We start from the raw sequence: 115,343 nt of genomic DNA on the forward strand, positions 1-115,343 counted from the left end.
ACTTTATCAATCTGTTTGCTTCCTAATGCTTGAAAATAATTTGTTAGCACCTGTTGAGCACTTTGCATTTCTACTAATCTCCCTTCGAATAGGCGGAATAAGCTTTGCACAATCCAATGATAACATATTTTATCTACCATCCTGCCCGTTGGCTTAACGCCGCCGCTGCCAGTCTAGAACTATATTTTCACGGTCTAACATTTTATTTCCATCAAACACTCGTCCCAGACAATTCTCTCACCCAGTTTATCCTCATCACCGGACTTCATAGTTTCTCAGCACACATCACAAAATGAAGCGCCTAATGTGGTGTGAAATTCTGGATTTGGGTCATTGCAGATCAAACATTTACCTTACAAAGCGTTTTGTTTTTCCTGTCCCCACATCACGGAACAAGCACTCCCTCCTTAAATTAAAAAGACACGCTGCGGAATTGAACCGCGCAAGGGTTCTGACCAGGCTGTTTCATGTTTCCGCTGGTTAACTGGTGCCTTGCTGCCGGCGCGTGCCATGTAAAAGGGCCGGCACATTGGCCGACCTGATTCACCGAGGCTCGAAAGCTGCGGTGTGTTCCTTATTTGATTTTCCATGATACAAATTTACCACATGAAAAGTCCAGTGGCGGATCATAAAACAGTCATTTTTCAATCAATTAGATGTCAACATCAAAACCTCGGCTATAACATGTTGAAAAAGACCACTCTGCAATTGAGTGGTCTTAAGAAAGGTATGGTACTATATGGATTTACGTTACTTATCTATACTGACCTACAAACGAGATATTATCAATTGTTGCTGAAGGATCAGCAAAAGTTACAAAATCAAGGGCTCTATATCTGTAGGTTTTGTCCATTGTATACGATGTTTGTTTACCTGAGCTTGAACCACTAAGCGTAGTATCTACTGTCTTCCCAATGTTCCCTTGGTCATTGATAACCCCAAAACCAGTGAATCTAACGCCTGCAGTTATGTTTCTCGCTTTACCATTCCCGTCCCAAACTTTCATATAAGCCCGCACTTCACGATCAATAATACCATTGTCAAAAGTTACGTACCCATCCATTCTACCGTCAATACCCTGTGAATTTTTGTATCCACTAAAGGTCTGTCTTTGGACAGCTTGGGTGCTGAATTCACCTGATGCTGCTGGTTTAATTGCATATGTTTTTACAAATTCAGCATCTTTATCGGACAATGGCTCGTTAAGATCATATGAATTGCTTATTTCTGTCAATCTTGCTTGAATATCATTATCCTGTGTTACACTTTCAGTGTTTTCTTCTGCGAATGCGGACATGGCTGGGAGTAACAACACCATAATAAGCGAAGCGATGACACTTTTCTTAAATTTGATTTTCACAAGTACCCCTCCAGTTTTTTAACATACGATAAAAAAATTAATACCATACCGTCTCTACCGTAAAAATATACCATTGGTAAATATAGTTTTCAACAAAATATGGTTATTTTAATCATAATTAGAAATAAGTCCTTTTTTTATTAAAAAATTAGTAGGAAGTACCCAACCTAACACATGAAGGAAGCTTAACAATATTGAATTAACTTTGTTACGGGATGTTTAAACAACAAAATTGTTACAACATAGAATCTTATGGCGATTTCTATTTTTCCCAGAATAATTCAAGTATGCTATAGTGAATATAACGCAATTTTCAGGAGGTGTTCTAGCTGTGGTGATAAACTTCGCAAGTTTATTATTGGGATTGTTGGTATTGGCCCTTCACGTAGCTTTATGTATTTGGGTATATAAAGACATAATGAAAAGCGGAAACAGCTATGCGTGGGCTGTAGGCTCGGCTATAGTAGTTTGGCTTTTTCCGGTACTAGGATTTATTGTATACCTGGCGCTTCGCAAACACATGAGATTTCTACACCAGTGAGACATATAGACAAAAGGGAGTGCAGAAGCACTCCCTTTCTATTTTATCCGATTACCGCTGTATTCAATTTAGTATAAAAAACCTGTAAGCGTAGGGCTGCGGCAAGAATAGATATAGCGTCTGTTTTAACCCTTGCAAATGTGCTCTCGCTAATCCCCATCTCCCCACAACTGAAGTAATCAAATTCACCCTCATCGTCCAATTAGCTCGAAGAATTACCTTCTTCTGAATGCAAGACAGTTTACTCATGCTAGATCAATCAGTCGATACTGCCAGCTCTGCTTCCTTGACCACGTTGTAAACGGCGAGGTTCTCTGTTTACTGATTGCGTTAGTAGATTGATGCTCTCCATATGAACGCCTGTGTAACCGCTATCTTTTGTCTTATAAAACCGCTCTACCACATTATCTTTTTACTGCTACACTACCTATTGAAGGAAGCATAATGTGTTCTGGTGCTTCAACCAAGAATTCTCCGAAACTTCTCTAAATATTGTTGTGCTTTGAGGTACTTCATTCCATCTAGAAACAGCAGCTTTACTATCAGCCCCTCATGCTTATCGCGCATATTGTTTATTGCGAATTTAATGTTATTTGTGAGGAATTGATAAAATTTATAATTCACATGGCGCTGGTCTTTGAGTAGAACGGCATTCGCTGTCACATCCGCTGTTAATTCTTGCACTGTTACTCGCTTTGCAACCGTTCCTTCCGCCGAAAGCAAATCATACGCAGCCATTCCGTTTTCTAACTGCTGGAGAGAATATTCGTAGTTCTTTATCACATCTACAAGATCAATGTACTTGTTCAACAACCATTTTGTTTTTCTGAAATCATCTTGTTCTAAATCATCGAAAAAGTTAATCTGAATTATTTTTATATCCTCTTCTGAATCTGCTCTTAACAATGTTAATTCGTCATTAGACACCAAAACCAACTCCATTATAAGTAATTAAAGTTAATATAATCAATTAAAATAGACACAGATAAAATTGTGTAATATTGTAGATTGTAATAGATAAAATAATATAGGGAGTGACCTAAATGTCTCTAAGTTCTGTTGAATTTGTCTCAAAAACCAAAAAATTAGAATATTATTTTATTGAGGATTTATCGATCCCTAAAATTATGATCAGACGTGAAGCGTTTTATTACCTATTCGCCTCAATAATAACTGCTTTTTTAGCATTAGTTATATTAGTTTGCAATATAACTAATGCTAATTGGGTACCATTGTTGTATGTCATTCTGCTTTCTGTTCTTTGTATAACACTTTCATTTATATCAGTTAGAATATCGAATTTATTTGCTATGAAAAAATATCCACGCTTTAAATCAATCTTTACAAATAAAAAGATTACTTACACCTACGATGTCAATTTTCTATTCGCTTTTAGGTGCGACAAGATAAAAAGAAAAGTTCGTAATCTAGGATTAATAGATAATTTAGATAATTTAGATAATTTAATAGAATTTTATTTAAATAAAAGTACCGAGATTAGAACCAAACGTTGGTGGCCAATATCATTGATTGGGCTAGTATTGTTTCCTTTATGGAGTGAGTATGTTGGAAATCAAATCGAAGAGAGTTTAAAGAATATTCCCATTTTACTACTATTCGCAGGCACCTTGATTTATTTAACTTATAATATAAAATCTATCATTGAAACATTATGGCTTTCAAAAGCGAACAAATATGGCGAACTTGTTGAGATATTAAAGACCTTAAAGATGCTATAGTTAATTATCTTAAAAAAGATTATAAAGTGTCATGATTTTCTAATGAATAGTCCGTTCCAGACAAAGGGAGCGAACTATTCATCAATTCCAACAATTAAGTACATAGATTTGAAGGCTGCTATAGACCTAGTAAAGAATTCTATATCCTCTTGCCAGTTACGTGTTTTATCTGTCATTGTTGTTCCTCCCTCTTCTTTTTCGCAAGTTCTCTTTCTAGATACTCCATACCAAGGCCGAATAGGCGCGATTCCTTATGATTTAATCCAAAATCGAGGGCTATTAAGTACCTCGTTGCCTCGCTTACAGACAACCGTTTCAAATCGTCTTTCAGAATCTCAAAATCCAGAAGTCGTTCAAATGATAGGACCGTGTATGTCTGTACACCCTTTGGAGCATTACTCATACCTAACTTCATGGCAGCCTCATTGACTTGACCAATCCATGCAACAACATCCCGGTAAAATGCCCCGTAATCCATAGCCTATAACTCCTCGATACGGATATATATGCCTGGGACCTTGGCCCAAAACTTTTCTATGATTTCACTGGCCACAATCGCGTCGTCAGTCCAGAAACCCAAATCCGTCATGATATCAAACAGCAGCTTGTTTATGTTGTGAGTATCAGGCTTCGTGATTTTCCATTCTCCGTCGTAATGCTTGCTTCCCTCTTTGATCGGAAACAGCCACTTCACAATCACCCGAATCGCCCCATTGTATTTTTTCTCCGGGACATGCTTCCCTAAGTGAGCTGTTAACTTCGCACGAGCTGCCTTCAGATCATCCGGCTCGTAAAACACTGGTTTATCGTTTATGATGGCGACCTGCTTCTCCTGGTGTGTAGCAGTCGGCGGCTTCATCGGCATAAAGAATTCAGTTTTCATCTATTCAATCTAGCTTCCATAATTTCACTTTATAGTTTTAAGAGTGAAAAAATTTCTTAGTCAAGAAAATGAGAAGGGAGGAGTGGTGGGCAGCGCTTAAGCCCACCTCACTTATCTCTTGACCTTTAGGGAAAGGGAAAATATTGAGTTTTTCCCTAGTGAGGGAAATGGTTTTCTTTGATAATTCTTGTTTATAAGTAAAAAAATGTTGCTTTCCAATCTTTTCCTGTGCTATACTAACCTCATACTAAATTTTAGGAGGTATGCTTATGAAAAATGCAAGAAATTTCTTGATTTTATTAGCACTTTCACTCTTAATTTTTACCATTCCTTCGCTATCTTCACAGGTTTCTGCTAAAGAAGTAACAACTAATTCTTCTGTTGTAACTCAAGGGGAACTGATCGGAACTGTTAATTTCAACATGCTCAGGAATTCATCTGTAAAGATATTCACTGCCAATCAAAATATTCAAATCCAGTCTGGTGGACACCTTATTTCAATAAGCAGTGGTGGAGTGGTCTCATCTAATAATTCCCTTGGAACGGCTGTTGTATATACTTTTAATCCTAATGGTGATTACGTAAAATACCTCATAACTGTAAATGCACGTTAATGCGCTTAATAGCAAAGATCTCGAAGTTTGACTAGCTCAGAAATAGATTTACTTAACCAAAATCATTTGAAACTTCCTGTTATTTTATTTTCTACCAATTTCGCCATCAGTGATCCAGAAACCGCCATGCTCTTTGGCGGTTTCTTACTGTTTTTTCCGTTGTCCTCAAGACCGCTGTCAATGCAGCTTTAGCTGACGCTCCGCCATCTTCATCTATAATGATGTATCCAAGCTTGTCCAAATGAGCAGGATTATAAGTGTTCGGATCAGCGTAAAATTTAAACGGTATCAAGGTTGCTTCTAGGGACTTGCGAAGATGGGCTATTGTCCGGTCCCTCTCTGCCAACTCCTTTTTGGCAGCCAGTAGGTCAGCTTCCAGTAGAGCGTTAGCCATTCCGTTTTCGTCCGACTCGTAATATAATCTTTCAAGCTCATCCATGATAAAAGTTGGACATGACAATCTGGTCTCTGCCAACTTACGGAGTACCTCGTTAATATTTTTCATTCCTCGTTCCTCCTTGAGTGGTATATAGGGGTATAGGGTAAGAGGCTGTTAAGCCTCATTCAAATTCAGGGTTTCCAAACTCCGTTTCGTAATCATCTATGACCAGTGTTGCTTTTTGAGTCCACATCTTGAACAAAGTCGTTTTGGTGTTAGCCTTGATTTTCTTTTGGGCACATCCGATAGTGATAAATTTACAGAAGAACCCCAATACCCCGAGTGGGCTACACCGAAGGACATTCGAGATTTCAAGACGATACTCGAGGAAGACCAGCCATTAATGTTTGACGGCGTACCGATCTCTGACGATGACAAAGAGAAAATAAAGAGAGTCATGGAAGCAATGTTCAGGAACGCTAAGAAGAAAAACAAAGAAGCCTACGGCCGAAAAAAGACAGAGGACTGACGTATGGACAAAACCATACAGAGACTTATTCGACGCCACAAAACTAACTGCCCTTTTGAGATAGCAGATAGGATGAATATACAGATATGGCATTGTGATTTAGGGGATAGCACACTCGGCATGTATTACCGTAAGCTGCGCAGGCGCTTTATAGTAATTCATTCGAAGTTGAGTGAACCTTGGCAGAAATTCATCTGCGCCCATGAACTTGCCCATGATCGACTTCATCCAGGTATCAGCCGATTCTTTCTGGACGAACGGTCGTTTTCCAATGCCGGAAAATACGAGAGGCAAGCAAACCAATTTGCTGTCAAGTTGCTCACGGCTACGTCCTCACCAGATCCGGGCGAGACTATAGAGCAATTCTTACGCAGATGCTCTATCCCACCTGAACTACATACATTCTTATGATAACTTGCGCTTATACCGCTGCGAGGCGGTTTTATATACACAAAAACAGGAACATAGGTTCTTATCTAGGTATAAAGATGGCAAATTATAAGAAGCTGAAAAGTGGATGGAGATATCGGTTAAAATACACCGACCCTTTCACACAGCAGCAACGAGAAAAATCAGATACTGGTTTTCGAACTAAACCTGAAGCGGAATTAGCGGCAGCTGATTTTCTAAAGAAGCTTAATCAAGGTTATGAACAAACCGATGTTGCTCTGACAGATTATATACGTAATTGGATTGATAACTATAAGAAAGGAGTTGTAAGAAAAAATACTATTAAACAGCACGAGAACAGCCTGAATACACACATTAAGCCTTATTTCAAACAACTAATGCTAAAGGACTTGAAACCGGATATGTACCAAAAGTTTCTAGACTCATGTCTCGAAAAAGGGCCAGAGCAGAAAATCTGTTGAAATTATTAATTCAACGGTATACGGGGCGATGGAACACGCATTGATACAAGGCAAATTAGAGCGCAACCCTTGTAAGGGATCAGTCATCAAAGGAGATAAGAAAAAGAACTCTATTGAGTTCATTGATTCAGGGGACATCCCTAAGTTCCTGCACGCCGCTAGGGGGTACGGATACGTGCACTGGATTTTTTATAAGACGCTTATTGAGACGGGGATGCGAAAAGGAGAAGCCGCAGCATTAAGATGGTCTGACATTAATTTTGATGAGAAGACAATCCATATTGACGAGACTCTCGATTTTCAACCGGATAGTGAAGATGAAATGTTTGGCGATACCAAAACGTTCAGATCAACTCGCACAATTACTATCAGTAGTACACTTGTTAACGATCTTAGGTATCACCAGGAGTGGCAGCAGCAAAACAAAGCCAATCTAGGTGAAGCTATGTACCGGCATGATCTGAATCTGGTCCTTTGCCGCAATGATGGAAGTCCTATGCCCAAGTCAACGCTGTTTAACTCATTCCAGCGTATTTTGAAGCGGGCAGAACTGCATGACGATTTACGCATCCACTCACTCCGCCACACTTATGCTGTACTTATGCTTGAAGCTGGTGCAGACATTAAGTTTGTTCAGGAGCAACTGGGTCACGGCAGCGTACAAATTACATCCGATGTGTATGCACACATCTCTAAAAAGTTGGAAAAGCGCAGCATGGATAAATATGAGCAATACACAGCGTCTATTCTCGGTTCAGAGTTGGGGGATAAAAGGGGGACGCCTCAGAAGAATTAACACTCACTTCTAAAACGTCCCCCGAATTAACTCTCCAAAATCCCTGTCACTACAGCATCTTGCATTTTAGTAAAGCGTCAGATATTGATCACGTTCCCATTGATGCACTTGGGTGCGATACATATCCCATTCAATTTCCTTAAGCTCATAGAAGTAGGCCAGTGCATGGTCACCCAGTGCGTCAGAGATAACTTCGCTCCGAATAAGTTCAGACAAAGCTTCTTTCAAGTCTGCAGGCAGACTTGGAATGCCTTCTTCAATCCGCTCTTCTTCAGACATCACGTAAATGTTACGATCAATCGGAGCTGGCAGAGCCAACTGACGTTTGATACCATCCAAACCAGCTCTCAGCATCACTGCCAAGGCTAAATAAGGATTCGCCGCTGGGTCAGGGTTACGAACTTCGACGCGAGTACTCAGACCACGAGACGCGGGAATCCGAATCATTGGACTGCGATTGCTTGCAGACCAAGCCACATAACAAGGCGCTTCATAACCAGGTACGAGACGTTTGTAGGAATTTACTGTTGGATTCGTGATCGCTGCCATTGCACGTGCATGTTTCAGAATACCAGCCATATAGTGGCGGGCCGTCTGGCTTAATCCGAGTTCGTCCGTTTCATCATAAAATACGTTTTCATTGTCCTTAAACAACGATTGATTGCAGTGCATACCGGAGCCATTTACACCAAACAAAGGTTTTGGCATAAAGGTAGCATGCAAACCATGCTGACGAGCAATCGTCTTAACAACGAGCTTGAACGTTTGAATCTGGTCCGCAGCTTTAATCGCGTCTGCATATTTAAAGTCAATCTCATGCTGACCAGGTGCAACTTCATGATGGGATGCTTCAATTTCGAAGCCCATCTCTTCAAGCTTAAGTACAATTTCACGACGGCAGTTTTCACCCAGATCCATCGGAGCCAGGTCAAAATACCCGCCTTGGTCATTCAGTTCTGTAGTTGGCTCGCCTTTTTCATCCGTTTTGAACAAGAAGAATTCAGGCTCTGGTCCGACATTCATCGAAGTGTATCCCAGCTCTTCGGCTTCCTTAAGTACACGTTTCAAGATGCCCCGTGGGTCACCTGCAAACGGGACTCCATCCGGCTTGTAAATATCGCAGATCAAACGAGCTACACGATCCGAGGTTACCCAAGGGAATACAACCCAAGTGTCCAAATCCGGATATAAATACATATCAGATTCTTCAATACGCACATAACCTTCTATGGAAGATCCGTCAAACATCATTTTATTATCCAATGCCTTTTCCAGTTGACTAACCGGAATTTCAACGTTCTTAATAGTGCCCAGCAAATCTGTGAATTGCAAACGAATAAAACGAACATTTTCCTCTTTCGCAATCCGAAGGATATCTTCTCTGCTATAACTCACTCTAACCTCTCCCTTTCTGTAACGACTATATACGAATCAGTTGTTCTATAAATTACTTAAATGATGAGACCAGGTTTTAAAGTAAGGCAACCTTATACCAAGAGGTAAGTCAAGACATTATCTCTTATTGAAGAACCGTGATAATTCACCTTGGATCAGGGATACCTGTCCTGGCCTTTTGCCTGCAACAAGTTGTTGTTTCAGCAAGCGGTGAAGCTGAGTATCAGACATTTCACGGCGTTTAACTTCCGTATCTGCAGTAATAACCGTAGCTTCCTCCGATTCCTTGGTAACCGGATTCATGACTTGTTTAATTCCCGCAATGTTAACACCCTTCTCGATCAACGCCTTAATTTCAAGCAGACGCTCTACGTCATTAAAAGAAAAAAGACGTTGGTTTCCCGATGTACGGGCAGGAACTATCAAGTTATGCTGTTCATAATAACGAATCTGACGCGCTGACAAGTCCGTTAGCTTCATGACAATACCTATTGGAAATAAGGCCATATTTCTGCGAATTTCGTCGCCCATTTGTCATCAACCTTCCAGTGATCTATTATACACCTTATTGTACATTTAGCTGATGCAAAGTGTCAATGACATGTTAGAAAAACTCACAATAATTTACGTTCTTTCATCGTTTGCAGAGCCATAAGCACTCCAAATTTAACATGAGAGTAGGTTAACCCCCCTTGCATGTAACCAATATAAGGCTCACGAATAGGGGCATCTGCGGATAGTTCCAAACTTCCTCCTTGTATGAACGTACCTGCAGCCATGATAACTGGATGCTCATAACCAGGCATATCCCACGGCTCCGGCACCACATGGCTATCCACAGCAGCCGCACGCTGAATGCCCTGTACAAAAGCAATTAGATGCTCTGGTCCACTAAAAGAAATAGCCTGAATCAAATCCGTACGCTCTTCATGCCAGGCAGGTTTGGTCTCAAATCCCATCTCTTCAAAGACCGCAGCTGCGAATACGCTCCCTTTAACCGCTTGCCCAACCAGTGTTGGAGCAAGGAATAGTCCCTGAAATATGCCTCGTGTAGTACCTAGCATGGCTCCTACTTCTCCACCAATTCCAGGTGCAGTTAATCGGTAGGATGCCAGTTCTACATACTTTTGTTTGCCGCAGATATATCCACCCGTTTCTGCAATGCCACCACCGGGATTTTTAATCAACGAACCTGCCATCAAATCGACACCGACTTGAGTAGGTTCCAGCTTCTCGGTAAATTCACCGTAGCAATTGTCAACAAAGACAATGACGTCAGGTTTTATTTCCTTCACACGTGCTGTCATTTCTTCAATATCTGCTACACTAAACGAAGCTCTCCAATCATAACCGCGTGAACGCTGAATACCGATCACTTTGGTATTGGCATGGATCGCAGACTCCACCGCTTCCCAGTCCACTTTACCTTCCGCTGTTAGTGAGGTTTCCCCATAAGTAACGCCAAAATCTTGCAATGATCCTGTTCCGTCGCCAGGCTTACCAATCACTTTGTGCAGGGTATCATAAGGCCTCCCAGTAATGTATAACAGTTCATCCCCTGGACGCAGCACACCAAATAAAGCAGTGGCAATTGTATGAGTACCCGAAGCAAAATGCGGACGCACCAACGCTGCCTCCGCACCGAACACTTCCGCATAGACTTCTTCCAGCACCTCACGTCCCCGGTCATTGTAAGCATATCCCGTCGAACCCGCAAAGTGGAAATCGCTCACTTGCTTCCGCTGGAATGCCTGAATTACCTTCCACTGATTTGAATCTACAATATGATCTATGTGCTGTATACGTTCTTGTATTTTATGTTCTGCCGTTTCCTGAATTTTCTGTATTTCTGGACTAAAAACTACCATTTACTTTCTTGACCCTCTCTCTTACGCAGCCTTAGGCTATTCATGTTATATTATTGTTCACTTTGAACGATGAGCATTATCATTTTATTGACCCAAAAACATCATTAGATGTTAACCTTCTGTGAACTCGCTGAGCGCATGACCATACTTTTCGTACTCGCCTCTTTGAATTTCAACTTCATAAATGACATCATTGCCATCATACTCTGTCAGTAGTACATCTCCAATTCGATAAAGCACCGATGTTAAATCTCCACGTTCCGCAGGAATACGAAATCTCAGCGTATCACCACTCAGATGCTCTTGAATCAGTTCGCGAATGCCCAGCAAATCCCCTTCATCAAAAGCGCTGATTTTCAAATAACCCTCCCCGGAAGGAAGCATTTCGAGTTGCTCAGGAGTACAGGCATCTTTTTTGTTAAATAATACGATCTGAGGCTTGTCCGCAGCCCCTAGCTGCTGCAAGATCGTCTCTACAACTTTCATCTGTTCGTCTCGCATATCCGAAGACGCATCCACGACATGCAAAATGAGATGTGCCTCATTCGCCTCCTCCAAAGTAGCCCGGAAGGAAGCCACCAAATCATGAGGAAGATTTTGAATAAAACCGACCGTATCCGTAAGAATAACTTCTTTTCCACTCGGAAGTTCCATTGTTCTGGAGGTAGGATCCAGCGTCGCAAACAGTTGGTTCTCAATATATACATCGGCTGCTGTCAGTTGCTTCAACAGCGTCGATTTGCCCGCATTGGTATAGCCAACAAGTGCAACCTGAACAATACCGCTCTTTTGTCTGCGCTCCCTGTGCAAATACCGGTGACGGGTCACTTCCTCCAATTGGCGTTTCAGATCACTGATTCGGTCACGGATATGACGACGGTCTGTCTCCAGCTTGCTTTCACCAGGACCACGTGTTCCGATTCCGCCGCCAAGACGCGAGAGGTTTTTGCCATGTCCAGACAAACGGGGGAGTAAATATGACAACTGCGCCAGTTCAACCTGAATAATACCTTCCCGGGTTTTTGCACGTTGAGCAAAAATGTCCAGAATCAACTGTGTACGGTCAATAATTTTGAGATCCAGACTTTCTTCCAGATTCCGTACTTGGGCCCCCGAGAGCTCCTGATCAAAAATAGCTGTATTCGCTCCCAATTCTTCAGCAACTGCACGCAATTCCTCTACTTTTCCTTTACCAATAAACCATTTTGAGTCCTTGGCTTCCTTATTCTGTGTCAGGACGCTCAGTACCTCAACTCCCGCTGTCTCAGCCAGTTTCACCAGCTCATCCAACGAGTATTCCGTATTAATACCAGATCGTTTGACTTCATCCGTAATCAGACTGACCAGAACCGCCTTGTCCTGCATTTCGGTTTGTGTATCATGAGTGGAGTTCGCCATATTGTTTGCTCCTTTATTTTCATGTCAACTCTCGAACAGAGACCGACCTGATGTTCAGGTCGGCCCCCCGTTCGATGTCATACCATTCGATGTGATTCAGATTCCTATTATCGCCTATCTTTTGTCCATTTTCAAATCCTCTGGACGCAGCGTCATCAATTCCTGTTTGCCGGGTTGCCCGCTCCTGTACTGATTAAGCAACCTGACAGCTTGGTGCCGAATCGCTTTTTCAATCACATTACGAACATAGCGTGCATTACTAAATGCATGAAGACTGTCATTACGCTCGTTTAGCAAATGCTCCTTCATTTTAATTATGGACTGAGGCATGAGAATATAATCCCGCTCCTTGGCCATCATCTCGGAAATTTGGATGAGCTGATCCACAGTATAATCAGGAAAATCCAACTGAATTGGAAAGCGAGAAGGAAGACCAGGATTCGTTCGTAAAAAAAAGTCCATTTCCCCCGAGTATCCAGCGAGAATCAAAATAAATTGATTTTTTTGATCTTCCATGGACTTTACCAAGGTATCAATCGCTTCTTTTCCAAAATCCTTTTCCCCTCCGCGTGCCAAACTGTAAGCCTCATCAATGAACAACACGCCGCCAAGAGATTTCTTTACCAGATCTCGCGTTTTTTGCGCCGTGTGGCCAATATACTCACCGACCAGATCAGCCCTCTCCACCTCAATCAGATGACCTTTGCTCAGTACCCCCATTTTTTGCAGCATTTTAGCGATAATGCGGGCTACTGTCGTTTTCCCCGTACCTGGATTTCCTTTGAAAATCATGTGATACACGTGTGCATTGCTCAACAGTCCTGCATCCGTACGCATATGGGCGATTTGCAAAAAGGCATATACCTCAAATACCAGGTCTTTGATGTTATCCAAGCCGACGAGATGATCGAGTTCTTTCTGAATTTCCTGATAAAGACTGAGATACTGCGGTAGCGCCTGTGACTTGGTTGAAGCCACTGCTTCCGTCTCGTCCACAGTCACCGAAGCTATCGGCTCCGGGCTACGCAGCACGACATTAATTTGTCTGGAAGGTCTCTCCTCCGACCGCTTGCCCGCGGCGATTCCCCGTCCGTTCATGCATCCATCACCTCAACATTTCTTCAGGCACAGCTTACCCTATTAATGTATTCGGTCTGGCATGTCCTTATTAGCATAAAAGCAACGGGAACGAGCACAAAGCCTTTTCTTTAATTCAGGCAACCCAAGTTTGAGCGCTGATCCACCACCGTTGCAGCGTCCATTTAGCGTATGCCAATACTTCTCTTGATTGATGAATTGGCATATTCAGCACTTTAGATTCCGTCAGAGCCATCTGAGGATGATCAAACTTTAAGAATTGAGCAATCTCCATCGCCCGAGGGCCATGATAGCTATGTGTGATGATCACGGTAGAGGTCCATCCATATTCCTTCATAATGCGCTGGCTATAGAGCAGATTTTCGTAAGTACTGGTCGCATGGTTTTCCAACACAATATGCTGTACAGGGACCCCTCTATCTACCAAATAGCGTTGCATGCCCTCAGCCTCCGTATACGGAAAATCGGGTTTATCCAGTCCACCACTTACAATTAGATGCTGTACCGTCCCGTTGCGGTATAAGCGCAAGGCTTCTTCCAGCCTTTCCTTCAATCCAGGACTGGGCTCAGCCCCCCACATAGAAGCACCTAATACGATACCAATTTGCACTTGCTGGAGCGGAGTGGTAGAGGCGGCCGTATTCATGTTCCACACTCGGATTCCTGCCCATACCAATCCGATCAAAATGAAAATTATCAAAGAAAGTACAAGACGCTTGGTTACCATAGATATTTTCTTAAGGCGACTCTGCCTGCTTTTCAACTCAGGGCGTTGGGGCCCGATGTCTTTAATCCACTGCAAAACTTTCACCGTTCTCTCTTGAAATCACCGTTGTGAAACCATTCTGCTCGGTGTTTCAGCGACATTTTAAAATAAGGGAACACGTGGGCATCTATCTGATGTAACACATCAGCCGCTGTACGGTTAGCCAATTCTGCCTCTTGCGTTGAGATATGCCCCCGTTGTAATGCCTCCTCCAATTCATCCTCATCCACCAGGAAGATTTCACCGTTTTTAAGCACCACAACATCCAAATACAGATCGTCAAACCAAGGGACTCCTTGATCGGTCACACCCTGATTTCGGCAGGTATCAATATACCATTCAACGATTTGCTCCCGATTGTCAAACATAGCAGTCACCACATAGTGCTCACCTTTTGGATAATATTGCAGCCAGGAATATCCTTTATCGGCTATGCAAAACGTATGACCACCGTAACTCTTCCATAACGGCTCCTTGAGACTCAAAATGGTATACAGGGTCATATATCCTGTAAACGCGTCACTTTCTACATACCGGCAAGCAAACTTGCGATTGGTGATTCTGCGCCAGTTGGCCCGGTCTCCGAATTTGCGCTTCATAAATGATGTTCCTCTCCAACATTGGTAAAACCAGCTTACCATATTTAAACTGTACACTCAAAAAGAACCCCTGTATTACAGCAAAAAAGGTATTTTCAGACTGTCAAAACAGTCCGAAAATACCTTTGATTTGAAGCCAATATCATCTTACATAAAACATATTTGCTAATCCCGGTTGTGACGTCCACGATTGGAGTTTGAATGACCGTTGGATTTGCTTTCCTGACTTCCATCCATAATAGCACCTGTGGTAGATGCATCTGTATTTTCTGGATTGGTCATAGTATTTTCATCAGTTATACCTGAATCCGGCGTAGTCGTCTGACCATTCCCCGTATTTGTATCGTTTCCGTTCCCAAAATTGTCGTTACTGTTGCCTGTGCCTCCAGTACCATTTCCATTGTTACCTCCAGGAGACGTTGGAACTTGGTCAGAACCAGTACCGTTATCAGTACCTCCAGGAGTCGTATTCCCCTGGTCTGTGCCGTCCTGACCATCTATATTCTCGCCATTATCCGGTACAGTTCCATCCTGATTAGGATCATTTCCTAGCTGCGGATCTATCGGAGTAGTCTCTGTCGGAATTTCTACACTAATCGTATTCGAAGCTGCGGATTCTTTACCATCCGCTCCATAAGCTACGACATAGTATTGATACGTTTTTCCAGCTACAGGAGACGTATCTTCGCCACTCGTGCCTCTCATCGCCTCCATAATCGTCCTGAAGCTTCCTTCGGAAGACTCTTTACGATAAACACGGTATTGTACATTGTCTCCCTCTGCCGCATTCCAGGACAACGATACAATTTGGGTGTCCTGACTATAAGACCCGCTCAGTCCGCTTGGAGCGGTAGCCTGAACCGGCTCTTCTGGCTTCTGCTCAACTGGTGGTTCATATCCCTTCGGCTCGCTGAATTGCGTAACCGGATGCCCCTTGAGAGCTTCACCCATGACCCTTCCGAAAAAGGCTGCCGACTGCCCACTATAGTTTCTGAGCATATGTTTACTGTCCGGCTTATCATAACCCATCCATACTGCTCCGGTATATTCTGGCGTATAACCGACAAACCAGATGTCCCGGTTACCACTATTACCGCTAATTCCACTTTGGGTCGTACCCGTTTTACCGGCTACAGGCCAGTCAATGCGTGCTTTGCGACCTGTGCCGCTATTGACTACATTTTGCATCATTTTTGTCATTTCATAAGCCGTTTTTTCACTCATTACAGATTTAGTTTCCTCTTCATGAGTATAAACTACTTGATCATCACTATTGTTAATTTGCTTAATAGAATAAGCCTTTTGGAATTGTCCTTTATTGGCAAATGAGCTGTACGCCTGCGCCATTTCAAGGGTATTCGTCCCTTTGCTTAATCCACCCAATGCGATAGCAAGTGAGTGATCGTTTTTGTCCATCGGAATGCCTACGCTCTCGGCAAATTGAACCCCTTTTTCCACACCGATTTGGTTCAGCAACCATACAGGCGGAATATTTTCAGACTTCGTAATCGCGTCGAGCATGCTGATGGTCGACGAGTAACCATGCAAGTTTTTCGGACTGTATCCGTTAAAGCTCTGGCGTTCGTTACTCAAAGGAGTATCCATCGTAAATTTACCGGATTCGAGAGCTGGCGCATAGGCTACAATCGGCTTGAAGGCCGATCCTGGCTGTCTGCGGCTCTGTGTCGCACGATTGAAGGTTCCCTTTTTGTAATCCCGTCCGGGTGCCATAGCGGCAATTCCACCTGTCTGGTTGTTAATAATGACCATCGAAGCTTGAACTGGCTGATCGTCAGGACTTTTTTCGAACATGTCATCATCTGCCATCGCCTGATCCAGCGCATTTTGAGCCTGGGCATCCATTGTGGTATGAATTTTGTAACCGCCAATAATCAGATCATTGCCGCTAACTCCTGGCAGTGCATCCTCTGCCTCATCCATGACGTATTCCATAAAATTTTGATACTTTTGAACTTTTTCTGGTTGTTTGTAATTGTAATTTACAGCCTTGGCCTCTTCCATCTCTTGCTTTCCAATCATCCCCTGCTCAAACATCAGCTGGAGAACCACCGCACGTCGTGCCTTCGAGTTCTCCGGGTTACTGATCGGATTATACTTGGATGGCCCTTTCGGAATAGCTGCCAGTGTAGCAATTTGCCACAATTTTAATTCTTTTAAGTTGGTTTGCCCAAAATAACCTTCCGACGCTGCCTTAATTCCAGAATAGGAGCGTCCAAACCAAATCCGATTTAAGTAGAGAGTAATAATTTCATCTTTAGTCAACCTCCGCTCCAGCGCCATTGCGATGGATACCTCTGTCGCTTTACGGAAAAAGGTTTTGTCACGTGTCAAAAACAAGTTTTTGGCCAGCTGCTGAGTTAGCGTACTGCCGCCCTCCACTGCCGAACGGGCCACGATATCCTTAACGGCTGCCCGGCCGATAGACCAAATATCAACTCCTTGATGTTCCATAAAACGCTTATCCTCGGTTGCAATAAAAGCTTTTTTGAGCAAGTCTGGTATTTCTTCACTTTTGACAGGATCACTTTTTTGCACAGACAACTCACCCATGAGCACACCGTTGCGGTCATAAACCTTTGATGTCTCATTCACTGTGATTTTGTCCTTGTTCGCATCGTAAATTTTTTCGCCATTTACCATGACAAATAAATAGCCACCAAGTGCGCAAAATATAGCTACCGCCGCGGTAATAAACAGCGTCCATCCAATTCGCTTACCTGTAATTTTCTTTTTCTTGCCCTTCGGCTTCTCTTTAGATGTGTTTCTATTGCGATTGCCGGATCTGGACAATGAATCGTTTGGCATTCCCCTGACTCCCTTTCGCGAATAATCATATGGTACCTAACATAAGCTTAAAGCTTGCTGTCGGCAGCTTGAAAGTAAACGGAATGAAAAGAACAACCCTGATCAGGTTGCTCCCGGTCACATTCCTATACAGTTAGACGAGACGGACGCCTGAAAAGTTTCATGAACCCGGACGACCGTCAAGCCGTAATCAGTTATCGCTAGCGCTATCCTGTTGCTGTACAAGCGATACATTGCGTTGCGGTGTAAAGGTGGAGATGGCATGCTTGTAAATCAGCTGCTGCTTTCCATCCGAGTCGATCACAATCGTAAAATTGTCAAATGCTTTAATCGTCCCTCGCACCTGAAATCCATTGATGAGGTATACCGTTACAGGTATAGAATCCTTGCGCAATTGATTCAGAAACGTATCTTGGATATTAATGGACTTGTTCATTTTAGCCGTACCCCCAATAATCATTTGGATTGTTTTGAAGTATATTCAAGGTCTGTCCGGAACTTTCCTGCTATAATTTCGTGTATTTGGGCTGCATGAGCAGAAAAATTTCCGAAATCAGTGACATCTACCCACTGGATATCCTTCATATGGCGAAACCACGAGAGCTGTCGCTTCGCAAAATGACGCGTATCCCGTTTTAGCCAAGTCACCGCCTCTTCCAAAGACACCTCTCCCCGCAGGTAGGAGGATATCTCTTTATAGCCTAGACCTTGCATGGAGATGGCATCGCTTCGCACTCCCCGTTCCATTAAGGAGGTTACCTCAGCAACAAGCCCTTGATCGAGCATCCCGTCAATTCGGTCTTCAATACGTTTATATAGCATTTGCCTATCCATTGTCAAACCTACGATGCAGAGTTGGTAGGGAGATTCCTTTTTTTGACTGGCAAGTTGAGAGCTAAGTGTCGTTCCGCTAACATGGTAAATTTCCAGTGCCCGAACGACACGACGACGATCATTAGGATGCAAACGAAGTGCACTTTCGGGATCAACCGCCTGTAGTCGCGCATGAAGCGCGTCAGCTCCAAACTGTTCGGCATAGTCCAGCTGCTCCTGACGAAAAGCTTCGTCAGCCCCTACCTCGGAAAACTGGTATTCATAGCAGACTGATTCTACATATAAACCTGTTCCGCCTACGATAAACGGTAGCTTTCCTCTAGATTGAATATCAGGTATGAGACGACGACAGTCCTCCTGAAATTGGGCTACTGAATATGGGTATTCAGGCTCATGAATATCAATTAAATGGTGCTTGATTCCTTCCATTTCCTGTTCGGAAATTTTGGCAGTTCCAACGTCCATATGACGGTATACCTGCATGGAATCCCCGGAAATAATTTCCGCGTCAAATTGTCGAGCCATCTCAATGCTTAGTTTCGTCTTGCCAACCGCAGTCGGGCCAACAAGAACGAGTAGTTTAGGCTTAGGTGCCACTGTCAATATCGATCACTCCGTACACTGTTTTCGTTGTGCCCCGCTGCTCTACACGGAAGCCGAGGCGGGCAAATTCCCCGCTACCCCGTTTTTCTTTTAATACAATTGTTTTTCGTGCAATCCGTTTCGCATGAACAATACTTTCCTCACTCAACGCGTCTGGATTTGCCAACCCTCTCAATGGACCAATTGCGCTGGAATCGAGCAACGGATCACGAAACATAGGGTCAAAATAAATAATATCTATACTGCGATCCGGCAAACTACGCAAATAGTCCAAATGATGACCAAAACGAACGTCAATGTTGGAAAAGGCTTTATCTACTTCAGCGTTGCCGGAACGGTAATGCCTCATTCCATCCTTGATTAAAGCGTAGACGGGGAAAGAACTCTCCACAGCCGTGACTTGTCCAGAGCTTCCCGTTCCAATTGAAAATAGAAGAGAATCCGTACCAAGTCCTGCAGTGCAATCCAGCACGGTATCACCCGGGACGATCCGGGCAGCCGTCAACATCGGGTCAGGTTCACCCTTTAATACCCGTTTGGCGCGAATGAAGCCCATACTGGGGTGAAAAGCCATCGGTGGTTGTTCTGGGCTAATCAGCCTTACTCCGCCCTGCACCAGAACCAACGCTTGACGGACTCTGTGAGCCGCAATTAGCTTAGCTACCGATATGCCACGACGAGGGGCATACAGCGCCCCTAACTCGGCTGCAAGCAACTTCGCTCGCTCCACAACCTCAGCCGAGGGGGAATCCCCTGTCGTGACGAGTAATTCGACTTGCTTTTCCCGTAGGCTCGACTGCTCTTCTTCACGGTTTTCCCGATCCTGCAACATATATATACTCCCTTACATTACTCTTTTAAACAGCTTCTCTAAATCATATGTGGAAAAGGAAACCACAATAGGTCGCCCATGAGGGCAAGTATAAGGTTGTTTGCACGCTGCCAAACGCTCTAGCAGCACAATAGCCTGCCGATCAGTCAGCTTCTGGTTTGCTTTAATCGAAGCCCGGCAGGAGCACATGATTGAGGCTGCTTCCCGCAGCTTAGCAAGATCAATGGCTCTTTCCTCCAGCACCCATCCGGCCATTTCCTCAATGACATCCGCTTCTTCCCCTTGGGGAAGCCAGTACGGGTAAGAGCTGACACGGAAGGTTTGACCGCCAAAATGCTCCAGATACACCCCTGCCTGTTCAAACCAGTGCAGCCTTGTTTTCAACTTTTCCGTTTCGGAAGGCGTAAAATCCAGTGTAATTGGCAGTAGCAGCTCCTGCGATACTGACTCGGGATTGCCGAATTTTTCATAATAAAATTCATAATTGACTCGTTCATGTGCGGCATGTTGATCAATTAAATACAAGCCCTGGTCGTTCTGCGCAATCAGATATGTCCCATGGTGCTGACCGATTAAATTCAGTTCAGGAAAAGTAGGCAGCTCTGGAACTTCTCCCGACACTGCTGCCAATTGCTCCGCATCCAGACGTTGCTGGCGCGGCTTCTGATCCGCGAAATGACGGGAATCTGTAGCTTGTCCTGCAATCGGCGGCATAGAAGATGGGTAAGCAGCAGAAGCAGCTGTTTCCTGTATCCCTCCGCTGTATAAGGTAGTTGTGCCTATTGCGGCATTATCTCCTTCGGACGACTGTACGGTCGCCCCATCAGGAAGCGGCACTTCCCCTTTAACTTCACTCCCGTTGTTTTCTTCCACAAAATCTGCATCCAGTTCATCATCATTAATACTTTTACCTGAAAGATTGTTTGCCCGTCCAATGGCTGAGAGACTATCCCTGCTCGGACGTTGCTCACGCTCCTGGCTACCCCTGTTATTCTCTTCGTTCCTGTTCAAGTAATTGGATTGGCGCGATTCCTGGCTCTCCGGCGAAGTCACGGAAGGTGGCAGTGCTCCCCCCCGGTCTTTGCCGGAAGGAGCATCCCCTTCCGCACCATTTCCCTTCGAGAAGTGAAACTGCTCCTGCACAAACGAGCCACTGTCCTTGCCACCGATCTCGCGCTTGACTGCCTTCGGAATCAGCACTTGCTGCCCTAAGACAGCTTTTACCGAATCTTCAACCAGCTGAAACAGTTCAGCTTCTTTACTAAACCTTACCTCCAGCTTGGCAGGATGAACGTTAACATCCACCAAAGAAGGATGCATTTCCAGTTGGATCACAGCCAGCGGAAAACGATTGATCGGCAATAAGGTATGATATGCCTTGAGCAACGCCTGATTAAGCCCGTAGCTACGCACAAAACGTCCGTTCACTACTGTCGAGATCGCATTGCGATTTGATCTCGTCCACTCTGGGCGACTGACATAGCCACTAATTCGGTAATCCAGGCTCTCTCCTTCTAGCAGCAGCATGGATTTCGCCGCAGAAGTTCCGTAAATAGCGGCAATCACCTGCAGCAAATCACCATTGCCCAGCGTTTGCAGCAATGTATTGCCATTATGCCGCAATGTGAAGGCCACTTCCGGGTGCGAAAGCGCCATTCGGTACAATACATCCGAAATGTGTCCCAGCTCGGTCTGGATTGTTTTCATATATTTCAGCCTTGCAGGTGTATTATAAAACAGCTCCCGTACGGTAAAATCCGTCCCTTGCCTACTAGCAGCATCCTCGTGAAGCAACAGCTTACCGCCTTCAATCACTAATTTACGGGCACGCCCGTCATCTCCGGCTGCTGTAAGCAACTCTACTTTCGATACTGCCGCAATACTTGGCAACGCCTCTCCCCGAAAGCCGAGACTTGTGATCTGAAACAGGTCGCGACCATGTCCAATTTTACTTGTCGCGTGCCGATAGAATGCCGTTTCCACGTCTTCAGGCTCAATGCCACTTCCATTATCCGTCACCCGGATACTTTGCAAGCCGCCCTCTTCTACCCATACGTCCACCCGCGTACCGCCTGCATCAATCGCATTTTCCACCAGTTCCTTCACGACGGAGGCTGGACGCTCCACGACCTCACCGGCAGCAATCTGGTTCGCAATATGTTCATCCAGTACCCGAATTTTAGACATCCTTTTAACCTCCTCCTGACTTCAAAGTGCGATGAAAAATAAGAATAATGTCACTTATTTTAACTACAGGCCATTGGCCTTATTTTTAAGATCATTTAATAGCTGCATTGCCTGTAAAGGAGTCATATTCATGACATCAGCATTCTTCACCTTGCGCAAAATTTGGCGCACAATTGGATTCGTCTCTACTGTCTCTGCGTGGGGCTTGGAGGTGGCAAGCTCCTGCTCTCCAAAAATGGACAGCTGTACCACTTCGGTTGCTCCTTGCTCCAACCTGCTGGAATCCTCCACAGTCTGTAGAGTATCTTCTTTTACCAGGGTCGCCTGCTGTGATAAAGACTGAGCTGATGATGCAGTTTCTCCGCTTTCTCGCAATGTCTGGCCTGAATTATATTTGGTCAAAGAAGAAATATCCTCTGTCCCTGAAACTGTACGAAGATCAGTCCCTTCCTTCCCTCCTACTACTATCTCGGTACCTGCCGTTACTTGAGCCGCTGCCTGTTCAAAACCATTCAGCAGTCCATTCGCTCGCTCAATAATGTTATTGGGCAAGCCTGCAAGCCGAGCACAATAAATACCATAGCTACTGCTAGCCGCTCCCGGTATGAGCTTGCGCAGGAAATTCACTTTGTCGCCGCTTTCCTGCACGGCCATAGAGTAATTTCGCAGCGAAGACAGGCCTTGCTCCAAATGCGCCAGCTCATGGAAATGCGTGGATACCAGTGCCTTACAGCCGATCGTGTCATGGACAAATTCGATGACTGCCTGTGCAATTGCCATTCCTTCACTGGTAGACGTACCTCGTCCCAGTTCATCAATAATGATCAAGCTTCGCGGAGTTGCCTTGTCCGTCATTACTTGGATATCTGCCATTTCGACCATAAACGTACTCTGCCCGCCGATAAGATCATCCGCTGCGCCGATCCGTGTGAAAATGCGATCCAGCATCGGCACCTTGGCACGTGCAGCAGGGACAAAACAGCCAATTTGAGCCATAATTGCAATAAGTGCGACCTGACGCATATACGTACTTTTCCCAGCCATGTTCGGCCCGGTGATAAGTAGAATATGCGCATCCGCTTCCTCCAATACCGTGCTGTTGGCGATAAAACCGCCATCTTTCATTACAGCCTCCACCACGGGATGGCGACCCTGCTCCACTACGAAATCATATCCTGTAGTCAGCTCAGGTTTCACGAATCCCCGTTCCGCGCTAACCGATGCCAGCGACTGATACACGTCAATTTCAGCCACTTGCTCTGCCAGCTTTTGCAAACGGGGAATTTCAGCGTTTAGTTTACTGCGAAGCTCGGAGAAAAGCGTATACTCCAGATCAACCATTTTATCCTCGGCTTCCAGAATTAGAGATTCCTGTTCCTTCAACTCCGGTGTAATATACCGTTCCGCATTCGCCAACGTCTGTTTGCGTTCATATCGACCTTCTGGTAATGAAGCCAAATTGGATTTGGTCACCTCGATATAATAACCAAATACTTTGTTATATCCAATTTTAAGTGATCGAATGCCGGTTGCTGCACGTTCCTTGGCCTCTAGCTCAGCGATCCAACGCTTACCGTTGACACTCGCCTCCCGCAGTTCGTCCAGACGCTGATGGTAGCCTTCCTTAATAAGACCTCCATCCCTTACGGAAATCGGCGGTTCATCCGCCACCGCTTCCTCAATCAATGTACACAGGTCTGTACAGCTATCCAACGTTTGTGCAATCCGTCTCAGCGTCTTCGAAGGAGATTCAGCACACAATTCGCGTAAAGAAGGAATTCGGGCCAACGACAGCTTGAGAGCGATCAGATCACGTGCATTAGCACTGCCAAAGGCGATCCGCCCAACCAGACGCTCCAGATCGTAAATCTCTTTAAGCTGAGCACGTACATCCTCTCGGAAAATAAACTGGTGGTATAGCTTGTCCACCGCCTCCAAGCGTTCCTCAATAAGACTGCCGCTCAACAACGGCTTGTCGATCCAACGACGCAACAGACGCGCTCCCATGGAAGTCTCTGTGCGATCCAACAGCCACAGCAGCGAGCCTTTCTTGGAGCGTTCACGTACTGTCTCCACCAGTTCCAGATTCCTGCGGGTAAATGGATCCAGAATCATAAAATGGTTTGGCTCATATACGGAGATTTGGGTCAATTGGCCTAACGATCTTTTTTGCGTTTCATTCAAATAGGAAATCAAGCGTGATACGCACCGTCTGCGTTCCTCCGTAAGCCTTGCCCACGTGGCTTCGCCAAATTGATCCCGAACCAAATCATCCTTGGATTTGTCCCAGGCCGTATACACGACACGCCGTCCAACGGGGGACATACGGGAAGACACAAAATCGAGCAGATGACCATCCCCCAACATTTCGGACGGCTCATAAATGTTAATTTCATCTAGTAGCCATTCTTTCGAATCAGGCACAGAGGTCACATACAATTCACCTGTTGACAAGTCGCACGCCGCAAGAGCCAGCATCCCGTCCGTCTCTGTGACACATACCATGTAGTTGTTGGATTTATCACCCAGCACCTTGCCTTCCATTACTGTACCCGGGGTCACAACGCGGACAATATCCCGCCGCACCATCCCCTTCGTAGCTGAGGCTTCCTCCATTTGCTCACAGATGGCCACTTTATAACCTTTCTCAATGAGGCGCTGTATGTAATTTTCCGCTGAATGATAAGGCACGCCGCACATCGGAATTTTTTCCGTGGCGCCACCCTCACGACCCGTAAGTGTAATTTCCAGCTCCTTGGATGCAAGAATTGCATCATCGAAAAACATCTCGTAAAAATCTCCCAGACGGAAAAACAAAAATGCATCTTTAGCCTGCTCTTTTATGGATAAATACTGCTCAATCATCGGTGTATATTTAGACATACCGTTTACTAACCCCCACACTTTGTTCCGTTTAAACTTATAATTATCTCTCATTATATCAAAAATGACAGTCGATAACATGAAACCATTCCTGGTGTCGACACTTGATTTTACGTAAGCTTCCAAAAGGGGCGCAAATCCCGTGATTCATCCCACTGCTTCCCCTTGCGGAGGCTGTCCAGCAATGGCGCTACATAAGCTTCATATTGCGAGTATATTTCCAGTGAAACCATATCTAAAATAAGAGGTTCCATATACTCCTTAAGCACAAATTGATTTCCTTCATAAAAGGCTCTGTGAGCCTCCTCTTCACCCAGCGGCCTACGTTGCAAACGCGGATATTGAGTAGCAATGAGAAACGCCATACCAATCACCCCTTTAGCTAGCTGTGGCGAGATAAGAAAACTGGGCAGTGTACGATATTCAAAGCCTCCATACGACTGACGTCGAAAATCACCCAAATTGCCATAATGCGGTCTGCGCCGGGCCGCACGCTTGTCTTCCAGTAGCGCCAAAGGCAGTGCCAAATAGTTATCCAGTGCCCGGAGCAAGGCACCGTTTAGCGCAACCCCGCTGAAATGCAGATGTCCGCCCAGTGGAAAACCCGGTTGCGGCATCCCCCCCGCCTGCCAGATGAGTGTGCGGTCGGTAATGCGCCGGGCTGCGGTTGCAAAAGCTTGACGCAGGTGCTTCAGCAGACGGTCCGGATCTCCACTCGGAGCAGGACGAAGCTCAGCGACTGGATACAGCGTTCGTCCTCGACGCGTAACAGCATCGCAGCCGACTATGCCGAGACGACCCAAATATCTTGAGGCCGGCACGACCCGTCCCTCTGGCATACGAATCAGCACAAATTCAGGGTCCATTCCGATGAGTAGTCGATCTTTCCCTCGTTGCGCTGAAAGATTCTCACCCTCAACATCCCCTTCGCGCGCAGCAATTTCATATAGCGCGGCCAAACGTCTATCGTTCAACCATGGCTGTGCCGAGACTTCACGCACCTGACAGCTGCGCTCCCCCAGCGGCGTCAGTATCACCTCACCACTGTCCAAACCCAGTGTATACAACGCACGTACAGCTAGCCGCTCCATCCGGACATAGAGCGGTGAATGTTGATCCAGTTCAGACAGATCGTATGCGCGGACTTTGGAAGGGCCTTCGATGGCACGCCTACGAATCTCCAACACTCGCAGTTGATGGATTTGCACCGCGTAGCCTATCGCAAAATCTGCTATACTGCTATCCATCCACTGCACCGCTATGCCTGAACGCTCCAGTCTACGCTTTTTTTCATCATTTGGCATCTGCCTGAAGCGTATGAGCGCCTGTCCTGGCTGCTGCATTATATCCCCCCTACGAACTACGTACGGATTTCAATCCAATTTCAACCCGCAACAACAAAAAAGGAGGGCCTTTGCCCCCTGCGCAGAATCAGCCGGCGCAAGAGTAAAGCGGCCCTCTTTTTGGTTGCTTCTGTCAGAGCTCGTCGTCAATGAGGTCGGGGTCGAGCTCCTCATAGTCCCCCTCTTCCGCTCCAAAATCAAAGTCTTTGTCAAAATCATCGCTGCTGCCATTCGGGAATACTTCTACAACAATCTTCGTTTCCGCCACCAGCTCCACCGCAAATTCCCGCTCGACCCGGATCATTACGCTGCCACCTCCAGAAGACACACTGGCCTCGACGCAACTCGGCTCCTGTGTAGCTTCGGCGGATACTTCCACTGTAGACGCCCGGTGCTTCGGATCAAGATACGAGAGCGGCACATTTTCTACGTACGACACCGTTTCCTTGGCAACATCGGTCTGCGAGTTTTTATCGTATGAGTACCAAATATTGATATCATACGTCCCGACGACCTCAATGCCGTCCCCCGCCGCCACAGCTTCATACTGGTGGTTAATAATCCATGCCCCTAAAATGCTCGTCGGATTATTCGGCGGAGTTACGGTATGGGTTACGGTAGAGAATCTGCGACCTTTACCACAGATCGCTTTGGTAATAATCTCTCTACGATTTTTATGACTTAATGCCATTCTTGAACCTCCTCCATACAATCAATCATTCCATACATATGTATGCAGGTTGTGGGCGAATGTTGAGTGAATAGGCGAAAAGGAAAAAATATTATTTGTATAAGCATATGCCGTGATGGCTTGAACTCATGCACGCCAATGTGTTACATGCTGCTCAACGATCTGTAAAAATTCGCTAAGAGCCGGGGATTTCCACTTTTTCGTGTGATAAGCGACCTGAGTAGCCACCTGCTGTTCACTGTCATCCCAGGCTAAACGCGCCATTTTACCTTCTCGTAACTCATTTTGTACCGTTACTAGCGGGAGCAACGCAATACCCAGCCCAGCCATGACACACTGCTTGATGGCTTCAATACTCCAAAATTCCAGGCTAGGGTCTGAAAAAATACCGTGTTTATTCAAATACTGCTCAAAAAGGATACGATACGTACATCCTGCCTCTGTATGCAAAATGGTTTCATCCTTCAAGTCAGCAGGCTCTACCTGGGTATAGGTAACCAGCGAATGCTCGAGTGGCGCAACCAAGGCCATCGGCTCGTGAATAAGCGTGGTGACATTCAGTTCTCTATCCTCTGTCTCGGGCTGAAGCAAAAAAGCCAAATCCAGCTCACCGGAACGGATCAAATCGCGTAATTCCCAGCATTCGCCGGGTTTGAGGACAATTTTAACCTTCGGATACCGCTCCCTGTACTCACGGATCAGACTCGGTAGACGAAAAGCGGCCAGAGACTCTGGTGCTCCTATTTTCAGCGTGCCTGCCAATTCCGTTTCTGAACGAAGCGCATCCTTAGCCATAGCATGCATCTTGGAAATTTCCTGCGCATAGGGCAGCAGACGTCGCCCGGCATCCGTCAGCATGATTTTCTTGCCAATGCGATCAAAAAGCGGCGTACCCAACTCAGTCTCCAGCGTTTGAATTTGAGCAGTGATACTCGACTGTGCATAATCCAGTATACGCGCTGCTCGCGTAAAACTGCCTGCCTCAACTACATTTAAAAAGGTAAACAAATGCCGCGATTCCATAATCCGCTCCTTCAATCGTTTTTTTCGATGCAAGCAATCGTTATATTCCGTTTTTCCGATAGATTGATTATCTGATAAGCTGGAGAAAATAACAATAGAAAGAAGGCTTTTCTGCATGACAAGTGAAAGTAAACTTCAATCCACCATTGGTCTTCCACAGGCCATTGCACTCTATATCGGAGCTGTACTGGGTTCGGGAATATTGATTGTGCCTGGTCTTGCCGCCCAAATGGCGGGACCGGCATCGCTGCTGGCATGGGGTTTTATGACCCTGCTCATCTTGCCAATGGCACTTTCTATGGGTCTTCTATCCGCCAAATTCCCGAATGCGGGTGGAGTATCGCATTTTGTCACGTTGGCCTTTTCACCACGTGCCGGTGCTTATATCGGGTGGTTTTTTCTCATGTCAGTTCCGATTGGGGCTCCTGTTGCCGCACTCACCGGAGCCGGCTATATGACCGCAGCCATGGGCTGGGGAGAGGAAAGCCGCATGATGTTAGCCGCTGCTATGCTGGCGGTGGGCCTGATCATCAATTGGATCGGCATGAAGGTCGCGGGACGTATTCAGATCGCAGTCGTCATAGCTATCGTTGCTGTCCTTATATTCGCCATTGCCGCAGCACTTCCTCAGATGAAAACAATCCACTTCACCCCGTTTGCTCCACATGGCTGGCTCTCCGTCGGTCAAGCGGCCGCGATTCTGTTTTGGTGCTTTATCGGTTGGGAGGCCGTGTCCCATATGTCAGAGGAATTCACTAATCCCCGGCGGGCGGCCGTTAGAGGTGTGACCATTGCAGCCGTCATTGTTGGTTTGCTTTATTTCTTAACAGCGCTGGCTACTGTGGGCACACAAAGTTACCTTGCAGGGGGTTCGGATGCTTCGCTCGTATGGGTGATTAGTCGGGCTATTGGGCCATGGGGCGCGATAATTGCAGGCTTGACGGGTATCTTTATTTGTACCGCTACTATTATTGCTTATGTGGGTGCCGCTTCACGTGTCGCTTATGCTTTATCCCGGCAAGGACAGGCCTTTCGCTGGATGGGCATGTTATCCCAACGATTCCACACCCCTATCGGAGGCATTGCTTTTCTTAGCGTCTGCTTCGTGATCATTATGGTGTTGTACGGTAGTGGTACTGTTTCACTCACTAACCTGATCCAGTTCCCGAACGCCACCTTTATTCTGACCTATCTCGGCGGTTGCGCAGCAGGAATTAAACTTCTACGTGGTAGTCGCTGGGGCGTTGCCATTAGTTGGATATCGTTTATCTCTACAGCGGTCGTTTTCCCCTTTGTCGGATGGGCTATGCTGTATCCTTGCCTGATCACCGCTGTCTTATGGATCACAGACCGAATTCGGCACAAACGGACTTTAAACCATCCGGCTTCTACCGACACTGAACAAGAAAAGGCTACTGTCCGTCATGGATAGTAGCCGCTCAAGGCCTTTACTCTAATTTCTTACTGGAGTAGGGGCCTTGTCCTTTTTCGCAATTTTCAAATACTGATGAAGCTCATGTGTAAGCTGTAATAATGCCGAACGAATCTCAAATTCCTCCCGGGTTGCGGGAAGCTCCATGGCTTTAAATTCTTCACGAACCTGCTCCAGCAGCTTCTCGGTCTGTCCCGTATAATGTCCAGCCAAAACGTCATTGCTAAGCTGGTCGAACAGCTCAGCCAGAAGCTTGGCCTGCGGCATATGCTGATACATTTGTGCGATCAACTGCATCATGTTTTGGATCGAATCCAGCTGTTCTTTTCGCATATAAAAATACACATTCCAGCCCTCTTGGGGACGAAGCATCTGATTTTCCAAGGAACGCCCCGCCTCAGTGACCCCTTTGGCTATCACGCTGTTCGCTTCAATAACTTCCTTGCCATCCCATATGTATGCTGGACTACGCAGCGTATTGGCCATATTTCTGAATATAACAGAAAATGTCCGATCTACCTCCTGCCGAATTTGTTGCATGGTATTATCAGAACCCGGCATATAGGCTAAATTGACAATCATTGCGGAACCCAGTCCAATCACTAGCAGACCTAGCTGGGTCAGCAGTACCTCCATATCAATCACGCCGCCGCTGAATACGCGAAAAACCACGACCGAACCGGTGACAATCCCTTCTTTAAAGCCCACCCGTACAATGACTGGAAACGCCGTTAAAATATATAATGCCAGTACCCAATCATGGAATCCGAATACTACAAACAAAACACAAGCAAAAAGAAGCCCCACGACGGATGCAAAAAATCTCGCCGAAATAGTACGGAGACTTCTCTTGCGTGTGACATCCACCCCCAAAATCGCTAAAAGCCCTGCTGAGGTAGCACCATGAATGCCAAAACCCTCCGCAATAAGTACGGCCATTAATGCGGCAATAGCCGTTTTAATCGTACGAAAGCCCATGAAAAAATTCTGTCCTCTCTGGATGAAATCTGTTTTAGCATTTTCATAAATTTTAAGTATTTTCATTTTTCATGGTACTTTATTTTCACGTTTTACACAAATGTTCAGAACTTTTATTATTACCGATGAGGACGACCCGAAAGCAGGCGATGCTCCACATACACGACCGCCTGATACATCAGAGTAGCTACGACAGCAATGATCAACAAACTGGACATAACCAGCGTGAAATTGAATACCTGAAAACCATAGATAATCAAATAGCCTAAGCCGTTTTTAGCCACCAGAAATTCACCAACAATCACGCCAACCCATGCCATACCCACATTCACTTTCAGTGTAGAGACAATTGCAGGAAAGGATGCAGGCAAAATCACCTTTTGAAACGTATCACGGCGTGATCCGCCAAACGTGCGAACCACTTTGATTAGATTCGAATCGACTTCCTGAAAGCTGTTGTATACGACTAGTGTCGTAATGATGACCGTAATGGAGAGGGTTGTCATTAGAATAGCAGTAAATCCCGCCCCAAACATAACGATAAAAATTGGACCTAGCGCCACCTTAGGCATACTGTTGAACACGACCATATAGGGGTCAAGCACCCTCGACAAAAACGGTGACCACCAAATAAGTACAGCCAGCAACGTACCTAACAGTGTACCGAGTAAAAACCCCGCCATCGTCTCTCCCACGGTGACACCTACATGTCCCCATAATTCACCACTGACCGCATCCTTACCGATCTGGGTGAAAATTTTGCTCGGATAGCTGAACAACAGTACATCAATCCACTTCAATCGACCTGCAATTTCCCATAATACAAACAAAAGCAGTAAAATAGCTGTCTGTACCCCTGTCACTAACCATCGTTGCGAACGCCTGCTGCGTAAATACGCCTGATGTAGTCCTTGAATCCAACGTTGCTCAAGCTGATCCGCTTCGTCCTTCATACGTTAACTCACTCCTTTGCTCCCGAAGCCTCCAGTTCACCCCATATTTCATGAAAAAGCTCATTAAAACCCGGCTGCTCGCGTGCATAAAAAGGCTGAGCTTCTCGGATGCAACCCGGAATCTCGAAGGTACGTCGGACATGACCAGGATTTCGACCCATCACTATAATCCGGTCACTGACCGCAATGGCTTCGGCCAAATCATGTGTGACTAAAATAGCCGTCTTCCTCCGCTCGCGCAAGGTTTCCGCAATCAGATCTTCCAGCTGTAGCTTGGTTTGATAATCCAGCGCGGAGAACGGCTCATCCAGCAGCAGCAATCCCGGATTGGTCGCCAGCGTCCGTACCAGCGCCACGCGCTGGCGCATTCCCCCAGACAACTGGGATGGATGCAGATGCTCCTTCCCTCCCAGACCCATGCCTTCCAGTAACAGCCTTGTCTGCTCACGTGCAGCTTCATCTACTCTGTTGGCTAGTTCCAGACCCAACAATGCGTTCTCCATGATCGTCCGCCACGGGAACAGATAATCCTGCTGCAGCATGTAACCAACTTCTGGACTCGGCCCACTTACCGGCTGACCTTGCAACATGACTAGGCCTGCCGCTGGACGCAGTAGCCCTGCGATCATGGACAGGATCGTCGTTTTGCCGCAGCCGCTTGGGCCGACCAAGCTGACAAACTCCCCTGTCTCTACGGAAAAATCAATATTCTCAACCGCCAGCGAAGCTTCACGATCCGTTACATAGACATGCGTCACTTGCTCCAGTCTCACCATCGGTCTTGTCGCGTCCGAAGTTAGATCACTCCGTTCCTCCATCATGACGAACCTCCAGCATCGACACCTGCATCCGTAGATTCAGTTGTGCTCTTTTTCACAGGCGGTTCAGTATTTCCGGTAGAATTTGACGAAATCGCTTGTTGGGCAAAACTTGGGTTCACTAGCTTATCCAGTGCAACTGGACTTTTAAGCTCCCCTGCCGAGGTCATGACATCCTGTAAGTTCTTCCATTCCTTTTCCTCAATCATCGGGTTCAAAGCATAGGTGCTCTGTTCCTTATATCGCTTGATACTACTCGTCAAAATAGCTAAATCTGTATCTTTAAAATAGGGCGTGATTGCTTCGGCAATCTGTTCAGGTGAATGCGTAGCAATCCACTGTTGTGCCCGATATACAGCATTTGTAAATTTCTGTGCAGCCTCGCTATTTGCCTTCAGGTAGCTTTGCTTAGCCATATATACCGTATACGGCAATTCGCCGCTCTCCACACCGATAGAGGCAACTACCCGCCCACGACCTGCCTTTTCAAAAATAGATGCCTGTGGCTCAAATAGCTGTACATAATCCCCTGTACCCGAGCCGAAAGCAGAGGCAACATTAGCAAAATCAATATTTTGAATCAGCTTCAGATCCTTATGAGGATCAATGCCGTGTTTGCGAAGCGTAAATTCAAGTGACATTTGCGGCATTCCTCCCTTGCGTTGCCCCAAAAAATTTTGTCCTTTCAGCTTTTTCCATGCAAAGTTATCCTGCGTTTGACGGGCAAACAAAAAGGTTCCATCCTTCTGTGTCAGTTGGGCAAAATTAATGATAGGGTCCTCTGCTCCTTGCTGATACACATAAATAGATGTTTCCGCGCCGATGAGCGCGATATCCGCCTGGTTGGACAACAACGCCGTCATCGCCTTGTCCCCCCCGGGAATCGTTGCCAATTGGACATCCAGTCCCTCCTGAGCAAACATTCCCTGGCTCAAGGCTACATACTGCGGCGCATAAAAGACCGTACGGGCTACCTCGCCTAGTCTGATCTCAATTGTCTGCTCCCCCCCTTTGGGGGTGCACCCACTGAGCAACAGTAATCCGAGTAGTGCCGCAGCCACCACAGCTTTGAAACGAGCGCCGTTTTTCATCCTTATTCCCTCCCCACCTTTTTACATCCGTTGACTTCATATATTGTTATGCGGTTGTCGATATATTGGTTAATTGCACAAAAAAAAACCACGTTCGCCCGGGAACGTGGGGAAGATGGCATATGATTTACAGCTTGTATATGGAGGTATATTTCTCTTCCAGGTAGTCGGCGAGATAATCCGGGTTCAGATCTTCACCTGTAATGGCTACAATCAACTCGGAAGGCGTCCGGCTCTTGCCGTAACGGTAAATACGTTCGGTCAGCCATTGCTTGATCGGCTCAAGTTCTCCAGCAGAGATTAATTCATCTAGATTTGGTAACTCTTTGCGTAATGTCGCCAAAATTTGTGCTGCATACATATTGCCAAGCGAGTAGGAAGCAAAATAGCCAAAATCACCACCGGACCAGTGAACGTCTTGAAGTACGCCCAGTCCATCATTCGGTGGAAGTAACCCTAGGTATTCCTTATATTTCGCATTCCACACCTCAGGGAGACGCTTCACATCCAGCTTTTCATTAAACAACATTTTTTCAATTTCATAACGGATAATGATATGTAAATTATATGTTAGCTCATCCGCTTCAATACGAATCAGTGAATTTTCCACACGGTTGACTGCCCGATAGAATTGATCTGCCGTAACCTTTGCCAAGCGATCAGGAAAATGCTTTTGCAAATCATCGTAATACCGATCCCAGAAAGCACGACTGCGTCCGATTTTATTTTCCCACAAGCGGGACTGGGATTCATGAATCCCCATAGAGGTTCCTCCCGACAGTAGTGATCCTGCTAGCTCAGGAGCAATATTTTGTTCGTACAGCGCATGGCCTCCTTCATGCAACGAACTGAAAATAGCACTGGTTACATCATCTTGCAGATAATGTGTTGTTATACGCACATCACCTGGATTTAATCCTGTTGCGAAAGGATGTACGCTCTCATCCAAGCGGCCTGCGTCAAAGTCATACCCCATCTGACCTAATATGAACAGGCTGAACTTCTCCTGCTGCTTCACATCAAACACACCATCTAAAAAGCTCTTATCCGGCTGGTTCGGTGAAGCCTGAATTTTAGACAGCAGTGGCACAAGGCGCTTTTTGAGACGATCAAACACAGCATCCAGTTTTTCAACCGTCATCCCCGGTTCATATTGATCCAAAAGCGTGTCATACTCTGTATCCTTAACCCCCCAGTAGCCGATAAATTCGCGCTTCATGTCTACGATTTTAGACAAGTAGGGTTCAAATCCGACAAAATCGCTATGTCCCTTTGCGTCCTCCCACTTGCTCTCTGCCTGCGCTGCAAGAATGCTATAATCCCGGTATCGGTCTGCCGGAACCGAACGATTAAGGTCATAATTTTTACGGCATTCCTCCACCAATCTGCGATCGTTGTCTTCCAGTTGCTCCAGCTTATCTACTGTGGCAAAAAATTGCAGCAATTGTCCCATTTCATCCGAGATCATCAGCTTGAACATTTCAGTGGACAGCATACCCAACGTCTCCGACCGAATGTCAACACCCTTGCGCGGAGCACCAGTTCGTAAATCCCAGTGCAGCAGACCTACTGCTTCGCCATAACTACTGATTTTGTGTGAAAGCTCCTTTAAAGCCGTCAATTGATCCAACGTCTGTTGCGCCATATTTGAGGTCACCTCTTTAACTTAAAATGGATAAAACTTTACAATACCTATACTTGATGATACTTATATTAAAAAGTATAATCAACTCACAACATGTACGACCAGCTCCTAAGACCTAAAATAAACGTTGGGCTGTACATATCAAACTTTAATAGAATCTGGAGGGAACAATCGTGAATCACATCAAAGAAATTTTAGAGTACAATCGTGTTTTCGTAGAAAACAAAGAATACGAGGCCTATAGAACGGGCAAGTTCCCCAATAAAAAAATGGTCATTATCACTTGTATGGATACACGGCTAACGGAGTTACTCCCGAAAGCCATGAACCTGCGCAACGGTGATGTGAAAATCATCAAAAATGCGGGTGCTATTATTTCACAGCCCTTTGGAAGTGTAATGCGCAGTGTGCTAGTCGCCCTGTATGAGCTGGGAGCAGACGAAGTCGTCGTTGTAGGTCATTATGAGTGCGGCATGGCTGCATTAAATGCAGACCACATGGTCAATGAAATGCTCGATCGCGGAATTTCTCAGGAAGTGCTGAATACATTAGAAAATTCAGGAATTAAGCTAAATAAATGGTTAAAAGGTTTTGACAACATTGAAGAAGGGGTAAGAACTACCGTGAAGCTTATTAAAAATCACCCGCTTCTCCCTCCTAATGCCCCCGTTCACGGCATGGTTATTCATCCAGATACAGGAGCGTTAACACTTCTCGTTGATGGAAATGAACAGTAAATAGGATACGCTTCGGCAGAAGGTTACCAGGGTAGTTTAAGCTCGTACATACGAGCTTAAACTACCCTTTTTTATGAAAAAAAGCACATATACGTGGAGAATGACAAGAATCAATTTTGGCTAACCTGTGAACGACCTGACTGAAAGTTGTCAAACCATACAGTTTCAGTGTACACTTTTCATGAAGCTGCAGAATAGCTGCCGCAGTGCTGTTACAACCGTTACTATGATGGATGAAGGAGATAAGATCTATGAATTTACTATCGTATGGTCTGTTGGGGCTTCTCGCAAGAGAGGAATCCTCCGGCTATGATCTGATGTTGCGTATCCAGCCTTTTTGGCAGGCCAAGCACAGTCAGATCTATCCGCTACTGGCCCGTATGGAGAGCAAGGAACTGCTAGCCTCCCGTTGGATTCAGCAGTCCGACAAGCCTGATAAGAAAATGTATACCATTACCGACAAGGGAATCCATATGCTTCAGCAATGGTCCCAGGAAGCGTTAGCTGCTCCGGTTACACGGGATGAATTAAGTCTTCGACTGTTCTGTCTTTGGTTAACGGACAAAAGTAGTGCCAATCGTATGCTGGAGGAACGCAAACGTCATTTTATTCAGAAAATCCAGCATCTTGAGGATATCCTGAACGATATTCCTGCAGAGAATTTACATTTTGGCAGTAAGAACTTTGGTGACTATATTTTAGTACAAAAAGGACTTTTGAATGCTAAAGCAGGTCTGGAATGGTGCCAAATGGTTCTGCGTATGCTGCTTGCCGGTGATGTCAGTGCTGACACTAATCCGTTTTCACTTAAGCCGCAAAGCTGAATGTTTTAGCCAATCCATGCATAGGATTTATGGGACGTTATTATTTAATTTTTTAAAAATTAAAATTCTTTGAAACCCTTTTCCATGCCATTCGTATTACTGGTAAGCGGTTGTTTGACCTATAAACAAATTTACTAAGGGGGATTATATTTACATGAAAAAAACATTCACTTTGAAAAATATGATGATGCTGATGATGGCTTTTACCCTACTCATTGCTATGATCGCACCATCTACAGCTGACGCAAGGCGAGGCGGCGGGTTTAAATCCGGACCTAAATCATACCAATCTACACCAAGCAAGGCGAATGACAGCAATGGAATTAATAAGTCAGATAGCGGAGCCAAGTCAGGGGCAACTGCTGGTAATACAAGCAGAACCGGTGGATTCCTTGGCGGTGGCGGCGGATTTCTGAAAGGTATGATGCTGGGCGGTTTGGCAGGTATGCTCTTCGGCGGATTGTTCGGCAACATGGGCGCATTGGGCAGCTTGCTTGGCCTTGCCGTTAACGTTCTGGCCATTTACGTCCTGATCATGATCGGAGTAGGTATCTACCGTGCTATTAAAAATCGTCGCAGACCAGATGATTCCCGTGGAGGACGTTACTAAGCTATGATTTTGAGTATGGATGAGATTGTCAACGCTATTTGCTTGCATATGGCTGAACGTAAAGGTGTCCAGCCCACGGATGTGACAGTAGAACTAAGCTGGGAAGAGGATACAGGTTATTCAGCAGAAGTCCATGTACAGGGCCGCAGTCAATATCTGGTGGAAGCCAATATGATTGAAGCCATTCTGAGATACCTATATTCCGAATACAATATTCGTGCCTATCGCGAACAAATCAGATTGGATCTGGATGAAGAAATTACTGCTATCATCCAAACTTGATTATATCGCATAGAACAGTCGTATAGAGTTATTGTCGTATAGAGTTATTATAAAACAAATGAACCGACCTTTGCTTGATGGCAAGGGTCGGTTTTTTGTTGATCGTTTTTCTAATAGATCAAGGTGCTATAGTATTACATTTAGATGTGGACACCCCTTGTTATATGGATTCATTATCTCTATGAATAGCCTTTCTGCTAAATGATGGAACCGGAGATACCTGTACTTGCGGCACTCTTTCGAGTAAGCTACTACCGTACATTTCCCAAAACGGCTGCTCTTCCATATGAATATAGCCGATATAGCAGCCGCATTCTTTCATCCGGCACGGACGTTTGCCACTCAGACCCTTAAGACCATCTCTATATAAGTGTCCAAGCACCCGTCGATCCTGATAGCAGTGTTTTACTCTTCCGTCACCCTGGACATAAAATACATCTTCACCGGCGCGACATGCCCGTCCCTGACTGCTATAATCCTTTAAATTCCATTGAAAATAGGGGTCGATCGCAGTTAATTCAGTAACTTCAGCATCTGTATAATAATGGGGTCGATCCTTGTAAGCGTTGATCCACAAATAAACATCCCTTGGAAGTTGCGATCTTAAGGAACGAATAGCTGGGAAGGCTTGTCTTAACCCGACGGTACCGACACTATAGGAAATACCAAGTTCATATATCTTCATAGCCTGCGATATAAAAACTTGCTCTTTCGTCTCTCCAGGGTGATATGTAGCCCACAGCGCAGCAGTCTCCGCGTTCAGTTCTTTCGTCCAATCCAGCTTCGTCGAGAGATTCGTCTGTACCGCCACTTTTTCCACATGCGCCATGTGGGAAAACTCAATCATGGTCTTGCGATACCAGGAATGAATCAAGGCTTCTCCATACGGATTAAAAAAAATAGAGAGACGATGCCCCAAAACGCCCTGTTTCCGTACCCAATCAGCAAAACGTTCCAACTGGACCCGATCCTTGTTCAACGTTTCCCGACTATCAACGTTTTTACTGAACGGGCAATAAGGGCAAGCATAGTTACACGAGGTCAACGAACCACGATAATATAAGGTCGCTCTCATGCGCCTACATATCCTTCCATACGCTCACGTACTGACGTGGAGATCATCCAGTCCCCAATCGCATCGGAATAGGCCATTCCTTCCTCTGTAAGTCGCAGCGTGCCCTCCTCGACGACAGCCATACCGGATTCCAGCAGCAACGACATTCCTGTAAAATCGTCCGACAGGGATACACCGAAGCGCTCTGCATAGGCTGATAGCTCCAAACCTTCCCGATGAAGAAGCGCCTTTAAGATAAAGCGTCGCTTACTCTCATCCACATTTAAAATAAAGCCGTAGTCAGCCAGATCATGACGTTCCGCAGCAACATAATCTGCGATAATGCTACGGGTAGCTGCTGCACTAACCCCATAACGGCTGGCATAGTGGACATTGCGTGTATAGGAGCGTGCACCACACCCCAGACCAGCCATACCTTCCTCCTGGCAACTGTAGGGTAAAAGCTCTTTGTTGGATATACCATCATTTTTAGCAAAACGGCGCATGGAGTATTGTACATATCCTGCTTGTTTGAGCCGTTCGCGCGCCACTTCATACAAGCTAAGGCGAATATCATGATCCAGCCCGGTATAGCCTGGCTTTAAAATCGTATTTTCTCGAATATATAACGGATAAAGAAATATTTCTCCTGGCGAGTAAGACAGGGCTTCCTCTAAAGAATACAGCCAGGTTTCCACCGTTTGACCAGGCAAGCCATAGATCAGATCTACGTTCAGCAAAGGAAAGTTGTATTCCACCAGCCGCTCAAGTGCTTCTCTAACAAGTTTGGGCTTCTGAGGTCGGTATATGGCGGCACTTTCTGATTCCACAAAGCTCTGAATTCCCATACTGACACGATCTGTCCCGCGGCGCTTGAGCACCTCCAACCTGTCTTCAGTCACAGTATCGGGAGAGGTCTCCACCGAAATAGAAGCTCGCTTAGGGTCCAGTCCCATAATATTTTCCGCAATGTCAAACAAGCGCTCCACCAAAGGAGCCTCCAGTAAGGTCGGTGTACCGCCGCCGATCGCAAAACGTGAAAAAGGTCGACGCCCCATAATGGGTGTCCATTGCTTGGCTTGTCTTTCTAGTGCATCCACATACTCCTTATGTACATCCAGACGCTTGTCCGGCAAAGTGAACAGGTTACAAAACCCACAGCGAGCCGCGCAAAATGGAATATGCATATACAAAAAATAGCTTTCTAACTCCTCCTTCTCCCACAACTCCTGTAATGAGACTGGTGTATCAAACGGACGATAGGCCGTTTTATGCGGGTAAGAGTACAGATAGGAGCGGTAAGGAGCTTCACGGATTGTGCTTGCCCATTCAGCAGGAGTTTCAGGCCACTGAAACCTAGACGGTGCTAAGTTTGTGTCTATCTCCGGGGCTGGCGCATCCGCTGGATGCGAGTGATTCAGATTTATGGCTTTCATTTCTGCTCCTTCCTCACGCTGGATTGATTTCTTGATATTTTACCAGTGCAATCTATACTTCTATTTGCTCTATAAAATAAATTCGCGGTAAGGCACATTCCAGACTACCTCATGCGCCAGACGATGTCCTTCATAGCCGTCTTCCCCATAAGCTGTACCATGATCGGAAAAAACCATGCAAAACGTCTTGCCCCGATTTCGCAAAGCATCAAACAAACGTCCAAGTTCACCATCCACATACCGCAAGGCTGCCCGTTGAGACTCCACTGAATCTTTGGCTGCGCCCTTCACAAAATAATGATTAGGCCCATGGATCGCTGATACATTCAGAAATAAAAACAAGCGCTGTGACGGGTCTGCATTTTCCAACAGTTTCAGAGCATGATTCACCTGATTCTCCGTCGAACGGGGGTTGGTAACACCAAAGTTCATACGCCAGTAGCTTTCTTGGAAATATCCAGGCAGCACCTTGGCAAGCTTATTTTTCTTTGTGAAAAAAATAACGCCGCCGATACAGATGGTCCGATAACCTTCACCCTCTAGCCCGGACACAATATCCGGGGCATCGAACAGCCACGTATGTGAATGCGTACGCAATCCCGTATCCTTGGTGTGGAACAGACGAATATGTGAAGTCTTATCTGTATTCGCTGGAGTCGGCAAAAATCCGCCAAAAAAAGCATGATGTGCAGCATAGGTAAAGCTACCCGGTGTATGGCGTTTTTCCCACGACCCGGAGCCGCACAAATTCGGACAGTTCTCTTCTTCCAGCTTTGCTACGTCATAACGCAGAGTATCAAGCGTAATCATGACAATATCATGAGAGCCGACAATTTGATTCATATCAGTCATATCTGTTTTTCCTTTCCGTACCCACGCTCCTATTAGCGAGGTGCTGCATTTCCCATTCATACGGATTCCAACCCTGATGCTCAACTCGGTACAGCAAATCACCGAACGGATTAACATCCAACACATAGGGATGACCACCATGAGCCGGAACCAGCACATCCAGTCCAGCAACCATGGAGGCTGGAAAAACACTCATAGCGGCTTTCGCCGTAAGCTGGACCGATTCCACCGTATTCTGCGGTAATCCGGCTTCCTTCAGCGAGAGCCGCTCATTACGCAAATGCAAATTCGTAATAGGGCTGTGGCTCAAACGTAAAACCGCATGGCAAGCTTCTGATCCGCACACGAGTTGGCGCACATCATAAACACGCCCATTCAAGGTTGCTTTGGGAATCCAGCGCTCCACATGTACCCCTTCCAGGCATAGCCAGTTAAGGATAGCATGAATGTCCTGCTTATCCGTATAACGACGCAATCGTCCGGCATTATAATACACGCGCTGTCCGTGTATGATTTCCGTTCCAATCGTGGTCACTGCCAGTTCCGCGTGTGTGTGGGGATGTACCTGATAGGCCATGACACCAGAAGCACCGGACCCACAAAATATTTTCACAAATACGCGGTGAAACCCGCTCTCCTTCATTGCCGTGTGCAGATCGACAACATCACGAAATGCACCACCTGAAGATGCAAGCACTGGTGGAACCCTTATATCTGCCTTGCCTAAATCGGCGCTACAACGCCGTTTGTCGAACATCACGGCAACTTCCGCCGGGTCGTTCATCCAGTGTGACGAGGGCCAGAGCAGAGCCACTTCATCCCGCAGCCAGGCCAGCAGACGGCAATAGCCCCGGAACCATTGTGCCGGGTGCCAAATACGACCGTGCTGCTCCTGCAGACATCGCGCTTCTGCCGCCGATATACCTGTGCCTTGTGTCCATTCGGGCCATGGCAACAGAGAATCGTCTCCCTCACCATCCGAGGCACCCAGAGCAATCAACTCACGCTCTACCTCAAAGCTTTCGCCCGGTGCATCCAGACGAAGCAGCGGACCACTGTCCATCTGCCCCGCCAGTAACTGATCAATGCTCTCTTGCACAAAGGAACTGCCATTCACGCTATCTTGCGTAGCTCGTGCAGCTATTCGCAACATCAGCTCGCTCAGACCTTGTTTCTGCCGAATAGCTTCCAGCACATTCTTATAGGAAACCTCCAGAGCGGGCGGAAGCATTAATCTGCTTCTCGCCTCCTGCAGCCCAGTAGTTCGACGATTTCCCGGATTACCGAACAAGATAAACGGCTCGCTGACATTACAGTCTGACATCCTAACCATAGAGCCGCCTCACTTTAGATCAATTTAATTTTGAAAACAGTCCGTTTTAGAAATCCATTTGTACAAATTACTCAGTCAGTGATGGATAGCGCCAATCATCTTCCTCATCCGCTTCTTGTTGATCTTCCACGTTCACAGATAGACCTGAGCTTTTCCAACGTTGCATCATTTCACTAGACATATAATGATAGCTCAAATCCAGATGCTTCAGCCCTTTTATACTTTCACTAGCCAGTAGCGCTTCTGCACCTTTATCAGACAACGTACCTTGTGAGAGATCCAGCACTTCCAATTGTCCAATCACAGGGGCATTAGCTGCTGCAATAGCAATTTCATCCTGTATTTCACTATCTTTGAGTCCCAAGTATGTAAGTTTGGGAAAAGGATTGCTGTCTAAAAACGGCAAAACATCTTTCAGGCTACCGTCAAAGCCATAGTTCTCGACACCCAAATACAGTTCCAACTTGCGCAGTTCAGGCAGTTCAGCATTACGTATTTGCTCAAGAACGCTCACAGGCAGACCACCACAGATAATAACCAATTCTTGAAGATGGTTATGACGAAGCGGCTCCAAGCTCAGGTCCTGGCTACCTTTGATATGAAAGGACTCCAATGCTGGAAACGCTTCTAACAATGGGGACAGATTCGTCTGGTTAATCCAGGAAACCTCACACTCATCGTATTCCATATCACCAATAAACAGTTTGCGTATCTTAGGGAATTGATCTTTGAGTTTCACTAACACTGGGATAAAATCCTCTGGTGAACTTTCATAGGCGCCGCCCCAATCTCCAATGATGAGATCTGTAACTTGCGCGCTCTCCGGCTTGGCTGCCAGTTCCTCAATAGATTTAGCCATCGTTTGGCCATTCTCATAAGCTTCATAATCCACTACCAATTTCACTTCCATCTTACAATTCCTCCGATCGCTTGTCTGAGATCTCGTAAACTATCTATTTCCAATTTAGTCTATCCTATTCTACCAATGTTCGTCAAAAATAGTCCCATATCGACATTAATCCTATGTAAAATTTGCTGAATGAAATAAAAACAAGACAGCCCCCTAAGCAGGCTGTCTTTGCATATTCATAATAAACTTCTACTATTATATAGTACGTAAGTTTAGAGCCTAATTATTGGCTAATTGTAATCGGTGAGTTATCGGACAGCAATGCCAGATTATTCACGATCACATTCTCCTCATTGCTCAAGCCACTGGTAACGAGTGTTTGTGAACCTGCCGTCTGAACAGTCTTCACTTCCTTACGTTTCGCATGGTCTCCGTTTACAACATATACATATTCTTTACCTTGATCCTTTTGAACTGCCGCAGTAGGAACCACAATTCCTTCTTGTGCATTGGCAGCGACAAAGCTGATATCAGCCAACATGCCGGATTTCAGTTTCGTGTCTGGATTCGCTACTGAGATTTTTACAGGATAGCCTTTTCCACTTGCATCCAACGGGCTTACATTTTTAACTGTACCTGTTGTTACAATGTTGGAAGCTGCAACACGAACCTGTACCTTGTCACCTGCTTTTACATTGTTGATCTGCTCCGCTGGAACATAGATCAATGTATTGACCGTACTCAGATTAGCGATGACCAGCGCAGGAGACTGAGCGGATACCATTTCGCCCACTTCTGCATTTTTCGTGCCCACAATACCATTGATCGGTGATGTAACAACGGTGTCATCCAATGCATCCTGAGCAATGTTCACATTCAGCTGAGCCTGCTTAAGAGATTGTTGGCTGGACTCGATAACCGCAGTATTTTGAGATACTTTGAGCTGATTTTGCGCATTACTGTAACCGCTATTTGCATTACTGTAGCTATTTTTTGCTGAATCATAGCTGTTGCGAGCTGTAGTTAGAGCCTTCTGCGCAGCTACCAGCTGATCTTGCGCGTTAGCCTGCGCATTTTGTGCATTATTGTAAGCCGCTTCCGCATTCACGACTGCTGTTTTGGCTTGTTCTAATTGAGCTTGGGTGCTCGCACCTGCATCAAATAGACTTTGTGTACGTGTTACATTCTTCTGTGCATCTGCCAAAGCTTGCTGCGTTTGTTTCACCGTATTGGCTGCCGAGGAGACACCATGTGTTGCTTGTTCTACGGCTGTAGTGGCTTGATTAATAGCTCCCTGTGCCTGATTGATTGCACTTTGGGATTGAATCACGCCACTCTTGGACTGCACTAAGCCCGAGTTTGCCTGAACCATCGTAGATTCGTGGGATGCTTGAGCGGTGCTTACTCCGGCTGCTGCCGCAGCTGCTGCGGCGCGGGCTTTCGCAACATTATTCCGCATGTCCTTATCATCAAGCTTGAACAGTACTTGACCCTTTTTAACCTCGGAGCCAATATCCACAGGCAGTTCAACCACTTTACCGCCCACTTTAGGCACGATGTTCACCGTCTCCGATGGTGTAACCGTTCCTGTATAAATATTCCCCTGTCCGATAATTCCCTGCTGTGCTTGGCTGATTTTAACCGGAACGACCATATCCTGAGCCGCCCCGCTATTACTGGAGCAGCCTGCCAGCACTGCGCCGCCGAGCACTAAAGCCGCTAATGTACTTTCTACTCTCAATATTTTCATGATAATTCCCTTTCTTTCTGTCCGTGGAAATAATGTAAGTCATCCAGTCGTATTTTATAGTTCCTTGATTAAGCTTCCGGCTGTGTCTTTGCTTTCTTCCTCTGAATAAACAAAAAGATTAGTGGAATCGTGCAAAACAGCGGTATGGATGAAATGAGGAACGTATCCCCAATCCCTCTTGATGTGGCATCTAGTGTGATTAAACTACTTATGGATGACATCCATGAGCTGCCCAATGTCGCTTGTAGCGTATGAGCCGAGTCTGGTGTAATGGACTCCGAAATTTGCTGGGCATGAGCAGCCGAACGGCTTTGCATAATGGCGGTTAGCACTGCAATCGCCATAGATGCAGCTACAGTACGTACCAGATTGGATGCTGTAGATGCATTGGCTACCTTGCTCGGATGAACGGCATTCATACCGACCGTGGATAATGGCATCATGCAAATACCAATTCCCAGACCCCGTAATGCCATTACGGTTTCCAACCAGGCATGCGAAGTATCTGGCGTAAGCTGGTGAAGATGATAGGTCATAAAGCTGGTTAGCGTCAGGCCCACAAGCCCCAAAGGCACAATTCCGAACTTATCGAACAGCTTCCCGGCAATAGGCATCATAGCCGCCATGGCAATGGCCTGTGGAATGAGGATAATACCAGTATCAATCGGTGACACACGCTGGATATTTTGCAAAAACAACGGTGTTAGGAACGTTCCTCCGTACATCCCCATCATGACCAGACTAGAGGCAATAACACTAATCGTATACTTTGAATTCTTGAATAATGAGATTTCAATTACAGCATTATCCTTGCCGCTTTCTACATAGATCAGAAAAACAAGTGCCCAGAAAGCAATAAACAGCAGGGATACAATTCCAAAAGAAGTCCAGCCATCACGCTGGCCGTTGGTCAATGCGTACAAGAGTGTTCCGGCACAAGTTGCGGCCAGCAAAAAGCCCGGTAGATCAAACGGCTTCGGCTCTACTTTAGGCGGCTCTTTGATTAGAAGAATAACCATTAAAATTGCAAATAAAGCAACCGGCACACTGACAATAAACAAGAACCGCCAGTTAAACCACTCAATCAAATATCCGCTAAGCGTAGGCCCTACAGCCGGCGCTGCCATTGCGGCGATCCCCCATATACCAAGGGACATACCGATTTGTTCACGCGGCATAATTTTGTAAATAATCGTCATACTCAGCGGCATAATAACACCACCGCCCAGACCAGCCAGCACCCGTGCTGCGATCAGGGAAGAATCACTCCATGCAAAAATACATATTCCCGTTCCCAGCGAAAATACGCTGAGCGCTAGAATCAAAAACTTTTTGTATCCGAGGCGCTGCTCCATATATCCGGTAATCGGTACGATTACACCAGATGCAAGCGTGTAACCTGTAATAACCCACTGAATACGTGTCGTCGTAGATCCTAAATCCGTCGTCAATCTAGGAATGGCGACATTGATCAGACTGTTGTTCAGAATGGCGACAAAGGCGCCTAAAACGATAGCGAAAAAGGCAAGCCAGCGTTCTTTGGAAGAATCTGTCGAAGGAGCAGCAGCAATATCATTGGCAGCCACATGGACCCCTCCTTTTTAAGGTGTATGAATTTTTACTTCCACGTTCGTTCCAGGAATAAGCTTCAGATCCTTCGGCTTGTTCACAGCAATCTCTACAGGCACACGCTGAGTCACCTTGTTAAAATTACCACTTGTGTTGACTGCAGGAACGAGTGAGAACACGGCGTTGGAGGCTTCGCCTACTTTACGAACTTTACCCTGAATCACCTGGTCCCCTGCTGCATCAAGCGTAATGTCAACAAGCTGTCCTGGTTTAATGCGGTTAATGTCATTTTCTTCAATATTCGTGGATACATACAAGCTGTTCATATCCACCATAGTTGCAACAGCACTACCCGGCGATCCGATTTCATGCTCTTTCGAATAAATCTTAATGACAGTTCCATTGATCGGCGCGCGCAGTACGGACTTGCTGATCATGCTCGCATCCAGCCCCGATACATCCTGCTCGGCAATCGGTTCATTACGCTGAACAACATCTCCTTCTTCCACATCAATGTGGCTTATTTCTCCGGAGATTTGCGGCATTACCTTATATTGATCGGCTTGAATGCGCGCATCGTCACTTTTAACAAAGTGTGTTGCTTGATACCAATAATAGTAGCCAATAGCTCCACCGCTCAGAACGAGCAGTACAATGAGGATTGGCAATACAGTTTTCTTACTCACTTCTTCCACCCCTGTTGTCCAAAAAATTTTTATTATTCAACGCTAATATTTTAAAATTGAAATATTAGGCCATTAAACCAAATGGAGAACGTAAATAAACACATGGCAACGTGCCATGCAAAAGACAGGACTTATTTTATGTACATAGGACAATCTGATCCATGGTCCACAAACCGTCTTTTATATTTAAATATTTTCATATAACTATTGTACATTGAAATATTATAGATATATTTATCTATTCAGGCAACATAAATTTTCAGTTTTTTCATAATTTTTTTTCATAAAAAAGAACCTTGTTTCCAAGGCTCTTTCACAAAAAGGGATAGTTTACAATTAAAGGGTTACACAATAATGTTAAGAGAAAGGCGTAGGTACAGCTGACCGTTGTTTGCAGTTTTTCGCCTCCTGTCCTTCCTTCGTGTTCTTATTCATTCTATTCCCTTGAGAAGCTTGCTTTTCCATGCAACCCCCGCAACGACAGCGTTCTGACGTCCCATGTACATCATCTTTGGAATCCCTCAATAGCCTCACATAATCCAGAGATTGCTGTAAAGAAGCAGGCCCCGGAATGAAGCGGACCTTCTTGCCTTCCAGCAGACAGTATACCTCAATAAGCTGAGGAAGGGCCCCAAATGCGTAATAACAAAATACATTTGTCATATGTTGGAATGTACTAATAACGTTAGGATTATAGTCAACGATGTACTTTTGAATGAGCAGGGAATCTGTTTCTGCTGATAGTTGCCAAGCAGCCTGAACAATAAGCGAAATATTGATCTCTAACTCAGGCACAGACGTACAAAATTGTTCATACAGCATCACAGGCACCATCAAGTCATTATTTAAGCCACAAATTTTTGACAACTCACCTGACACTTTATTTTTGACATCCCAATAATGGAACAAAGATTCAAAGCTGTCTGACTGCTTGGGCCACCATTTCTCCAGCACATACTGGACAGGGACTTCCCGCCGTACCTTTACTTCCATTCCAAAGTATTCGTTGAGCGCATGCCCTACTGCATATTGAACCCGTTGCCGCCAATTCCAGCCCTCACGCCCTCTTTTCCTCTGTGATTGACGGATTGGCTGTGGAGTTCTCCACATCTCCTCCAGCTGATAGTCGTGCAGAAGAGGAAAGCCGCTTAAGCTATCGCTATTGCGCATACCTATCCCTCACTCTCTTCTCAGGACACTTCAATACCAGCCTGTGCAAATTGTCTTCCGTAAGCTCGGCAATTCTCCTTATCATCATCCAATGGATTGAATTCAATCTTCAGACTCTCTTGAATGACCGATGCGCCGCGTTCTTTGACTTTTTCCTCTACCAAGTCCACTGCACCACAGAATTGCGTATAGGATGTATCTCCACTACCAAATACTGCCGTCTTTTTACCAGACAGATCAAGTTCGTCTAGTTCCTCGTAAAAATCCAAAAATTCATCAGGAAGCTCACCATCTCCCCATGTATATACACCCAGCAGGAACCCGTCATATGCGAGCAGTTCTTGCGCGCTGCAATCATACGAAGCCTTCAACTCAGCCTCATGTCCTGCCTGACGGACGCCCTCGGCGATCAATTCCGCAATTTCCTCTGTATTACCGGTCAAACTGGCATAAGTAATCATGATTTTACCCAAGTTCATCCCTCACCTTTATTTGAAATATGGGATGCTTTCACTCCCTGTTACTCAAATAATATTTGATAATGATTCTCATTGTCAAATGTTAATTTCAAAAACTAGGTTTAATCTTGGGGAAATATACGCAAAACAGCCGCATGACATGCGGCTGCTGGCTGAAAACCTATGGATAAGCAAATTAATTAGAGGCCTATTTAATGAAGTAGAATTTCAGCTGTGTTGATAAAAAAAATATTATGTACGTACAATTCATTCCATTTTCATTATTATAATAAAAAACGGATGGTTGTACGTACAAGTGGGATTGGCTTCATTTTAATATGGAAGCGCTATAATTACAAGTACATCCGAGAAAAAATATTTTAGACCAAGTGACTACTTACTTATTTATGTAATCATTCGATTGTTGCTGTGGTTTGTTGTACAATAGACTCCATATGGGGATTTCTGTGCAGCTTGCTGCCTGAATCCTGAATTGACTGCTGAAGGATGGATTGTACATGTATGTAGCACAAGAATGGAAAGACTATGAAGTAATGGATACAGGCGGTGGTGAAAAACTAGAACGTTGGGGTGATATTGTCCTGCGTCGTCCCGATCCGCAAATCATATGGCCTTTGGCCCAGGAAACAGCTGAATGGCGTAATGTTCATGGGCATTATCACCGCAGTTCCTCCGGTGGCGGCAACTGGGATATGAAAAAACCTATCCCTGAGCGCTGGACCATTAGCTATGGACCGCTTAAATTCCACATTAAACCGACCAGCTTTAAGCATACTGGTCTTTTCCCAGAGCAAGCAGCAAACTGGAGCTGGATGATGGATAAAATCAAAGGTGCAGGCAGACCCATTTCTGTACTGAACCTGTTTGCATACACGGGAGGAGCCACTACTGCTGCTGCGTATGCTGGAGCCAGTGTGGTTCACGTGGATGCCGCCAAAGGCATGGTACAGTGGGCAAAGGAAAACGTTCAATTGTCCGGTCTGGCTGACCGTCCGGTACGTTTCATTACGGACGACGTATTCAAGTTCGTGCAACGAGAACAACGTCGGGGCAACCGTTATGATGCCATTATTATGGACCCTCCTTCTTACGGGCGCGGACCGAACGGAGAAACTTGGAAGCTTGAAGAAAGCTTATACCCGTTTCTCGAATCCTGCATGAGCATCATTTCAGATCAACCGCTGTTCATGCTCATTAACTCCTATACTACAGGTATTTCGCCTACTGTATTGCGCAACATGCTGAGCATGACAATGCAACAAAAGTACGGCGGCCAAATTAGCGCTGGTGAAATCGGATTGCCGATCACACGCTCGGGATTGAATTTGCCTTGTGGTATTCTCGGACGCTGGGAGGCTTAAATTCCTCTTATGACTCAAAATGAACTTACTTGGCATGAACATGCACAGTCGAACATCCCTGTCCTATATGAGGACAATCATGTTTTGGCGGTTGTAAAGCCTGTCAATGTTCCAACGCAAGAGGATGCCAGTGGTGATCCTGATCTGTTGTCTTTACTCAAGGAAGATTTAAAAATTAGACACAATAAGCCTGGTAACGTTTTTTTGGGTTTAGTTCACAGACTGGATCGGCCTGTAGGTGGAGCCATGATTTTTGCTAAGACGTCCAAAGCTGCTTCTCGCCTGTCAGAGTCGGTTCGAAGTCGTCATTTTCACAAACTGTATACAGCCGTTCTGAATGGCGTTCCTACGGCCCCGCAAGGCCGTCTGACCCATTACCTGCTAAAGGATAGTCGAACCAACACGGTTCAAACGGTTCGGCCTGGCACGGCTGGTGCGAAGGAAGCCATTTTGGAGTATCGCGTAATCGGACAAGCAGATGGACTCAGTCTCGTGCAGATTAAGTTGCACACCGGACGCTCACACCAAATTCGTGTGCAAATGCAGGCGATCGGCTGTCCCCTCTACGGTGACCAAAAATATGGGGGTCATCTGAGTCGGCCCGGTCAACAGCTGGCGCTTTGGTCCTTACTCGCTGGAGCACCGCATCCGGTTAGCAAGGACGATATGAGATTTCACTCGTTACCTCCTGTCCAATTTCCATGGAATGAATGGCCCAGGTCGCTTTACGAGAACATGATTACGACTGAAATTTGAACCGAAAAGCCCTGCTCCATCTGGATATCTACATCCTCAATCCCCATTTGCACAAAGAACCTGCAATGCATGTTTGTTCACATGCGTTACAGGTTCTTTTTTGTAGAAAATTAAATTAATGCGTCATCTTATCCTTTTATGACGAGGAAGCCACGGACTGCCCCTTCTTGCTGTTTACCAGCTGTTGACGGGGATGGGCGTTTTTTGCATTCGTATTTTTGATAAAAAACGCTAAAATCAGAGCGGCCACACTCAACACTGTTGCAATGATAAAAGCCGAGTTAATCCCATAAATTGTAGCTTGATTGCCTGCAGCCAGCATCCCCACTTTATCCGTCACGGTTAGTCCCTCAGATGTAACAATCGACGTCAAACGGTTGCTGCTTTGTGTGGACATCACCGTCACCAGAATTGCCGTCCCAATTGAGCCGGAAATCATACGCAGCGTGTTACTCATCGCCGTACCATGTGCATTCAATCGTTGCGGAAGCTGATTCAACCCGGCCGTTTGGATCGGCATCATCAGCAAAGACATCCCGAACATCCGCACCGTATAATTAATTAACAGTGTCATATAGGTGGTTGTTTCGGTCAACCGTGTAAATTCCCAAGTTGTTATAGCCATGATCAGCAAACCAATTACAGACAACCAACGCGCTCCGATTCGGTCAAAAATAGCCCCCGTTACAGGAGACATGAGCCCCATCAGAATCGCTCCCGGTAACATTAGCATTCCGGACTGGAGCGGTGTAAAACCCCGAATATTTTGCAAATAAATTGGAAGCAATATCATACCGGCGTACAAAGCCATCGTCACAATCACATTAATGATTGTCGTCAAGCTGTACACATCGTATTTAAAGATACGGAACTCCAGCATAGGCTCATCTGCCTTCAATTGGCGAACAATAAACAAAATAAGCGCAATTGTCCCAACGATAAGCGTAGACAGGACCGGAATACTTCCCCAACCTGATGTTCCTGCATCACTAAAGCCGTATAACAGTCCACCGAAACCGAGCGTAGACAAAATGATGCCGGGAATGTCCAGCTTTGGCTTGGACTGCTCCGTTACATTTTTTAGAAAAATAAATCCGATCACAATCGAAATTACTGAAATCGGCAGGATGATCCAGAACAATACCCGCCAGTCATAATGCTGTACTATATAACCGGATAAGGTTGGCCCAATGGCTGGAGCAAAACCCATAGCAATCCCCAGGGTTCCCATCGCCCGGCCACGACGCTCTATTGGGTAGATGTTCAAGATAACGACCATCATTAAGGGCATCATGATACCTGCCCCCGCGGCCTGAATAAGCCGACCGATCAGCAATATGCTGAAGCTCGGTGCTATAGCACATAACAGCGTGCCGATTGAAAAAATAGTCATCGCACTAATAAACAATTTACGAGTGGAGAAACGGGCAATCAAGAACGCGGTCACCGGGATTAATACCCCATTCACGAGCATAAAGCCCGTGCTAAGCCACTGAGCTATATTGGCATCTATATTCAGATCACTCATCATTTTCGGTAAAGCCACACTGATCAACGTCTGATTTAATATCGCTACTATCGCGCCAATCAACAGAGCGGCCACAATGGGTGCTCTGCGTACATTACCTGGTAGTGTCATTTGAGGACTGCTCAAGTTGATTCATTCCCTTCGGTGTTAATTTCATAATCATTTGTTTATGGATATCCAGGACCATCTCTAGATGCTCCTTCGGAATGTCCAGAATGGGCAAGACGCGCTCCATCCACATGTCGTCTACTTTTTGCATGATATCTTTCCCTTCCGGCGTAAGCGTCAGCACTAAGGATCTACGGTCATGCTCATGCCGTCCGCGAGCAATATATCCTGCCTTGGTCAAGCGGTCAACCACCCCACTCATAGAGCTGCTTCCCACATGCGCTATGTCTGCCAACTCGGATAACCCGATGTCGGGGCGTTTATTCAGAATTGCCAAAGCCATATGCTGAATGGCCGTCAGATCCAAATGCTGCTCCTCATTCCAGAAGGCATAAAATATCGTTTTGTTAATCTCCCTTACCGATTGAATAATCCGGTACACCTCAAGTCTGTCTTCCTCTCTGTCACTCACTGAAACCATCCTTCTTTCTATTCCCCAATTCACAATCCATATACATAAACTAGCAACTATTTGCATGCGAAATGTTATTTATTTATAACTATTATTTTATCATCTCTTATGTAAATGTCAACATTCACCCAAATACCACCTATACTTCAACACAAAAAAGGCGCGGGTATGAATACCACGATAGGTATTTACATCCGCGCACTCCTACTTACCTTAAAATGATAACCTGCTGCGTACAGCTACTTTTCATGTAGCCACCATTCTAGTTATTCTGCTCGCTCTATTGGTTCCTTTACTCCCTCATTCTCACTTGCCGATACTGAAGTCTTCGCCTTCGTTGTAATTTTCCCCAACAAATAAACCAGCAAATTTTGATTGTGCTGAGAAATTCGGTTTAGTGCAGAACCCAGAAAATCATCCCGGATTCGCAATCCACGCTCTACTTCTTCTCTCCCTTGATCCGAGATAACAATCCATACAATTCTACGGTCCTTTACATCTCTGAAACGGGTGACCAGTCGATTCCGCTCCATCCGATCCAGCAGCATCGTAACCGCGGCTGGTGTGGTGGCGAGATATGGGATTAGTTGAGACGGTTTCATACGGCCGTATTCGTTCAAAACCTCCAGCACCGTAAGTTGAGCTTCCGTTAGTGATGGAGCCAGCTGCTGCTCCATATGAACCTTATAATCCTTAGCCATTCTGGACCAGATTTTCGCAAATTCGGTCGTTTGCATTTTGCCTCACTCCTTTAAATAACAGGGTCAGTAAAAGCATCAAAGTTACCGTATGGGCCACCGTCCGGATTGTATTTCATCACATTAAATTTTCGCCATTTAGCCCCGGTTTCCTGCCGTTTTTGAAGCATGAAATGAAAAGGGGAAGGAAGTCTCACCTGGGTTTTGAAGGCTGGTCAGAGTTCGACACCATGACGGCAAAAAGGTCCTCATTCGTGCCGGAATGGCACGAGAGGACCTCTCTTTTTCGAGCTAATAAGCGCTTGACTTTTCCTATTATTCTATAGACTGAGAAGCTTGCGGCTCACTACGCAGCAGCACATTCACAATTTCGTCCTTCTTCTCCACTGGAGCCAGCAGCTTGCCTGTATCTTTTCGGTCGGTCAAAGGAGCCTTTTCCGAAAGGAAGGACATCGTTTGTCCTTCTGCTGTGATTGCAAATAATTGAACAGCTTCACGGCAATAGAAGGCAGCCACGATTCGAGTTCCATTCGAACGTACTCGTTTGCCTTCCTTGAACTCAAAGGTGGTGATACCTTTGCCGCCTCTTCCCTGTGTAGGATAGTCCAACAGAAGCGTACGCTTACCATAACCGGACTCGGTCAGCACCAACACTTCTCCTTCATCCTCTTCTACCCATAACGCCGCGATAATTTCATCGCCCTCCGCTAGCTGTATACCTTTGACACCAGCCGAGACGCGGCCCATCGCATTAACCTCTTGCTCCTTGAAGCGTATACTCATACCCGCGCGGGTAATCAGCATAATATCCCGGGTACCCTCGCTTAACGTTACCGATAATACCTCATCGTCCCCTGCTACTTTGCAGGCGGCTACGGCACTAGAACGTTTTGTAGCATATTCTTTCAATTCTGTACGCTTTACTTGGCCCTTCTTGGTTACAAATACCAGGCTTTTGCCGATTTCCTCAATGTTTTTGAGCGGAATAACACTTACGATACGATCTTCCTTCGATAACGGAATGACGTTGACAATTGGAGTGCCCGGCTCTTTCCACTTATACTCTGGCACCTGATGTACAGGCAATAAAAAGTATTGTCCGCGCTGAGTGAAGACGAGCAATACATCCAGCGTATTCACATCAAGTAATTGGGTAACGTAATCCCCTTCTTTAACACCGGAACTTGAACGTTCCCCGCCTGAACGAGTGAATGACAACATACTTGTACGTTTCACATAGCCATCTTTCGAGAGTGTCAGCAACACATCCTCTGCTCCTACCATGACTTCCAGGTTTACCTTAATCTCTTCTACCTCGCCCTGGATATCTGAACGACGGTCAATGCCGTACTTTTCGCGAATTTCCAACAGTTCCTTGCGAATCAGGCTGATCAGCTTACGGTCACTTTCCAGAATAGAACGATATTGCGCGATTTTTTTCTGGATGTCACCCAGTTCTTTTTCAAGCGTGGTGATTTCCAGATTGGTGAGACGGTACAACTGCAAAGTCAAAATAGAATCAGCCTGACGTTCGCTAAAACCAAACATCCATTGCAAATTATTTTGCGCGTCCTGGCGATTTTTGGAAGCTTTAATGGCTGCGATGACCTCATCCAGAATGTTCAGTGCTTTGACCAAACCTTCTAGCACATGGGCACGATCCTCTGCCTTTTCCAGTTCATACTGGATACGGTGAGTGACAACTTCGCGTTGATGGGCGATATACGCTTCCAAAATGGACTTCAGTCCAAGCTGATGTGGCGCCTTGTTCACAATGGCTACCATGTTGAAGTTATATGCCACCTGTAGGTCGGTTTTTTTTAGCAAATAAGCTAAAATTCCTTCTGCATCGGCTTCCTTCTTCAGCTCCACAACGATGCGCAAACCATTTCGTCCACTCTCGTCACGAACCTCGGCAATTCCTTCCACTTTTTTCTCCAAACGGATATTTTCCATGGCGGTTACGAGCCTTGATTTGACGATCTGGTATGGGATTTCGGTAATGACCAGCTGCTGCTTACCTCCGCGCAAGGACTGAATTTCCGTTTTGGAACGAATATAAATGCGTCCTTTTCCCGTACGGTAAGCGTCCTTGATGCCTTCGCCACCCATAATGAGTCCACCAGTCGGGAAATCAGGACCTTTAATAAAGGTCATAATCTCTTCCAACTCAATCTCCGGCTTTTCCATCACAGCAATGCTGGCATCAATAACTTCGCGTAAACTATGCGTAGGGATCTCTGTCGCAAATCCCGCCGAGATTCCACTGGAACCGTTCACCAATAAATTTGGATAACGAGACGGCAACACAACAGGCTCTTTGGCCGAGTTATCAAAATTGTCCTTGAACAAAACCGTACGCTTTTCAATATCGCGTAGCATTTCCATTGCGATCGGAGACAAGCGAGCCTCCGTGTAACGCATAGCTGCTGCCGGATCATCATCCTGGGACCCCCAGTTACCGTGACCGTCCACCAGCACGTGACTCATTTTCCAGGGCTGTGCCATCCGTACCATGCCGTCGTAAATCGACGAATCACCGTGGGGGTGGTAATTACCCATTACGTCCCCAACGGTTTTGGCCGATTTACGATATGCTTTATCCGGCGTATTGCCCGAGTCGTACATTGCATAAAGAATCCGACGTTGTACGGGTTTTAATCCGTCCCGTACATCGGGTATCGCCCGATCCTGAATAATATATTTGGAATATCGGCCAAAGCGGTCACCGACCACTTCCTCCAGAAAAGCTGGCAAAAACTGCTCCGATAAGCTCATGTATACACCTCTTTTGATAGCACTACTCTACGTATTCCGTGAAATCTACGTTTTCAACGATCCAGCGTTTGCGCGGATCCACCTTATCACCCATCAAAGTGGACACCCTACGTTCAGCCTTGGCTGCATCCTCTATCTGAACGCGTAACAAGGTGCGTGAATCGGGATTCATCGTTGTTTCCCATAACTGATCAGGGTTCATTTCCCCAAGTCCTTTATAGCGCTGAAGCTCAAAATTCCGTCCAAATTCTTTTAAATAATTATCAAGCTGCTCGTCAGTCCAAGCATAACGCACCGTTTCGAGCTTACCCGACTTTCGAGTTATTTTATACAATGGCGGTTGAGCAATAAATATGCGTCCTGCATCAATAAGCTCTTTCATGTACCGATAAAAGAACGTCAACAACAGCACTTGAATGTGCGCACCATCTGTATCTGCATCGGTCATAATGATGATTTTGGAATAATTGCTGTCTTCCAGCGAAAACTCTGTTCCTACCCCCGCACCAATAGCTGCTGTAATAGCACGGTACTCATCATTCTTCATAATATCCGCCAGTTTGGATTTCTCCGGATTCATCGGCTTACCCTTTAGCGGTAAGATGGCCTGAATTTTGGAATCCCGTCCCTGCTTGGCTGATCCTCCAGCCGAATCGCCTTCCACAATAAACAACTCATTACGTGTAAAATCCTTGGACTGCGCAGGCGACAGTTTACCATTCAAATTGGAACTTTCACTGCGCTTTTTACCGGAACGCATCTCATCCCGAGCTTTACGTGCAGCTTCACGCGCTCTGGATGCTTGAACTGCCTTCTTGATCAAAGTTTGTGCTATCTGCGGATTTTCTTCCAAAAAACGCTGCATCTGCTCAGATACGATGGCATCCACTGTACTCCGTGCCGAAGCGCTACCCAGTTGATCCTTTGTCTGACCGACAAATTCAACCTCAGCCATCTTGACACTGATTACAGCCATCATGCCCTCACGTAGATCGTTGCCCTCCAAGTTTTTATCCTTTTCTTTCAACATCACCGTTTTGCGCGCATAGTCGTTCATGACACGAGTGTAAGCGGTTTTGAATCCCGTTTCATGCGTACCTCCGCCACGTGTCGGAATGGAGTTAACGAACGAAGCAATCGTCTCTGTATAACCCGCATTGTACTGGATGGCAATCTCTACTTCAATGTCTTCTTTCTCGGCATTAAAGTGAATAACGTCATGCAGCACATCCTTGCCCTCATTCAGAAAAGCAACAAACTGACTTGCGCCACCCTCATAAAAATACTCATCTGACTTTCCGCTGCGTTCGTCTTTAAGTTGAATACGAAGGCCCGAATTTAGAAAAGCAATCTCCTGAAGGCGTTCAGCCAACGTATCGTAGTTAAAATGAATGCCTGCCTGAAATACACGAATATCCGGTTTAAATGTAATTTTCGAGCCCGTCTTGTTAGTATTGCCCAGCACTTCAAGGCCTGTGGTCGGTTCCCCGACATGCTCCACGCCCTTCTTGTCCTGCCAATATTCAAACCGCTGACGGTGAATCTTACCGTCTCGGTAAATTTCTACTTCAAGCCATTCCGAAAGAGCGTTCGTTACAGACGCACCTACACCGTGCAGACCCCCGGACTTTTTATATCCCGAACCGCCAAACTTACCTCCGGCGTGCAAAATGGTGAATACAACCTGAGGCGTAGGAATTCCCGTTTTGTGCATTCCCGTAGGAATACCGCGCCCGTTGTCTGATACCGTAATGGAACCGTCCTTATGCATTGTAATATCAATGCGAGAGCAAAACTTGGCGAGATGTTCATCCACCGCGTTGTCTACAATTTCCCATACCAAATGATGCAGCCCCGAAGAACTGGTGCTCCCGATGTACATGCCCGGCCGTTTGCGAACTGCCACAAGCCCTTCGAGCACTTGAATGTCGTCCGCGCCATATTCTGAAGCTCCGCTTTGTGTGCCGGACACTCCCGCAGACAAGTCGATTTTGTCGACCATTCATGCTCCCCCTTTGTCTAATCGTAACCGTGTTTTGCCTTATTCTTGATGATTTTCACCAAAAATGCAAACAGATGTTTTCTTTTACCTTGTCCATTTTAATTCAATATATCCCGTTTCGTAAAGACGGCGAATGAAACAATCAATGCCGCAGCCCCCCAAATGCCCAGTACAGCTAAAGAAAAGGGTAAAGTCATTCCCTCAATCGGGGCGGGGCTTCCAGATAAATAATCGGTTAATTGGAGGTTAACCATAAATAAATATTTAGCACTCTGCCAAGACGAAGCCATGTTTGTCAAAATAGTGCCCGAAATGAGTGCAGCCATCATGACCACGATACTTGCCGCCGTACTTCGTACCAGGACAGATACCATAAAGGCTAACGAAGCTACCACAAGACTGACAAACCAGATTAATCCGGCTTGCAGCATCAGATAATGCCATTGTGGAATCGCATGTACAGCAGACAAATCCACCGTCGATCCAACAATTTGAAATCCGGTAAATACCGGAACATTAAAACCGCGAAAACCAAAAAACAAGCCTGATATCACATAGCTAATTACAAATACAGCCAAAATGATGAGCGAAACGAACATGTACAATGTCAGCAGCTTACTCAGCAGTATTTTCCACCGCCTGACTGGGCGGGTCAGCAACATTTTTATCGTGCCTGTCGTCCGTTCTCCTGAAACCAAGTCGGAGGCAATAGCCATAATCAACAACGGAACGAACAGATTTATGGAATTATCCATAAACTCTCTGGTAAAAGTGACACCACTCGGCTCATTCGGATTCACATCATTTTCCAAATAATATTGCATCTGCTGCACAAAGACCCGACGGTAGGTCTTCCATTCCTCGGGAACCCGGTCACTTCCCAGCGAGTTTTGATTATCGGTAATCGCCTGACGCAGTTCAAGCCGCCAATCATTGCCGAATTTTTCGCGATTGTTTTCTGCCACTTTCATCTGAGCGTACGTAAAAATCGGCACAAGCACAAGTAAAACTAGTAAAATGACATAAAATCGTTTCTTCTTGATAATTTTGAGTGTTTCATTTTGTACGAGCGGTAAAATGTTATTCAAGTATCTCACCTTCCGTCATTTTCAGGAATAGCTGCTCCAGTGTAGGGTTGATTTTGGTTACACCTTTAACGGAAATACCGGAAGCCGTCATTTGTGTCACCAGCTCCGCAATATGCTCTTCATCCATTTCTGTAAAAATTGCATCGGCTCCGCTACCTGCAACAATACTGTCATCAATTAATTCATCGGCGTTCGTAATCATTTGCACATGCGGAGAATTTTGCAATATGGCAAGACCCTGATCACGAGGCTCCAGTTGCCATACGGCCATATGTGAGTGCGTCTCAACCAGTTCTCGTACACCACCTACAGCTAGCACCTTTCCCCTACTTATAATTGCCACCCGATCACATAGCAGCTGGATTTCGCTAAGCAAATGACTGGAAACAAATACAGCCATGCCTTCTGCCGCTAGCAAACGGATAAAAGCTCTCATTTCCTTGATCCCCTTGGGGTCTAACCCGTTGGTCGGTTCATCCAAAATCAGCAATTTCGGTCTACCGAGCAAGGCTTGGGCTATACCAAGACGCTGGCGCATTCCGAGAGAATACGTACTTACTTTATCATGGATACGGCGATCGAGCCGAACCAGCTCAACGACTTCGCGGATACGCTGTTCGTCTACACCAGGCTGCATACGGGCAAAATGCTCTAAATTCTCCCATCCTGTCAGATAGCTGTACACCTCTGGATTTTCCACAATAGAACCAATATGCCGTAAAGCCTGCTCAGGGTCACGATTTACATTATGTCCACAGACAGTAATCGTCCCTTCCGTAGGCTTAATTAAATCGACCAGCATACGAATAGTCGTCGTTTTCCCAGCCCCATTAGGGCCGAGAAATCCGAAAATTTCACCCGCACGAACGTCGAATGTTACATCATGAATGATCATTTTGCGTTTGATACGTTTCTTAACGTGCTGAACAGAGAGAACTGTTTCGTTATTGCTTCTGTCTCTGCCTGTGCTGCCAACCTGATTGGCGGAATGGAAACTGGACACTGCATCCCTTGAGGTCGAATTTTCGGTTATTCCAGTCCCGTTCTTGTCAGCAGATTGGATGCTCATTAGTTGTTCCCTCCCTTTTTCACTTCAGCAGGTTGGATGCTTGTAGACTGTTGTTCATTATCCACTTTATCGGCATCCTTCGTGTTTGCAACTGCAAACCCTTGCGCGATACGTTCAGCGATTGCCTGATAGCCCTGTCCGTTTGGATGAAAATGATCGGATGATAAATAGACGGGCAAATTTTGCTGGAATAAATCGAAAGTTGGAACCAGAGTCATATTGCTGTTTTGGTTGGTAATTGCCATGGCAGCCAGATTCCATTCTGTTACCACAAGATTACCGGGAATTTTCATTTCCTGCAGATCACTGAATGGATTATATAATCCGACATAGATAATTTTAGCATTCGGATTGATTTTCCCTACCTTTGTCAGCACTTTTTGCAGACGTTTGGCGGCATCAGGCACAGCTTTACGCAAACCACTGAGTGTAGGCGGCTCTTTGCCGGTTTGGGCAGCCTGAGCCCCCTGAAATAAATCATTTCCGCCAATCGAGACCATAATAACGTTAGCCTTTTTCAACACATAAGAAACACCAGGCTCATCCAGCTTGGTCAATAGTCCTTGAGTCGTCAGTCCATTAATCCCCAGATTATTTATGAGCTGAGCCTTATGGCCTTCCTGATTATTTAACAAGCTCACCGACCGACGCACAAAACCACTTCCGGAGTCATCCCCCGTGCCTTTGGCTAGCGAATCTCCAATGGCAGCTACCCGAAACTCTCCCGTCTGATTAGTAGCGGATGGCGCAGTTTGTGTCTGCGATGTACCGGAATGTACAGGTTGAGTGCTAACCATTGGCTCTGGAGCCGTGATACTTTGTACTGCTGTAATAAATCCGTACAATAATAGCAATGTGGCGGCAATGGAAACGGAACCGACAGACCGCCAAATCCATTTTGATGAATTCACTCGTGTTCCCTCCTGATAGCTTAGTGAAATAAACATAAAGCTTCTTATATCATTTTGCAAATAAACCGTTCGGAATAAAAGCGCAATAAATGCTTAGAGTCACATATAATTTCCCATGAACATGCAAAAAAAGGATGGCAAATGGCCACCCTTATATTATACTTTCTTGTGCGAACAGTTTATCCTCTCTTCTCTAATCAAACGAATCAAACTATTTGCTATCAGGTATGAAACTTTTGATCCATTGTCCAAAACTTCCCGGATTTCGACTTTGTATCAGTACCGTTCCTTCACCGCGAAAACGGCATACAAGCGCTTCTCCACTCGTTACGCTGGACAACCAGCCTTTCGATGCTTTTTCAATTTTATAATCCATATAATCCGGCCATGCCACCAGATGAGCATTATCAATAATACGCTCCTCTCCTGGCGCGATATAAATGGGATGAATGGCTCCATAAGAGGATAGGAATACCGTACCTCGACCACTGATTTCTACGATAAAAAAACCTTCACCGGAGAATAAACCTTTCATCAGGTTTTGCATTTTGGTGCTAACCTCAATGCCTTCTGTACAAGCTAGAAAACCGTCCTTTTGGACCATCAACCTATACGCGCCATCCAATTCTACCGCTTGTACATCACCTATACTGGCAGGGGCTAACAACACTTCAGCTGGCCCACGGGCTGCCCTCAGTTCTTGAAAAAAGAATTTTTCTCCGCTTAGCATTCTGCCTAAACCACGTAACAGTCCACCGTCTACTGTCCCCTTTATATCTACACTGGAAGACATGGAAACCATTGCTCCCATTTCCGCTTTAATCATTTCCCCGGGGTTCAACTGCACCTTGAGCATAGCAAAGGCACCTTCATGCACAATTTCGTAGCTCATTTGCTCACCTAGCTTTCCATAAATAGTCTGCTATCCATTCAACTTGCTGCTATCATACTATAAATACGTCCCTTATGTCTTTTCTGGTATAAAGCAAGGGTTATGCCTGTGGAGGAATAAGAGACACCAAAAGACCCGCTGAACGTGTCAGCGGGTCTCCAGATTAACGTCATGCCACTATTTTTTCATAACAGCGGCATGACGTTTCGAACGTATTTACTATCATCTTAGTTACGTGTGAACTCTTGTACCCAATATCCATTGTAGTAAGCCACACCGATTTGCGTATATTCTGCCTTCAAAATATTCTCACGATGTCCCTGACTGTTCATCCAAGCTTTCATTACTTCTTGTGGTGTTTGTTGTCCCATAGCAATATTCTCACCCGCATACGTATAAGTTACACCGAACTTTTTCATCATATCAAAGGGTGAACCGTAGGTCGGAGATGTATGGGAAAAGTAATTGTTCGTGCTCATGTCCTTCGCCTTGGCTAAGGCTACTTCTGTAAGCTTCGCATTAGATGTAAGGGGCTTCAGACCTTTTTGGCTGCGCTCGTTGTTTACAAGCTTTACAACCTCAGCTGCAAATTGGGACTTGCTGAGTTGTGCATCAGATCCTGCAGACTGACCCGCGCCTGAGTTTGTGTTTTGTTTTTGGGCCTGTTGCTTGTTACTAGACTGCGAAGCCTTTTGGCTACCTTGTTTGGTTGTTGTTTGCTTGCCGGATGAAGGATTTGCTGTTTTGTTTTTAGCCTTGTCCTTTTCAGAAGCATCCTTAATTACGGTCTTTGTTATCGTAGTCGTCCCGTTGGACATATTGACGGTATATCCGTTATTTTGAAACCACTGTTGTAGTTGGGCAGTCAAATCGTCAGCTGGTGAAGCTGATGCCGGAACGATGAATCCTGCGGATAAAATGGCGCTTAGACTTCCCATCACAAGTGTTTTTTTCAACATATTCTTCATTTCGTCATCTCCTTGTTGTATAAATGCCTTGGTGTGAACGCGTCTGGTTACAACTTTGTAATCTTTACTCTAGCAGTATATCATGTTTTATAGCAGGATCAATGGTATAAAAGTTGGAAAAAAAATAGCCCCGCTCGGAATGAACCATGCGGAACTAAGTTAAAAGTAGTGAGGCTTTAAGTATTAGATTGTCTTGTTGTAGGCTGATTATCTAAGCTTTTTGCTGAAACGGTAGCCTTGCTTTTCAAAGCCGATTCGGTTGTAGAAAGCCCGGGCCTCTACTTGTTTGATGCGGTTATTCGCTCCAGTAATGAATAAATGATAGCATCCTTGCGCACGTCCCCACTCCTCACCACAAGCCACCAGGCGCTTGCCAATGCCCTCGCCGCGATACTCCCCGCTCACGACTAGCATGGTGATTTGTACGGCAGGATCAGGATAAGCCAAGCTTTGAGCCGTATGCATGCCGATAACTCCGACAACACGACCATCCATTTCTGCAACCATCATATTCGCTTGACTGTCCTCCCGCGTTGTTCCCATAACTTCTTTCATTACACCACAAGTCATCGGGTATCCGACTTCTCTTAGTAGTCCTGTTACGGCTTCGCAATCGCCAAGCTCTACGGAACGAATTGTCAGTACTGGAATCATCACATTGTTAGACATGATTTACCTCCACTTTCAGCATATTAGCAGCTTCTTTGGCCGTCTTCCGTGCTGTTTCCACATCTTCTGCAGCGCTAAGCGCTACAGCCATCCGGCGACCCGGCTTGGTTTCTGGCTTCCCGAACACTCGCACCTGTGTCCGGGGTAGCAATAATGCATCATGCAGACCGCTTATTACAAAATCCCGCGTAGCCACTTCTGCCTTCAAAGTAGCTGAGGCTCCTGGTGTAAGCAACGTAACAGATGGCACCGGGAATCCGAGGATGGCTCGCACGTGAAGTGCAAATTCCGACAAATCCTGCGTGATCATGGTCACCATTCCTGTATCATGCGGACGAGGGGATACTTCACTGAATATGACGCCATCAGCCGTTAAAAATAGCTCTACGCCAAACAATCCGTAACCACCCAGTTCATCCGTAATCGTACGGGCAATGTCTTCCGCCTCCGAAAGTTGCTTGTCCGTCATGCCATGAGGCTGCCAGGATTCGACATAATCCCCATCTTTCTGAATATGGCCAATCGGTGGGCAAAAAGTCGTACCCGAAACCGATCTGACGGTCAATAAGGTGATTTCGCTCTCAAACGGGACAAAAGCTTCAACAATGACACGTGTAGTTTTGGCACGCGCGCCTTCCAGCGCCGTATTCCAGCAGGATTCTGCATCTTCGATTGCCCGGCATACAGACTGCCCTTTACCCGACGAACTCATCAAGGGCTTGACCACGCATGGCGTGCCCAGCTCATGAACCGCCGACCGCAACTGCTCAAAGTTATCTGCAAAACGATAGGCAGCAGTCGGAAGCTGTAATTTCTCGGCAGCCAGCCTGCGGATACCTTCCCGGTCCATCGTAAGACGGGCGGCACGGGCCGTTGGTACTACGTGAAATCCTTCTTGCTCTAATTCTTCCAAAGCACCCGTAGCAATAGCTTCGATTTCAGGTACAATTATGTCGGGCTTTTCCTCACGAATTAGTGCCTTCAACGCCTCAGCATCCTGCATATCCAGACAGTGAGAGCGATGGGCTACCTGCATTGCTGGAGCCAGTTCATAGCGATCAACAGCAATACATTCCACGCCAAGCCGCTGAGCTTCAATAATGACTTCTTTTCCCAATTCGCCGCTACCCAGCAGCAGCATCTTCTTAGCCTTGGCAGAAAAAGGAGCACCCCACATCTTGAACTCTTCCCCCTCTGACGAAAATTGCTCTGATCTCTTTTCATCTTTATTTTCAGGGTTTAGCTCCAAGAATGCAATAGTGCTCGGCATTTAAATTTACAAAAAACGCGATTTTTTGATCTTTTTTTTACAAAAATCTGAACTGTGCTTCCACCAGCCCCCGATATATTCCATGTTTTTTCATCAATTGTTCATGATTACCACTTTCTTGGATTTCCCCATGATCCAGTACAACGATATGATCAGCATTTCGAATGGTAGACAAACGGTGAGCGACCATAAAAGAAGTTCTGCCTTCCAGTAAAACCTGAAGAGCCTCCTGAATTTTCAACTCCGTTTCTGTATCAATACTGGCTGTGGCCTCATCCAGAATAAGAATTCGCGGATTAGCCAGCAAGGCACGAGCAAAGGATAAGAGCTGTCGCTGGCCCATGGACAGCATTCCCCCCCGCTCCTCTACTTCTGTTTCATAGCCAGCTGGCAAGTGAACAATGAATTCATGAGCATTGACCGCCTTCGCAGCCGCTTCAATTTCCTCATCCGTTGCATCCAAACGGCCAAATCGGATATTATCGCGTATCGTCCCCGAAAAAATAAATGTATCCTGAAGCACGATGCTAATCTGGCTTCGCAAGCTCTCCACCGTGACATCACGCACATCTTGACCGTCAATCGTAAGCTTCCCTGACGTAATGTCATAAAAACGGCTGAGCAGATTAATAATTGTACTTTTACCTGAGCCGGTGTGACCCACAAGCGCTATAGATTGACCCGCTTCGACGGAAAGACTAATACCTTTAAGCGCCTGACGTCCCTTCTCATATTCAAAAATGACCTTTTCAAATTGGATGTCACCCCGAATGGGTGGCAAGGCTTTTGCTCCCGGTTTGTTTGCAATATTCGGCTGTTCATCCATAAACTCAAAAATTCGTTCTGACGAAGCCATCGCAACCAGTAACTGATTATACATTTGGCCCAGCCGATTAATCGGCTCCCAAAAGTTCCCAACATAGTTGGCAAACGCAACCAGCAGCCCCACTGTAAGCTGATCTGTCTGAATTAAATGCGCTCCAAACCAGAATAGCACAAGCGTACCAAATCCTCCGGTAATATCAATAAGTGGGCCAAAAACCTGATTCATGGCAGAAGCCTTATCCCACGATTTTTTGCTAGAGCTGTTCATGTCGTCGAAATAAGCCATGTTTTCCTGCTCCTGCGTATACGCTTGTGTCACACGAATCCCCTGAATAGACTCATTCAAATGAGAGTTGATACGCGAGTTCTTCATACGCACTTCTTGCCAAGCGCGACGGATGCGAACGCGCAGCTTGGTCGAGATCAAAAACATGATTGGAACGGTCACAATTACTGCCAAACCGAGCTTCCAGTTAATAAGCAGCAAAATGACAATAATTCCGATAAGCTGTACGCAGTCAATCAGGACATTCACTGCACCGTTCGTAAAAAGATCCTGTAGCGAGTTAATGTCATTCGTCACGCGCACTAATACAGAACCTGCCGGTCTCTTATCAAAAAAGTTAAAGGATAGCTTTTGAATATGCTTGAACAAATCTTCACGCAAATCGTAAATAACCCGTTGACCGATAATATTGGTGAATTTAATGCGGTACGTGCTGGCTGCCCATTGAATTAAATATAACAAGAGCACGGCACCCGTGATGAGCAGCAGTAACTTTACGCTGGGTAATGCAGGCCATGCGGGAGCAATTGCCTTATCAATGGCCAGACTGATCAAATAAGGAACCGTCAGTTTGGTAATGGTACCAAGAATCATCATGACCAGAAGGATCGGCAGAATCTGACGGGCATAGGGCTTCATGTATGCCAGCAAACGTTTGAATTCTGACCAGTTAAACGGTTTATCAATGACATCATCATCTTGATAGACAAAGCGCTCATTCGTCGGTTTTTTTAACGGTTTGGCTTTTTCTGCGGGTATATTCATGGTCTCACCTGCCCTTCGGATACACCGTCTGGAGCCTGAGCTATGTAATCGGCGTATTGAATATGATACACATCCTGATATGGACCTGGAGTAGCAATAAGCTGTTCATGTGTTCCACGCTGGACGATTCGTCCTTCCTCAAGCACCACAATTTCATTGGCATGGCGAAGCGAAGAGATTCGATGAGCGATTATAAATGTTGTTCGACCACGCATAACCTCTTGAAAACCGGTCTGTATTTCATGCTCTGTTTCCATATCAACCGCACTGGTAGCATCATCCAGTACCAGAATTTTCGGATTTTTGAGTAGTGCGCGCGCGATGGCGATCCGTTGTTTCTGCCCTCCGGATAGTCCCAATCCACGTTCTCCAACGACAGTGTCATATCCCAGCGGTAGTTCAGTTATGAATTCATGAGCCTGAGCCAGTTTGGAAACGCGTATGATGTCATCCATACTGACATGGCTTAAACCATATGAAATATTATTACGTATAGAGGACGAAAACAAAAACGTCTCCTGAAACACAGAAGAAATTTGAGCACGCAAATCGCGAATCTTCAAGTGACGTATATCCTTGCCATCCAACTTGATACTTCCTGCATTCACATTATAAGCACGCATGAGTAATTGAATAATGGTAGACTTCCCTGACCCCGTTCCTCCTAAAATTCCAATGACTGATCCCGGCGGTGCGTCTAAATTGATGTCAACAACAGCAGGAAGCTTATTTCCGTAAGCAAAGGTAACATGTTCAAACGTAACATGTCCTTCCACCTGATCGGCATCGAGTGTAAGTGCTCCGGCTTCATCGGTTACATCTATGGACTGATTTAGCAGTTCCAGGACCCTTTCACCGGATGCTTTGGACTGCGTATAGTTATTGATATGAAAGCCAATGCTCCAGATGGGGCCGATAATATACCAAATTAAGCTAAAGAAAGCGACGAGCTGCCCCAAGGTCATTGACTTCTGAATGACCAGATACCCGCCCATGCCCAACAGAAGGACCACACTGACAGAAGCAATTAGTTCCATAGCAGGGAAGAACCGACTCCATAAGGAAGCAGCTTGAATTTGATTACTTTTGTATTGCTCATTACGTACTGAAAATTTCTCAACTTCATATGATTCGCGGGCAAAAGATTTGACGGTTCGCACACCTGTTATGTTTTCTTGGACTGCTGTCGTCAAGGCGCTAAGGGCAATCCGCATTTCCTGAAAGGTGGGATGAATCCGGGATTCAAACTTGAATGTGACGAAGAGTAGCAATGGCATGCTGATCATCGTAATGAGGGTGAGCTGCCAGTTAATATACAGCATCATCATAGAGCCGAATACGACCATCAATAGCACATTGAGGAGTTGGGCAAAACCAAATCCGATAAAGTTACGAATTGCCTCCAAATCACCAGTCAGTCGAGACATAAGATCTCCCGTTTTGGCCGTGTCATAATATCTAAAAGACAGAAATTGCAGCTTTTCGTAACAAGCATTGCGGAGGCGGTATGCCAGGTAGTTACCTAGCCGTCCACCAAAAAAACCATGTAAAAATTGCATGAACCCTTTGATGATGACTACTCCCAGCACAGTCAGAGCCAGCGCCGGAACTTTCCCGAAGTCACCTGGGATGATAGCGTTATCAATAAGCCTTTGGAGCAGGTTCGGATACACCAGTCCCAGAGCCGTCGCTATCGCAAGGCATAAAATAGAAAGAAACAGATAGTGTCTCCTCTCGCGAAAAAAAACTTGCAGTTGCCTGAGCACTTCCATGTCAATGTCCCTCCATTAGTTGCACGACGTTGTTATATGGCTTAGTGAAGTTTACCATTCGCATTCCAAGGCGGCAAAGAGGATAACGAGCCGTATTCAGGCAGGTTATCAATTGGTGGGTGATTAGACAAATTAAATCGCTTTCTTATTATTGAATGTGGCTATTTACTCAGTATTGCTTACTTTTTGGAGTATGCATAAAACACCGGGTTGTCCCACAACCCGGTGTCCTGATCTTTAATCATTGGTGAACATATTTATCTTTACTCCAAAGCCGCAATCTTGCCAGCAAGTTCTTCCCAAACCTGTGGCTGCTCACCGCCTATAAGGGCATGCTCCATGCCACGAGTCGTCTCCAGCATTTGCTCTCGAAGCTGAGCTTTCTGCCACAATTGTTCCTCCTGCATCAGCGTAACGTAAAAAGAAGACATTCGTTCACGTTGCTGATCCACAGCTTCCCCGATTCGCTCGCGTAATATCGGCTCCAGTTTGGTTTGTAGATTCGCTCGACCAGTTCCTTCAAAAAATAGCTTTGGATTTTTAAAGCTATTCCAATAATCCTTCCAATGAATGGACTCCTGCAGGGAAATTTCCTTCAGCTCGGGAACAGCCCATTTTCTCGATTCAGGAATTGTGCAATCTAGTCCTGGCAACTGATGGTTCATGTGTTCTACGCACTGTTGTATAGCCTTGTGCACCAAAGTTTGTCCCGTTTTTTCCAGCCGGAGTGTGGTTGCCAGTAATTCCTGAGACAGCTCCAGTTCGATTAAACGCATCAGCTCACGACCACAAGATGCAAAAGCCGAACGAAGATCACCTACTCCTTCACGCAGAACAGATGGATGAAACGCCTCTGCCATAAATTCTCCAGTCCGATAGGACAGCCTTTGACGTACATGATACAGCAGTTCATCGGTCTCGCCCGATAACACAGATGCACCGTTGCTATCAGTCAGGCCTAGGAGCGTATGCTCCAATTCCCCACGGATGCGAGTTAATCGCTCTAATCGTATCTCCCGTTCTTCCACGCTATACCGGGCATCGGCTGCATGTTGCTCTATGCGTTTCCGCAGCCGGGCCAGTTCCTGCGTAGCAGAAGCGATGGACAAACCTGCCAGCTCTTCGGCTGCAAATGCCGAGAAATCATCTTCAAATGCATCAAAACGTGAAGCTGAACGCAGCGAAGCCTCTCCCTGTTCGGTAGCTTCCAACGCCAGCATACTGGAAAGCGGATAAATACGTGGTTTTCGGATTCCATTCGCCTGTAGTTGTTCCTGTACATGCCGGGTAACAGAATGCAGTTCTTCTTCAGAAGAAGCCAGATCTGATGCATTAACAATAAAAAACGTCTGATCCAGTGCCAAGGTCTCTTTGACTCGACCTAGTTGATTCAGGAACTGCCGGTCGCCTTGCGTAAACGCATGGTTATAATATGTGACAAATACAAGAGCATCCGCATGCTTCATATAGTTGAAGGTCACGCCTGTGTGCCGTGCATTCACAGAATCCGCTCCTGGCGTATCCACTAGCACGATGCCCTGACGGGTCAGAGCGCAATCATAATAAAGGTCAATATGCTCCACAAAGCATGATTTGTGCTCAGACGCGACAAAATCTCGATACTGCTCTAAATTCACCTGAAGCTGTTGTCCCAGCAAGCTTTCAGCTTCTTCCCATCCGGCTGCGGCAGCCTTTAAAAAACTATAATGAGGCCTGCCCGCAGGATGGATGCCTTCCGGAGATAAAGCATGAACGGCTTCTTGCCAGCCCGCTGCCTCTGGCTCTCCCAATCCTAATAACCGAAATGAGTATTTAAGATCTTCCCGCAACGCCTCCACTGATTTCATATGGACGTCAGCCGTGGCATGGCGCTCAGCACTTGCAGGCGCCATTATGCGGTTAATCGCCGCTGTCGTCGGATGCGGCGATACGGGCAACACAGCTTCACCCAACAAAGCGTTGGCAAAGCTGGATTTCCCAGCGCTGAACGCTCCGAACAGCGCCAGCGTAAACTGCCCGCCCTCCAGCGCAGCGGCGCGGGCATGTAAATCCCGTACCGCCGCTTGCATGGCAGGGTACGGACTTACGAGGGCAGCGGCAGCCTTCAATTGGGCCGCTGCTGCATCCAACCGCGTGCGGCGGCCTCCAGCGGCAGGCTGTGCTGCCGCCGTCCCTGCTAGCGGCTGTGCCGATGCGTTGCGCGGGCCAGCGATGCCTGGGCGCGCAACGCCCGTTGGCGCCGCAGCAGCGGCGGTATCGGACGCCGATGCAGGCGCGTCCGCACAGGGCAACCCGCTTGGCGCGGGAGCCTGCGGCAGCAAGCTGCGCAACAGGTTGGCGTACGAAGCCGAGGCCTGCACGCGAGTGCTGTAGCGGCTCGCCGCCTCCGCCTGCGCCAACAGCGCAGTGTGCTTCTCTGCTAGAGCCGCGCGGCGGGCTTTGGCTCGCACTGCTAGCTGGGCCAGCAGGCGGTCTAGCAGCGTCAGCGCCTTGCGGCGGCAATCGGCGGTCACAGCAGCGCGTAGGTCCTTGCAATAGTTTAACGTATACTCTGGCGACAACGCATTTTCCTTCACCGTCTGCTCTACCAGTTGCCGGTCTATCACAGGACGGATGCCATCCAGCTCCTGCTCCATCGCAGAGGTCCACAACCCCTGACCGTCACCCCAAGACCGCAGAAGCTCCCGTACATGAGGAAGCAATTGTCCCTCCACCTGATCAGTCAGCATTCCTGTCAGCCGTTCCAAACGGCTTTCCTTTTCTCGCTCAGTCTTTCCTCCTGCAAACCATAGTCCTGTTTTGAAGCCCGGCTTGCGGCTCTCTAAGTATTCGCCTGCGGCTTCACGTAGCTCCGCTGGCGTCAAATGTGCGTGTTCCAGTAGATGATCCAGCTCTTGACGCAGCCGTTTACGCTCCTGCTCCGGGAGCATCTTCCAGTGTTCGTCTTCTTGCTGCAAGGTTTTCTGCTCTATATCCAGCCGCAAAATGGCTTCTTCCCCACCCGCTTCTTTTAGCAGTGTGTTCAGTTCCTCTTCTTCAGCTGACTGCACAGTCTCTACATGTTGCTCTACCAAATGATGCATAGAGGACACTAAACTGTATGCCAAAAGCTCTGTTTTTCGCTCCAGCAATTTCGGAATCAGGTGCGTCAACTGTTTCCACTGGTTCCATGGATGATTCTGCTCCTTCAAGGAAGTAAAAAGGATGTCCGTATAATGAACTTGCCAGGCGTGAAAGCTAGTCTCCACCTCATTACGATAACGTGTAAATGAAAGCTCCCGCTCCCGGTGTTTATCGATTTGATTGATGATCAAATATAACGGCTTGCCCCAATCCGATAAACTTTTGGCAAAAGACAAATTATTTTCAGATTGGACATGGTTGTAATCCATTACATAAAAAACAATATCTGCCCAATGTAAAGCAGAATGTGTCGCCAGCGCATGTCCGTGGTCTGTGGAATCGACGCCGGGTGTATCCAGCAGCACTCCTCCGTTAGATAATATGGGAACATCCTCCCACACTTGAACCGATTCATAGGCTCCACCATTTTTACAATACTCAGCAAGCTCGGACAGGGAGGCTTCCATGCTTTCCGGCTCTGGATTTTCCGCTGTTTGGGCTGGATGAATGAGTGCTCTCGGACGTCCATAACGGATGGACACTACATTAGCGCTCGTAGGCACCGGTCCAGATGGCAGGACGGTTTTACCACACAGGCTGTTAATCAGGCTCGATTTACCCGCTGAAAAATGTCCACAAAAGGCAATGGTCAGCTCCTGCGCATATGCTTTTTCCAGCAGATCCCCTACCGCCTTCGCTCCCGCTTCATCCCCGGCTTTACGCAGTGTATTCTGTATCTGTTCTATCGTATCCAACCACTTTCCCGCATCCCCTGTAATCGTTTGCATCATAAGCTACGGTTCCACTCCTTATCACTTGTCTGCACCAAATAGCTATATTGTAGCATTCCTAAGCCATTGTGAGAATCATCACATCAAAAAAACTAAACAGCGCTCCCCGCCAGTACCTGGCTTTAGGGAACGCTGTTTTCGTACATGATAACAAAAAGTTCATTTTATTCTGTCCAAAACGGATCATTAGGAATAAGTATTTAGGCAACCGAATGCATTTATCAAAGCCCTCAAGGGACAACGACGAAGCAAGATATGTAAACAACGGGTGAGCCTGCTCATTACGTACATTCACCTTTTGGAACATGCGGAACGAGACACCATAATTCAGGGTACAAAATGTATGCACACTTCATTGGAAGAGGCTCTATCCACATCAGGATGGTCTGCAAGGTTCGTGTATATATGCGCCTTCGGGCTGGTTAAACCAGCCGAGCCGCCTATACCGGAACATGCAACGCATGTCGTCCGCTAATTGAACTTAATTGGCTGCAGTCTCAAGCACTGGCAGCAAAATTTCAAATACTTGACCATGCTGTAAAATCGTAATCCCACGGGATTTATCCTTCATTACGACCACTTCTGGCTTTTGTGACATACGCTCCAGATAATGCTCAGGTACATCACCGGAATGACTAACCGTGATTCCCTCAAGCTCGCGCTCTTCGTTTTCAGCAAATTCTGTTGTTACAATTTGCTCAAAAATATCAGAGAATGCTTCAAAATTGTCTGTATATACCGAAATGCACTTCATACTCTTCATCCTTTTCTACACATAAATGGTTAAACCCTCTTGTTACCTTTGTGGGTCTTTAAGCTCTACGTTCCTTATCTTTTCTGATAAGAGACGTTTTCATACGTTTCTTGCCTTCCCTGCATACATCAAGCAACGGACACACCTGACATTGAGGGTTTTGAGCTTTACAATGGTAGCGCCCGAAAAAAATGAGCCTGTGGTGGGTCAAAGACCATTCATCCCTAGGAACCCTCTTCATCAGCTTTTTTTCCACCTCAAGCACTGAATCATCCCACCCTGCAAAGCCGAGTCGTTTTGAAACGCGCTCTACATGCGTATCTACCGCAATAGCTGGTACATTAAAAGCAGTAGATACAACGACATTAGCCGTCTTGCGGCCAACACCGGGTAGCTTAACCAGTTGATCGTGCTCCGAAGGTATCTCTCCCCCGTACTGGTCTATTAAAATACGACAGAGGTTATGAATATGCTTGGCCTTGTTTCGGTACAAGCCGATTCTGCGAATATCCTGCTCCAGTTCCTCAAGAGGAACAGCTAGGTAATCCTCAGGTGACTTGTATTTTTGAAACAGGTCTGCCGTTACTTTATTGACCATCTGATCGGAGCATTGAGCAGACAATAACACGGCGATCGTTAATTCAAAAGCATTGTCATGGTTCAACTCACAATGGGCATCCGGAAACATCGTACCGATGGTGTCCAATATATGACGTGCGGTTGCTGCATTCACGGAAATCCTACCTCCTACCAAAAAAAACGTCTTGATACGGGATAGCCCGCATCAAGACGGTCACTCTAAATAATCATCCGGAAAGAAACGAATACTATTTGTGCATGACTGCCTGCATAGGCGAGAAATACACTCCTATATTATCATTATCTGTCACAGATTGCACGTGAAAAGTGTGCAAATTCCCAAGAAATTTTCATAGCGTCTGATCGGTTAGCGACTCATGGGATGATCCAAATCTACATGCCCCATTAAGGACTCTAGAGATTGACCATCTACGAGCAAATCCAGCGTTTTGACTTCCTTGAATTGGAACATCGTTTTCTTCAAGGCATCGATAGCCAATTCCTCGCCGCCAGCTCCCAATCGAGCCTCGTCCGGCAGGGAAATATCAAAAGTCAATGCACCGTTATCCAATTTGATCTTATGCACGGAAATTTTCTCGGACCACAACGGGATTAGAGCAGAATCCCCACTCTTTTGCAGAGCTTCAAACGCTTTTTGCAACTTTTCCAGCTCGCTTGGATAGGTAATTTCCTTTTTCTGTTCTTTCAAGCCATTCTCTTGAGTATCCGTATAGTACACCGTAATCTGTTGTGTTTGTCGATCTCCTGAATTTTCCGTGTCCGTCTTGGTCTTTGTAGGCTCTGTTGACGGAGATGCAGGTGTTTGACTCGCCCCATTATTTTCAGCAGACTGAGCCGATGGATCAGGGGTCGTCTGTTCGGGTGTGCTATTTTGTGCATTAGAAGTTTGTGTTTCCTGAGATGGAGTCGCAGGAGCCGTTGTTTGCTTAGAGGCACACCCTGCACCTGCAATGGCAAACAGTGCCAGCAGACCTGCAATTACGATTTTCTTGTTCATATGTCCCCCTCCTTGCTTGACGTTGACAAGCGATTTGTTGAAGATTTATTTTACGTCGAGATACTCTGTGATTCCATCTGCAATCCCTTGAGCTACCCGGTTTTGAAAATCTTCATCAAACAGTGTGGCTTCCTCTTTTGCATTACTCAGATATCCTACTTCAAGCAATACGGCTGGCATAGTCGTTTCCCGAATTACATGGAAATTGCCATAACGAATGCCGCGGTCTGTTAGGCCCGTCGCAGGTGCAAAGTACTTGTGCATAACGTTGGCGAACGCTTTGCTTGCACTACGCTGGTAATACGTCTCTGTACCGTTGGAAGCTGAGCTACCGCTGCTGTTAGCATGAATGGACACGAACACGTTAGCATTAAGGTTTTCAGCTACTTTTACGCGCTGTTTAAGCTCCAAGAATGTATCATCACTGCGTGTCAGCACAACCTCAAGTTTGGGGTTCTGCTTTAATATGCTTTCTACTTTCAGAGCCATCGCTAAGTTGAAGGTCTTTTCATAGTTTTTTCTCGAAACACCAACTGCTCCAGAATCTTTTGCTCCATGACCAGCATCAATAACAACGACCTTTTTACCATTGCTGTTCGTTGGTGATGTCTGTGTGTCATCCGGCTGTGAGCCATCTGGTAACGTTGCGTCTGGCATGGTATTCACTGAATCTTTGGAAGCCAGATCGACGATAACACGATTCGAGCCATCATTATATGCGGTATAATTCATGGCATGTTTCAAATCAATAACAACGCGCACCGTTGAAGGTTCCTTTTGGAATAAAGCATAACGGATACCGGACACATCCGCTTCATTCTCAATGTCCAGCGAACCATTTAAGCTGCTATCCAGCTTTTGCTGGTCTCCGAAATTGTCAGCAAACGCAGTCGCTGGCAAATCCACCACTACCCGATCAGGGCCTGTCATCGTAAACGCTTTCGGCTTGACGGCACTGGCTGTTGTGATAGTTAAACGGTTTTGGCTGAAACTGATTCCCTGCACCTGTGTAACACCTGAGTTTGCATTATTCGTTGGTGCAGTTACACTTCCAGTACCTGTACTGTTATTTCCGGACTTGGGAGGTGTAAATTCCCCGTTTCCAGACCCGCTACTGCGGGTATATAATTTTACGGACTTGGAGCTGCTGTCCCATTTTACGTCCAGTCCCATTTGCTCGCCGATAAAACGAAGCGGTACAAGGGCATAATTGGAACGCAGCAGAGGCGAAGCATCCAGACTAATGTCGCTTCCATTGACAGTCGCCGTCTTACTTCCGATTATCATTCGGATCAAGGTACTGTCCTTCTCAATCGTTATGGTTCGCGCCTGCTGCTTCCATGTCACGTCATATCCCAAATTTTCAGAAATTACGCGTAGCGGGACCATTGTACTTCCGCCAATTACTTGTGCCTTAGCACCACTAGGGACACTTAACTGTTGATCGTCGAGATAGATTTGTGTTCCACTCGAAGCCGCATGTCCATAACCCGGAACCGCCCACATGAAGACAAATAATAACAACAAAAAACCAAATTTCTTCATTCGTCACCCTTCCATTCATAATTTTTTTGCCACATGCTCCGGTGCGGCGACCTGATATACGCGCTTATGTAATATCAGACAACCTTTTAGACGTTATCTCACACCAAAAGTTGCGAATATATTCCATCATAACAGAAATATACGTGCCAAAGAACTACTTTTGTCGAATTTTGACTAAAAATATAGATCATTTGCTTTCCATCAAAAGTCACAGCCGAAAAAACTAAAAAAGCTACTTTTCACCCCCATGAATTTTCATTAAAAAGGTGGAAAGTAGCTTTTATTGTAAACCTCACTTAGTTAAGTGGTTCCGTTGCTGCTGTGCCTGCTGTTCCGAGATACTCCTTCAACCCATCGACAATACCTTCAGCGATCCTCTCTTGTGTTTCTTCTGTGAACATGGCTGCTTCATTAGATATATTACTAAGGTAGCCACACTCCAGCAATACTGCAGGCATTTGTGATTTTCTCGTCACCACATGGTTTGCCACTTTAATGCCGTTATCCTTGAACTCGGTTGCTGCTACAAGATGCTTGTGCATGATCGTGGCCAGGCTCAAACTTTCCTGACGTGCATAATAGGTTTCTGACCCATTAGCTTTTCCGTTATTAGAAGCTGGCATACTGTTACCATGAATGGAAACAAACACGCTAGCCTGCTGATTATTAGCGAGCTGTGGTCGTTCATCCAGCGTGGGATACGTATCTCCATTACGAGTCAATATGATTTGGATATCGGGATCATTTTGCAGAAGCTGCTCGACCTTTAACGCTACCGCCAATGCAAATTCCTTTTCATGTCGCCCAGTCACACTACCTGCCCCAGGGTCCTTGCCACCATGTCCGGGATCAATTACGACGATTCGCCGTCCTTCGACATTCGTTGGTGTTACCACTGCTGAATTCACACTACGCTCACGCAATTGAAGGGTGATATCACCTAGGCCATTGGTTGATAGATCGTAATCATGTGTCTGATTTAAAGCAATGACAATGCGTACGCCCCCATCTCGTCCATCTGCGGGAGCAAATCTAATTTCCTGCACATCCTCACTGTCACTATTCTTCAACGCCCGCGTGCCATCGGTGCGAATCGGGAACGGCTGAAGAAAATCAGTCGCCAGTGAAGCCCCGGGTAAATCTACAACAATACGATCATTCCCCGTCATTTTGGATACTTTAGGGGTAACATCTTTATTCAGAGAAATCCTTAACGTTTCACCCTCAAAAGTAATATTTTTTACAATCAACGCATTTGCTGCGGTCTGTTCTGTATTTTGCTGCTTGGTTGGTGAAGATGCAGCTTCAGTATGCTTATCTGCTTCAACTGGGTTTATTGTCGTCGCTGTTGCTGAAGACGTTTTATTGGTGCTTGTTGTACTCCGTGTTGACGTTTGCGACGATGGTTGGGATTGTGACTGTTTATTTGCTTGTTGAGTTGCAGCCTTTTGACTGAGATTTACGGATTTACTTTTATTATTCCAATCTACTTTTAGTCCCATTTGCTCCCCAACAAAACGTAATGGAACCATGGTTGAGCTGCCCCGAAGCACAGGAGGTGCATCCAGACTAACTGTTTTTCCATTCACATCAGCCGATGTACGGCCTACATACATAGACATATCGGTACTATTTTTTTGAATTGAGATTTTATAGGATTGTGGTTCCCACTTGAATTGATATCCAAGCTGCTCCCCAACCACCCTTAGCGGTACCATGATTTTTCCATTGACCATTTCAGGCTTGGCATCTGCAGGCGCTTCCACCCTTTTGCCATCTAAAAACAAATCTGCTCCAGCCGCGTTCACATGAGGGGAGGACGGCCACAACCAAATCAAGATAGCCGCTAGTATCACCCAACCATATTTCTTCATCCTCATTCCCCTAACTTATATATGTATTTTTTGGTGTTTCTCACAGACACAGTCCTTCAACCATTTTACATTTACAATACCATGCTGAGTCGAACCGTCAACCCCTTATTTTCCAATTTATTTTTTGAGCATGATAAAAGCCCGCAGGCAAAAGGATTGCCAGTACGGGCTTTCTGTCTAACAAATGAGCAAGCTATATGGCTTCGTATTGAACCTAAACTGGGAATTATGATTATGCGCCTTGTTTCGCAGCGCGTCTTTGTTCATACGCCAGAATTTCAGATTCATGCTGGAGTGTCAGTCCAATATCGTCCAAGCCTTGCAGCAGGAACTGACGGCGATGTTCATCCAGATCGAATTCAATTTTCAGACCATAGTCGTCTGTGATTGTTTTTTCATTCAGGTCTACGTTCAGTTGGTAGTTATCATGCTGCGCCGTACGCTGGAACAATTCCTCTACTTGCTCTTCAGACAGCTTGATCGGCAATATACCGTTTTTAAAACAGTTATTATAGAAGATATCTGCATAAGACGGAGCAATTACGCAACGAAACCCATAGTCCATAATCGCCCACGGTGCATGCTCACGTGAGGAGCCACAGCCAAAGTTAGCGCGAGAGATCAGCACAGACGCCCCTGCATAACGAGGCTTGTTCGGTTCAAATTCAGGATTGATATTGCCTTCTTCATCAAACCGCCACTCGTAGAACAGAAACTGTCCAAAGCCCGTACGCTCAATTCGTTTCAAAAACTGCTTAGGAATAATAGCGTCTGTGTCCACGTTCACCCGATCCACAGGTGCTACAATTCCTTTTAATGTTGTGAAAGCTTCCATCGTAATTCCTCCCCCTGTATCCTAGCGGACTACTTCTTCCTGCTTGAATTTCCAATCCCGTACATCAACAAAATGCCCATGAATCGCCGCAGCGGCTGCCATTGCTGGAGATACCAGATGAGTCCGTCCTCCGCGTCCCTGACGACCTTCAAAGTTACGATTAGAAGTCGAAGCACAACGCTGTCCCGGTTGCAGCACGTCTGGATTCATCGCAAGACACATACTGCATCCTGCTTCACGCCACTCAAATCCTGCTTCTTTAAAAATGATGTCCAGTCCTTCTTCTTCAGCCTGAATTTTCACACGTCCCGAACCTGGTACGACGATGGCCGTTACTTTGTCAGAAACCTTGTAGCCTTTGGCAACCTCAGCGGCTGCACGCAAATCTTCAATCCGCCCATTAGTGCACGAGCCGATAAACACATAATCAATCGCAATATCCGTGATCGGAGTACCTGGCTTCAAATCCATATATTCAAGCGCTTTCTCAGCCGCTTTACGTTCGTTTTCGGTTGGCAGTTCTGCCGGAATCGGTACGGTTGAGGAAATATCTGTACCCATACCCGGGCTCGTTCCCCAGGTTACTTGAGGAATCAAAGCATCTACGTCAAACTCCAGCACAACATCAAACTCAGCGCCTTCATCTGTGACAAGCTCTTTCCACTCAGCAACCGCTTGCTCGAAAGCGTCTCCTTGTGCTACATGTTGACGTCCACGCAAGTAGTTGAAGGTGGTTTCGTCCGGTGCAATCATTCCTGCCCTGGCTCCGCCTTCTATGGACATGTTACACACAGTCATGCGCTCTTCCATGCTCAATTCGCGAATAGATTCACCTGTATACTCAATAACATAGCCTGTAGCGAAATCTGTACCGTATTTGGCGATGACACCCAAAATCATGTCTTTTGCTGTCACACCAGGTTTGCGGGTACCTACAAAGCGAACTTCCATCGTTTTGGCTTTGGCTTGCTGGAGACATTGTGTTGCCATTACGTGCTCTACCTCACTGGTTCCGATACCAAAAGCGAGTGCTCCGAACGCCCCATGTGTGGAAGTATGGCTATCACCACAAACAATCGTTTTGCCCGGATGAGTCAGACCAAGTTCAGGCCCCATAACGTGAACGACACCCTGATCCACCGTATCCAAATCATACAGTGTGACACCGAAATCACGGCAATTTTGAGTTAATGTATCAATTTGCTGCTTGGAAATCGGGTCCGTAATATTGTAACGGTCCTTAGTCGGTACGTTATGATCCATCGTTGCAAACGTAAGCTCTGGACGACGTACCTGACGGCCGCTAAGACGTAATCCCTCAAACGCCTGTGGCGATGTTACCTCATGTACGAGGTGAAGATCGATGTACAAAATACTCGGCTTACCTGCTTCCTGATAGATGACATGGTTATCCCAAATTTTCTCGAACATAGTCTTTTTACTCATCATTATTCACCCCTGTGTTTTTCGAACCTAGTGGAGAGAAGCTGAGCGGCTCTCTCTTGAATGTCAACAATATACCACGGGATGTCTGATTGGTCTAAGATATGATATCTATAGAAGTGATAGGTTAAGGCTATAAGAATAGATGAGGTGAATATAGGCGGTTCCTTGCACTGATTTCTATCAGCTCTTAATAGTAAAAACAGTCCACTTATTTCAGCCGCTCCGGCGTGGATCAGGCGTAGTTAAGGGGTTATTCCCCTACCCACTCCGGAAAAGCGGCTGAAGGTCATTCTGTTGTTTTCAAAACGTTGTTGTTTCACCAACTTCTTTAAGGTCGGGGACGGGTCGAACGGCGAACCTTATACATTCCTCAGGAGCTAATGTGGCTGCTGGTGGAGCTTAAGAATCTTTATAAATGAATTAATTTCAAGATGATTACCAGCAAAATGAACAGTGCCAAGACAGCAGCTATCGACGTCCAAACTCTTCCGGTGATTCCCGCGTAGTCTCTTTTCATTTCCCCCACACGTAACGCCTCCTTTATTTTAGGGTACTATACTCCATAGGCTATGCGAGGTCTTGATTAAAGGAAGGGCTTCTTAACAAAAAATGCTTAGTCAATCCAGTACCAGCCTGTCTGCTCTCAACCAAGCGATAAAGTCATTGACCTCTTTCATGCTTAAGTCAAATTCCTTGTCCAAACCGGTAGTCATGGTCAATACCATGATTGCGCGATTACCTGAGAGTTGCTCAGGGTCAGTTTGACCTCCTCCTTGTGGAGTGACAGAGGCTTCATTATTTTACTGTATATATTTGGAAGTATATTCCTCGAAATGTGTCTAAACATAAACCTGCCAATCTATAAATACAATCTAAATATTTGCATATTTATCTAACTGATGACTTACCCAAGATCGATCCTACTCCCCTGTTATTACTTGGAATTATATTAAATCTTCTCAATACTATATTATGAGGCGTGGCGAAGTATCCACGCTGGATTGCTTATGAATTTGAAAGTCCTGTAGTTGTCAACAAATATGTGTTGGCTCCACGTAGATCTAGTTTAACCGAATCGCCAAAAGATTGGACGTTCGAAGGGTCGGACGGTGTTTCATCGGTCATTCTCGATACAAAAAAAATATTACTAACTGGAAAGAAAAAGAGAAAAAAGAATTTTCATTTACCAATGAAACAAAATATAAAAAATACCGTTTGAACATCACTAGTAATATTGGTAATCCTCTATTTTCACTTGGAGCCTTCGAGATGTACAATAATTTGCCGGTAACACCAACACCAGATCCGTCTACAACACCTGGTTCGTCCGATACAGATGAGGCCTCTCAAGCAACTGGTGACCGCGCTATTCTTACTGTAACCATGGGTAATGGGTTTGATAAAGAATTCGATATGAGTAAAAAAGAATTGAATGCTTTCACCGCTTGGTATAACGCAAAGGATACTGGTAGAGGTCCTTCATTCTTTGCCATTGATAAGCACAATAACAACAAGGGACCATTCAGCAACCGTAAAGACTACGTAATATTCAACAAAATCCTTACGTTGAAGTAAGTGAGTATTCAACTAAATAATAAACACCAAAGGACTCCATACTGGTTACATACCAGCGGAGTCCTTATTCACATCCACTCTAAATTCAAACTGCTTACGAAAGAAATACGACTCGTTAATCTTAATTGCATCAGGCGAAAACTTTTCCACTACTCCGCCGTAGTCAACGACCGTTATCAACTCATCGCTCAACGGCTGTACTACATATACTCTTACCTGGCCTAACGCATCTGCAAAAAGTTCTATATCCGACTTTGACACTCTATATGTATAGTTCATGCTGATCACTTCAGAAATAGTATTCGAGTAAATCGTGTGGTAATTCCTACACTGAAGAAAGCTCTGCCAACCATAAGGTTAGCAGAGCTCAGGCTGTCGAGAAAGTCTCGACAGCCTATTTTATGTTAATTTTGTTTAAGACGACACCGCGTTAATGTTGTATAATATAGGTAACTATTGTAGAACGGATGGTGTTGATATGCTACGCTCCAACCGCGAAAAACAACAATCCTACGAATTTGTTTCCATCGAAGATCTGGTTCCTCAAGATCACTTGCTCCGCAAAGTAGATAAGTATATCGATTTTTCGTTTATCGATGATAAAGTTCGACCACTGTATTGTGCAGACAACGGGCGTCCTGCCATTGATCCTACCGTATTGTTTAAAATGATCTTTCTCGGTTATTTCTATGGCATTCGCTCAGAACGGCAACTCGAGCGAGAAATTCAGACGAACCTAGCTTATCGTTGGTTTCTGGGGTTGGGCTTAACGGATAAAGTTCCGGACCATACGACGATTAGCTGGAATCGTCGCACTCGCTTTAAAGACACCACGATCTTTCAAGATATCTTCGATGAAATTGTGCTGCAGGCGATCTCTCACCGAATGGTGGGTGGGCGTGTTCTCGTCACCGATTCCACACACGTCAAAGCCAATGCTAACAGGCACCAGTACACCAAAGAACAAGTGTTGCAGAATACTAAAGACTATATGGACGAGCTGAACGAAGCGGTGAAGGATGACCGGAGAAACCACGGAAAAAAGCCTTAAAATCCCGAGAGGAAGTGAATGAAGAAAAAGAAATTAAAGTGAGCAAAACAGACCCGGACAGCGGCTATATGATCCGTGATGGCAAGCCCGAAGGCTTCTTCTATCTGGACCACCGCACGGTGGATATGAAGTACAATCTGATTACGGACGTGCATGTGACACCGGGGAATGTACATGATTCTGTCCCCTATTTGTCCCGTTTGGATCGCCAAAGAGAACGTTTTGGTTTTCAAGTAGAAGCTGTTGCACTAGATTCAGGTTATTTAACAACGCCGATTTGCCGAGGTTTGCAGAACCGAAAGATTTTTGCCGTGATTGCTCACCGAAGATTCCATCCCAGACAAGGACTGTTTCCGAAATGGAAGTTTGAATACGATGCCAAACGCAATGCGTATAGATGCCCAGCCCAACAGGAACTGCCCTACCGAACGACGGACCGTAAGGGATACCGGCAGTATGCCTCTGACCCAGCTCAGTGCCAGCATTGCCCACTGCTAAGTCAGTGTACCCAGTCTCGAAACCACCGCAAAGTGGTGACTCGGCATGTCTGGGAAGACAGCAAAGAGTGGGTACGGAGCAACCGGCTGAGCCCATCTGGTAAAAAGCTGTACCGCAAACGAAAAGAGACGATTGAGCGAAGCTTCGCGGATGCCAAAGAGCTCCATGGGTTTCGCTATTGCCGTTTGCGCGGTCTTCCAAACGTCAGGGAACAAGCCCTTATGACGGCAGCCGTGCAGAACATGAAGAAGATGGCGATCCACCTAGATCGCCTGGAGAAACAGGGGTAACCCCCCTGCTTCTCCAGAGACCAGAGCATTATGATGTAAAAAAGAAACCCACGTCTCAAAATGACGGGGTTTCTCGACAATCTGAGCTCTGCCAACCATAAGGTTAGCAGAGCTTTTTCTTTAAAATCCTCCAATGGTAACGTTAGGCTGAATACTATGGTGGTGGTTAAAGGCTTGGTCCGGCATAGTAACAATAAACAAAAAGCTAGCCGCGATGACTAAAAGTACCATTTTTTTGAACATTGTTTTCCCACACCCTTTCAATAAAATTGAAATACTCAGCTTTAGTTTCAGGAACTGCATGGGCTTGAAAACGAACAAACAACCCCATACAGTTTATAAAGTAAGTTTCATTATTTATTATATGTGACTTTACCATTGCATTCATCAAATATTTAAAGCCATCAATGTACTTCCCTCGGTATAAATAATAAAAACCTAACTCGTAACCAAACCACGCGATATAATCCGGTATCACTTGTCGGGTATACATATCATCTGATGATGGTTGTTGTGAAAAAGTCGCAATTAGCGTTTCAAATCGTTTGAGTATATCGTCTACATCTATGCTAAACTGGTTTGCTGCGATTATAACATTCAGCAGTTTTGAAAGCTTTTCATTCTCGTTAGCGGCTGATGTTGTAGCAATATATTCAACATAATCGTTCAGCAGGCTTATTTCTCCTGACAACAGCTTATATACGTAAGTATTTCCTACCGCCCAGTGACTGAACAGGTTTACCCAGTGTTTTGTGTCCTCGTCATCCTCTTTAACCCAGTCTAAATCCGCATAGGCGTATGTATATTGTAGAGCTTGTTGATAATCGCCTTGAGCTTCACAAACACTAGCACACAACAGGTCAGCATAAGCAATGTATCCAAATAACGGCCCTCTTGTTCTCTTTTCATCATCTAGAAACTTTCGTTTTTCTTGGTGTTGTAAACTATACTGGATTTCCGCTTTAGCTCTCATTTGCCTTGCCATTTCGTCTACCTTGTCCCATTTACGTAATGACCTATATACGTTTGCCAAATCCTTCAATGCGTCAAGCTGGTCTATTTCATCCAAACGCTCGACATAAGGCTCAAACAGTATAGCTGCCTTCATATTCCGACTTTGATCATCTCCAATTTGAATCGTAAATATTCGATATTGACAGACTGCCAGACGTTCAGAATGTTGGTACTTCTCTGCTTCTGCTACGCTCTCATAGAGCAGCAGCGCCGCAGCATGGCGTCCTTGAGCGAATAGGGTTTCTGCAATGTCAAACAGTTTGGGCGAATAAAGTAGATTGTCCATGATGGCTCCTACCACTCGACGGATCGCATCCAACTTGTCCAACTCCGCACAACGATACAAAAATGGCTCGATTCGTCTCATATTCGGGGGCGTGTCGATGATGTAGTTTTCTATAAATAAGTCGTAAAAGTGGCCTTCCGGTAAACCCATCGCCTCAGTAATTAGATCAAGCTGGTTAACAGACATAGGCTTGTTTCCTGTCACAATGGCACTTAGCGCCCCCCTATTCATGCCTGCAACTTGCCCAAATTGCGATAGACTCAAACCTTCTTGTTTTAAATATCCGTCTAATTCTGCTCTAATCGTAGGTGTATGCTTCATGTCATATCCACCCTTCATACAGAAATTCCAAAACTTTTATATTATTGCATTCTATTGTTGTCCATAATTTAACAGTTGTCAATAACCTTTATTTCTTTTGCATTTTATTAAAGAACTTCGGCATAATCGGTGGCATGAAATGACGTAAAGAACACTCTCCGCAGCCTATACCCATCTTAAAAAATATTAAATATATTCATATATGCCATAAAAAGGTTGAAAATATTAGTAGATTCCTTTACGCTGGCTTTGTATTTACAAATTTTTCAAGGAGGTACTTTGTATGAAAGTAAAATTTCTTCCACAAGCTTTTCTGGCTGCAACGCTACTCATTTCTTTGGGAGTCGTCAGCCCGGCAATCTCTCATGCCGAAAAAGGAGATAAAATCCCTGACCGCATGTTAGCGGGTACCATCATCCAATATGATGAGAACAATAACATGGTTGTATTGGAAAAAGGAACTCCAGTACCTGAACAGCAAAAATCTAAAGCTGCTATTGCCCTCTTACTGCTGAACAACAGGCTGAGCTAGAAAAAGAAAAACAACAGGATAAAGAGATCGATGAAGCAACCAAATCACTGCCGGTATATCATATTGATAACCCTGACCCTCAGCCTGGTTTAAAAGTTATTTATGACGGCGAAGGTTACATCAAAGATATTATCTTGCCTGATCAAAAAGAAAATGCGATTACTACTAATAATGTTTCGCTTCAGCATTACCACGCGGTACACGCAAACCACCTGGGGCATATACATATGGAAATCATGATAATGAAATTAAAATTAGCGGAACATCTGATGGCTATGTTCGAGGCACAGGGAGAGGAACAAACTTCACAGACACGTATGGAGAAAATTCCAATAGACTTCAAAGAGGTGACTGTGCAACAAAAGGAGCCATTGATAATCCCGAGTTTGGGACAAAAATTCGGGTAAGAAATTATGATAATGATATCGTAGCTAATTTTTATAAAGCTGATAATGGGAGTCTTCCAGATGCAGTCATTGATATTTGGAAAACGGGTGTAGAGGATCTAGGTTTAGAATGGCATTCGTACGTCTCATTTTCAGCAAGATATTCCTATGATTTTTAATATCTTTGCACCGAAAAAGGATAGGATCTCGCGTCCTATCCTTTCCCTTTTCGTTATCATATTCAGTTTGATTCATCACTTATTTCAGAAAGGATGTCTCGTTTTGAGAACACGCCACTACAAATCCTTTAAGTTCTTTATACTTTTCCTGCTCGTGCCAGCTTTATTGTCATCCTGCTCCCCCTCTACTGCTCCACCCGCAGAATCTGCTGTACCCATAAAAACCCAATCAGGGGAAAAGACAGCTCTAGCCGGTCAGGGCCAATATCTATCCATGACTTATACAGAATATGTAAATGGGAAAAATGCAGATCAAGGCATGGTTATGCGTGTAATGACGTACGACTTGAGTAGTAAGAAAGTGACCAAGCTGGCCGACGTCCCCTATACCTCCCAGTACCCGCTTTCTGTGGTGTCCTTGCCTGATCACAAAATTTATTACTCTGCCGGTGTTGGTGATAAGGGAGACCAGTTATTTTCGTATGACTTGAATACCAAAAAAAACGAACAGCTTACCGATAATTTGTTTGCCATCAATCGTATCGTACCAACTACTCCAGATGGCCCACTCGTTCTGGTTGCGGTCAAAAAAGGAGAACGTATACTTAAAACTATTTTCTACAATAAAACAACGCACGCCATGAAATTTATGCATGATGAAAACCAAGATAAAAACCATGAAGAACAAACTTGGTCTATAACCTATAATCCAGCCAAAAAAGCAATTTACAGTTCACATTATTCAGCTGAGGAGCAAGATGAACAAAGAGAAATCTCAAACCGAACACAGACCATTATGATCCCACCGGATAACAAGGTTACAGAAATCAATAGCGTCACTAAGCAAGAGCGTTCTGTTATTACACTAAAAAATCAAGAAATATCATCGATGTCCAGCAGTAATGATAAGCTGCTCCTCATAACCACTCGATTCATTAATGGTGGCAATCCAGAGTATAGTCTGATTGATATTGCAACAGGTAAACGCACCAAAATCAAGTTGCCTATTTTATCCCGCCAATTTGTCTATATGTCCCCCGACGGCAAGGGTGTCTACTATTTGGGTAGCGCCTCTGAGAAAAATGAGGAGGAAGGGCGCGGCGTATATTATTATGATTTCACATCGAAAATTCAAACCCCCATCTTTATACAAGAAGAGGGTTTCATCAATAACTTCATGCTGCTGAACAAGTAATTGCTCTGATTAGCAACATGCCAAAAAGCCGGAAAGAAGCAAGTTTACGCTATCTTTCGGGCTTTCCTTATCTGTTTAGTGTTTACTTTGTAACTATAGCCGTATTAGTCTTGCTCCGTAGCAGGCGCTTGTACTGATTCTGTTGGTTCTTGAATAGACTCAGTTTCTGTCTGAACCTGACCGGATGATACCTCTGCTGTAGCACGAGCCAAGAAATCATTAAGCTTTGCAGCAAGCCCCGATACAGCTTCCTTAGCTGCTGCCCGTGTTGCCTCCTCGTTTGTCTGTACGTCAGTAGCGAGTGCCACTTTTGTTTTGGCCTTATCTCCAGATATGCCTTCTCAATCGCGGATTTTAACTCTACTTGGGATACTACGATACCTTGACTGGAAAGAGTAAGTGAAGCATACTGCAAAGCCTCCTGAAGCTTACGTTCTCCTCCAGCTTCTTTAAATGCTGTTTGAGCAAAAGCAAAGCCCTCCCCAGCAATTTTATGGATTATTTCCCTCTGTGCCGCCGTAGTACGCGCTTCTAGCCACACGTTAACCTTAGTTTTGAGTTTTGTTCAGACCTCCTAAAACAAACGCTGTAAGCACACCCACAGCGGCTGTGGAGATGGTATTTACGTAAGGTTGCACAGTTTCGATAATTGATTGCATGATTACTTTTCCCCTTTCGTTTTCAACGATGCGATTTTATTTTTTGAATCCCAGGACACTACTGCCCGTAAGCTTCTGCAATTGGCTTGAGTTGCACATAAGCCGTATCGTCTACAAGTTGGACAGTTTGCAGCTTGGCTCTGTTTAAATACGCTTCCTTACGGGTGTTGTCCCAGTGATAAGAAAAGCCCAATACATCTGCCAAAGACCGCAACGGTACATAAGTTCTGGAGCCATGTAGAAGTGCTCTCCCCGCTTCTTTGCCATTGACGCGGAATATGCCGGGTGTAACGGATTCTGTCTCTTGTGCAGGGACAACAGCGCCGAATCGCTTACACAGCTCGTCCGCTGTACCGTCAAACTCATTCATGTCCACGTTCCCTTTTATCCCAGCTACCTTGCCGCTGTCGCTGTATTGCCAAATATCCCAACGTTTCCATGTCACTGTGTCGCTTGGGACGCGAGTGTCACTATACCGGGCTATCCATAATGGGTAACCGCCCAATGAGGCGTTAAAATTGGCGGCAAAGGCACTACCCGTGTAAATGATTGGCTTTCGTCCTGTCAGGCGCTCCAATTCCAAAAGAAAGGCTAATGCTACAGCACTAATAAGTGTTTGGAGAGCTTGCCAGGATTGTTTTCGTAGTCCATCACCGCAGGAAGCTCCAGCGCTTTGGCACCTCCAACCTGATCCTACACATCAGCAAAATGCCGTGCATCCGCTTTCTCTGTGTCAACACTGGTGGCATCTAAAAAATGATAGGCCCCCAACAACACGCCTGCTTTCTTGGCTTTTTTTGCATTTGTAATGAATGTTGGGTCAACATAACTTGCCCCTGACTTGCTTTAATGTAGGCAAATGAAATACCGTCGGTTTAACCGCCTTCCAATCAATCTTTCCTTGATAACGGGATACGTCTATTCCTTGGGCATTACGGCTGTTTCGTCGTTGCATCCTCTTTCTCTCCTTCCTTACCACTTTTACTTTTTAAAACTTCTACGGCCTGTCGGATCACAGGCGGGATAGGAACGCCGAGTCTGCCACCATTCTCCAAAATGGACCCTAGCTCATTTTCCATATAAAAATAGGCGACCGCATCTCGGAATAGGTGCGAATCGCCTAAGACTCCATCAATTAGATGGGATACTGCTACCATTGCAAAAATAAATACCTTTCGAGCTATACCGATAAGACCAATCTTGCTTTTTAAACCTGGTCCGGTACCCTTCTTACCTTCTACGGCAGCGGCAAATAATCCGGTCACATAATCAATAATGACCAGAGCAAGTAACACCCCCAATACTCCCGACCACCCACCATAAAAATACGTCACAGCGCTGCTTCCTAAAGCAGTACAGAACTTAAAAACTCCCACTTATCCAACCTTCTTCCCCCGTCTCTCCGTTCAGGAAACTTTTCCTGAGCTATCATCATTTGCTTTTTGATTCTTTTCCTCTTGGGCCTGTATCTCTGCTAATGCATTTCCTACCGCAATATCCAAACCTATAAGAATTTCTTTCCGGCGTGCTGGCTGTGAAGCAATTACAGCAGAAATAACCTCAGTCAATTCTTGAACCGATCTGGTTAGATCCAGTTGTATATCCAATGTGGATTTTATCTTTGCCATGTATTTCGTCACCTCCTCAAGACGCAAAATAAGCCCCTGAATTATCAGAGGCTTTTCATACTTGTATCTTAAATTAATTTGCTGCTATAACGCTACGAGTTTTAAAGGGAAATATTGTTCAGTGAATATAAATTTGTAGACGGACAATACGTCATTAAGCTAACGGACAGTTTAACTTGATTGGTGATATTATGCTACTCTATAAATAAGCAAATAATTTAATCAAGAGGTGTAATAATGCGGTTTCATGAATTTTATATCGGACAAGTATTTAAAACCAAGTCTTTGAAATTAACTCAAGAGGATATTACCAGATTTGCAAGGGAGTTTGACCCGCAATATATGCATTTAGATGAAGAGAAAGCATTAAAAGGCAGGTTTAATGGAATTATCGCTTCAGGAATTCAAACATTAGCTGTTTCTTTTAAGCTTTGGGTTGAAACAGGGAGTTACGGTGATGAGGTTATTGCTGGAACTGCTATGAATAATATTAAATTTATTAAGCCAGTATATCCAGGCGACGAATTGTACACCATCGTTGAAGTGATTGGAGTAAAAGAGATGAGGAATGGAACAGGACTCGTTACTGTAATGCTGTCGACTTTCAACCACAAAGAGGAGCAAGTTTTTGAAGGCGATTTATCCGTTCTGGTTAAACAGTAAAGTTTTATAAAATCAATTATTAAAGGTTTGAAGAGGCCCATGCATTCTAGCACGGACCTCTTCTCTTTATTTATACATGGCTTGACTTGCGGCTTTATGTTCAGCCACACGTTGCAGTAATTTCTTCATTTGGCGACCTTTAAGTTGCCCTTCTACAACTGAATTTCGCATAGATTCTACATCTTGAACCCGCACTTTACCCCATGATGAAAGCGATTGTACAGTGCGATAAATTGCTTTGCTGCCACTTTATTATGGGTCTCGACTTGAAAACCAACGCTGTTCGTCGGGTGTTTGTAACAGACAATGACTTGGGCGATCTGCTTAGGATCTGTTGGTTTGTGTACAGACAAATTAGCGTTGGATTGATGATTTAGCGTACCCAGTATTCCTCTTAGCAACTAATCTTCCGGAATTCGCATAACCTGAAGATGATGTTCACGAATACCACTTCCAATCCCACACATATCATGGTAGTTGCAGAATCACGTACGATATCACCCATTTTGGATAACATATTTATATTTTCTGGTGTTGGACTAGCATTTTCGTTCAATGTAATAATGATAAATTCATCTACTGCTTTTGTATTAGAACTGTACAAGCAATGCGATAGAACGAGAAGCATCATACAAACCATAGAGGTAAAGCTGCTTCAAGAGGGGGCTAATCCATGTAAAATTTTGGTTCAGTGTAATGAATTTCACATCTTTCCGGGCCAACCTGTTCTACCATAGAAGAGTGATACGCCGTGCTGGGCAGACCACTTTGGTCGGGACGGTTACGTCTTGTTCTAAACTAGCTACACAGGCTGTCTGGCATGCGCGGCAAGTACGCCTTTATTTTGATTCGAAGCGGAGTGTCCAGATGTTGAATACCGAATTGGAATACCGTGAGCGCATCAGGAAGTTGGCCGTATGTATTGTCAAACACTACCGGGGAAAAGGACCGGACAACGTCAAGGTTTCACTAGATTCGCCGCTCCGGATTACGGTAGAAATTCGAGGTACATTGTCTAATCTGTCCGAAATTCTCGTTCATGAAGGGGCTGAGGACAAGGTCAGAGAATATTGGGACGTCCTTCGTCCCTATCTGGAAAAGGAGTTTATGAACGAAGCCGAAAAAACACTCGGCAGTCCCTTCACTTATACTTGGGAGGTCTGCCCCTCCGTCCATGGAGACGGACACATTATCATTACTCTAGAACTACAACACATACACCGGTTGGATTAGCGGGAAGGAGCCTTGTCTCCTCGCTCGCGGATAAGCCAGTACAGGATGCAGCGTAAAGCGGCATTTTTGTATTGGCTTTTTTTATGTTTCGAGTTTCATCTATTTCATATAAAAGAGGTGCTGCACTTATGGCAGACAAGGTATTGACCGTATGTCCCTACTGCGGGAGCGGTTGTCAGCTTCATTTGCTGGTGGAAAAAGGACAGGTAATTGGCGCAGAGCCGGCTAGTGGTCGTACGAATGAAGGAACGTTGTGTCTGAAAGGACACTACGGATGGGATTTTCTGAATGACCCGCAAATTCTGACTGCACGCTTGCGCAAGCCCATGATTCGCAAAAATGGAGTTATGGAGGAAGTGGAGTGGAAGGAAGCCATTCAATATACTGCCGAACGGCTGTCAGCAATTAAGGAAAAATACGGACCCGACTCCATTATGGGAACGGGCTCCGCACGTGGTCCGGGAAATGAGGCCAATTATGTCATGCAAAAGTTCATGCGGGCGGTCATTGGCACGAACAATATTGACCATTGCGCTCGTGTATGCCATGGCCCTTCTGTGGCAGGTTTGACTTACTCGCTCGGAGATGGAGCTATGTCCAACTCTATTCCTGAAATTGAACACTCTGATCTCATTTTCGTACTTGGATATAATGCACCCGAAACACATCCGATCGTCGCAAGACGCATTGTAGCTGCCAAGCAAAGAGGCGCCAAAATTATTGTATGCGATCCGCGCATGACCGAAACAGCTCGTATTTCGAATATGTGGCTACCCTTAAAGGGCGGTTCGAACATGGCTTTGGTGAACGCTTTTGGTCATGTACTTGTGCATGAAGGACTGTACGACAAACGATATGTTGAAGCAAACACAGAAGGCTTTGCCGAATACGTAGACAGCATTAAAAAATATACTCCCGAATATGCGGAAGGCATTACGGGGGTCAAGGCGGCCGATATCCGGGCGGCTATGAGGGAATATGCAAAGGCCCCTACCGCTACCATTTTGTACGGAATGGGCGTATGCCAATTTTCACAGGCCGTTGACGTAGTAAAGGGGCTCGCTTCCCTTGCACTGTTGACCGGAAATCTGGGCAAGCCGAATGTGGGTATCGGACCAGTACGGGGACAAAACAATGTACAGGGTTCCTGCGACATGGGCGCTTTGCCGAATGTGTATCCTGGCTATCAGGATGTAACAGACACCACGGTTCGCAAAAAGTTTGAAAAAGCATGGGGTGTTGAGCTACCGCGTAAAAAAGGATATCCACTTACGGAGGTACCACACCTCATCCTGAAGGAGAACAAGCTGAAAGCTTATTACATTTTCGGCGAAGACCCTGTACAAAGTGATCCGAACGCCGCCGAGTTGCGTGAAGCCCTAGACCAATTGGAATTTGTCGTGGTCCAGGATATTTTCATGAACAAAACAGCGCTGCATGCCGATGTCATCCTCCCTTCTACTGCTTGGGGCGAGCATGACGGTGTATATTCTTCGGCAGATCGGGGCTTTCAGCGCATCCGAAAGGCCGTCGAGCCACAGGGTGATGTAAAGCCAGACTGGGCCATTATTAGCGAGGTTGCTACCGCCATGGGCTACCCTATGTCCTATGCAAACACAGAGGAAATTTGGGATGAAATGCGTAGCCTCTGCCCATTATTCTCCGGTGCCAGCTACCAAAAAGTGGAGCAGCAAGGCGGCGTGCAATGGCCCTGCCCTACTGAGGATCATCCAGGTACACCGTATTTGTATAAAGGAAATCAATTTTCGACACCTAGTGGCAAAGGCAGATTATTCGCCTGCGAATGGCGTCCGCCACAAGAACAACCGGATGCAAAATACCCGCTTGTCTTGTCTACAGTCCGTGAGGTAGGCCACTACTCCGTTCGTACCATGACTGGCAATTGCCGTGCGCTGCGCCAATTGTCTGATGAGCCTGGCTTTATTCAGATTAGCCCGGAAGACGGAGCAGATCTGAATATTCTGGACGGTGAAATTGTTGCCATATCCTCCCGCCGGGGACGCATCATGGCTCGGGCACAAATCAGTGACCGTGTGCAACAAGGTGCGACCTACATGACCTATCACTGGTGGGTTGGAGCATGCAACGAGCTGACCGCTGATTTTCTCGATCCGGTATCCAAAACCCCGGAATTAAAATACTGTGCCATCCGCCTGGAACGAATCGCCGACCAAGCTCAGGCCGAACGTGATGTACATGAATCGTACCAACAGATTCGCAAACAGATGAACGTCCAGGAAGCTGTTTTGGCTGATAAGGTGACAAGATGAGCGGCACAGGGAATATGATGCACCGTCCGACTGATACCCGGTCAGCTTCGATGAGTAGAATGGGAGCAGCCGGTAGAACAAGCGCTGTTGCTTCTTCTTTTGTAGTCGCAGACGCCGGGCAGTGCATCGGCTGCAAAGCCTGTGAACTGGCGTGCTTCGCCGTTCACAGTCAGGCTAACGGTATAGGAGCTTCGGTCGGAACCGTCAGCGTTCCTGTCGTACCCAAGGTGTATGTTGTTCGTACAGGGGATACGTATGTGCCGGTGCAATGCCGGCATTGCGAAAATGCCCCCTGCGCACATGCCTGTCCGGTGCAGGCCATTCGTCAGGAGGACGGAGTCGTCATGATAGATGAGGATCGATGTATCGGCTGTACTTCCTGTGTTTTGGCCTGCCCCTTCGGGGCAATTGAGGTGTCTCCGGTCTATCGGGCCGGACACCTTGTGACGCAGTCCGGCCTGACTCACCGGGCAAATCGAGTGGCCCTTCCCCGCACCGCGGCAAGCAAATGCGATCTGTGCGCGGAAACAGAGAACGGACAGCCTGCATGTGTAGATGCCTGCCCGAATCATGTCCTACGGCTGGCCAAGGGTATATCCGACTCGCCTCCAGAGCCTCGGCGGGAAGTCTTTTTCCCACGCCTGTAAGGTCAAAATCAGCCGCAGAAAGGTAGAAAAACATGTCAACCACTATAGACAAGATCTCTTCACCTCCTTGTATGAAGACGACTGATTACACAGACCCTGTCATTCATATTGACCCGACGCTCTGCACGGGATGCAGACGCTGTGCTGAGGTTTGTCCAGTAGATGCCATAGAGGGACTGCCTGGAGAACCGCAAACCATTAATGCAGACCGATGTGTTATTTGCGGTCAATGTGTACAAATATGCAGCGTATACGCATCTGACTGGACAGGTTCATCTCCACAGGAAAGCGCCGCTAGACGGCTGGAGCGTATACAAGAACGCGATATGCCTGCCGACATCAGAGAGCCGCTATTCGCTGCCTATTATAGCTACAACTTGAATAAGGTAAGCGATATGATGACCAAACCTGGACAGTTTCGGATCGTCCAATGTGCTCCGGCCATTCGTGTTTCACTCGCGGAGGAATTCGGTATGCCGTTTGGCACCTTGACGCCTGGGAAAATGGCTGCTGCTTTGCGCCGCCTTGGTTTCGACCGGGTATATGACACCAACTTTGGAGCTGACGTGACCATCATGGAGGAAGGCACGGAATTGATTCGTCGCGTGACCGAAGGCGGTCCCTTGCCTATGTTCACATCCTGCTGTCCAGCATGGGTCCGATTTGCCGAGATCGAATATCCCGATCTGCTAGACCATCTATCCAGCTGCAAATCTCCGATGCAAATGTTAGGAGCGCTTATCAAATCTTATGGCGCACAACTGGACGAAGTGGAACCTGCGAATATATACAGCGTTGCCATCATGCCATGTACTTGTAAACAATTTGAATGTGATCGTCCCGAAATGGAATCTGACGGTTACCGTGATGTAGATGAGGTACTGACCACGCGTGAACTTGCATACTGGATCAAGCAGAGCGGAATTGATTTTGCAAACCTGCCTGATGAAGAATTCGATTCACCGTTAGGGCAATATTCCGGTGCAGGCTCCATTTTTGGAGTCACTGGAGGAGTCATGGAAGCTGCCATCCGTACAGGTTACGAGCTGCTGACGAATGAAAAACTGCCGAAGCTCCAACTCGATTTTGTACGTGGTGAGGAAGGCATTCGAGTAGCTGAGGTTCAGGTAGGCAAGCTACAGCTCAAGGTAGCGGTCGTCGCCGGGCTACAGCATGCCTATCAGCTACTGGATCGTGTCCAGGCGGGCGAATGTGATTATCATTTTATTGAGGTGATGGGCTGCCCTGCCGGATGTATCAGTGGAGGGGGACAACCCAAGATCATGTTAGAAAAGCAACGAATTGAAGCTTATCGGGCACGTAAATCCTCCATCTATGGACATGATGCTGCACGCCAGGTACGAAAATCGCATGAGAACCCTCACATCATTAAACTTTATGATGAATTTCTAGGTGAGCCGCTGGGTCATGTGTCGCATCATCTTCTGCACACGACCTTCCAACAACGGGGGCCTGGCAAGCAAAGCCGCAGTAGCACTATTTCTATCAATGGGGATACGGATTACTCCATTCATTAATACGTTAAGTTTTTTATGCTGTATACATTATATTTGTCGTTAGTTAGAGAGGAGTCGAATTGTATGAACCGTTTTGTTTTAGCTGATCCCGACCAGTGTATCGGATGTCGTACCTGTGAAATCGCATGTGTCATCGCACATTCAGCGGAGAACCCTTTTATCTCACCAGATGATGAGTTTCATTTTCACCCTCGTCTGAAGGTTATTAAATCATTTGGAGTCACTGCACCCGTTCAGTGTCGTCACTGTGAGGATGCCCCATGCGCTAACGCTTGTCCGAACGGCTCCATTACGAACGCAGATGGCTGCATTCTCATTAACAGTGAAAGCTGCATTGGCTGTAAAACCTGCATGATCGCCTGCCCTTACGGCGCGATTACCATGGTACCCGAGTATCGAAACGGGCAGCCTGTCGTTCAAGACGGACTGTACACCAATATGTCAGGCCGTTTACAACCCAAAGAACGCATGATTGCCAGCAAATGTGATTTGTGCGAAGGTGTGGACGGCGGCCCGGCCTGCATTGGTAAATGTCCAACAAAAGCCCTCAAGCTGGTCGAGCCAGATCTGGTTCATGCCCGGGTTGAGGAAAAACGCGCTGCAAGTGCACGTCAGCTGCTGCATATGACACGCATTCCGGCAACAGGTCTATGACTGAAGGTTTCCCTCTACCTACAAATACGCGAACCGAGCGGGATGCGTTAGGAGAGATGGAAATTCCCGCAGACGCCTTTTACGGTATTCACACCGCACGCGCGATGAACAATTTTGCGGTCAGTGGCAGGCCTGTGAACCAAAACCTGATCCACGCTCTTGTGTTGGTAAAAAAAGTAGCCGCTCAAGTGAATGGTGAGCAGAAACGGCTTCCTGTCCAACGGGCCTCTGCCATTGTATATGCTTGTGATGAAATACTCGCCGGGAGACACCAACATATGTTTACCGTGGATGCTATGCAAGGCGGCGCAGGCACCAGTACCCATATGAATGTAAATGAGGTCATTGCTAATTTGGCCATCGTACAGCTAGGAGGCAGACCAGGGCAGTATGAAATTGTACATCCGCTGGATGATGTGAACTGCTGTCAGTCTACGAATGATGTCTATCCCACAGCGCTACGAATTGCAGCGATACGGCTGCTTCGGCCTTTATGTGACACAATGTCTTCATTACAGGATGCTTTACAGCACAAAGAAACAGAATATGCCGACCTACTCAAGCTAGGCCGCACTCAGCTAATAGATGCCCTGCCCATGATGGCCGGGCAGGGCTTTGGTGCCTATGCAAAGGCTATAGCGCGCGACCGCTGGCGTCTCTATAAGGCCGAAGAGCGGCTGCGGGAAATCCCTATTGGAGGCACGGCGATTGGCACAGGTATGAACGCGCCCCGCGCATACAGCTATCGGATGGTCGAAAAGCTGGCGGATGTGACCGGCTTTGGACTGAGTCGTAGCGACCACCCGATGGACCCGATTCAAAATATGGATGTCTTTGTGGAGGTGTCCGGTCTACTCAAATCAGCCGCCGTGAATCTGTTCAAAATATCTGGCGATTTTCGCCTATTGGCCTCTGGTCCTTTCGGTGGTATTGGCGAATACACACTACCTCCAGTTCAGGCCGGATCCTCTATTATGCCTGGCAAGGTCAATCCGGTAATAGCTGAAATGGCAGGACTAACAGCCATGCGTGTGATAGCCGAAGATGTGGCTATCACTATGGCCGCTGCCTCGGGTCAGTTGGAGCTAAACGCATTCCTGCCGCTGATTGCCGAATCGTTGCTGGAATCGCTACATATTCTGAACAGAGCGGTTCGACTATTCGAAGAACGATGTGTGCGTGGCCTGATCGTGCGTGAAGAACGCTGTATTACAAATCTACGTAACTCAGCCGTGATGGCTTCTGCGCTGGTCGCGGAGCTTGGCTATGATGAGGCTGCCTCCATTGCATCGACGGCCATTGTGCAAGGTCGCACACCAGAGGATATTGCAGAAGATCGCGGCCTACTGACCCGTTCGCGGATTGACCAATTATGCCATCCCTATACAGTAACCAAGCCCGGAATTCCGGGGCAGGAAGAAGGAACTCACCATGGGAATGAATGATACCCCTCGTAGCAACCGACCACATATCGTCCTGCTTGGTCGCCGTAACGCAGGCAAATCCAGCATTCTGAACACCCTGACTGGTCAGCCCGTCGCTGTGGTATCTCCTGTAGGAGGAACGACCACGGACCCCGTTTTCAAACCGATGGAGCTGCTCCCAGCGGGTCCCATTGTTTTGGTGGATACCGCCGGACTGGACGATGAGGGTGAGATCGGAGAGCTGCGCCGCAACAAAACGCTAGAAATACTTAATAGTACAGACTTGGCTCTTCTCGTTATCGACGCCACCGTTGGAGTCGGATTATTCGAGCATGAGCTACTCGAAAAGCTCCGTATCAAAAAGATTCCTGTTATTGGGGTATTGAATAAGATAGATACCCTTACAGAATCAGATAAAACGGCTACAAAACTGGCAACTGAACTGGATCTCACCTTGATTCCTTTCAGTGCATCTTTGCTCCGGGGAGACACGGAACTGAAAAAGGCTATCACGAATACACTCCCCCAAAACGAGGATCGTTTTCGTATCGTCGGTGACCTGTTGTCACCCGGCGATGTTGTTGTGCTGGTCGTTCCCATTGACAAAGCTGCACCAAAAGGCCGATTGATCCTGCCACAACAGCAAACAATCCGCGATACACTAGAGAGTGATGCCATCGCCGTAGTGACCAAAGAACATGAACTACGATTGACACTGGAGAGATTGGGACGCAAGCCTCGCTTGGTCATTACCGATTCACAGGTTTTTATGAAAGTAGCGGCTGACACGCCCAAAGATGTGCCTCTCACCTCTTTTTCCATCCTGTTTGCCCGTCATAAAGGCGATCTGGACGAACTGGTACGAGGTGCAAGAGCCATTGATCGCCTCAAAGATGGAGACCGTGTACTTATTGCCGAAGCCTGCACTCACCAATGCCAATCTGACGATATTGGTCGAGTGAAAATTCCCCGCTGGCTCCGCCAAACGATAGGCAAACGTCTCATCATCGAGCATGCATCCGGCTCCAGCTTCCCTGATGATCTGAGCGAATATGCACTGGTTATTCATTGCGGTGCATGCATGCTCAATCGGCGTACGATGCTTCATCGAATGTCGGAAACGAAAGCTGCCGGCGTGCCGATTGTGAACTATGGTGTTTTCATCGCTTATGTACAGGGGGTCTTTCCCCGTGCTATTGAATGCTTCCCATCTGCTATGCTGGCATGGGAGCAAGCTGTAGAGGCCGGCAGTTATTCCTAAAAGTCCTCATCTCGGTATTCATATTTTTTTCCAGACACACAAAAGCAGTCGCGCTGATTTCAACGCGACTGCTTTTTATTTTCAAGTTCATTATAAATCATGAGATTTCATAGCGTGAAATGATACTACGAATAATATAAATTGCTAAAAATACAAATCGCGTTCGCCTGCTTCCAGTCGTTCAAGTCTGTCAAGCGTCAAACGGCGCGTCGATTCACGTGGTATACGCTCCAGATTTTCTCGCAGAGCGGCAGCTCCCAGTTCACGTGCCTCCTCATCCCCATAATCCAGCAGATATTCTTGGAAGGTCAGCAGCGAATTCGGCTGGCATACATTATGAATTTGTCCTGATTTGGCAAGCTCCATGAAACGATCTCCAGTTCGCCCCTCACGGTAGCAAGCTGTGCAGTAGCTCGGCATATATCCGCCACGGCACAGACTTTTAATAATTTCCGATGGTGAGCGATGATCCCCCACCTCAAATTGAGGCTTATCATCAGTTTCCTGTTTTGCATATGCCCCTACGCCTGTAGCTGAACCTGCACTAATCTGCGACACGCCTAGACCAATGACGCGGTCCCTATATTCCGGCTCCTCGCGCGTGGACAGGATCATTCCAGCATAAGGGACAGCCAGTCGAAGAACGGATACAATTTTCATAAAATCCTCATCGTTGACCAGGTACGGATATCGCTCCAGATCTACATTTTCAGCCGGACGCAATCGTGGAACTGAAACCGTATGAGGGCCACAGCCAAAGGCTTCTTCCAAGTGCTCGGCATGTTTCAGCATCGCTACGGTCTCATAGCGAAAATCATACAGACCGTACAACACACCGATCCCCACATCATCTATACCCGCACGCATGGCTCTGTCCATTGCCGTAGTGTGCCAATCAAAGTCCCGCTTTGGTCCCTGCAGGTGGAATTTACGATAGCTTTCACGATGATACGTTTCCTGAAATAAAATATACGTTCCAATGCCCACCTCTGCCAGCTTCCGATAGTCCTCTTCGGTTGTGGATGCAATATTCACATTGATCCGCCGAATGCTGCCGTTATCCACCTTGACCTCATAGATCTGGCGCAGACAATCGACGATATAGTCAATGGGACAATGAACTGGGTCTTCTCCCGCTTCCAGCACGAGTCGCTTGTGTCCCAGTTCTTGAAGCACTCTAACCTCCTCCACCAATTCCTCCGGTGTCAGACGGCTACGAGTAAAGCTGTCATTGGTATGTTTATAACCACAATATTCGCAGTTATTCACGCAGTGGTTGCTTACATATAAAGGGGCGAACAACACAATCCGGTTGCCATAAATTTGCTCTTTGACTGCCCTCGAAGATTTGAACATCTCTTCCAATAATTCAGGATCATCCACATGTAAAAGAGCCGCCGCTTCACTCGCACTCAGTCCCCGGCAGGCTCTCCCCTTTTCTAAAATTTCTAAAATACGGTGTCGATCTGTTGCCTCTTGTTTCCCCTGCTCCACTGCTGCCATAATCTCTGCTTCATTAATAAAATCCGCCGATACTTTCTCCCGTACTCCACTCACGTATACCCATCTCCTTATTTATGGTTACTGCAATGTTTCCGTCATAGCCTCACAAAGTTTCCTATCTCATAAGTTGTCGTTGCACCCTCAAACTATCACCGCGCCCCATATCGACTTCAAATCCCGCTCCACGAATCCGCAGTTCCAGGCAATGACGACATTGGGCAGACTCATCTCCCAAACATATTTTATTCTCATAAATCGCATACTTAGGCCTCACCGCCAGTGGCGACAAATTGGGCATCACCACATTTGCCCCTGCCTGAAGCGCCTTCTCCCTGCCTTGGGGATGAATCGTTCCCATTGCCGTGGACGCCGGAATAAGTGCATCTGGAACAACCAGTCGGGATAACGAAATAATATCGAGAGCTTTTTCCATGCTCCCCTGACTGGCATCCCGAAGCGGCGTGTTGCTATGCGGTAAAAAAGGACCAATCCCGATCATATCTGGTGACAGGCTATGCAGATAGACCAAATCGTCTGCTAATTCACTATTTGTTTGTCCTGGTAACCCCACCATACATCCGGCCCCGATCTGAAAGCCGATTCGTTGCAAAGCCAGCAGACGGCTGCGCCTGCTTTCCATCGTCATCGTCGGATGCAGCTTGGCGTACAAACGGGGGGAAGCTGTCTCATGCCGCAGCAAAAAACGGTCCGCGCCCGCCTCGTATAATTGCTCATAAGTTTCATCATCTCGTTCACCGATGGACAGTGTGACTGCCACATCCGCGAAACGGCTTTTAATTTCTCGAATCAATTTCGTCAGCCGGGCTGCTGTAAACCAGTAATCTTCCCCACTTTGCAGCACAAAGGTCCGATAGCCGAGTTCATAGCCCTCCGCACAACAGGCCAGAATTTCTTCCGGCTGCAAACGGTAACGATCTGCCTGTTTATTCGAAGCACGCAGCCCACAGTACATGCAGTCCTGACGACATATACTGGAGAATTCAATTAATCCCCGTAAAAAAACACCTTTGCCATAGCGCTCCAATTTGGTGCGAGCTGCCAGGTGCCTCAGTTGAGCCCGTAGCGTCGGCTCATCATCCAAACGTGTCAGCAACTCCATCATTTCCGTATGCGTCCATTCCTTGCCGTCAGCCAGACGCAGTAATAATTCGTCCGTGACTCATCCCTTCTTCCCTCGTCCATCCGGACTTCGCATCATCAGCGGCTTGTACCGTACATGTATTATTCTAGCAATATCGAAGAAGATGTAACGTGACTAGTTTCACAAAAAATCCCATTTTATAAAAACCTTCTTCAACTTCCGCCTCAAAAAATACACATTTAGCTCAACACACAAAAAAGCTGTCTCTTCCTCTAATGGAAGAAACAGCCCTTGTCGATGATTCTGCATATTACTGAATCAAATCAATTGCCTGCTGGGGTACAAAATAATCAACACCGTTAAATACAACTACACCGTTGAGCGTGGTATTTTTACCATTCAGCATAGCAATATTTTTGTATACCGGAAGCTCCAGCTTGTTACTGCCTTTGGTCACTGTAATGACTTTCGTATCCGCAGTAAACTTGGCTCCTTTAGCTTCAAAAGCGGCTTTTGCAGGAACAAAAAGCTGCTTGCTGACTGTATCCAAGTCCAGTCCAAGTACACGTGTCATATACTTATTTACATCCGTATTGTCGATTACACCGGATGGACGGTCTCCGTTCGGCGCGTACGTGTACAACACGACATCGCCTCCTGTATGTCCGCCTGTAGTCCAGCCAATATTCGCACGTTTGCTAATGATCGGTCCGACAGCATAGTTCATGCTGCCTTCTTTGGCATCTTTAATGGTTTTCACTTCTTCGTCTGTCAAATCGGTGATGCCAAAATACGTGGAAAGCACCTCTTTAATATTGCTGCGATCTGCATTCAGCTTGGCTTCCAAGCCTTCACCCGTCAGCTTCGCTTTTTTCAGCGGGTCTATAAAAGCAGCTAAAGGCGTTTTGTCATAATTGCTAGTTGTATCGCTGCTACCAATCGTCAATCCACCGTTTCCGTGGTCTGTCACTGCTACGACGACAGTATTTTGGTTTTGTTTGGCGTAATCCACAGCCACTTTCACCGCATCGTCAAATGAAAGCACGTCACTAATAATTCCGGTTGGATCATTTGCATGGGCGGCCCAATCCACTTTACTGCCTTCTACCATTAAGAAGAAGCCTTTATCGTTTTTGGACAACACATCAATGGCTTTCGATGTCATTTCCGCCAGACTAGGTTCCTTGGATGCATCGCGATCCAGGTTATACGCAAGGGCTTCGGGAGAAAAGCTGCCCCAGAGCTTGCTGGAGGTCGATTTTTTCAACCCTTCAGGTGTCGTGACAAAGTCATAACCCTGGTCTTTAATTTGGGCTACCAAATCTTGGCCATCTTTACGCCCTGCTGCCTCCAAAAACTTGCCGCCTCCACCTAACACTACGTCAACCCCGTTGTAGGCTTGCTGCATGCTGAGTGCATCATAATTTTTACGATCAGGATAATGTGCGGTAAAATCAGCTGGTGTCGCATGCATAATCTCGGAAGTCGCAATAATTCCGGTCGATTTTCCTGCCAGCTTGGAAGCCTCAAGAATGGAAGCTACAGGTTTTTTGGCGTCACCCCCTGCAATGGGTTGTTGTCCAGGCATTGTCGCTTCATCAGGAAGGACACCTACATACCCAGTATGAGATTTATGTCCTGTGGCAAAAGCAGTACCCGCTGGAGCAGAATCGGCAATTGGAGCATCCGCAGAATGCGTACGCACCATGCCGCTTGCCATGCTGTCTAACGTTAAGGAGGATCCTTTGTACCATCTAGCCAGTGCAGTGGCGTCATTAGCCATACCGTCTGGAATCAAAATAATTACGTTTTTAATCGACGTGTCCTTTTCGACTGCCATCGCCGTCCCACCGCTTACTGCTAGCATCATCGTCGCTACGAGTGCAGCCACCGGTTTTTTCGTATGTAGCCCCCAACATTTTAGCATTCATTTTCCTCCCAGATCTTTTTTGTACAACCAGAACTAAGATTAATTATGTTTTATCAGGAGAATGTTAAAGGAATTCATTATCTATATTAAAAGACGATATTTGTGACAAAACGCTTCATCTATATAATACTTGTGACACATGAGATTCGTCAGGACTGGGCATTTAATTTTATTATTGTATAATCAGTCTATGATGTAATAGGAAAAGTTTATAAGATAAGGAGCATGAAATTCGATGGAATTCAGACAGCTTCAGTACACCCTGCAAATTGCAGCGGAAAAAAACTTCTCACGCGCAGCAGAAAAACTGCATATTGCTCAGCCTTCTTTGAGCCAACAATTGTCCAAACTTGAAAAAGAACTTGGGGTACTTTTATTTCAACGCAACACCAGCACGGTGGAATTAACACATGCAGGAGCAAGCTTTGTAGAAAAGGCAAAAAAAATAGTTGATGCAGTCGAGCAGCTCCGGCAGGAAATGGACGATATTTCTCAGCTGCGAAAAGGGAAGGTCGTCGTTGGCAGTATGCCTATCACAGGCTCCCATTTGCTGCCGCATGTGCTGCCTGTATTCAAGAGGGCTCATCCAGACATTGAAATCGTGTTAGTCGAAGATTCATCCATGAATCTGGAGAAAAAAACGGCAAGTGGCGATACAGATCTCAGCCTGCTCTCTCTTCCCTTAGTAGAACCTACACTTTCTTATGTACCCATCGGTGAAGAATGGATTGATCTCGCTGTTCCTCCGGGTCATCCCCTAGCCCTGCGTAAAAATGGTACCCAGCCGCTGCCAGTGCATATGGAAGAACTGAAAGACGAGCCTTTTGTCGTCCTGAAAAAAGGGCAAGGCTTTCGCAAGCTGACGATGGATCTATGTCATCAAGCAGGCTTTGAACCCAATGTGGTGTTTGAAAGCACTAATATGGAGACCCTTCAATCGCTCGTAGCGACAGGTATGGGCGTGACACTCGTCCCACGTTTTATCGCACGGGCCGCCAGTAGCGAGTTTGTTCCAGCATTGCTGCCACTCGCCGAACCTACTCCCAGCCGTACCCTGGCCATTGCTTACCGGAACGGACGTTATTTGTCTAAAGCTGCCGAAGCTTTTATTGATACCTTCCGAGAAACGGTCGAGCAACTTTCTCAAAAGTAGCCTCGAACGTGAAAAGGACCGTCTTCCTCCCCAGCCCAAGCCAGAGAGGAAGACGGTCCTGGGGCTTCGCCCCTATACTTTCAATACTGCAATTAGATCACGGGTTCGATTACACTGTTGCGATGTTGCTTCCATCTGTCTTCAACGAACCACATTTCATGTTCATTTGAAATTCATGTCAGCCTCGCCTGATTACTCTACGCTTGCTCGGAAACTCCACTTTATCCATCCCGCATCACTTCTTTCCTTAAGGTCTCTAGTCTTGGTATCCAAGAATGTCCTACCTCAGTTCCAATGTGCTGTGTGATCCCAAAGTGTCTGTCCTCGCCTTGTTGTGATCAGGGTCTCCCTAGATGTGGTGGACTTTTGTCCTGATCATAGCCCATTTCATAGTTGTTTCCGACAACCTGTCTATTTAAGCCTCTCGGCCGTGACAGGCCATCCCTATTCGCCAGTTCGGATCTACTTTGATTATCCATCGTTATCAACCTCCTGGTGTCGGGATACTATTATAATACACCTATAGGCTGTATCTGAAACAGGTATCATAAAAAACTTTTTTATGATCGAGAAGAACCAAATGCTTGCTGTACCTCGGCTTCACTCACTTGTGTTTTAAAGACCAATTTCGAAGGATCTTGAGGTGAATAAATGACCTCTATAATGCTTCCTTGCTGCAGCTTGGATAGTTGGGAAGAAAAAACATCCTTTTGCGTGGTTACATTAAAGGTATCGCCGTTGCTTTTCGTTACACTCAGCGTAAATTGAAGCTTAATTTTATCGGATCCCGCTTCACCCATGGGTGTAACATCCAGCACCTTTGCATATGCCTGCTCACCGGTTTTGGCAATTTCCATCAGCTCGGGCGATACGCCCTGCTTGACCATTTGCTCATTCATTAACGCTTGCAAATCCATCTGCGACACCTGCCCTTTCAGGTCAAGTCCTACTTTCTTTTTGTCTTTCTCCGATATTACGAGTGGAATGATCGAGCCTGGCTGAAATTGAGCCATGGAAGTTAAAGGAATAATCGTCGTCAAAGCAGTATCATATTTGTCTTCTCCCTGTTTGGTTACGGTCAACCCAAGTTTTACCTGCGGCTGATTGTTTACATAAGTCCCTGTTTGCTGAACACTAGTAATGATCCCTACCCCAGGAGCACCCTTCTTGACTTTACCCCCTCCGAAAAACGCACCTATAATACCAGGTAGAAATATAAGCGCAAAGCCTGTATAAATTAACGGCCGATACCACGGAGCATCCATAATCAAAAATGGATCATTCCATAAGTAGTTAGCCAAGAATGGTGAGAAGCCTACACCAAACACTAGAAGTACCCCGATCATACTCAAAAATCCTTTCATCCTTCAAAACCCCTTTTCAATCATCTGTTTAAAATATATGTCAGCAAGATAGGGTGAAACACCTCATTCATTTTACGCTGTCACCAGACCCATATAGATCAGCTCTGATGGATTTTTCGGGTTGCTTCCCAGACCCACCGTATCTCCAGGCCGCGGGATTTGCAGCTTGGATACGAGCGTTTCCAACGTTTTTTGGTATCGATTGCCGTTAATTTCTGTCACATCTAGCACTAGCACTACGATCGGATCAAAATTCACGAGCTTCCCGGTATCTGTTACCGAAATAATAACCGCAGTCGCTGCCATCGCCAAACCACCGTTAGCCGCTGTTTGAGCTTGTCTTGCCGAATTTAGGCTTTGGTTGATCTGTTCCCGATGCTCTTTGGGTACTAGACCTTTCATAAATAAGCCTGACAGGCCTTTATTCATCAGTTGATCTGCTTGTTCTATCGCATCCTGCTGTTTTTTCTTTTTACCGAAAAAGTTCATCATGTGATTGCACCTCGTATTTTGTATTGTCGTACCTTATGAATTCAGTATAGAAGACGGTTCCTGACATCACAATACGTTTTGGCACATACAAAAAAACCGGAAAAACAGGAGCTTCAACCTGTATTTTGTCGGTTTATTTTTGAACTTTGGCACGGTTCGCACAAAATTTTGCACACTTCCGAGTATTCTTTCGAACAATCTATCCGATAGTTTTGTGAAAAGCGAATGATTTCTGACTATTTTTTTCTTAAAAGATAGACCAGTTTACGATAATACGCAGATGATTCTTTATAACGACGACTGTCCTCGGACACCACAGCCAGCGTTTCATATAACTGTTCAAGCCGCGCTGGATGCTGAAGAGCTTCAAAATAAGGCAAGCATTGCAAGGCATGCATCCAAAAGGCGTCCTGATTTCCCTGAGCAAGCGCAAGCTGGCTTTCATAAAAATCAAGCCCCATTTGCTGATCTGTTGTCAGATTGGTTTGGCGAAGCTGATCCAAATGCTGTGAGAGAAGGCCCCAATTTTTCCGCACAAACGCAATCTCACAACGATATATCAGCGTAACGGGCAGCATCATCTGCTGCATTTCCTCCCGCTCCCGACTCACCAGCGCTTCAAAACGCCCTACTTCCTCCAATGCCTTGTCCAGCTCTCCAATCGATGTCAGCATAATAATCCGGTTGTTCAGGATGGTCGTGAGCATATCTGCCGCATTTTCCAAATAGACTAGATTGGCCTCAGCCATAGACAGCGTTAACAGTGCTTCCTGTACAGAACCCATGGCAAAACAATATCCGCTGTAAGCTACATACAGGCCCGTCAAACGGTGAAAAAGCCGATCATCATACACCCTTCGCATCGTCTGCTCGAATACCTGCTTCGCCTGATCAAATTGCTTAACCTGAATGCAGGCCTCCACCATAATGTTTTGCGCATTGAGCCAGTTTTCCGTCCCCTCTTCCACCAATCGGATTAACTGCGTAACGTTATTCAGCACATCATAATAATGATTTTTAGAGCGGAGATACTGGATTTTATAAAATAAAATTGCTTTTTTTAGCGGTGCGGGCAGCTCCACCTCATCCGAACGACCAAACTTCTCCAAATAAAAATTCAAATAGGTTTGATGTAAATATTCATAGGCCGTTGGGTCATTTAATTGCTGGTAATAAACGGCCTTCATCAAATAAGTCGTCATTTCCACTACCAGTGAATCGTTGCGATCCTCCAGCTGATCCACATAGCCTTCCGTGGCAGGATTAGCCAGCTTGGACAGCTCTGTAAAAATCTTATCCGCTGTAGCCAGCGTTTCCTCATCCTCTGCCGCTGCACGTAAGAGGTACGATGGGTTTACACCTAAACGCCCAGCAATTTGCTCGGCCAGATCCTCTGCTAACGGGTAACGGTCGGCCAGTATATTCGCAAAATGTGCAGGTGTCACCAGCCCGTCTACCAGCTCTTTACGGGACAGGTTTTTCTTTTTACACAAAAATTCAATGCGTTCCTTAAGCATGGAGTATTCCTTTCTACACTGATTATCGGTCATACAGTGAGGGACGCCGATCTTCAAACACCGGAATACGACCACGCACGTCCTGCACCAAGCCAGACTCAATCGTTCCTGTGAGAATCTCCTCCTGCTCTCCGCCCTCAGCAATGATTTCTCCCCATGGATCAATAATAAGCGAATGCCCGAAGAAATCAGTATCTCCGCTGCGACCTACCCGGTTACAAGCAATGACATACATTTGATTTTCTATAGCACGTGCGGTCAGCAAGGTGCGCCAGTGATGCAGCCGAGGATGAGGCCATTCTGCGGGTACGATCAACAAATTTGCGCCCGACAGGGCCAAACTGCGGGCTAGTTCAGGAAACCGGATATCATAGCAGATCGACGCACCTGCCTGAATCCCATCATCCAGTGCGAATAAAACCTTTTCTTCGCCAGGCTGCAAATATTTTTCTTCATCCATAAGTCGGAATAGATGAATTTTGGAATACGAAGCAACCTCTCTGCCTGTTCGGTCAAAAACGAGCATCGTATTATACACATGACCGTCGCTTTTTTTCTCTGCGATTGACCCTGCTACTACATTCACTTGATGGGTGGCGGCAAATGCTGCTATCCATGCCCGAGTCTCCGTCCCTTCTTCGTCCGCCAGCTCATGAATGCGCTCCAAGGCATAGCCTGTGTTCCACATTTCTGGCAGGACAATCAGATCCGGCTTCAGTTCGGCTTTCATCGCTTGTTCCATTAAAGCTCGGATATGACTGCGGTTTTCCGGGGGATTTCCTATCTCTATGTGAGCTTGTATGAGTGCAACACTGAACGGCTGAGCTTCCTGATACGTCAAAATCCTTCATCCTCCTTGTGTGCCGGAGCTTCTCGTGACCCATTGTCCGGTATTTTCTCCCATCATAGCCCGATCAGTCTGGATTACGCAACCATGCAAGCTTAATTCCCCCTATACAGCTCGGTAAAATCGTGATAGATTATTTCTTAAACTATTCCAAAAGGTCGTGTACATGGATGACTCATTTTTCTATTCCTTCTTCTGACGTCATGAAACAGTTACCCACTCAATTTTTTGCCACACTTGTACAAAATGTAAACCGTGAAATCGCGGCGGGGCATGATGTCATTAATCTCGGACAGGGGAACCCCGATACCCCCACTCCTTCTCATATTGTAAAAGCTTTGCAGGAATCAGCAGATAACCCGCTATATCATAAATATTCGCCATTTCGCGGTTATAGCTTTCTCAAGGAAGCCGTTGCCCAGCGCTATCAGGAGGATTACGGTGTAACGCTCAATCCTGAAAGTGAGGTCGCCATCCTGTTTGGCGGAAAAACGGGTTTGGTTCAGCTCCCACAAGTCCTACTCAATCCCGGTGATGTATGTCTCGTCCCTGATCCCGGTTATCCGGACTACTGGTCAGGTGTAGCCTTGGCTAAAGCGGAAATGTCTTTTCTGTCATTAAAGGAAGAGAATCGTTTTCTGCCCGACTATGAAGCCATTTCCGCGGAAGACCGCCGCCGCGCTAAGCTAATGTTCCTTAACTATCCGAATAATCCTACCTCGGCTACTGCTCCACTTTCCTTTTACGAGGATACGGTTGAATTCGCGCAACGTAACGGCATTGTGGTTGCCAGTGATTTTGCCTATGGCGCTATTGGATTTGATGGCGAACGTCCGGTAAGCTTCCTACAGGCTAAGGGTGCTAAAGACGTGGGGATTGAGTTCTATACCTTGTCCAAAACGTACAATATGGCGGGCTGGCGTGTTGGTTTCGCGCTCGGTAATGCCGAAATCATCTCGATGATTAACCTGCTGCAGGATCATATTTATGTAAGCTTGTTTGGCGGCATTCAGGCAGCCGCAGCAACAGCCTTGACGGCCTCGCAGAACTGCGTAAGCGAGCTGGTTGCCCGTTATGAATCGCGCCGTAACGCTTTTTATGATGCACTTGGGCAAATCGGCTGGAAGGCGACACGCCCAAGCGGCTCCTTTTTCAGTTGGTTGCCTGTGCCGCAGGGCTATACTTCTACTTCTTTTGCCGATCTGTTGTTGCGGGAAGCCAAGGTGGCTGTCGCTCCAGGGATCGGCTTCGGGAGTGGCGGCGAAGGATATGTGCGAGCGGGGCTGCTGAGCTCAGAAGCTCGACTGACCGAGGCGGCTGATCGAATTGGCAAGCTAAACCTGTTTGGTTAATCCGTATTTTCCAGCTACAACTTCTTTGCCAAACCTGGTCTTTTCGTGGTATTCTGTATCCAATATCATTTAGCGCGTTGAAGGGACTATTAAGAGAGACCCGGTCCTGTTCAGAGAGTAAATTCCGATAGGCTGCAAGAATTTACCTGGACTCTCTCCCAACTCCTATCCCCGAGCGCCCTGCGCAATCAGGCGGCCCCTGCCGTTAACAGGTTTCAAGTGGGATGATCATGAATCATCAATGAAGGTGGTACCGCGGAAGCACAAACTTTCGTCCTTTGCATACAAAGGATGGAAGTTTTTTTGCATTAAAAAGAGTAAAATTAAGGAAGTGGACGTCATGTCAACACGTATCGTCATTAAAATCGGTAGCAGCTCTCTAACTGGAGTGGAAGGTGGCTTGAATCGGGAAGCCATCGCTTATTTTGCCCGGGAAATCAGCTTGCTTCGTGCAAAAGGTTATGAAGTGCTGCTGGTTACATCAGGCGCAGTAGCCGCCGGATTCAGAGAGATTGGGTACCCGTTTCGCCCTAAGCTGCTACATGAAAAGCAGGCGGCAGCGGCTGTTGGCCAAGCTCTTCTCATGCAGGCCTATGAGCAGGCTTTTAAAGATTTTGACCTAGTGATCGCGCAGGTTCTGCTTACCCGTAGTGACTTTTTGATCCGCAAACGGATGAACAATGCCGGAATGACCGTAGAAGAATTGCTGCGCCAGCAGGTTATCCCGATCTTTAACGAAAATGACACGGTATCAATTGACGAATTGAAATTCGGCGATAACGATATGCTGTCCGCGCTGGTTGCCAATCTGGTCAAAGCTCAGCATCTGATTATCATTACGGACACCGATGGCGTATATACGGCAGATCCGCGCAAGCATCCGAATGCCGTACGTTTTGAACGTATCGAAGAAATTACAGAGGAGATTTATGCATTAGCTGGAGGTTCTGGATCGTCTGTAGGTACTGGCGGCATGCGATCCAAGATCGAAGCTGCCAAAGTCGCTACACGCGGCGGTGTGCCTGTATATGTGGGACGTGTAAGCGCGAATGGCGATCTAGACGCAGCCGTTGAAGGACACGGACCGGGAACATATTTTGACACTCACCTCTCTTCACTTCCGATGAAAAAACAATGGCTTGGATTTATGTCCACCCCTCTGGGCGCGGTGCATGTAGACGAAGGGGCCGAGGACGCGCTGGTTCACGGAGGACACAGTCTACTTCCGGTTGGCGTACGACGTGTCGAGGGCAGCTTTCATGCCGGAGATGTCGTTGAGGTGCTCGGACCGGAAAATAAAGTGTTAGGACGCGGCATCGTCAATTATGACGATGAACAGCTTCGAATGGTACAAGGATTACCGAGTGGTGAGGTTGTGGGCAAAATTGGTCCCATTCACCGGCTTGAGGTGATTCACAGGGATGAATGGATTACATTATGTATGTAGGGAGGCCGTAACATGAGTGATTTAACGACAAACACAGCTACAACCGAGGAGAATCAGTTTAGCGAAGTACGAACCAAAGCGAATCTTGCCAAAAAAAGTGCCGGGGTCATGAACCGCCTGACTACAGCACAGAAAAACGAAGCATTGCTTGCTATGGCTGAAGCTCTAGTAAATCATACTGAAGAGCTGATTGCAGCAAACCATAATGACCTGAAACATGGACGGGAATTGGGAACATCGGAATCACTGCTCGACCGCCTCACGCTGACCGAGGACCGAATCGGGGCAATTGCCGAAGGATTACGCCAAATTGTGGCACTACCTGACCCGGTCGGCGACACCCTTGAGCAAATTGAACGTCCAAACGGTCTGCGAATTGAGAAGATACGTGTGCCGCTGGGTGTCATCGGCATCATATATGAAGCGCGTCCAAATGTAACCGTGGATGCCGCGGGCCTGTGCTTGAAAACAGGTAATCCGGTTGTGCTACGCGGTGGTTCGGCCGCCCTCTTCTCCAACCGCAAGATTATCGAAGTACTCCAGCAGGCACTAGACGCAACAGCTGTGCCACGCGAGGCACTTCAACTTATTGAAGATTCAGACCGTGCCTCGGTCAACGAAATGCTCACCTTGAACGGCTTGCTGGATGTAATTATTCCACGTGGCGGGCGTTCACTCATTCAAAATGTTGTTCAGAACGCTACCGTACCTGTCATCGAAACCGGAGCAGGTGTGTGCCATACCTTTTTGGACGCTACAGCGGATGCAGCAATGGCCGAAGCGATTACACTGAATGCCAAGGTGCAAAGACCGTCCGTGTGTAACTCGATGGAAACATTGCTCGTACACTCGGATTATGCAAAAGCACACTTAACAGGATTGGCAGAACGCTTTCGTGATGCGGGGGTTGAGCTACGCGGCTGTGCACGCACACGAGAATTGGTTCCTTGGGCTGTTCCTGCCACAGAAGAGGACTATGGCACCGAGTATAATGATTACATTATGAACGTCAAGGTCGTGGACAATCTGGACGAAGTACTGGAGCACATTGCCCGTTACGGTACGATGCATTCTGAGTGTATTGTCACCGAGGACCAAGCCCATGTCGAGCGTTTTCTGCAAGAAGTGGACGCGGCAGCCGTGTACCACAATGCCTCTACCCGCTTCACGGATGGCTTTGAGTTCGGGTTTGGTGCCGAGATCGGAATCAGCACACAAAAATTACATGCCCGTGGTCCAATGGGATTGCCTGCCTTGACTTCAACCAAATATCGCGTGTACGGTACTGGACAAATCAGGGAATAATAACAAAAATCAATCCGTATCCTTGGAGGTTATGAATCTATGTGTGAATCACAAACGAAAGTTTTAATTAACGAGCAAATTACGTTTTTCGGGGCAGGATCAATGGCAGAGGCTATTATTCGTGGAATGACGGCTCGTTCTGTCGTTAAACGTAGTGGTATTACCGTTATCAACCGCAGTAATCAGGCTCGTCTTGAGGAACTCCAAAAGCAATATGGAGTCTTGTACCAAACCGAGGATGCCGCCAAAACCGAGCTTCTGCGTCGTTCTCCAGTCATTGTGCTTGCCATGAAGCCCAAGGATGCTGCACAAGCACTTGGACAGCTCGGCCCACTTCTGTCTGATGAGCAGCTGATCATATCGGTCATCGCTGGATTGTCCATTCGTACGATGCAAACCTTACTGGGTCGCAAGCAGCCGATCGCACGGACGATGCCCAATACATCCAGCTCGATTGGGCTGGGAGCTACAGGCATTAGCTTTTCCAAAGAGATCAGCGAAAACCAGCGTAAAAATGTGCTTACGATGTTCGAATCTGTAGGTACGGTGACGGTTATAGAGGAAGAGAAAATGGATGTTTTGACCGGGATATCTGGAAGCGGCCCTGCCTATGTCTACTATCTGATGGAAGCCATGATTGCCGGGGGAATTCGTGGTGGCTTGACCCCTGAGCAAGCGCACGAACTAACGGTGCAAACCGCGCTTGGAGCGGCACGCATGGTACAGCAAACCGGAGAGGAGCCTTCTGCCCTTCGCCACAAAATCATGTCTCCTAATGGCTCTACGGTAGCTGCATTGGAAATGCTGGACAAAGGTGACTTCTATGAAACGGTGATTGCGGCGGTGCAGCGGTGCGCTGAACGATCCCGCGAGATGGGAGCTGTACTCAAGGAGGGAATTGAATGAGCTATTGCTTGGCGACCTACCGGGTATACGATGACAAAGCCGATTTTAACCAAAAGGCCCAATCTATTGCCATCGGCATGACGGTGGGCAGCTGGACTGAGCTCCCGCAAGCCAAACGGGACGCGATGCAAAAGCATCTTGGCTCGGTTCATTCTGTGGATATTCACGATGGAGGTCCTGGTGAACGGTACGCCGACCTGACCATCGCTTACCCGGATGTCAACTTCAGCCGGGATATTCCCGCACTGCTGGTCACAGTCTTCGGCAAAATTTCGATGGACGGCCGAATTAAACTAACGAAGCTGGGTT

The 115,343-nt window shown here is 46.2% G+C and carries 101 protein-coding genes and 6 pseudogenes (2 of these 107 running past the window's edge); 31 read left to right on the forward strand and 76 right to left on the reverse strand.

Annotation, left to right across the window (positions count from 1 at the left end):
* The 3 genes and pseudogenes from MHH57_RS13725 to MHH57_RS13735 form a co-directional block, all read right to left on the reverse strand.
* On the reverse strand, nucleotides 1-68 hold the 5' portion of the coding sequence (locus MHH57_RS13725) for a nuclear transport factor 2 family protein (RefSeq protein WP_342434216.1). The gene continues 346 nt to the left of window position 1, outside the view; only the first 68 of its 414 coding nucleotides appear in the window; it begins with the start codon at nucleotides 66-68; the stop codon falls past the left edge of the window.
* 686 nt (nucleotides 69-754) lie between these two features.
* Nucleotides 755-1,360: a hypothetical protein gene (locus MHH57_RS13730; protein WP_342434217.1), complete on the reverse strand. Its 606-nt coding sequence runs from the start codon at nucleotides 1,358-1,360 to the stop codon at nucleotides 755-757.
* A 1,021-nt stretch (nucleotides 1,361-2,381) separates the two neighbouring features.
* Nucleotides 2,382-2,828: pseudogene (locus MHH57_RS13735) on the reverse strand (hypothetical protein); the annotation flags it as partial.
* Nucleotides 2,829-2,944: 116 nt separating this feature from the next.
* On the opposite strand from MHH57_RS13735, the gene MHH57_RS13740 reads away from it, so the two are divergent.
* The gene (locus MHH57_RS13740; protein WP_342434218.1) at nucleotides 2,945-3,640 is read left to right on the forward strand and encodes a hypothetical protein; all 696 of its coding nucleotides are present in this window, start codon (nucleotides 2,945-2,947) and stop codon (nucleotides 3,638-3,640) included.
* 172 nt (nucleotides 3,641-3,812) lie between these two features.
* On the opposite strand, the gene MHH57_RS13745 is transcribed toward MHH57_RS13740, so the two are convergent.
* Nucleotides 3,813-4,118, reverse strand: a complete 306-nt coding sequence (locus MHH57_RS13745; protein ID WP_342434219.1) for a hypothetical protein — start codon at nucleotides 4,116-4,118, stop codon at nucleotides 3,813-3,815.
* 3 nt (nucleotides 4,119-4,121) lie between these two features.
* Complete coding sequence (locus MHH57_RS13750) at nucleotides 4,122-4,523, reverse strand: RusA family crossover junction endodeoxyribonuclease (RefSeq protein ID WP_342434220.1); 402 nt, start codon at nucleotides 4,521-4,523, stop codon at nucleotides 4,122-4,124.
* A 269-nt stretch (nucleotides 4,524-4,792) separates the two neighbouring features.
* On the opposite strand from MHH57_RS13750, the gene MHH57_RS13755 reads away from it, so the two are divergent.
* Complete coding sequence (locus MHH57_RS13755; RefSeq protein WP_342434221.1) at nucleotides 4,793-5,137, forward strand: hypothetical protein; 345 nt, start codon at nucleotides 4,793-4,795, stop codon at nucleotides 5,135-5,137.
* A 106-nt stretch (nucleotides 5,138-5,243) separates the two neighbouring features.
* On the opposite strand, the gene MHH57_RS13760 is transcribed toward MHH57_RS13755, so the two are convergent.
* Complete coding sequence (locus tag MHH57_RS13760; RefSeq protein ID WP_342434222.1) at nucleotides 5,244-5,642, reverse strand: hypothetical protein; 399 nt, start codon at nucleotides 5,640-5,642, stop codon at nucleotides 5,244-5,246.
* Between the two features lie 115 nt (nucleotides 5,643-5,757).
* Here MHH57_RS13760 and MHH57_RS13765 point away from each other — a divergent pair, with 115 nt between their 5' ends.
* The 3 genes and pseudogenes from MHH57_RS13765 to MHH57_RS13775 all read left to right on the forward strand — a co-directional run bounded on the left by MHH57_RS13765 (nucleotide 5,758) and on the right by MHH57_RS13775 (nucleotide 7,713).
* Nucleotides 5,758-6,045, forward strand: a complete 288-nt coding sequence (locus MHH57_RS13765; protein ID WP_342434223.1) for a hypothetical protein — start codon at nucleotides 5,758-5,760, stop codon at nucleotides 6,043-6,045.
* A 3-nt stretch (nucleotides 6,046-6,048) separates the two neighbouring features.
* Complete coding sequence (locus tag MHH57_RS13770; RefSeq protein WP_342434224.1) at nucleotides 6,049-6,456, forward strand: ImmA/IrrE family metallo-endopeptidase; 408 nt, start codon at nucleotides 6,049-6,051, stop codon at nucleotides 6,454-6,456.
* Nucleotides 6,457-6,533: 77 nt separating this feature from the next.
* Nucleotides 6,534-7,713: pseudogene (locus MHH57_RS13775) on the forward strand (tyrosine-type recombinase/integrase).
* Nucleotides 7,714-7,779: 66 nt separating this feature from the next.
* Here the strand turns inward: MHH57_RS13775 and glnA are convergent.
* The 16 genes from glnA to MHH57_RS13855 form a co-directional block, all read right to left on the reverse strand.
* Nucleotides 7,780-9,108: a type I glutamate--ammonia ligase gene (gene glnA / locus MHH57_RS13780; RefSeq protein ID WP_013310575.1), complete on the reverse strand. Its 1,329-nt coding sequence runs from the start codon at nucleotides 9,106-9,108 to the stop codon at nucleotides 7,780-7,782.
* Nucleotides 9,109-9,225: 117 nt separating this feature from the next.
* Nucleotides 9,226-9,639: a MerR family transcriptional regulator gene (locus MHH57_RS13785; protein ID WP_007430683.1), complete on the reverse strand. Its 414-nt coding sequence runs from the start codon at nucleotides 9,637-9,639 to the stop codon at nucleotides 9,226-9,228.
* An 83-nt stretch (nucleotides 9,640-9,722) separates the two neighbouring features.
* Complete coding sequence (locus MHH57_RS13790) at nucleotides 9,723-10,976, reverse strand: methionine gamma-lyase family protein (RefSeq protein WP_342434225.1); 1,254 nt, start codon at nucleotides 10,974-10,976, stop codon at nucleotides 9,723-9,725.
* 111 nt (nucleotides 10,977-11,087) lie between these two features.
* The gene (gene hflX / locus MHH57_RS13795; RefSeq protein ID WP_029517891.1) at nucleotides 11,088-12,374 is read right to left on the reverse strand and encodes a GTPase HflX; all 1,287 of its coding nucleotides are present in this window, start codon (nucleotides 12,372-12,374) and stop codon (nucleotides 11,088-11,090) included.
* A 114-nt stretch (nucleotides 12,375-12,488) separates the two neighbouring features.
* Complete coding sequence (locus MHH57_RS13800; RefSeq protein ID WP_025718768.1) at nucleotides 12,489-13,472, reverse strand: AAA family ATPase; 984 nt, start codon at nucleotides 13,470-13,472, stop codon at nucleotides 12,489-12,491.
* A gap of 115 nt (nucleotides 13,473-13,587) precedes the next feature.
* A complete protein-coding gene (locus MHH57_RS13805; RefSeq protein WP_029518114.1) occupies nucleotides 13,588-14,283 on the reverse strand; it encodes a YdcF family protein in 696 nt (231 codons plus the stop codon).
* Complete coding sequence (locus tag MHH57_RS13810) at nucleotides 14,280-14,837, reverse strand: DUF402 domain-containing protein (protein WP_029518115.1); 558 nt, start codon at nucleotides 14,835-14,837, stop codon at nucleotides 14,280-14,282. The genes MHH57_RS13805 and MHH57_RS13810 overlap by 4 nt, the downstream gene beginning before the upstream one ends.
* A gap of 165 nt (nucleotides 14,838-15,002) precedes the next feature.
* Nucleotides 15,003-17,663: a PBP1A family penicillin-binding protein gene (locus MHH57_RS13815; protein WP_029518116.1), complete on the reverse strand. Its 2,661-nt coding sequence runs from the start codon at nucleotides 17,661-17,663 to the stop codon at nucleotides 15,003-15,005.
* Between the two features lie 190 nt (nucleotides 17,664-17,853).
* Nucleotides 17,854-18,099, reverse strand: coding sequence for an RNA chaperone Hfq (gene hfq / locus MHH57_RS13820; RefSeq protein ID WP_029518117.1), 246 nt, complete (start codon nucleotides 18,097-18,099; stop codon nucleotides 17,854-17,856).
* 20 nt (nucleotides 18,100-18,119) lie between these two features.
* Nucleotides 18,120-19,100 (reverse strand): tRNA (adenosine(37)-N6)-dimethylallyltransferase MiaA, encoded by a 981-nt coding sequence (gene miaA / locus MHH57_RS13825; protein WP_069010611.1) that lies wholly within the window; start codon nucleotides 19,098-19,100, stop codon nucleotides 18,120-18,122.
* Nucleotides 19,084-19,932 carry a class I SAM-dependent methyltransferase gene (locus MHH57_RS13830; protein ID WP_029518119.1) on the reverse strand — a complete coding sequence of 283 codons (849 nt, stop codon included), beginning with the start codon at nucleotides 19,930-19,932 and terminating at the stop codon, nucleotides 19,084-19,086. Before MHH57_RS13830 ends, miaA begins: the two co-directional genes overlap by 17 nt.
* Nucleotides 19,933-19,944: 12 nt before the next feature.
* Entirely contained in the window at nucleotides 19,945-22,119 is a 2,175-nt protein-coding gene (mutL, locus tag MHH57_RS13835; RefSeq protein ID WP_029518120.1) for a DNA mismatch repair endonuclease MutL, read from the reverse strand.
* A 63-nt stretch (nucleotides 22,120-22,182) separates the two neighbouring features.
* Nucleotides 22,183-25,002: a DNA mismatch repair protein MutS gene (gene mutS, locus MHH57_RS13840; RefSeq protein WP_342434226.1), complete on the reverse strand. Its 2,820-nt coding sequence runs from the start codon at nucleotides 25,000-25,002 to the stop codon at nucleotides 22,183-22,185.
* 110 nt (nucleotides 25,003-25,112) lie between these two features.
* A complete protein-coding gene (locus MHH57_RS13845; protein WP_342434227.1) occupies nucleotides 25,113-26,345 on the reverse strand; it encodes a hypothetical protein in 1,233 nt (410 codons plus the stop codon).
* Nucleotides 26,346-26,478: 133 nt separating this feature from the next.
* The gene (locus tag MHH57_RS13850) at nucleotides 26,479-27,036 is read right to left on the reverse strand and encodes an outer spore coat protein CotE (protein ID WP_013310588.1); all 558 of its coding nucleotides are present in this window, start codon (nucleotides 27,034-27,036) and stop codon (nucleotides 26,479-26,481) included.
* Nucleotides 27,037-27,162: 126 nt separating this feature from the next.
* Nucleotides 27,163-28,059: a LysR family transcriptional regulator gene (locus MHH57_RS13855; protein WP_029518123.1), complete on the reverse strand. Its 897-nt coding sequence runs from the start codon at nucleotides 28,057-28,059 to the stop codon at nucleotides 27,163-27,165.
* A 115-nt stretch (nucleotides 28,060-28,174) separates the two neighbouring features.
* Here MHH57_RS13855 and MHH57_RS13860 point away from each other — a divergent pair, with 115 nt between their 5' ends.
* A complete protein-coding gene (locus MHH57_RS13860; protein ID WP_029518124.1) occupies nucleotides 28,175-29,491 on the forward strand; it encodes an amino acid permease in 1,317 nt (438 codons plus the stop codon).
* Nucleotides 29,492-29,512: 21 nt separating this feature from the next.
* Here the strand turns inward: MHH57_RS13860 and MHH57_RS13865 are convergent, their stop codons facing one another.
* From MHH57_RS13865 to MHH57_RS13885, 5 genes are all read right to left on the reverse strand, one after another.
* Nucleotides 29,513-30,469 carry an aromatic acid exporter family protein gene (locus tag MHH57_RS13865; protein ID WP_029518125.1) on the reverse strand — a complete coding sequence of 319 codons (957 nt, stop codon included), beginning with the start codon at nucleotides 30,467-30,469 and terminating at the stop codon, nucleotides 29,513-29,515.
* 119 nt (nucleotides 30,470-30,588) lie between these two features.
* Nucleotides 30,589-31,422, reverse strand: a complete 834-nt coding sequence (locus MHH57_RS13870; RefSeq protein ID WP_013310592.1) for an ABC transporter permease — start codon at nucleotides 31,420-31,422, stop codon at nucleotides 30,589-30,591.
* 8 nt (nucleotides 31,423-31,430) lie between these two features.
* On the reverse strand, nucleotides 31,431-32,243 hold the full coding sequence (locus MHH57_RS13875) for an ABC transporter ATP-binding protein (RefSeq protein ID WP_069010621.1): 813 nt from the start codon (nucleotides 32,241-32,243) through the stop codon (nucleotides 31,431-31,433).
* The gene (locus MHH57_RS13880; RefSeq protein ID WP_069010623.1) at nucleotides 32,240-33,331 is read right to left on the reverse strand and encodes an ABC transporter substrate-binding protein; all 1,092 of its coding nucleotides are present in this window, start codon (nucleotides 33,329-33,331) and stop codon (nucleotides 32,240-32,242) included. The genes MHH57_RS13875 and MHH57_RS13880 overlap by 4 nt, the downstream gene beginning before the upstream one ends.
* Nucleotides 33,332-33,458: 127 nt before the next feature.
* Nucleotides 33,459-34,976, reverse strand: coding sequence for a carboxypeptidase M32 (locus tag MHH57_RS13885; protein ID WP_069010624.1), 1,518 nt, complete (start codon nucleotides 34,974-34,976; stop codon nucleotides 33,459-33,461).
* Nucleotides 34,977-35,149: 173 nt separating this feature from the next.
* On the opposite strand from MHH57_RS13885, the gene MHH57_RS13890 reads away from it, so the two are divergent.
* From MHH57_RS13890 to MHH57_RS13905, 4 genes are all read left to right on the forward strand, one after another.
* Complete coding sequence (locus MHH57_RS13890) at nucleotides 35,150-35,713, forward strand: carbonic anhydrase (RefSeq protein WP_029518130.1); 564 nt, start codon at nucleotides 35,150-35,152, stop codon at nucleotides 35,711-35,713.
* A 251-nt stretch (nucleotides 35,714-35,964) separates the two neighbouring features.
* The gene (locus MHH57_RS13895; protein ID WP_013310597.1) at nucleotides 35,965-36,537 is read left to right on the forward strand and encodes a PadR family transcriptional regulator; all 573 of its coding nucleotides are present in this window, start codon (nucleotides 35,965-35,967) and stop codon (nucleotides 36,535-36,537) included.
* A gap of 154 nt (nucleotides 36,538-36,691) precedes the next feature.
* Nucleotides 36,692-37,147: a hypothetical protein gene (locus tag MHH57_RS13900; protein WP_069010626.1), complete on the forward strand. Its 456-nt coding sequence runs from the start codon at nucleotides 36,692-36,694 to the stop codon at nucleotides 37,145-37,147.
* Between the two features lie 3 nt (nucleotides 37,148-37,150).
* A complete protein-coding gene (locus MHH57_RS13905; protein WP_039271218.1) occupies nucleotides 37,151-37,429 on the forward strand; it encodes a YxcD family protein in 279 nt (92 codons plus the stop codon).
* A gap of 160 nt (nucleotides 37,430-37,589) precedes the next feature.
* On the opposite strand, the gene MHH57_RS13910 is transcribed toward MHH57_RS13905, so the two are convergent.
* The 10 genes from MHH57_RS13910 to MHH57_RS13955 all read right to left on the reverse strand — a co-directional run bounded on the left by MHH57_RS13910 (nucleotide 37,590) and on the right by MHH57_RS13955 (nucleotide 48,608).
* A complete protein-coding gene (locus MHH57_RS13910; RefSeq protein WP_342434228.1) occupies nucleotides 37,590-38,504 on the reverse strand; it encodes an STM4011 family radical SAM protein in 915 nt (304 codons plus the stop codon).
* Nucleotides 38,501-39,919: an STM4012 family radical SAM protein gene (locus tag MHH57_RS13915; RefSeq protein ID WP_069010629.1), complete on the reverse strand. Its 1,419-nt coding sequence runs from the start codon at nucleotides 39,917-39,919 to the stop codon at nucleotides 38,501-38,503. The genes MHH57_RS13910 and MHH57_RS13915 overlap by 4 nt, the downstream gene beginning before the upstream one ends.
* Nucleotides 39,920-39,988: 69 nt before the next feature.
* Entirely contained in the window at nucleotides 39,989-40,771 is a 783-nt protein-coding gene (locus MHH57_RS13920) for an STM4013/SEN3800 family hydrolase (protein WP_069010631.1), read from the reverse strand.
* A complete protein-coding gene (locus MHH57_RS13925) occupies nucleotides 40,764-42,104 on the reverse strand; it encodes an STM4014 family protein (RefSeq protein ID WP_069010633.1) in 1,341 nt (446 codons plus the stop codon). Before MHH57_RS13925 ends, MHH57_RS13920 begins: the two co-directional genes overlap by 8 nt.
* A gap of 67 nt (nucleotides 42,105-42,171) precedes the next feature.
* Nucleotides 42,172-43,014 carry an STM4015 family protein gene (locus tag MHH57_RS13930; RefSeq protein WP_039271210.1) on the reverse strand — a complete coding sequence of 281 codons (843 nt, stop codon included), beginning with the start codon at nucleotides 43,012-43,014 and terminating at the stop codon, nucleotides 42,172-42,174.
* 223 nt (nucleotides 43,015-43,237) lie between these two features.
* The gene (locus MHH57_RS13935; RefSeq protein WP_039271208.1) at nucleotides 43,238-44,704 is read right to left on the reverse strand and encodes an efflux RND transporter periplasmic adaptor subunit; all 1,467 of its coding nucleotides are present in this window, start codon (nucleotides 44,702-44,704) and stop codon (nucleotides 43,238-43,240) included.
* 68 nt (nucleotides 44,705-44,772) lie between these two features.
* Nucleotides 44,773-46,290 carry a DHA2 family efflux MFS transporter permease subunit gene (locus MHH57_RS13940; RefSeq protein WP_061831583.1) on the reverse strand — a complete coding sequence of 506 codons (1,518 nt, stop codon included), beginning with the start codon at nucleotides 46,288-46,290 and terminating at the stop codon, nucleotides 44,773-44,775.
* Between the two features lie 15 nt (nucleotides 46,291-46,305).
* Nucleotides 46,306-46,959, reverse strand: a complete 654-nt coding sequence (locus tag MHH57_RS13945; protein ID WP_069010635.1) for an HlyD family efflux transporter periplasmic adaptor subunit — start codon at nucleotides 46,957-46,959, stop codon at nucleotides 46,306-46,308.
* Between the two features lie 357 nt (nucleotides 46,960-47,316).
* Nucleotides 47,317-48,129, reverse strand: coding sequence for a hypothetical protein (locus MHH57_RS13950; RefSeq protein WP_069010637.1), 813 nt, complete (start codon nucleotides 48,127-48,129; stop codon nucleotides 47,317-47,319).
* Between the two features lie 20 nt (nucleotides 48,130-48,149).
* Nucleotides 48,150-48,608, reverse strand: a complete 459-nt coding sequence (locus MHH57_RS13955) for a flavodoxin (RefSeq protein WP_039271202.1) — start codon at nucleotides 48,606-48,608, stop codon at nucleotides 48,150-48,152.
* A gap of 497 nt (nucleotides 48,609-49,105) precedes the next feature.
* On the opposite strand from MHH57_RS13955, the gene MHH57_RS13960 reads away from it, so the two are divergent.
* Nucleotides 49,106-49,969, forward strand: coding sequence for a class I SAM-dependent methyltransferase (locus MHH57_RS13960; RefSeq protein WP_028540694.1), 864 nt, complete (start codon nucleotides 49,106-49,108; stop codon nucleotides 49,967-49,969).
* A gap of 9 nt (nucleotides 49,970-49,978) precedes the next feature.
* The gene (locus MHH57_RS13965; protein ID WP_069010639.1) at nucleotides 49,979-50,725 is read left to right on the forward strand and encodes an RluA family pseudouridine synthase; all 747 of its coding nucleotides are present in this window, start codon (nucleotides 49,979-49,981) and stop codon (nucleotides 50,723-50,725) included.
* A gap of 136 nt (nucleotides 50,726-50,861) precedes the next feature.
* On the opposite strand, the gene MHH57_RS13970 is transcribed toward MHH57_RS13965, so the two are convergent.
* The 24 genes and pseudogenes from MHH57_RS13970 to MHH57_RS14085 all read right to left on the reverse strand — a co-directional run.
* Entirely contained in the window at nucleotides 50,862-52,364 is a 1,503-nt protein-coding gene (locus MHH57_RS13970; protein ID WP_069010641.1) for a DHA2 family efflux MFS transporter permease subunit, read from the reverse strand.
* Entirely contained in the window at nucleotides 52,348-52,833 is a 486-nt protein-coding gene (locus MHH57_RS13975; protein WP_318627194.1) for a MarR family transcriptional regulator, read from the reverse strand. The genes MHH57_RS13970 and MHH57_RS13975 overlap by 17 nt, the downstream gene beginning before the upstream one ends.
* Before the next feature lie 266 nt (nucleotides 52,834-53,099).
* Nucleotides 53,100-53,570: a MarR family transcriptional regulator gene (locus MHH57_RS13980; protein ID WP_318627193.1), complete on the reverse strand. Its 471-nt coding sequence runs from the start codon at nucleotides 53,568-53,570 to the stop codon at nucleotides 53,100-53,102.
* 276 nt (nucleotides 53,571-53,846) lie between these two features.
* The gene (gene gyrA, locus MHH57_RS13985) at nucleotides 53,847-56,309 is read right to left on the reverse strand and encodes a DNA gyrase subunit A (RefSeq protein ID WP_254325447.1); all 2,463 of its coding nucleotides are present in this window, start codon (nucleotides 56,307-56,309) and stop codon (nucleotides 53,847-53,849) included.
* A gap of 22 nt (nucleotides 56,310-56,331) precedes the next feature.
* On the reverse strand, nucleotides 56,332-58,311 hold the full coding sequence (gene parE / locus MHH57_RS13990; RefSeq protein WP_013310617.1) for a DNA topoisomerase IV subunit B: 1,980 nt from the start codon (nucleotides 58,309-58,311) through the stop codon (nucleotides 56,332-56,334).
* A 98-nt stretch (nucleotides 58,312-58,409) separates the two neighbouring features.
* Nucleotides 58,410-59,399 (reverse strand): ABC transporter permease, encoded by a 990-nt coding sequence (locus tag MHH57_RS13995; RefSeq protein WP_029518151.1) that lies wholly within the window; start codon nucleotides 59,397-59,399, stop codon nucleotides 58,410-58,412.
* Complete coding sequence (locus tag MHH57_RS14000) at nucleotides 59,392-60,468, reverse strand: ABC transporter ATP-binding protein (RefSeq protein ID WP_029518152.1); 1,077 nt, start codon at nucleotides 60,466-60,468, stop codon at nucleotides 59,392-59,394. The genes MHH57_RS13995 and MHH57_RS14000 overlap by 8 nt, the downstream gene beginning before the upstream one ends.
* Nucleotides 60,468-61,415, reverse strand: a complete 948-nt coding sequence (locus MHH57_RS14005; RefSeq protein WP_069010648.1) for a GDSL-type esterase/lipase family protein — start codon at nucleotides 61,413-61,415, stop codon at nucleotides 60,468-60,470. The genes MHH57_RS14000 and MHH57_RS14005 overlap by 1 nt, the downstream gene beginning before the upstream one ends.
* Nucleotides 61,416-61,590: 175 nt before the next feature.
* On the reverse strand, nucleotides 61,591-62,271 hold the full coding sequence (locus MHH57_RS14010; protein WP_342434229.1) for a TIGR00266 family protein: 681 nt from the start codon (nucleotides 62,269-62,271) through the stop codon (nucleotides 61,591-61,593).
* A gap of 227 nt (nucleotides 62,272-62,498) precedes the next feature.
* The gene (locus MHH57_RS14015) at nucleotides 62,499-63,239 is read right to left on the reverse strand and encodes a CAP domain-containing protein (RefSeq protein ID WP_029518155.1); all 741 of its coding nucleotides are present in this window, start codon (nucleotides 63,237-63,239) and stop codon (nucleotides 62,499-62,501) included.
* 207 nt (nucleotides 63,240-63,446) lie between these two features.
* On the reverse strand, nucleotides 63,447-63,908 hold the full coding sequence (locus MHH57_RS14020; protein WP_013310623.1) for a GNAT family N-acetyltransferase: 462 nt from the start codon (nucleotides 63,906-63,908) through the stop codon (nucleotides 63,447-63,449).
* Nucleotides 63,901-65,085 (reverse strand): formate-dependent phosphoribosylglycinamide formyltransferase, encoded by a 1,185-nt coding sequence (gene purT, locus MHH57_RS14025; RefSeq protein WP_069010651.1) that lies wholly within the window; start codon nucleotides 65,083-65,085, stop codon nucleotides 63,901-63,903. The genes MHH57_RS14020 and purT overlap by 8 nt, the downstream gene beginning before the upstream one ends.
* Nucleotides 65,086-65,215: 130 nt before the next feature.
* Nucleotides 65,216-67,054: an ABC transporter ATP-binding protein gene (locus MHH57_RS14030; RefSeq protein ID WP_069010653.1), complete on the reverse strand. Its 1,839-nt coding sequence runs from the start codon at nucleotides 67,052-67,054 to the stop codon at nucleotides 65,216-65,218.
* Entirely contained in the window at nucleotides 67,051-68,826 is a 1,776-nt protein-coding gene (locus tag MHH57_RS14035; RefSeq protein ID WP_029518158.1) for an ABC transporter ATP-binding protein, read from the reverse strand. The genes MHH57_RS14030 and MHH57_RS14035 overlap by 4 nt, the downstream gene beginning before the upstream one ends.
* A gap of 263 nt (nucleotides 68,827-69,089) precedes the next feature.
* Nucleotides 69,090-72,740, reverse strand: coding sequence for a dynamin family protein (locus MHH57_RS14040; RefSeq protein ID WP_342434230.1), 3,651 nt, complete (start codon nucleotides 72,738-72,740; stop codon nucleotides 69,090-69,092).
* Nucleotides 72,741-73,221: 481 nt separating this feature from the next.
* Nucleotides 73,222-73,494, reverse strand: a complete 273-nt coding sequence (locus tag MHH57_RS14045; RefSeq protein ID WP_013310628.1) for a hypothetical protein — start codon at nucleotides 73,492-73,494, stop codon at nucleotides 73,222-73,224.
* A 58-nt stretch (nucleotides 73,495-73,552) separates the two neighbouring features.
* Nucleotides 73,553-74,227, reverse strand: coding sequence for an endonuclease III (gene nth / locus MHH57_RS14050; RefSeq protein ID WP_029514969.1), 675 nt, complete (start codon nucleotides 74,225-74,227; stop codon nucleotides 73,553-73,555).
* 213 nt (nucleotides 74,228-74,440) lie between these two features.
* Entirely contained in the window at nucleotides 74,441-75,091 is a 651-nt protein-coding gene (locus MHH57_RS14055) for a GerMN domain-containing protein (RefSeq protein ID WP_029514971.1), read from the reverse strand.
* A gap of 45 nt (nucleotides 75,092-75,136) precedes the next feature.
* On the reverse strand, nucleotides 75,137-76,636 hold the full coding sequence (locus MHH57_RS14060; RefSeq protein WP_029514972.1) for an N-acetylmuramoyl-L-alanine amidase family protein: 1,500 nt from the start codon (nucleotides 76,634-76,636) through the stop codon (nucleotides 75,137-75,139).
* A 296-nt stretch (nucleotides 76,637-76,932) separates the two neighbouring features.
* Nucleotides 76,933-78,510 carry an N-acetylmuramoyl-L-alanine amidase family protein gene (locus MHH57_RS14065; RefSeq protein ID WP_342434231.1) on the reverse strand — a complete coding sequence of 526 codons (1,578 nt, stop codon included), beginning with the start codon at nucleotides 78,508-78,510 and terminating at the stop codon, nucleotides 76,933-76,935.
* A gap of 232 nt (nucleotides 78,511-78,742) precedes the next feature.
* Complete coding sequence (leuD, locus tag MHH57_RS14070) at nucleotides 78,743-79,345, reverse strand: 3-isopropylmalate dehydratase small subunit (protein ID WP_165146838.1); 603 nt, start codon at nucleotides 79,343-79,345, stop codon at nucleotides 78,743-78,745.
* Nucleotides 79,346-79,366: 21 nt separating this feature from the next.
* The gene (gene leuC / locus MHH57_RS14075) at nucleotides 79,367-80,791 is read right to left on the reverse strand and encodes a 3-isopropylmalate dehydratase large subunit (protein ID WP_029514977.1); all 1,425 of its coding nucleotides are present in this window, start codon (nucleotides 80,789-80,791) and stop codon (nucleotides 79,367-79,369) included.
* A gap of 409 nt (nucleotides 80,792-81,200) precedes the next feature.
* A complete protein-coding gene (locus tag MHH57_RS14080) occupies nucleotides 81,201-81,317 on the reverse strand; it encodes a YjcZ family sporulation protein (protein WP_238794837.1) in 117 nt (38 codons plus the stop codon).
* 95 nt (nucleotides 81,318-81,412) lie between these two features.
* Nucleotides 81,413-81,546, reverse strand: a pseudogene (locus MHH57_RS14085) (fibronectin type III domain-containing protein); the annotation flags it as partial.
* 553 nt (nucleotides 81,547-82,099) lie between these two features.
* Between MHH57_RS14085 and MHH57_RS14090 the strand changes: the two are divergent.
* Nucleotides 82,100-82,386 (forward strand): annotated as a pseudogene (locus MHH57_RS14090) (hypothetical protein); the annotation flags it as partial.
* Between the two features lie 25 nt (nucleotides 82,387-82,411).
* Here MHH57_RS14090 and MHH57_RS14095 read toward each other — a convergent pair.
* Complete coding sequence (locus MHH57_RS14095) at nucleotides 82,412-82,645, reverse strand: hypothetical protein (protein WP_342434232.1); 234 nt, start codon at nucleotides 82,643-82,645, stop codon at nucleotides 82,412-82,414.
* 199 nt (nucleotides 82,646-82,844) lie between these two features.
* Between MHH57_RS14095 and MHH57_RS14100 the strand changes: the two genes are divergently transcribed.
* A protein-coding gene (locus MHH57_RS14100; protein WP_241113430.1) for an IS1182 family transposase occupies nucleotides 82,845-84,205 on the forward strand; the annotation gives its coding sequence in 2 pieces (ribosomal slippage) (nucleotides 82,845-83,412 and nucleotides 83,412-84,205; 1,362 coding nt in all).
* 205 nt (nucleotides 84,206-84,410) lie between these two features.
* Here MHH57_RS14100 and MHH57_RS14105 read toward each other — a convergent pair.
* Nucleotides 84,411-85,826 (reverse strand): helix-turn-helix transcriptional regulator, encoded by a 1,416-nt coding sequence (locus MHH57_RS14105; protein WP_039271170.1) that lies wholly within the window; start codon nucleotides 85,824-85,826, stop codon nucleotides 84,411-84,413.
* Nucleotides 85,827-86,109: 283 nt separating this feature from the next.
* Here MHH57_RS14105 and MHH57_RS14110 point away from each other — a divergent pair, with 283 nt between their 5' ends.
* The 3 genes from MHH57_RS14110 (at nucleotide 86,110) to MHH57_RS14120 (ending at nucleotide 88,118) form a co-directional block, all read left to right on the forward strand.
* Nucleotides 86,110-86,358, forward strand: coding sequence for a hypothetical protein (locus MHH57_RS14110; RefSeq protein WP_342434233.1), 249 nt, complete (start codon nucleotides 86,110-86,112; stop codon nucleotides 86,356-86,358).
* A gap of 134 nt (nucleotides 86,359-86,492) precedes the next feature.
* Nucleotides 86,493-86,765 (forward strand): hypothetical protein, encoded by a 273-nt coding sequence (locus MHH57_RS14115; RefSeq protein WP_342434234.1) that lies wholly within the window; start codon nucleotides 86,493-86,495, stop codon nucleotides 86,763-86,765.
* A 432-nt stretch (nucleotides 86,766-87,197) separates the two neighbouring features.
* Nucleotides 87,198-88,118, forward strand: coding sequence for a hypothetical protein (locus MHH57_RS14120; protein ID WP_342434235.1), 921 nt, complete (start codon nucleotides 87,198-87,200; stop codon nucleotides 88,116-88,118).
* A 104-nt stretch (nucleotides 88,119-88,222) separates the two neighbouring features.
* Here the strand turns inward: MHH57_RS14120 and MHH57_RS14125 are convergent, their stop codons facing one another.
* From MHH57_RS14125 to MHH57_RS14145, 5 genes and pseudogenes are all read right to left on the reverse strand, one after another.
* Nucleotides 88,223-88,426, reverse strand: coding sequence for a hypothetical protein (locus MHH57_RS14125; protein WP_342435193.1), 204 nt, complete (start codon nucleotides 88,424-88,426; stop codon nucleotides 88,223-88,225).
* A 77-nt stretch (nucleotides 88,427-88,503) separates the two neighbouring features.
* Nucleotides 88,504-88,659: pseudogene (locus tag MHH57_RS14130) on the reverse strand (hypothetical protein); the annotation flags it as partial.
* 443 nt (nucleotides 88,660-89,102) lie between these two features.
* Nucleotides 89,103-89,732 (reverse strand): annotated as a pseudogene (locus MHH57_RS14135) (glycoside hydrolase family 25 protein); the annotation flags it as partial.
* A complete protein-coding gene (locus MHH57_RS14140) occupies nucleotides 89,710-90,111 on the reverse strand; it encodes a phage holin family protein (protein ID WP_342434236.1) in 402 nt (133 codons plus the stop codon). The pseudogene MHH57_RS14135 and the gene MHH57_RS14140, both read right to left, overlap by 23 nt.
* Nucleotides 90,112-90,183: 72 nt before the next feature.
* Complete coding sequence (locus MHH57_RS14145; RefSeq protein ID WP_165146841.1) at nucleotides 90,184-90,405, reverse strand: hypothetical protein; 222 nt, start codon at nucleotides 90,403-90,405, stop codon at nucleotides 90,184-90,186.
* A 237-nt stretch (nucleotides 90,406-90,642) separates the two neighbouring features.
* Here MHH57_RS14145 and MHH57_RS14150 point away from each other — a divergent pair, with 237 nt between their 5' ends.
* From MHH57_RS14150 to hydF, 8 genes are all read left to right on the forward strand, one after another.
* Complete coding sequence (locus MHH57_RS14150) at nucleotides 90,643-91,068, forward strand: MaoC family dehydratase (RefSeq protein ID WP_029517401.1); 426 nt, start codon at nucleotides 90,643-90,645, stop codon at nucleotides 91,066-91,068.
* A gap of 696 nt (nucleotides 91,069-91,764) precedes the next feature.
* Complete coding sequence (locus MHH57_RS14155) at nucleotides 91,765-92,301, forward strand: hypothetical protein (protein WP_230585033.1); 537 nt, start codon at nucleotides 91,765-91,767, stop codon at nucleotides 92,299-92,301.
* A 128-nt stretch (nucleotides 92,302-92,429) separates the two neighbouring features.
* Nucleotides 92,430-94,592 (forward strand): formate dehydrogenase subunit alpha, encoded by a 2,163-nt coding sequence (fdhF, locus tag MHH57_RS14160; RefSeq protein ID WP_342434237.1) that lies wholly within the window; start codon nucleotides 92,430-92,432, stop codon nucleotides 94,590-94,592.
* Nucleotides 94,593-94,642: 50 nt separating this feature from the next.
* Nucleotides 94,643-95,239 (forward strand): 4Fe-4S dicluster domain-containing protein, encoded by a 597-nt coding sequence (locus MHH57_RS14165; protein ID WP_342434238.1) that lies wholly within the window; start codon nucleotides 94,643-94,645, stop codon nucleotides 95,237-95,239.
* A gap of 71 nt (nucleotides 95,240-95,310) precedes the next feature.
* Nucleotides 95,311-96,777, forward strand: coding sequence for a [FeFe] hydrogenase, group A (locus MHH57_RS14170; protein WP_342434239.1), 1,467 nt, complete (start codon nucleotides 95,311-95,313; stop codon nucleotides 96,775-96,777).
* Nucleotides 96,778-96,840: 63 nt separating this feature from the next.
* Complete coding sequence (locus MHH57_RS14175; protein WP_342434240.1) at nucleotides 96,841-97,431, forward strand: 4Fe-4S dicluster domain-containing protein; 591 nt, start codon at nucleotides 96,841-96,843, stop codon at nucleotides 97,429-97,431.
* The gene (locus MHH57_RS14180) at nucleotides 97,428-98,876 is read left to right on the forward strand and encodes an aspartate ammonia-lyase (protein ID WP_342434241.1); all 1,449 of its coding nucleotides are present in this window, start codon (nucleotides 97,428-97,430) and stop codon (nucleotides 98,874-98,876) included. The genes MHH57_RS14175 and MHH57_RS14180 overlap by 4 nt, the downstream gene beginning before the upstream one ends.
* A complete protein-coding gene (hydF, locus tag MHH57_RS14185; protein WP_029517396.1) occupies nucleotides 98,863-100,116 on the forward strand; it encodes a [FeFe] hydrogenase H-cluster maturation GTPase HydF in 1,254 nt (417 codons plus the stop codon). Before MHH57_RS14180 ends, hydF begins: the two co-directional genes overlap by 14 nt.
* A gap of 144 nt (nucleotides 100,117-100,260) precedes the next feature.
* On the opposite strand, the gene hydG is transcribed toward hydF, so the two are convergent.
* From hydG to MHH57_RS14200, 3 genes are all read right to left on the reverse strand, one after another.
* Nucleotides 100,261-101,673: a [FeFe] hydrogenase H-cluster radical SAM maturase HydG gene (gene hydG / locus MHH57_RS14190; RefSeq protein WP_013310651.1), complete on the reverse strand. Its 1,413-nt coding sequence runs from the start codon at nucleotides 101,671-101,673 to the stop codon at nucleotides 100,261-100,263.
* 61 nt (nucleotides 101,674-101,734) lie between these two features.
* On the reverse strand, nucleotides 101,735-102,775 hold the full coding sequence (hydE, locus tag MHH57_RS14195; protein ID WP_274385934.1) for a [FeFe] hydrogenase H-cluster radical SAM maturase HydE: 1,041 nt from the start codon (nucleotides 102,773-102,775) through the stop codon (nucleotides 101,735-101,737).
* Nucleotides 102,776-103,031: 256 nt separating this feature from the next.
* Entirely contained in the window at nucleotides 103,032-104,648 is a 1,617-nt protein-coding gene (locus tag MHH57_RS14200) for an alkaline phosphatase (protein ID WP_342434242.1), read from the reverse strand.
* A 238-nt stretch (nucleotides 104,649-104,886) separates the two neighbouring features.
* Here MHH57_RS14200 and MHH57_RS14205 point away from each other — a divergent pair, with 238 nt between their 5' ends.
* Nucleotides 104,887-105,804 carry a LysR family transcriptional regulator gene (locus MHH57_RS14205; protein ID WP_029517394.1) on the forward strand — a complete coding sequence of 306 codons (918 nt, stop codon included), beginning with the start codon at nucleotides 104,887-104,889 and terminating at the stop codon, nucleotides 105,802-105,804.
* A 338-nt stretch (nucleotides 105,805-106,142) separates the two neighbouring features.
* Here MHH57_RS14205 and MHH57_RS14210 read toward each other — a convergent pair whose 3' ends face one another.
* The 5 genes from MHH57_RS14210 to MHH57_RS14230 form a co-directional block, all read right to left on the reverse strand.
* Nucleotides 106,143-106,283 carry a hypothetical protein gene (locus MHH57_RS14210; protein WP_165082404.1) on the reverse strand — a complete coding sequence of 47 codons (141 nt, stop codon included), beginning with the start codon at nucleotides 106,281-106,283 and terminating at the stop codon, nucleotides 106,143-106,145.
* Between the two features lie 81 nt (nucleotides 106,284-106,364).
* The gene (locus MHH57_RS14215) at nucleotides 106,365-107,168 is read right to left on the reverse strand and encodes a hypothetical protein (RefSeq protein ID WP_165146856.1); all 804 of its coding nucleotides are present in this window, start codon (nucleotides 107,166-107,168) and stop codon (nucleotides 106,365-106,367) included.
* A 72-nt stretch (nucleotides 107,169-107,240) separates the two neighbouring features.
* Nucleotides 107,241-107,660 carry a hypothetical protein gene (locus tag MHH57_RS14220; RefSeq protein WP_029517392.1) on the reverse strand — a complete coding sequence of 140 codons (420 nt, stop codon included), beginning with the start codon at nucleotides 107,658-107,660 and terminating at the stop codon, nucleotides 107,241-107,243.
* Between the two features lie 236 nt (nucleotides 107,661-107,896).
* A complete protein-coding gene (locus MHH57_RS14225; RefSeq protein WP_342434243.1) occupies nucleotides 107,897-109,177 on the reverse strand; it encodes a helix-turn-helix transcriptional regulator in 1,281 nt (426 codons plus the stop codon).
* Between the two features lie 22 nt (nucleotides 109,178-109,199).
* Entirely contained in the window at nucleotides 109,200-110,018 is an 819-nt protein-coding gene (locus MHH57_RS14230; protein ID WP_342434244.1) for a carbon-nitrogen family hydrolase, read from the reverse strand.
* A gap of 176 nt (nucleotides 110,019-110,194) precedes the next feature.
* Between MHH57_RS14230 and MHH57_RS14235 the strand changes: the two genes are divergently transcribed.
* The 5 genes from MHH57_RS14235 to MHH57_RS14255 form a co-directional block, all read left to right on the forward strand.
* Complete coding sequence (locus MHH57_RS14235) at nucleotides 110,195-111,376, forward strand: pyridoxal phosphate-dependent aminotransferase (protein ID WP_165146862.1); 1,182 nt, start codon at nucleotides 110,195-110,197, stop codon at nucleotides 111,374-111,376.
* A gap of 241 nt (nucleotides 111,377-111,617) precedes the next feature.
* Complete coding sequence (gene proB, locus MHH57_RS14240; RefSeq protein ID WP_069011518.1) at nucleotides 111,618-112,823, forward strand: glutamate 5-kinase; 1,206 nt, start codon at nucleotides 111,618-111,620, stop codon at nucleotides 112,821-112,823.
* 12 nt (nucleotides 112,824-112,835) lie between these two features.
* Nucleotides 112,836-114,128 carry a glutamate-5-semialdehyde dehydrogenase gene (locus MHH57_RS14245; protein ID WP_165146865.1) on the forward strand — a complete coding sequence of 431 codons (1,293 nt, stop codon included), beginning with the start codon at nucleotides 112,836-112,838 and terminating at the stop codon, nucleotides 114,126-114,128.
* A 39-nt stretch (nucleotides 114,129-114,167) separates the two neighbouring features.
* A complete protein-coding gene (proC, locus tag MHH57_RS14250) occupies nucleotides 114,168-115,034 on the forward strand; it encodes a pyrroline-5-carboxylate reductase (RefSeq protein WP_029517386.1) in 867 nt (288 codons plus the stop codon).
* A protein-coding gene (locus MHH57_RS14255) for a 2,3-diketo-5-methylthiopentyl-1-phosphate enolase (RefSeq protein ID WP_165146885.1) crosses the window boundary here: on the forward strand, nucleotides 115,031-115,343 show its 5' portion. Its footprint extends 899 nt past the window's final position; only the first 313 of its 1,212 coding nucleotides appear in the window; the start codon lies at nucleotides 115,031-115,033; the stop codon falls past the right edge of the window. The genes proC and MHH57_RS14255 overlap by 4 nt, the downstream gene beginning before the upstream one ends.

The organism is Paenibacillus sp. FSL H7-0442, assembly GCF_038593105.1.
GTDB lineage: Bacteria > Bacillota > Bacilli > Paenibacillales > Paenibacillaceae > Paenibacillus > Paenibacillus polymyxa_D.

What these genes read in the sequence shown, in the direction of transcription:
- MHH57_RS13740 (WP_342434218.1), top strand. Translation starts at nt 2,945, where the DNA reads ATGTCTCTAAGTTCTGTTGAATTTGTCTCAAAAACCAAAAAATTAGAA.
- MHH57_RS13745 (WP_342434219.1), bottom strand. Translation starts at nt 4,118, where the DNA reads ATGGATTACGGGGCATTTTACCGGGATGTTGTTGCATGGATTGGTCAA.
- MHH57_RS13750 (WP_342434220.1), bottom strand. Translation starts at nt 4,523, where the DNA reads ATGAAAACTGAATTCTTTATGCCGATGAAGCCGCCGACTGCTACACAC.
- MHH57_RS13755 (WP_342434221.1), top strand. Translation starts at nt 4,793, where the DNA reads ATGAAAAATGCAAGAAATTTCTTGATTTTATTAGCACTTTCACTCTTA.
- MHH57_RS13760 (WP_342434222.1), bottom strand. Translation starts at nt 5,642, where the DNA reads ATGAAAAATATTAACGAGGTACTCCGTAAGTTGGCAGAGACCAGATTG.
- MHH57_RS13770 (WP_342434224.1), top strand. Translation starts at nt 6,049, where the DNA reads ATGGACAAAACCATACAGAGACTTATTCGACGCCACAAAACTAACTGC.
- MHH57_RS13785 (WP_007430683.1), bottom strand. Translation starts at nt 9,639, where the DNA reads ATGGGCGACGAAATTCGCAGAAATATGGCCTTATTTCCAATAGGTATT.
- MHH57_RS13790 (WP_342434225.1), bottom strand. Translation starts at nt 10,976, where the DNA reads ATGGTAGTTTTTAGTCCAGAAATACAGAAAATTCAGGAAACGGCAGAA.
- hflX (WP_029517891.1), bottom strand. Translation starts at nt 12,374, where the DNA reads ATGGCGAACTCCACTCATGATACACAAACCGAAATGCAGGACAAGGCG.
- MHH57_RS13800 (WP_025718768.1), bottom strand. Translation starts at nt 13,472, where the DNA reads ATGAACGGACGGGGAATCGCCGCGGGCAAGCGGTCGGAGGAGAGACCT.
- MHH57_RS13810 (WP_029518115.1), bottom strand. Translation starts at nt 14,837, where the DNA reads ATGAAGCGCAAATTCGGAGACCGGGCCAACTGGCGCAGAATCACCAAT.
- MHH57_RS13815 (WP_029518116.1), bottom strand. Translation starts at nt 17,663, where the DNA reads ATGCCAAACGATTCATTGTCCAGATCCGGCAATCGCAATAGAAACACA.
- hfq (WP_029518117.1), bottom strand. Translation starts at nt 18,099, where the DNA reads ATGAACAAGTCCATTAATATCCAAGATACGTTTCTGAATCAATTGCGC.
- MHH57_RS13830 (WP_029518119.1), bottom strand. Translation starts at nt 19,932, where the DNA reads ATGTTGCAGGATCGGGAAAACCGTGAAGAAGAGCAGTCGAGCCTACGG.
- mutL (WP_029518120.1), bottom strand. Translation starts at nt 22,119, where the DNA reads ATGTCTAAAATTCGGGTACTGGATGAACATATTGCGAACCAGATTGCT.
- mutS (WP_342434226.1), bottom strand. Translation starts at nt 25,002, where the DNA reads ATGTCTAAATATACACCGATGATTGAGCAGTATTTATCCATAAAAGAG.
- MHH57_RS13845 (WP_342434227.1), bottom strand. Translation starts at nt 26,345, where the DNA reads ATGCAGCAGCCAGGACAGGCGCTCATACGCTTCAGGCAGATGCCAAAT.
- MHH57_RS13850 (WP_013310588.1), bottom strand. Translation starts at nt 27,036, where the DNA reads ATGGCATTAAGTCATAAAAATCGTAGAGAGATTATTACCAAAGCGATC.
- MHH57_RS13855 (WP_029518123.1), bottom strand. Translation starts at nt 28,059, where the DNA reads ATGGAATCGCGGCATTTGTTTACCTTTTTAAATGTAGTTGAGGCAGGC.
- MHH57_RS13860 (WP_029518124.1), top strand. Translation starts at nt 28,175, where the DNA reads ATGACAAGTGAAAGTAAACTTCAATCCACCATTGGTCTTCCACAGGCC.
- MHH57_RS13865 (WP_029518125.1), bottom strand. Translation starts at nt 30,469, where the DNA reads ATGGGCTTTCGTACGATTAAAACGGCTATTGCCGCATTAATGGCCGTA.
- MHH57_RS13870 (WP_013310592.1), bottom strand. Translation starts at nt 31,422, where the DNA reads ATGAAGGACGAAGCGGATCAGCTTGAGCAACGTTGGATTCAAGGACTA.
- MHH57_RS13875 (WP_069010621.1), bottom strand. Translation starts at nt 32,243, where the DNA reads ATGATGGAGGAACGGAGTGATCTAACTTCGGACGCGACAAGACCGATG.
- MHH57_RS13880 (WP_069010623.1), bottom strand. Translation starts at nt 33,331, where the DNA reads ATGAAAAACGGCGCTCGTTTCAAAGCTGTGGTGGCTGCGGCACTACTC.
- MHH57_RS13885 (WP_069010624.1), bottom strand. Translation starts at nt 34,976, where the DNA reads ATGGCGCAACAGACGTTGGATCAATTGACGGCTTTAAAGGAGCTTTCA.
- MHH57_RS13895 (WP_013310597.1), top strand. Translation starts at nt 35,965, where the DNA reads ATGAATTTACTATCGTATGGTCTGTTGGGGCTTCTCGCAAGAGAGGAA.
- MHH57_RS13900 (WP_069010626.1), top strand. Translation starts at nt 36,692, where the DNA reads ATGAAAAAAACATTCACTTTGAAAAATATGATGATGCTGATGATGGCT.
- MHH57_RS13905 (WP_039271218.1), top strand. Translation starts at nt 37,151, where the DNA reads ATGATTTTGAGTATGGATGAGATTGTCAACGCTATTTGCTTGCATATG.
- MHH57_RS13910 (WP_342434228.1), bottom strand. Translation starts at nt 38,504, where the DNA reads ATGAGAGCGACCTTATATTATCGTGGTTCGTTGACCTCGTGTAACTAT.
- MHH57_RS13915 (WP_069010629.1), bottom strand. Translation starts at nt 39,919, where the DNA reads ATGAAAGCCATAAATCTGAATCACTCGCATCCAGCGGATGCGCCAGCC.
- MHH57_RS13920 (WP_069010631.1), bottom strand. Translation starts at nt 40,771, where the DNA reads ATGACTGATATGAATCAAATTGTCGGCTCTCATGATATTGTCATGATT.
- MHH57_RS13925 (WP_069010633.1), bottom strand. Translation starts at nt 42,104, where the DNA reads ATGGTTAGGATGTCAGACTGTAATGTCAGCGAGCCGTTTATCTTGTTC.
- MHH57_RS13930 (WP_039271210.1), bottom strand. Translation starts at nt 43,014, where the DNA reads ATGGAAGTGAAATTGGTAGTGGATTATGAAGCTTATGAGAATGGCCAA.
- MHH57_RS13935 (WP_039271208.1), bottom strand. Translation starts at nt 44,704, where the DNA reads ATGAAAATATTGAGAGTAGAAAGTACATTAGCGGCTTTAGTGCTCGGC.
- MHH57_RS13950 (WP_069010637.1), bottom strand. Translation starts at nt 48,129, where the DNA reads ATGCGCAATAGCGATAGCTTAAGCGGCTTTCCTCTTCTGCACGACTAT.
- MHH57_RS13955 (WP_039271202.1), bottom strand. Translation starts at nt 48,608, where the DNA reads ATGAACTTGGGTAAAATCATGATTACTTATGCCAGTTTGACCGGTAAT.
- MHH57_RS13960 (WP_028540694.1), top strand. Translation starts at nt 49,106, where the DNA reads ATGTATGTAGCACAAGAATGGAAAGACTATGAAGTAATGGATACAGGC.
- MHH57_RS13965 (WP_069010639.1), top strand. Translation starts at nt 49,979, where the DNA reads ATGACTCAAAATGAACTTACTTGGCATGAACATGCACAGTCGAACATC.
- MHH57_RS13970 (WP_069010641.1), bottom strand. Translation starts at nt 52,364, where the DNA reads ATGACACTACCAGGTAATGTACGCAGAGCACCCATTGTGGCCGCTCTG.
- MHH57_RS13980 (WP_318627193.1), bottom strand. Translation starts at nt 53,570, where the DNA reads ATGCAAACGACCGAATTTGCGAAAATCTGGTCCAGAATGGCTAAGGAT.
- gyrA (WP_254325447.1), bottom strand. Translation starts at nt 56,309, where the DNA reads ATGAGCTTATCGGAGCAGTTTTTGCCAGCTTTTCTGGAGGAAGTGGTC.
- parE (WP_013310617.1), bottom strand. Translation starts at nt 58,311, where the DNA reads ATGGTCGACAAAATCGACTTGTCTGCGGGAGTGTCCGGCACACAAAGC.
- MHH57_RS14000 (WP_029518152.1), bottom strand. Translation starts at nt 60,468, where the DNA reads ATGAGCATCCAATCTGCTGACAAGAACGGGACTGGAATAACCGAAAAT.
- MHH57_RS14005 (WP_069010648.1), bottom strand. Translation starts at nt 61,415, where the DNA reads ATGTTTATTTCACTAAGCTATCAGGAGGGAACACGAGTGAATTCATCA.
- MHH57_RS14010 (WP_342434229.1), bottom strand. Translation starts at nt 62,271, where the DNA reads ATGAGCTACGAAATTGTGCATGAAGGTGCCTTTGCTATGCTCAAGGTG.
- MHH57_RS14015 (WP_029518155.1), bottom strand. Translation starts at nt 63,239, where the DNA reads ATGAAGAATATGTTGAAAAAAACACTTGTGATGGGAAGTCTAAGCGCC.
- MHH57_RS14020 (WP_013310623.1), bottom strand. Translation starts at nt 63,908, where the DNA reads ATGTCTAACAATGTGATGATTCCAGTACTGACAATTCGTTCCGTAGAG.
- purT (WP_069010651.1), bottom strand. Translation starts at nt 65,085, where the DNA reads ATGTGGGGTGCTCCTTTTTCTGCCAAGGCTAAGAAGATGCTGCTGCTG.
- MHH57_RS14030 (WP_069010653.1), bottom strand. Translation starts at nt 67,054, where the DNA reads ATGAATATACCCGCAGAAAAAGCCAAACCGTTAAAAAAACCGACGAAT.
- MHH57_RS14035 (WP_029518158.1), bottom strand. Translation starts at nt 68,826, where the DNA reads ATGGAAGTGCTCAGGCAACTGCAAGTTTTTTTTCGCGAGAGGAGACAC.
- MHH57_RS14040 (WP_342434230.1), bottom strand. Translation starts at nt 72,740, where the DNA reads ATGATGCAAACGATTACAGGGGATGCGGGAAAGTGGTTGGATACGATA.
- MHH57_RS14045 (WP_013310628.1), bottom strand. Translation starts at nt 73,494, where the DNA reads ATGAAGTGCATTTCGGTATATACAGACAATTTTGAAGCATTCTCTGAT.
- MHH57_RS14055 (WP_029514971.1), bottom strand. Translation starts at nt 75,091, where the DNA reads ATGAACAAGAAAATCGTAATTGCAGGTCTGCTGGCACTGTTTGCCATT.
- MHH57_RS14060 (WP_029514972.1), bottom strand. Translation starts at nt 76,636, where the DNA reads ATGAAGAAATTTGGTTTTTTGTTGTTATTATTTGTCTTCATGTGGGCG.
- MHH57_RS14065 (WP_342434231.1), bottom strand. Translation starts at nt 78,510, where the DNA reads ATGAAGAAATATGGTTGGGTGATACTAGCGGCTATCTTGATTTGGTTG.
- leuD (WP_165146838.1), bottom strand. Translation starts at nt 79,345, where the DNA reads ATGGAAGCTTTCACAACATTAAAAGGAATTGTAGCACCTGTGGATCGG.
- leuC (WP_029514977.1), bottom strand. Translation starts at nt 80,791, where the DNA reads ATGAGTAAAAAGACTATGTTCGAGAAAATTTGGGATAACCATGTCATC.
- MHH57_RS14095 (WP_342434232.1), bottom strand. Translation starts at nt 82,645, where the DNA reads ATGAACTATACATATAGAGTGTCAAAGTCGGATATAGAACTTTTTGCA.
- MHH57_RS14105 (WP_039271170.1), bottom strand. Translation starts at nt 85,826, where the DNA reads ATGAAGCATACACCTACGATTAGAGCAGAATTAGACGGATATTTAAAA.
- MHH57_RS14110 (WP_342434233.1), top strand. Translation starts at nt 86,110, where the DNA reads ATGAAAGTAAAATTTCTTCCACAAGCTTTTCTGGCTGCAACGCTACTC.
- MHH57_RS14120 (WP_342434235.1), top strand. Translation starts at nt 87,198, where the DNA reads ATGACTTATACAGAATATGTAAATGGGAAAAATGCAGATCAAGGCATG.
- MHH57_RS14145 (WP_165146841.1), bottom strand. Translation starts at nt 90,405, where the DNA reads ATGGCAAAGATAAAATCCACATTGGATATACAACTGGATCTAACCAGA.
- MHH57_RS14150 (WP_029517401.1), top strand. Translation starts at nt 90,643, where the DNA reads ATGCGGTTTCATGAATTTTATATCGGACAAGTATTTAAAACCAAGTCT.
- MHH57_RS14155 (WP_230585033.1), top strand. Translation starts at nt 91,765, where the DNA reads ATGAATTTCACATCTTTCCGGGCCAACCTGTTCTACCATAGAAGAGTG.
- fdhF (WP_342434237.1), top strand. Translation starts at nt 92,430, where the DNA reads ATGGCAGACAAGGTATTGACCGTATGTCCCTACTGCGGGAGCGGTTGT.
- MHH57_RS14165 (WP_342434238.1), top strand. Translation starts at nt 94,643, where the DNA reads ATGAGTAGAATGGGAGCAGCCGGTAGAACAAGCGCTGTTGCTTCTTCT.
- MHH57_RS14170 (WP_342434239.1), top strand. Translation starts at nt 95,311, where the DNA reads ATGAAGACGACTGATTACACAGACCCTGTCATTCATATTGACCCGACG.
- MHH57_RS14175 (WP_342434240.1), top strand. Translation starts at nt 96,841, where the DNA reads ATGAACCGTTTTGTTTTAGCTGATCCCGACCAGTGTATCGGATGTCGT.
- MHH57_RS14180 (WP_342434241.1), top strand. Translation starts at nt 97,428, where the DNA reads ATGACTGAAGGTTTCCCTCTACCTACAAATACGCGAACCGAGCGGGAT.
- hydF (WP_029517396.1), top strand. Translation starts at nt 98,863, where the DNA reads ATGGGAATGAATGATACCCCTCGTAGCAACCGACCACATATCGTCCTG.
- MHH57_RS14200 (WP_342434242.1), bottom strand. Translation starts at nt 104,648, where the DNA reads ATGCTAAAATGTTGGGGGCTACATACGAAAAAACCGGTGGCTGCACTC.
- MHH57_RS14205 (WP_029517394.1), top strand. Translation starts at nt 104,887, where the DNA reads ATGGAATTCAGACAGCTTCAGTACACCCTGCAAATTGCAGCGGAAAAA.
- MHH57_RS14210 (WP_165082404.1), bottom strand. Translation starts at nt 106,283, where the DNA reads ATGGATAATCAAAGTAGATCCGAACTGGCGAATAGGGATGGCCTGTCA.
- MHH57_RS14215 (WP_165146856.1), bottom strand. Translation starts at nt 107,168, where the DNA reads ATGAAAGGATTTTTGAGTATGATCGGGGTACTTCTAGTGTTTGGTGTA.
- MHH57_RS14220 (WP_029517392.1), bottom strand. Translation starts at nt 107,660, where the DNA reads ATGATGAACTTTTTCGGTAAAAAGAAAAAACAGCAGGATGCGATAGAA.
- MHH57_RS14225 (WP_342434243.1), bottom strand. Translation starts at nt 109,177, where the DNA reads ATGCTTAAGGAACGCATTGAATTTTTGTGTAAAAAGAAAAACCTGTCC.
- MHH57_RS14235 (WP_165146862.1), top strand. Translation starts at nt 110,195, where the DNA reads ATGACTCATTTTTCTATTCCTTCTTCTGACGTCATGAAACAGTTACCC.
- proB (WP_069011518.1), top strand. Translation starts at nt 111,618, where the DNA reads ATGAAGGTGGTACCGCGGAAGCACAAACTTTCGTCCTTTGCATACAAA.
- MHH57_RS14245 (WP_165146865.1), top strand. Translation starts at nt 112,836, where the DNA reads ATGAGTGATTTAACGACAAACACAGCTACAACCGAGGAGAATCAGTTT.
- proC (WP_029517386.1), top strand. Translation starts at nt 114,168, where the DNA reads ATGTGTGAATCACAAACGAAAGTTTTAATTAACGAGCAAATTACGTTT.